The sequence below is a fragment of the Sulfitobacter sp. 1A13421 genome (assembly GCF_043557285.1).
GTDB lineage: Bacteria > Pseudomonadota > Alphaproteobacteria > Rhodobacterales > Rhodobacteraceae > Sulfitobacter > Sulfitobacter faviae.
Window position 1 is genome coordinate 1 of record NZ_JBIFFQ010000007.1, and the last position, 107,899, is coordinate 107,899.

At 63.4% G+C, this 107,899-nt stretch carries 116 protein-coding genes and 1 tRNA gene (1 of these 117 cut by a window edge); 66 read left to right on the plus strand and 51 right to left on the minus strand.

Annotated features, from left to right (window positions below):
- Positions 1-84 precede the first annotated feature (84 nt).
- Entirely contained in the window at positions 85-1,050 is a 966-nt protein-coding gene (locus tag ACGYLI_RS12900) for an ATP-binding protein (RefSeq protein ID WP_394419498.1), read from the plus strand.
- 345 nt (positions 1,051-1,395) lie between these two features.
- The gene (locus ACGYLI_RS12905) at positions 1,396-1,668 is read left to right on the plus strand and encodes a hypothetical protein (RefSeq protein ID WP_394419499.1); all 273 of its coding nucleotides are present in this window, start codon (positions 1,396-1,398) and stop codon (positions 1,666-1,668) included.
- A gap of 45 nt (positions 1,669-1,713) precedes the next feature.
- Here the strand turns inward: ACGYLI_RS12905 and ACGYLI_RS12910 are convergent, their stop codons facing one another.
- The 5 genes from ACGYLI_RS12910 to queC all read right to left on the minus strand — a co-directional run bounded on the left by ACGYLI_RS12910 (position 1,714) and on the right by queC (position 4,828).
- Positions 1,714-2,379 (minus strand): L,D-transpeptidase, encoded by a 666-nt coding sequence (locus ACGYLI_RS12910; RefSeq protein WP_394409554.1) that lies wholly within the window; start codon positions 2,377-2,379, stop codon positions 1,714-1,716.
- A gap of 210 nt (positions 2,380-2,589) precedes the next feature.
- Complete coding sequence (gene queF, locus ACGYLI_RS12915) at positions 2,590-3,054, minus strand: preQ(1) synthase (protein WP_394419500.1); 465 nt, start codon at positions 3,052-3,054, stop codon at positions 2,590-2,592.
- A gap of 15 nt (positions 3,055-3,069) precedes the next feature.
- Positions 3,070-3,777, minus strand: a complete 708-nt coding sequence (gene queE, locus ACGYLI_RS12920) for a 7-carboxy-7-deazaguanine synthase QueE (RefSeq protein WP_394419501.1) — start codon at positions 3,775-3,777, stop codon at positions 3,070-3,072.
- The gene (gene queD, locus ACGYLI_RS12925) at positions 3,774-4,127 is read right to left on the minus strand and encodes a 6-carboxytetrahydropterin synthase QueD (protein ID WP_394419502.1); all 354 of its coding nucleotides are present in this window, start codon (positions 4,125-4,127) and stop codon (positions 3,774-3,776) included. The genes queE and queD overlap by 4 nt, the downstream gene beginning before the upstream one ends.
- Positions 4,127-4,828 carry a 7-cyano-7-deazaguanine synthase QueC gene (gene queC / locus ACGYLI_RS12930; protein ID WP_394419503.1) on the minus strand — a complete coding sequence of 234 codons (702 nt, stop codon included), beginning with the start codon at positions 4,826-4,828 and terminating at the stop codon, positions 4,127-4,129. Before queC ends, queD begins: the two co-directional genes overlap by 1 nt.
- Positions 4,829-5,045: 217 nt before the next feature.
- On the opposite strand from queC, the gene ACGYLI_RS12935 reads away from it, so the two are divergent.
- A complete protein-coding gene (locus tag ACGYLI_RS12935) occupies positions 5,046-6,443 on the plus strand; it encodes a sensor histidine kinase (RefSeq protein ID WP_394419504.1) in 1,398 nt (465 codons plus the stop codon).
- Between the two features lie 128 nt (positions 6,444-6,571).
- Entirely contained in the window at positions 6,572-7,330 is a 759-nt protein-coding gene (locus tag ACGYLI_RS12940) for a MauE/DoxX family redox-associated membrane protein (protein WP_394419505.1), read from the plus strand.
- A 51-nt stretch (positions 7,331-7,381) separates the two neighbouring features.
- Here the strand turns inward: ACGYLI_RS12940 and ACGYLI_RS12945 are convergent.
- From ACGYLI_RS12945 to leuD, 5 genes are all read right to left on the minus strand, one after another.
- A tRNA-Pro gene (locus tag ACGYLI_RS12945) sits at positions 7,382-7,458 on the minus strand.
- Positions 7,459-7,648: 190 nt separating this feature from the next.
- A complete protein-coding gene (leuB, locus tag ACGYLI_RS12950) occupies positions 7,649-8,755 on the minus strand; it encodes a 3-isopropylmalate dehydrogenase (RefSeq protein WP_394419506.1) in 1,107 nt (368 codons plus the stop codon).
- Between the two features lie 69 nt (positions 8,756-8,824).
- Complete coding sequence (locus ACGYLI_RS12955; RefSeq protein WP_394419507.1) at positions 8,825-9,931, minus strand: endonuclease/exonuclease/phosphatase family protein; 1,107 nt, start codon at positions 9,929-9,931, stop codon at positions 8,825-8,827.
- On the minus strand, positions 9,814-10,632 hold the full coding sequence (locus tag ACGYLI_RS12960) for a hypothetical protein (protein WP_394419508.1): 819 nt from the start codon (positions 10,630-10,632) through the stop codon (positions 9,814-9,816). Before ACGYLI_RS12960 ends, ACGYLI_RS12955 begins: the two co-directional genes overlap by 118 nt.
- A 289-nt stretch (positions 10,633-10,921) precedes the next feature.
- The gene (gene leuD, locus ACGYLI_RS12965) at positions 10,922-11,527 is read right to left on the minus strand and encodes a 3-isopropylmalate dehydratase small subunit (protein WP_394419509.1); all 606 of its coding nucleotides are present in this window, start codon (positions 11,525-11,527) and stop codon (positions 10,922-10,924) included.
- A gap of 80 nt (positions 11,528-11,607) precedes the next feature.
- Here leuD and ACGYLI_RS12970 point away from each other — a divergent pair, with 80 nt between their 5' ends.
- The gene (locus ACGYLI_RS12970; RefSeq protein WP_067268510.1) at positions 11,608-11,823 is read left to right on the plus strand and encodes a DUF2945 domain-containing protein; all 216 of its coding nucleotides are present in this window, start codon (positions 11,608-11,610) and stop codon (positions 11,821-11,823) included.
- 38 nt (positions 11,824-11,861) lie between these two features.
- Here the strand turns inward: ACGYLI_RS12970 and leuC are convergent, their stop codons facing one another.
- Positions 11,862-13,268: a 3-isopropylmalate dehydratase large subunit gene (gene leuC, locus ACGYLI_RS12975; RefSeq protein WP_067268511.1), complete on the minus strand. Its 1,407-nt coding sequence runs from the start codon at positions 13,266-13,268 to the stop codon at positions 11,862-11,864.
- A gap of 278 nt (positions 13,269-13,546) precedes the next feature.
- On the opposite strand from leuC, the gene ACGYLI_RS12980 reads away from it, so the two are divergent.
- The 3 genes from ACGYLI_RS12980 to rlmH all read left to right on the plus strand — a co-directional run bounded on the left by ACGYLI_RS12980 (position 13,547) and on the right by rlmH (position 15,953).
- Positions 13,547-14,902, plus strand: coding sequence for a mechanosensitive ion channel family protein (locus ACGYLI_RS12980; protein ID WP_394419510.1), 1,356 nt, complete (start codon positions 13,547-13,549; stop codon positions 14,900-14,902).
- A 186-nt stretch (positions 14,903-15,088) separates the two neighbouring features.
- On the plus strand, positions 15,089-15,460 hold the full coding sequence (rsfS, locus tag ACGYLI_RS12985) for a ribosome silencing factor (protein WP_067268516.1): 372 nt from the start codon (positions 15,089-15,091) through the stop codon (positions 15,458-15,460).
- 22 nt (positions 15,461-15,482) lie between these two features.
- Complete coding sequence (rlmH, locus tag ACGYLI_RS12990; protein ID WP_394419511.1) at positions 15,483-15,953, plus strand: 23S rRNA (pseudouridine(1915)-N(3))-methyltransferase RlmH; 471 nt, start codon at positions 15,483-15,485, stop codon at positions 15,951-15,953.
- A gap of 11 nt (positions 15,954-15,964) precedes the next feature.
- Here rlmH and ACGYLI_RS12995 read toward each other — a convergent pair whose 3' ends face one another.
- Entirely contained in the window at positions 15,965-16,321 is a 357-nt protein-coding gene (locus ACGYLI_RS12995; protein WP_394419512.1) for a hypothetical protein, read from the minus strand.
- Between the two features lie 185 nt (positions 16,322-16,506).
- On the opposite strand from ACGYLI_RS12995, the gene ACGYLI_RS13000 reads away from it, so the two are divergent.
- The 9 genes from ACGYLI_RS13000 to ACGYLI_RS13040 all read left to right on the plus strand — a co-directional run bounded on the left by ACGYLI_RS13000 (position 16,507) and on the right by ACGYLI_RS13040 (position 24,154).
- Complete coding sequence (locus ACGYLI_RS13000) at positions 16,507-17,958, plus strand: FAD-linked oxidase C-terminal domain-containing protein (protein WP_394419513.1); 1,452 nt, start codon at positions 16,507-16,509, stop codon at positions 17,956-17,958.
- Positions 17,955-19,067 carry an FAD-binding protein gene (locus tag ACGYLI_RS13005; protein WP_394419514.1) on the plus strand — a complete coding sequence of 371 codons (1,113 nt, stop codon included), beginning with the start codon at positions 17,955-17,957 and terminating at the stop codon, positions 19,065-19,067. Before ACGYLI_RS13000 ends, ACGYLI_RS13005 begins: the two co-directional genes overlap by 4 nt.
- Positions 19,064-19,432: a hypothetical protein gene (locus ACGYLI_RS13010; protein ID WP_271688778.1), complete on the plus strand. Its 369-nt coding sequence runs from the start codon at positions 19,064-19,066 to the stop codon at positions 19,430-19,432. Before ACGYLI_RS13005 ends, ACGYLI_RS13010 begins: the two co-directional genes overlap by 4 nt.
- Before the next feature lie 13 nt (positions 19,433-19,445).
- On the plus strand, positions 19,446-20,774 hold the full coding sequence (glcF, locus tag ACGYLI_RS13015) for a glycolate oxidase subunit GlcF (RefSeq protein ID WP_394419515.1): 1,329 nt from the start codon (positions 19,446-19,448) through the stop codon (positions 20,772-20,774).
- Between the two features lie 48 nt (positions 20,775-20,822).
- Positions 20,823-21,653 (plus strand): serine protease, encoded by an 831-nt coding sequence (locus ACGYLI_RS13020; protein ID WP_271692831.1) that lies wholly within the window; start codon positions 20,823-20,825, stop codon positions 21,651-21,653.
- Positions 21,654-21,802: 149 nt separating this feature from the next.
- The gene (locus ACGYLI_RS13025; RefSeq protein WP_067268529.1) at positions 21,803-22,273 is read left to right on the plus strand and encodes an Hsp20 family protein; all 471 of its coding nucleotides are present in this window, start codon (positions 21,803-21,805) and stop codon (positions 22,271-22,273) included.
- A gap of 246 nt (positions 22,274-22,519) precedes the next feature.
- Positions 22,520-23,026, plus strand: coding sequence for a hypothetical protein (locus ACGYLI_RS13030; protein ID WP_394419516.1), 507 nt, complete (start codon positions 22,520-22,522; stop codon positions 23,024-23,026).
- A 181-nt stretch (positions 23,027-23,207) separates the two neighbouring features.
- Positions 23,208-23,882 (plus strand): metal-binding protein ZinT, encoded by a 675-nt coding sequence (locus ACGYLI_RS13035; protein ID WP_394419517.1) that lies wholly within the window; start codon positions 23,208-23,210, stop codon positions 23,880-23,882.
- Positions 23,883-23,896: 14 nt separating this feature from the next.
- Positions 23,897-24,154 (plus strand): DUF6525 family protein, encoded by a 258-nt coding sequence (locus tag ACGYLI_RS13040; protein WP_394419518.1) that lies wholly within the window; start codon positions 23,897-23,899, stop codon positions 24,152-24,154.
- Between the two features lie 58 nt (positions 24,155-24,212).
- Here ACGYLI_RS13040 and ACGYLI_RS13045 read toward each other — a convergent pair whose 3' ends face one another.
- Positions 24,213-25,688 carry an NAD-dependent succinate-semialdehyde dehydrogenase gene (locus ACGYLI_RS13045; RefSeq protein ID WP_394419519.1) on the minus strand — a complete coding sequence of 492 codons (1,476 nt, stop codon included), beginning with the start codon at positions 25,686-25,688 and terminating at the stop codon, positions 24,213-24,215.
- A 91-nt stretch (positions 25,689-25,779) separates the two neighbouring features.
- On the opposite strand from ACGYLI_RS13045, the gene ACGYLI_RS13050 reads away from it, so the two are divergent.
- From ACGYLI_RS13050 to ACGYLI_RS13060, 3 genes are all read left to right on the plus strand, one after another.
- Entirely contained in the window at positions 25,780-26,568 is a 789-nt protein-coding gene (locus ACGYLI_RS13050; protein WP_394419520.1) for an alpha/beta hydrolase, read from the plus strand.
- Between the two features lie 128 nt (positions 26,569-26,696).
- Positions 26,697-27,326, plus strand: coding sequence for a DUF1523 family protein (locus tag ACGYLI_RS13055; RefSeq protein WP_394419521.1), 630 nt, complete (start codon positions 26,697-26,699; stop codon positions 27,324-27,326).
- A 76-nt stretch (positions 27,327-27,402) separates the two neighbouring features.
- On the plus strand, positions 27,403-29,910 hold the full coding sequence (locus ACGYLI_RS13060) for a cation:proton antiporter (protein ID WP_394419522.1): 2,508 nt from the start codon (positions 27,403-27,405) through the stop codon (positions 29,908-29,910).
- A gap of 114 nt (positions 29,911-30,024) precedes the next feature.
- On the opposite strand, the gene ACGYLI_RS13065 is transcribed toward ACGYLI_RS13060, so the two are convergent.
- Together ACGYLI_RS13065 and ACGYLI_RS13070 are read right to left on the minus strand one after the other, a co-directional pair.
- The gene (locus ACGYLI_RS13065) at positions 30,025-30,537 is read right to left on the minus strand and encodes a PepSY domain-containing protein (protein WP_394419523.1); all 513 of its coding nucleotides are present in this window, start codon (positions 30,535-30,537) and stop codon (positions 30,025-30,027) included.
- Positions 30,538-30,636: 99 nt separating this feature from the next.
- Positions 30,637-32,214, minus strand: a complete 1,578-nt coding sequence (locus tag ACGYLI_RS13070; protein WP_394419524.1) for a DUF5928 domain-containing protein — start codon at positions 32,212-32,214, stop codon at positions 30,637-30,639.
- Between the two features lie 170 nt (positions 32,215-32,384).
- Between ACGYLI_RS13070 and ACGYLI_RS13075 the strand changes: the two genes are divergently transcribed.
- The 5 genes from ACGYLI_RS13075 (at position 32,385) to ACGYLI_RS13095 (ending at position 38,028) form a co-directional block, all read left to right on the plus strand.
- Positions 32,385-33,203, plus strand: a complete 819-nt coding sequence (locus ACGYLI_RS13075; RefSeq protein ID WP_394419525.1) for a sulfotransferase family protein — start codon at positions 32,385-32,387, stop codon at positions 33,201-33,203.
- A 47-nt stretch (positions 33,204-33,250) separates the two neighbouring features.
- On the plus strand, positions 33,251-33,739 hold the full coding sequence (gene smpB / locus ACGYLI_RS13080) for an SsrA-binding protein SmpB (RefSeq protein WP_067266812.1): 489 nt from the start codon (positions 33,251-33,253) through the stop codon (positions 33,737-33,739).
- Positions 33,740-34,042: 303 nt separating this feature from the next.
- Positions 34,043-34,897: a 3-mercaptopyruvate sulfurtransferase gene (gene sseA / locus ACGYLI_RS13085; protein ID WP_394419526.1), complete on the plus strand. Its 855-nt coding sequence runs from the start codon at positions 34,043-34,045 to the stop codon at positions 34,895-34,897.
- Between the two features lie 33 nt (positions 34,898-34,930).
- Positions 34,931-36,112 (plus strand): aromatic amino acid transaminase, encoded by a 1,182-nt coding sequence (locus tag ACGYLI_RS13090; protein WP_394419527.1) that lies wholly within the window; start codon positions 34,931-34,933, stop codon positions 36,110-36,112.
- 215 nt (positions 36,113-36,327) lie between these two features.
- Entirely contained in the window at positions 36,328-38,028 is a 1,701-nt protein-coding gene (locus tag ACGYLI_RS13095; protein ID WP_394419528.1) for a histidine kinase N-terminal 7TM domain-containing protein, read from the plus strand.
- Positions 38,029-38,087: 59 nt separating this feature from the next.
- Here the strand turns inward: ACGYLI_RS13095 and ACGYLI_RS13100 are convergent, their stop codons facing one another.
- A complete protein-coding gene (locus ACGYLI_RS13100; RefSeq protein WP_067266825.1) occupies positions 38,088-39,395 on the minus strand; it encodes an ammonium transporter in 1,308 nt (435 codons plus the stop codon).
- 271 nt (positions 39,396-39,666) lie between these two features.
- Here ACGYLI_RS13100 and ACGYLI_RS13105 point away from each other — a divergent pair, with 271 nt between their 5' ends.
- The 8 genes from ACGYLI_RS13105 to ACGYLI_RS13140 all read left to right on the plus strand — a co-directional run bounded on the left by ACGYLI_RS13105 (position 39,667) and on the right by ACGYLI_RS13140 (position 48,772).
- Positions 39,667-41,916 (plus strand): PBP1A family penicillin-binding protein, encoded by a 2,250-nt coding sequence (locus ACGYLI_RS13105; RefSeq protein ID WP_322328504.1) that lies wholly within the window; start codon positions 39,667-39,669, stop codon positions 41,914-41,916.
- Positions 41,917-42,028: 112 nt separating this feature from the next.
- Positions 42,029-43,765: a type I secretion system permease/ATPase gene (locus ACGYLI_RS13110; RefSeq protein ID WP_394419529.1), complete on the plus strand. Its 1,737-nt coding sequence runs from the start codon at positions 42,029-42,031 to the stop codon at positions 43,763-43,765.
- The gene (locus tag ACGYLI_RS13115; RefSeq protein WP_394419530.1) at positions 43,762-45,072 is read left to right on the plus strand and encodes an HlyD family type I secretion periplasmic adaptor subunit; all 1,311 of its coding nucleotides are present in this window, start codon (positions 43,762-43,764) and stop codon (positions 45,070-45,072) included. Before ACGYLI_RS13110 ends, ACGYLI_RS13115 begins: the two co-directional genes overlap by 4 nt.
- An 84-nt stretch (positions 45,073-45,156) precedes the next feature.
- Positions 45,157-45,615: a RidA family protein gene (locus ACGYLI_RS13120; RefSeq protein ID WP_394419531.1), complete on the plus strand. Its 459-nt coding sequence runs from the start codon at positions 45,157-45,159 to the stop codon at positions 45,613-45,615.
- Positions 45,612-46,373 carry a glycerophosphodiester phosphodiesterase family protein gene (locus ACGYLI_RS13125; RefSeq protein ID WP_394419532.1) on the plus strand — a complete coding sequence of 254 codons (762 nt, stop codon included), beginning with the start codon at positions 45,612-45,614 and terminating at the stop codon, positions 46,371-46,373. The genes ACGYLI_RS13120 and ACGYLI_RS13125 overlap by 4 nt, the downstream gene beginning before the upstream one ends.
- Before the next feature lie 48 nt (positions 46,374-46,421).
- Positions 46,422-47,609: a GNAT family N-acetyltransferase gene (locus ACGYLI_RS13130; protein ID WP_394419533.1), complete on the plus strand. Its 1,188-nt coding sequence runs from the start codon at positions 46,422-46,424 to the stop codon at positions 47,607-47,609.
- Complete coding sequence (locus tag ACGYLI_RS13135; protein WP_209218515.1) at positions 47,606-47,914, plus strand: 4a-hydroxytetrahydrobiopterin dehydratase; 309 nt, start codon at positions 47,606-47,608, stop codon at positions 47,912-47,914. The genes ACGYLI_RS13130 and ACGYLI_RS13135 overlap by 4 nt, the downstream gene beginning before the upstream one ends.
- A gap of 12 nt (positions 47,915-47,926) precedes the next feature.
- A complete protein-coding gene (locus ACGYLI_RS13140; protein ID WP_394401907.1) occupies positions 47,927-48,772 on the plus strand; it encodes a mechanosensitive ion channel family protein in 846 nt (281 codons plus the stop codon).
- Between the two features lie 222 nt (positions 48,773-48,994).
- On the opposite strand, the gene ACGYLI_RS13145 is transcribed toward ACGYLI_RS13140, so the two are convergent.
- Positions 48,995-49,483: a peroxiredoxin gene (locus ACGYLI_RS13145; protein ID WP_209218513.1), complete on the minus strand. Its 489-nt coding sequence runs from the start codon at positions 49,481-49,483 to the stop codon at positions 48,995-48,997.
- 88 nt (positions 49,484-49,571) lie between these two features.
- On the opposite strand from ACGYLI_RS13145, the gene ACGYLI_RS13150 reads away from it, so the two are divergent.
- From ACGYLI_RS13150 to ACGYLI_RS13185, 8 genes are all read left to right on the plus strand, one after another.
- Entirely contained in the window at positions 49,572-50,777 is a 1,206-nt protein-coding gene (locus tag ACGYLI_RS13150) for an NAD(P)/FAD-dependent oxidoreductase (protein WP_394419534.1), read from the plus strand.
- Positions 50,774-51,331: a 16S rRNA (guanine(966)-N(2))-methyltransferase RsmD gene (gene rsmD / locus ACGYLI_RS13155; RefSeq protein WP_394419535.1), complete on the plus strand. Its 558-nt coding sequence runs from the start codon at positions 50,774-50,776 to the stop codon at positions 51,329-51,331. The genes ACGYLI_RS13150 and rsmD overlap by 4 nt, the downstream gene beginning before the upstream one ends.
- Positions 51,332-51,459: 128 nt before the next feature.
- Complete coding sequence (locus tag ACGYLI_RS13160; protein ID WP_394419628.1) at positions 51,460-52,722, plus strand: imelysin family protein; 1,263 nt, start codon at positions 51,460-51,462, stop codon at positions 52,720-52,722.
- A 63-nt stretch (positions 52,723-52,785) separates the two neighbouring features.
- The gene (locus ACGYLI_RS13165) at positions 52,786-53,034 is read left to right on the plus strand and encodes a bacterioferritin-associated ferredoxin (RefSeq protein ID WP_271692854.1); all 249 of its coding nucleotides are present in this window, start codon (positions 52,786-52,788) and stop codon (positions 53,032-53,034) included.
- Positions 53,031-53,516 (plus strand): bacterioferritin, encoded by a 486-nt coding sequence (gene bfr, locus ACGYLI_RS13170; RefSeq protein ID WP_136720255.1) that lies wholly within the window; start codon positions 53,031-53,033, stop codon positions 53,514-53,516. The genes ACGYLI_RS13165 and bfr overlap by 4 nt, the downstream gene beginning before the upstream one ends.
- A 52-nt stretch (positions 53,517-53,568) precedes the next feature.
- Positions 53,569-55,110, plus strand: a complete 1,542-nt coding sequence (locus tag ACGYLI_RS13175; protein WP_394419536.1) for a di-heme oxidoredictase family protein — start codon at positions 53,569-53,571, stop codon at positions 55,108-55,110.
- Positions 55,110-56,096, plus strand: coding sequence for an imelysin family protein (locus tag ACGYLI_RS13180; RefSeq protein WP_394419537.1), 987 nt, complete (start codon positions 55,110-55,112; stop codon positions 56,094-56,096). The genes ACGYLI_RS13175 and ACGYLI_RS13180 overlap by 1 nt, the downstream gene beginning before the upstream one ends.
- Positions 56,096-57,172, plus strand: a complete 1,077-nt coding sequence (locus ACGYLI_RS13185; RefSeq protein WP_394419538.1) for a DUF1513 domain-containing protein — start codon at positions 56,096-56,098, stop codon at positions 57,170-57,172. The genes ACGYLI_RS13180 and ACGYLI_RS13185 overlap by 1 nt, the downstream gene beginning before the upstream one ends.
- A gap of 28 nt (positions 57,173-57,200) precedes the next feature.
- Here ACGYLI_RS13185 and map read toward each other — a convergent pair whose 3' ends face one another.
- Positions 57,201-58,031, minus strand: a complete 831-nt coding sequence (gene map, locus ACGYLI_RS13190; RefSeq protein WP_394419539.1) for a type I methionyl aminopeptidase — start codon at positions 58,029-58,031, stop codon at positions 57,201-57,203.
- Positions 58,032-58,082: 51 nt separating this feature from the next.
- Positions 58,083-58,790, minus strand: coding sequence for a DNA/RNA nuclease SfsA (gene sfsA, locus ACGYLI_RS13195; RefSeq protein ID WP_394419540.1), 708 nt, complete (start codon positions 58,788-58,790; stop codon positions 58,083-58,085).
- A 47-nt stretch (positions 58,791-58,837) separates the two neighbouring features.
- Here sfsA and ACGYLI_RS13200 point away from each other — a divergent pair, with 47 nt between their 5' ends.
- Genes ACGYLI_RS13200 through ACGYLI_RS13215 form a run of 4 tightly spaced genes read left to right on the plus strand, consistent with a single transcriptional unit; the run spans position 58,838 to position 61,801 of the window.
- Positions 58,838-59,557, plus strand: coding sequence for a competence/damage-inducible protein A (locus ACGYLI_RS13200; protein ID WP_394419541.1), 720 nt, complete (start codon positions 58,838-58,840; stop codon positions 59,555-59,557).
- A complete protein-coding gene (locus ACGYLI_RS13205; protein WP_394419542.1) occupies positions 59,554-60,270 on the plus strand; it encodes a GNAT family N-acetyltransferase in 717 nt (238 codons plus the stop codon). The genes ACGYLI_RS13200 and ACGYLI_RS13205 overlap by 4 nt, the downstream gene beginning before the upstream one ends.
- Positions 60,271-60,281: 11 nt before the next feature.
- Complete coding sequence (locus ACGYLI_RS13210) at positions 60,282-60,851, plus strand: peroxidase-related enzyme (RefSeq protein ID WP_209218503.1); 570 nt, start codon at positions 60,282-60,284, stop codon at positions 60,849-60,851.
- Positions 60,848-61,801, plus strand: a complete 954-nt coding sequence (locus tag ACGYLI_RS13215) for an OmpA family protein (protein WP_394419543.1) — start codon at positions 60,848-60,850, stop codon at positions 61,799-61,801. The genes ACGYLI_RS13210 and ACGYLI_RS13215 overlap by 4 nt, the downstream gene beginning before the upstream one ends.
- Before the next feature lies 1 nt (position 61,802).
- Here ACGYLI_RS13215 and ACGYLI_RS13220 read toward each other — a convergent pair whose 3' ends face one another.
- Complete coding sequence (locus ACGYLI_RS13220; protein ID WP_067262523.1) at positions 61,803-62,234, minus strand: Lrp/AsnC family transcriptional regulator; 432 nt, start codon at positions 62,232-62,234, stop codon at positions 61,803-61,805.
- Between the two features lie 123 nt (positions 62,235-62,357).
- On the opposite strand from ACGYLI_RS13220, the gene ACGYLI_RS13225 reads away from it, so the two are divergent.
- Positions 62,358-63,599, plus strand: coding sequence for an MFS transporter (locus tag ACGYLI_RS13225; RefSeq protein ID WP_394419544.1), 1,242 nt, complete (start codon positions 62,358-62,360; stop codon positions 63,597-63,599).
- Here ACGYLI_RS13225 and ACGYLI_RS13230 read toward each other — a convergent pair.
- From ACGYLI_RS13230 to ACGYLI_RS13250, 5 genes are read right to left on the minus strand one after another with little or no spacing between them, the layout of a single operon-like run.
- Complete coding sequence (locus ACGYLI_RS13230; RefSeq protein WP_394419545.1) at positions 63,596-64,510, minus strand: ornithine cyclodeaminase family protein; 915 nt, start codon at positions 64,508-64,510, stop codon at positions 63,596-63,598. The two genes, ACGYLI_RS13225 and ACGYLI_RS13230, sit on opposite strands and share 4 nt — an antisense overlap.
- On the minus strand, positions 64,507-65,127 hold the full coding sequence (locus ACGYLI_RS13235; RefSeq protein WP_394419546.1) for an HAD-IA family hydrolase: 621 nt from the start codon (positions 65,125-65,127) through the stop codon (positions 64,507-64,509). Before ACGYLI_RS13235 ends, ACGYLI_RS13230 begins: the two co-directional genes overlap by 4 nt.
- A gap of 32 nt (positions 65,128-65,159) precedes the next feature.
- Positions 65,160-65,612, minus strand: a complete 453-nt coding sequence (locus ACGYLI_RS13240; protein ID WP_394419547.1) for a YaiI/YqxD family protein — start codon at positions 65,610-65,612, stop codon at positions 65,160-65,162.
- A 3-nt stretch (positions 65,613-65,615) separates the two neighbouring features.
- The gene (gene fghA / locus ACGYLI_RS13245; protein ID WP_394419548.1) at positions 65,616-66,449 is read right to left on the minus strand and encodes an S-formylglutathione hydrolase; all 834 of its coding nucleotides are present in this window, start codon (positions 66,447-66,449) and stop codon (positions 65,616-65,618) included.
- A gap of 28 nt (positions 66,450-66,477) precedes the next feature.
- Positions 66,478-67,407, minus strand: coding sequence for an AEC family transporter (locus ACGYLI_RS13250; protein WP_322328481.1), 930 nt, complete (start codon positions 67,405-67,407; stop codon positions 66,478-66,480).
- Between the two features lie 317 nt (positions 67,408-67,724).
- Here ACGYLI_RS13250 and ACGYLI_RS13255 point away from each other — a divergent pair, with 317 nt between their 5' ends.
- Positions 67,725-68,114, plus strand: coding sequence for an I78 family peptidase inhibitor (locus ACGYLI_RS13255; protein ID WP_394419549.1), 390 nt, complete (start codon positions 67,725-67,727; stop codon positions 68,112-68,114).
- 9 nt (positions 68,115-68,123) lie between these two features.
- Here ACGYLI_RS13255 and paaK read toward each other — a convergent pair whose 3' ends face one another.
- Positions 68,124-69,434: a phenylacetate--CoA ligase PaaK gene (gene paaK / locus ACGYLI_RS13260; RefSeq protein WP_394419550.1), complete on the minus strand. Its 1,311-nt coding sequence runs from the start codon at positions 69,432-69,434 to the stop codon at positions 68,124-68,126.
- Positions 69,434-69,871: a hydroxyphenylacetyl-CoA thioesterase PaaI gene (paaI, locus tag ACGYLI_RS13265; protein WP_394419551.1), complete on the minus strand. Its 438-nt coding sequence runs from the start codon at positions 69,869-69,871 to the stop codon at positions 69,434-69,436. Before paaI ends, paaK begins: the two co-directional genes overlap by 1 nt.
- Positions 69,872-70,001: 130 nt before the next feature.
- Between paaI and ACGYLI_RS13270 the strand changes: the two genes are divergently transcribed.
- A complete protein-coding gene (locus ACGYLI_RS13270; protein WP_209218493.1) occupies positions 70,002-70,349 on the plus strand; it encodes a DUF2794 domain-containing protein in 348 nt (115 codons plus the stop codon).
- On the opposite strand, the gene ACGYLI_RS13275 is transcribed toward ACGYLI_RS13270, so the two are convergent.
- From ACGYLI_RS13275 to ACGYLI_RS13285, 3 genes are all read right to left on the minus strand, one after another.
- The gene (locus tag ACGYLI_RS13275) at positions 70,346-71,128 is read right to left on the minus strand and encodes a C40 family peptidase (RefSeq protein ID WP_394419552.1); all 783 of its coding nucleotides are present in this window, start codon (positions 71,126-71,128) and stop codon (positions 70,346-70,348) included. The genes ACGYLI_RS13270 and ACGYLI_RS13275 overlap by 4 nt on opposite strands.
- Positions 71,125-72,507, minus strand: a complete 1,383-nt coding sequence (locus tag ACGYLI_RS13280; protein ID WP_394419553.1) for a leucyl aminopeptidase family protein — start codon at positions 72,505-72,507, stop codon at positions 71,125-71,127. The genes ACGYLI_RS13275 and ACGYLI_RS13280 overlap by 4 nt, the downstream gene beginning before the upstream one ends.
- 63 nt (positions 72,508-72,570) lie before the next feature.
- Positions 72,571-72,948: a hypothetical protein gene (locus ACGYLI_RS13285; RefSeq protein WP_209218490.1), complete on the minus strand. Its 378-nt coding sequence runs from the start codon at positions 72,946-72,948 to the stop codon at positions 72,571-72,573.
- 154 nt (positions 72,949-73,102) lie between these two features.
- On the opposite strand from ACGYLI_RS13285, the gene ACGYLI_RS13290 reads away from it, so the two are divergent.
- Positions 73,103-73,753, plus strand: a complete 651-nt coding sequence (locus ACGYLI_RS13290) for a carbonic anhydrase (RefSeq protein WP_209218489.1) — start codon at positions 73,103-73,105, stop codon at positions 73,751-73,753.
- Positions 73,754-73,831: 78 nt separating this feature from the next.
- Here the strand turns inward: ACGYLI_RS13290 and ACGYLI_RS13295 are convergent, their stop codons facing one another.
- From ACGYLI_RS13295 to ACGYLI_RS13305, 3 genes are all read right to left on the minus strand, one after another.
- Positions 73,832-74,854 (minus strand): aspartate-semialdehyde dehydrogenase, encoded by a 1,023-nt coding sequence (locus tag ACGYLI_RS13295; protein WP_067266005.1) that lies wholly within the window; start codon positions 74,852-74,854, stop codon positions 73,832-73,834.
- 108 nt (positions 74,855-74,962) lie between these two features.
- Positions 74,963-75,637, minus strand: coding sequence for a hypothetical protein (locus tag ACGYLI_RS13300; protein ID WP_082852096.1), 675 nt, complete (start codon positions 75,635-75,637; stop codon positions 74,963-74,965).
- Position 75,638: 1 nt separating this feature from the next.
- Positions 75,639-75,932, minus strand: coding sequence for a hypothetical protein (locus ACGYLI_RS13305; protein ID WP_271688821.1), 294 nt, complete (start codon positions 75,930-75,932; stop codon positions 75,639-75,641).
- A gap of 217 nt (positions 75,933-76,149) precedes the next feature.
- On the opposite strand from ACGYLI_RS13305, the gene ACGYLI_RS13310 reads away from it, so the two are divergent.
- The 3 genes from ACGYLI_RS13310 to ACGYLI_RS13320 all read left to right on the plus strand — a co-directional run bounded on the left by ACGYLI_RS13310 (position 76,150) and on the right by ACGYLI_RS13320 (position 78,674).
- Positions 76,150-76,731, plus strand: a complete 582-nt coding sequence (locus ACGYLI_RS13310; RefSeq protein ID WP_394419554.1) for a hypothetical protein — start codon at positions 76,150-76,152, stop codon at positions 76,729-76,731.
- 124 nt (positions 76,732-76,855) lie between these two features.
- The gene (locus ACGYLI_RS13315) at positions 76,856-77,485 is read left to right on the plus strand and encodes a ribonuclease HII (RefSeq protein ID WP_394419555.1); all 630 of its coding nucleotides are present in this window, start codon (positions 76,856-76,858) and stop codon (positions 77,483-77,485) included.
- 88 nt (positions 77,486-77,573) lie between these two features.
- Positions 77,574-78,674, plus strand: a complete 1,101-nt coding sequence (locus ACGYLI_RS13320; protein ID WP_394419556.1) for a site-specific DNA-methyltransferase — start codon at positions 77,574-77,576, stop codon at positions 78,672-78,674.
- Between the two features lie 125 nt (positions 78,675-78,799).
- Here the strand turns inward: ACGYLI_RS13320 and ACGYLI_RS13325 are convergent, their stop codons facing one another.
- From ACGYLI_RS13325 to mutY, 3 genes are all read right to left on the minus strand, one after another.
- On the minus strand, positions 78,800-79,225 hold the full coding sequence (locus ACGYLI_RS13325) for a response regulator (protein WP_394409729.1): 426 nt from the start codon (positions 79,223-79,225) through the stop codon (positions 78,800-78,802).
- Between the two features lie 68 nt (positions 79,226-79,293).
- Positions 79,294-80,442 carry an alkane 1-monooxygenase gene (locus ACGYLI_RS13330; protein WP_271692876.1) on the minus strand — a complete coding sequence of 383 codons (1,149 nt, stop codon included), beginning with the start codon at positions 80,440-80,442 and terminating at the stop codon, positions 79,294-79,296.
- 66 nt (positions 80,443-80,508) lie between these two features.
- Positions 80,509-81,573, minus strand: a complete 1,065-nt coding sequence (gene mutY, locus ACGYLI_RS13335) for an A/G-specific adenine glycosylase (RefSeq protein WP_394419557.1) — start codon at positions 81,571-81,573, stop codon at positions 80,509-80,511.
- Between the two features lie 82 nt (positions 81,574-81,655).
- Between mutY and ACGYLI_RS13340 the strand changes: the two genes are divergently transcribed.
- Genes ACGYLI_RS13340 through ACGYLI_RS13350 form a run of 3 tightly spaced genes read left to right on the plus strand, consistent with a single transcriptional unit; the run spans position 81,656 to position 84,005 of the window.
- Positions 81,656-82,165 (plus strand): DUF721 domain-containing protein, encoded by a 510-nt coding sequence (locus ACGYLI_RS13340; RefSeq protein ID WP_271688827.1) that lies wholly within the window; start codon positions 81,656-81,658, stop codon positions 82,163-82,165.
- Between the two features lie 35 nt (positions 82,166-82,200).
- Positions 82,201-82,887: a DsbA family protein gene (locus tag ACGYLI_RS13345; RefSeq protein WP_394419558.1), complete on the plus strand. Its 687-nt coding sequence runs from the start codon at positions 82,201-82,203 to the stop codon at positions 82,885-82,887.
- Complete coding sequence (locus ACGYLI_RS13350; RefSeq protein WP_394419559.1) at positions 82,887-84,005, plus strand: CaiB/BaiF CoA transferase family protein; 1,119 nt, start codon at positions 82,887-82,889, stop codon at positions 84,003-84,005. The genes ACGYLI_RS13345 and ACGYLI_RS13350 overlap by 1 nt, the downstream gene beginning before the upstream one ends.
- Here ACGYLI_RS13350 and lpxK read toward each other — a convergent pair.
- The 6 genes from lpxK to ACGYLI_RS13380 form a co-directional block, all read right to left on the minus strand.
- Positions 84,002-84,988, minus strand: a complete 987-nt coding sequence (gene lpxK, locus ACGYLI_RS13355) for a tetraacyldisaccharide 4'-kinase (RefSeq protein ID WP_394419560.1) — start codon at positions 84,986-84,988, stop codon at positions 84,002-84,004. The genes ACGYLI_RS13350 and lpxK overlap by 4 nt on opposite strands.
- Positions 84,975-86,219, minus strand: a complete 1,245-nt coding sequence (locus ACGYLI_RS13360; protein WP_394419561.1) for a 3-deoxy-D-manno-octulosonic acid transferase — start codon at positions 86,217-86,219, stop codon at positions 84,975-84,977. Before ACGYLI_RS13360 ends, lpxK begins: the two co-directional genes overlap by 14 nt.
- Before the next feature lie 6 nt (positions 86,220-86,225).
- A complete protein-coding gene (locus ACGYLI_RS13365; RefSeq protein WP_067262181.1) occupies positions 86,226-86,468 on the minus strand; it encodes a DUF4170 domain-containing protein in 243 nt (80 codons plus the stop codon).
- Between the two features lie 63 nt (positions 86,469-86,531).
- Positions 86,532-87,308 (minus strand): 3'(2'),5'-bisphosphate nucleotidase CysQ, encoded by a 777-nt coding sequence (locus tag ACGYLI_RS13370; protein ID WP_394419562.1) that lies wholly within the window; start codon positions 87,306-87,308, stop codon positions 86,532-86,534.
- The gene (locus ACGYLI_RS13375) at positions 87,301-88,647 is read right to left on the minus strand and encodes a TldD/PmbA family protein (RefSeq protein WP_394419563.1); all 1,347 of its coding nucleotides are present in this window, start codon (positions 88,645-88,647) and stop codon (positions 87,301-87,303) included. Before ACGYLI_RS13375 ends, ACGYLI_RS13370 begins: the two co-directional genes overlap by 8 nt.
- Before the next feature lie 112 nt (positions 88,648-88,759).
- A complete protein-coding gene (locus tag ACGYLI_RS13380; RefSeq protein ID WP_394419564.1) occupies positions 88,760-90,289 on the minus strand; it encodes a DUF2125 domain-containing protein in 1,530 nt (509 codons plus the stop codon).
- Between the two features lie 143 nt (positions 90,290-90,432).
- Between ACGYLI_RS13380 and ACGYLI_RS13385 the strand changes: the two genes are divergently transcribed.
- The gene (locus tag ACGYLI_RS13385) at positions 90,433-91,182 is read left to right on the plus strand and encodes an SDR family oxidoreductase (RefSeq protein WP_394419565.1); all 750 of its coding nucleotides are present in this window, start codon (positions 90,433-90,435) and stop codon (positions 91,180-91,182) included.
- Positions 91,179-91,793, plus strand: coding sequence for an enoyl-CoA hydratase/isomerase family protein (locus ACGYLI_RS13390; RefSeq protein ID WP_394419567.1), 615 nt, complete (start codon positions 91,179-91,181; stop codon positions 91,791-91,793). Before ACGYLI_RS13385 ends, ACGYLI_RS13390 begins: the two co-directional genes overlap by 4 nt.
- On the opposite strand, the gene ACGYLI_RS13395 is transcribed toward ACGYLI_RS13390, so the two are convergent.
- On the minus strand, positions 91,790-92,095 hold the full coding sequence (locus ACGYLI_RS13395; protein ID WP_231886283.1) for an HNH endonuclease: 306 nt from the start codon (positions 92,093-92,095) through the stop codon (positions 91,790-91,792). The genes ACGYLI_RS13390 and ACGYLI_RS13395 overlap by 4 nt on opposite strands.
- Before the next feature lie 121 nt (positions 92,096-92,216).
- On the opposite strand from ACGYLI_RS13395, the gene ACGYLI_RS13400 reads away from it, so the two are divergent.
- Positions 92,217-93,395: a TIGR03862 family flavoprotein gene (locus ACGYLI_RS13400; RefSeq protein WP_394419568.1), complete on the plus strand. Its 1,179-nt coding sequence runs from the start codon at positions 92,217-92,219 to the stop codon at positions 93,393-93,395.
- Here ACGYLI_RS13400 and ACGYLI_RS13405 read toward each other — a convergent pair.
- The 5 genes from ACGYLI_RS13405 to ACGYLI_RS13425 form a co-directional block, all read right to left on the minus strand.
- On the minus strand, positions 93,392-93,985 hold the full coding sequence (locus tag ACGYLI_RS13405; protein ID WP_394419569.1) for a glutathione S-transferase family protein: 594 nt from the start codon (positions 93,983-93,985) through the stop codon (positions 93,392-93,394). The genes ACGYLI_RS13400 and ACGYLI_RS13405 overlap by 4 nt on opposite strands.
- Positions 93,986-94,004: 19 nt before the next feature.
- Positions 94,005-95,003 (minus strand): DNA polymerase III subunit delta, encoded by a 999-nt coding sequence (holA, locus tag ACGYLI_RS13410; protein ID WP_394398753.1) that lies wholly within the window; start codon positions 95,001-95,003, stop codon positions 94,005-94,007.
- A complete protein-coding gene (gene lptE / locus ACGYLI_RS13415; protein WP_271688836.1) occupies positions 95,000-95,500 on the minus strand; it encodes an LPS assembly lipoprotein LptE in 501 nt (166 codons plus the stop codon). Before lptE ends, holA begins: the two co-directional genes overlap by 4 nt.
- Positions 95,487-98,033 carry a leucine--tRNA ligase gene (gene leuS, locus ACGYLI_RS13420; RefSeq protein WP_394419570.1) on the minus strand — a complete coding sequence of 849 codons (2,547 nt, stop codon included), beginning with the start codon at positions 98,031-98,033 and terminating at the stop codon, positions 95,487-95,489. Before leuS ends, lptE begins: the two co-directional genes overlap by 14 nt.
- 82 nt (positions 98,034-98,115) lie before the next feature.
- Positions 98,116-98,610, minus strand: a complete 495-nt coding sequence (locus ACGYLI_RS13425; RefSeq protein ID WP_394419571.1) for a DUF3576 domain-containing protein — start codon at positions 98,608-98,610, stop codon at positions 98,116-98,118.
- Positions 98,611-98,889: 279 nt separating this feature from the next.
- Between ACGYLI_RS13425 and ACGYLI_RS13430 the strand changes: the two genes are divergently transcribed.
- Positions 98,890-99,906, plus strand: coding sequence for a porin (locus tag ACGYLI_RS13430; protein WP_394419572.1), 1,017 nt, complete (start codon positions 98,890-98,892; stop codon positions 99,904-99,906).
- A gap of 102 nt (positions 99,907-100,008) precedes the next feature.
- Positions 100,009-100,662 (plus strand): YggS family pyridoxal phosphate-dependent enzyme, encoded by a 654-nt coding sequence (locus ACGYLI_RS13435; RefSeq protein WP_394419573.1) that lies wholly within the window; start codon positions 100,009-100,011, stop codon positions 100,660-100,662.
- On the opposite strand, the gene ACGYLI_RS13440 is transcribed toward ACGYLI_RS13435, so the two are convergent.
- Both ACGYLI_RS13440 and ribA read right to left on the minus strand, forming a co-directional pair.
- On the minus strand, positions 100,652-101,146 hold the full coding sequence (locus tag ACGYLI_RS13440) for a L,D-transpeptidase (RefSeq protein WP_394409786.1): 495 nt from the start codon (positions 101,144-101,146) through the stop codon (positions 100,652-100,654). The genes ACGYLI_RS13435 and ACGYLI_RS13440 overlap by 11 nt on opposite strands.
- Complete coding sequence (gene ribA / locus ACGYLI_RS13445; protein WP_394419574.1) at positions 101,143-102,234, minus strand: GTP cyclohydrolase II; 1,092 nt, start codon at positions 102,232-102,234, stop codon at positions 101,143-101,145. Before ribA ends, ACGYLI_RS13440 begins: the two co-directional genes overlap by 4 nt.
- Positions 102,235-102,396: 162 nt before the next feature.
- Here ribA and ACGYLI_RS13450 point away from each other — a divergent pair, with 162 nt between their 5' ends.
- The 5 genes from ACGYLI_RS13450 (at position 102,397) to ACGYLI_RS13470 (ending at position 105,985) form a co-directional block, all read left to right on the plus strand.
- A complete protein-coding gene (locus tag ACGYLI_RS13450) occupies positions 102,397-103,083 on the plus strand; it encodes a response regulator transcription factor (RefSeq protein WP_067261731.1) in 687 nt (228 codons plus the stop codon).
- Between the two features lie 287 nt (positions 103,084-103,370).
- A complete protein-coding gene (locus tag ACGYLI_RS13455; RefSeq protein WP_394419575.1) occupies positions 103,371-104,159 on the plus strand; it encodes an exodeoxyribonuclease III in 789 nt (262 codons plus the stop codon).
- 54 nt (positions 104,160-104,213) lie between these two features.
- Positions 104,214-105,134, plus strand: coding sequence for a thioredoxin (gene trxA, locus ACGYLI_RS13460; RefSeq protein ID WP_394419576.1), 921 nt, complete (start codon positions 104,214-104,216; stop codon positions 105,132-105,134).
- Between the two features lie 27 nt (positions 105,135-105,161).
- Positions 105,162-105,806, plus strand: coding sequence for an LON peptidase substrate-binding domain-containing protein (locus tag ACGYLI_RS13465; RefSeq protein ID WP_067261736.1), 645 nt, complete (start codon positions 105,162-105,164; stop codon positions 105,804-105,806).
- Complete coding sequence (locus ACGYLI_RS13470) at positions 105,803-105,985, plus strand: Trm112 family protein (RefSeq protein ID WP_271692896.1); 183 nt, start codon at positions 105,803-105,805, stop codon at positions 105,983-105,985. The genes ACGYLI_RS13465 and ACGYLI_RS13470 overlap by 4 nt, the downstream gene beginning before the upstream one ends.
- Positions 105,986-106,000: 15 nt before the next feature.
- On the opposite strand, the gene ACGYLI_RS13475 is transcribed toward ACGYLI_RS13470, so the two are convergent.
- The gene (locus tag ACGYLI_RS13475) at positions 106,001-107,227 is read right to left on the minus strand and encodes an FAD-dependent oxidoreductase (RefSeq protein ID WP_394419577.1); all 1,227 of its coding nucleotides are present in this window, start codon (positions 107,225-107,227) and stop codon (positions 106,001-106,003) included.
- Between the two features lie 85 nt (positions 107,228-107,312).
- Between ACGYLI_RS13475 and ACGYLI_RS13480 the strand changes: the two genes are divergently transcribed.
- Positions 107,313-107,899 carry the 5' end (the start) of an amidase gene (locus ACGYLI_RS13480; RefSeq protein ID WP_394419578.1) on the plus strand. 748 nt of this gene lie beyond the right edge of the window, so only the first 587 of its 1,335 coding nucleotides appear in the window; the start codon lies at positions 107,313-107,315; its stop codon lies beyond the right edge, outside the window.

Here is a 107,899-nt window from a genome sequence, read left to right on the forward strand (position 1 = left end):
ATCCACATCAGTGTAAGGGGGTCATTTTTGGACGCCGATCACCCCTCTACGGGGTCAAAATTGCATGCTTGTTCACAGTAAGGTATGAGCGAATTCATCATTGAGGCGTATCGCGACGCAGCCGCCAATACGGCTGGCAGGATCTACCCCTTGGTACGGGCCGCCAAGCTGAAGTCTGACTTCGCACGGGTATTCAGCGCCCATTTGGGACACCTGATCGGTGGTGGGCGTTTCGAAACTGAAGGGCTTATGGTGACCGGACCATCCGGTACTGGTAAGACCACTGAAATCGGTGCGCTGATCCGTCAGTTCAACTCAGACAAGATCGCGCTTCCCGATGGATCGCCCGCGCGGTTCGCAGAGTGTATTCTGAGGGGACTTGGAAGCTGGAAAGATCTCGGCAAGGCAACCGCCACGGCCATTGGCTATCCTGTGAGCTCTAAGGCAAGGCTGACTCAGAGTGAAATCTGGGATATTGTCGTTCGGGAAGCCAAGCTCGCCGGTGTCATCGGCATTCATTTTGATGAAGCACAACATATCTTTCGCGAGAAGAGTGATGCAGACCGGTTCGCGGTTCTCGACTCCTTCAAGACTTTGATGAAATCTCATGACTGGCCCTTGATGCTGATCTTTTCAGGTGTTCCTGACCTGAACGACTACATCGAGATGGAGCCTCAGCTCCATCGGATGCTTCACCGCATTCGTTTCGACGATATCAATATCCCGGCCGACTACCGGACCATTCATGAAATCGTGGGCAGCTACGCACTTAGGGCGGAAATGAACGTTGACCCTGACCTGATGTCGCAGGACTTTTTCGACCGCTTGGTCGCAGCTTCTGCTTATCGATGGGGGCTTTTAATAGAGGTCACAGAGGGTGCGGTCGCGGAAGCGGCAGTCACCGTAGCGAACACTCTGATGCGGGATCATTTTACGGATTGGTGGGTAGGAAAAACCGAGGCCTCAAGGGTGGCAACTCCGTTCACCCACAGTGATTACAAGGCGCTGTACCGGAAAGATCATCCCTTTAAGAAGGCCCTGGCCAACTAGCTTCGTTTGACCTGATGATTAAGGCTTCAAAGCCCGCCTCTCTGAGGCGGGCTTTGTCGTGCGATAGGACAGCCCGGCAACGATCAAAAAAATCTAAAAAAATTTGCGCAGACTATTGGTTTCTTGCGCAGACTACGTCTTTTCGATTCGTTTTCATGAAGGCGTAAGTTATTGATATGTCAGTAACATACGGCACCAGTCCTTCTGGAGTTTTTTCACTTTGCGCATACATTCGCTTTCGTTGGCAGTAGGGCGCTGCCGACCATCCTCACCCCCTTGTGCCTTGAAATCCCCATCCTGTCTGTCAGATTGCCCCAGATATAATCAGGAATGGCAGAGGCTTTGATGAAAACAGGAACTTTTGTGATCGGGGCGGCCTCGCTGGCCGTTGCCGGGTGTACGGTACCGGCGAGTGGGCCGCAGGGCGGTTCGGCCCGTGTGGGCAATCTGCCGGAGGCGGTGGTGAGCCTTGCCGCGCCGAACCAAGATCTGTCGACGGCGCGTTTGCTGCCGGAGGATGGCTGCTATTGGTATCAGCACAACGGTCCGGTCGAGACGACGCTGGTGCCGCTGCGGGCGGTGGGTGGCAATCCGATCTGCACCAAACGCCAAGCCTGACATAAAAACGGGGGCCGCCAAGCGGCCCCCGTTTTTCGTTCCAGCTTAGCTGCTGGCAACAACGCTTTCTTCCGCCGAATAGAGATAGGCAGTCGAACCGGTCTGCACATTCGGGTAGAGCTGGTTGATATGCGCCATGATCATCCGCACACAGCCTGAGCTTGCCCGGCCCCCAATGCTTTGTGGCTGCGGGGTGCCGTGGATGCGCAGATAGGTGTCGCGGTTCCCTTCAAAGAGGTAAAGCGCCCGCGAGCCGAGGGGGTTTTCCGGGCCGGGCGGCACGCCGTCTTCAAGGCCCGCGTAAAGCTCGGGATCGCGCTTGATCATGTTTTGGGTGGGCGTCCAATGTGGCCATTGCACCTTGCGCTTGATCGTATAGGTGCCCGGCTCATAAAGATTGCCACGGGCAATCGCCACGCCATAGCGCATCGCGGTGCCGCCCTCTTCGATATGATAGATATAGCGTGCCACCGCATCGACGTGGATGTCACCGACGCGCAGGTTGTCATTCGCCACGACCCGCTGCGGCAAGAAGCGCGGGTGGACGCCCCAAGGGTTGCTCGTCGCCGGGTCAAAGCCTGCTGGGGTGACTTGTGCGTCCCAAGCGGCCTTTTCTGCCGCGCTCGGGCGGGTGCGCGCCATCAAGGGGGTGGCAATCGCGCTGGAAAAAAGCGCCGTGGTGGTTTGAATGAAATGACGTCTTGTCAGCATGTGGTCGCTCCGTGGTTGACCTCTCTGCGCAGGGCAGGGTCGTATGCGTGTATGAAAGACTAACGGCCTTTCTCCGCTGGAGGTTCAAGGAAGAAGGCGGTTGCTGAAGATATTGTGATCTAAAACACACGGTTTTCACCGAAAAAACGGGGCGCGGGCGGGTGGGCGCGTGCCCCGAATGCTGCGGGGTAGGAGGTAGGAAGGGCTTGGTCAGCCGCGGCCCCGGTAAGGCGGGACCCCTTGATCGGGGATCCAGACGCCCTCGGGCAGGGGGCCGGTCTGCCAGAACACATCGATGGGAATGCCGCCGCGCGGATACCAATAGCCGCCGATGCGCAGCCATTGCGGATCAAGGAACTCGGCCAGCCGCCGGGCGATGGAGACGGTGCAATCTTCATGAAACGCGCCGTGATTGCGGAAGGAGGTCAGAAACAGCTTGAGCGATTTCGATTCCACCAGCCACGGGCCGGGCACATAGTCGATTACCAGATGGGCAAAGTCGGGCTGGCCGGTCATCGGGCAGAGCGAGGTGAACTCCGGCGCGGTGAAGCGCACGTTATAGGCCACATCGGCCTGTGGGTTCGGCACCCGCTCCAGTTCGGCTTCTTCGGGGCTGGCGGGAATGCGGGTCTCACCGCCGAGTTGTTTGAGATTGCTGTAGATGTCGTCGGACATGGGTGTCTCCATCGGTCAGACGCCGCGCTTGTTGCCCCAGATCAGGACATGAAGCTGCGGCAGGATACGGGGGGCGAACCAGTGATCGGTCATGGCAAGCTCGGTTAGCCAGCCCAAACGGTCGGCCAGCGCCTGCGGGTCCACCGGTGTGGCGGGGTCGACCTCGGGGTTGCCGGGTTGAAGGTAGAGCGGGATATCGAGGTGATGGGCATGCACTTCGCGCGCCCAATGGTAGTCGATCTCGTCAAAGATCACGATCTTCATCACCTGCTGCCGCGCCTGTGCGCCGAGGGTCCGGCAGGCGTCGAATGCGTCCCAATCGACGCGCTCACCGCTTGATGGCGGTTTGGGGGAGAGCACGAGCGTATCGAGATCGGCAAACCATGGCCGCGCGATGGAGCCTTGGGTCTCGCAGGCGAAACGATAGCCCGCGGCTTTGCCCATGCGGATCAGGGGGCCGAAATCCTGTATCGCCGGATTGCCGCCCGAGAGGGAGACGGTCAGCGGCTGGTCCTTGGAAAGCTTGCGGATCTGGCGCCAGATGTCCTCGGTCGACATGGGGGTCCAGCTATGGCGGTACTGGCTGTCGACGGCATGCAGGCTGTCGCACCAGCTGCACCGATAGTCACAGCCGCCCGCGCGAATGAATACTGTCGGCTCCCCGATCAGCGCTCCTTCGCCCTGAATGGTGGGGCCGAAAATCTCGGCGATGCGCAGGGTCATGGCCGGTATTCCGCCCATGTTTTCGGGGTCTCGCTGACCAGCACGGCAGAGGTCTCGGGCCAGCGGGCGGCGCACCAGTCGTGGAAATGTTTCGCCATGTTCTCGGCTGTGGAGGGGCCGTCCAGCACATCGTTCAGATGCCGGTGGTCGAAGTGATCGTCGATATAGGTCTTGAGCGGCTTCAGTTCGTGATAATCGCGCACGAAACCGTCGGCATTGAGCGTCTCGGCGGCCATTTCGACCACGACGATATAGTTGTGCCCATGCAGCCGCGCGCATTGGTGATCGTCGGGCAGGTGGGTCAACTGGTGGCTGGCGGAAAAGTGGAATTCCTTGCGAATACGGAACATCAGCCTTTCCCCCGTGCGGCAAGGGCCTCGGTCCAATAGTCGGGATCGGCATAGACCGTCGGGTCGCTGACCTCGGCCAGGTGAAAGGCTTCGCGCCGCTCGACACAGGTGCCGCAGCGCCCGCAATGGACCGCGCCGCCCTTGTAGCAAGACCACGTCTCAGCGAAGGGCGTGCCGTGCTGCGCGCCTTGGCGGACGATCTCGGCCTTGCTGTGCTCAACGAAGGGCGTGTGCAGCCGCACATTGGCATAGCCGTCGAGCGCGGCCTGCTGCATCGCATCGAAGGCGCGGGTGAAACCGGGGCGGCAGTCGGGATAGATGAAATGATCGCCGCCATGCACGGCAGTGGCCACGGCCTCGTCCCCCTGCGCGGCGGCAATGCCAAAGCCGATCGACAGCATGATCGCATTGCGGTTCGGCACGACTGTGATCTTCATCGTGTCTTCGGCGTAATGCCCATCGGGCACGTCGATATCATCGGTCAGGGCGGAGCCCGATAGCGCCGCACCGATCCCGCGCATGTCGATCAGGTGAAACGGCACGCCCAATCGTTCGGCCGCCGCCCGGGCGAAATCGACCTCTTTGCGGTGACGCTGGCCATAGTCGAAGGAGACGAGCCGGGTGAGGTGGTGCACCTCGGCGGTGATATGCGCAAGCGACACGGAATCGAGTCCGCCTGAGCAGATGACAAGTGTTTTCATTTTGGGGCCCTTGTTTTGATGTCCGGGTAGGCTGCGACCGGATGGCGGGGCTTATTTCAGAATTTGCGCGGATTGCAAGCCTGACGCGTTGGCGGGCGGGCAGCCGCCGCTGAGGCAGGAGGGTTTCCGCCAAAAGCCGATAAAATAAGGACTTTGGCCTTAACGATTAAACCTAAGTTAACTTTAGACAATGCCGAATTCGCGCTATGGTGGGGCTATGTTGAAAAGCACCCAAAGCGTCACGCTCGACGCCAGCCATTATGAATTGATCGAGGCGATGACCGATGAGGTGGTCATTCTTGACGCCACCGGCAAGATTGTCGCGGTCAATATGGCGTGGAAACTGTTTTGCGAAGAGAACGGCGGCGATACCGGAACGCATTACGTCGGTGCCAATTACTTTGACATCTGCGAAGCGGCGGCCATGGGTGCCGTGGTGCAGGCGGAAACGGTTCTGGAGGGGCTGCGCCAAGCGCTGAAAACCGGGACTTCCTTTGAGGGGGAATACCCCTGCGATGGGCCGGGGGTGCGGCGCTGGTTTCAACTCAACGCCAACCGCTTGACGATCCAAGGCGCGCCCTGCCTTCTGTTGCAGCACCGCAATGTCACGACACGCCGTATGGCGCATGACGATATCGAACGGGCCCATGTGCAGGCGGAAACCTTTGCTGCCCTCGTGGCCACCACGGCCGAAGCGATCCTGACCTATGACATGGAAGGCCGCATCATCAGTTGGAATCCGGCAGCTGAGCGGCTCTACGGCTATACGGAAGAGGAGGCTTTGGGCCAGTCGGTCGAGCTTTTGTATCCGCCGGATTGGCCGACGCGGGTGCTTGAGTATCGCGATCAGATCATGGCCGGCAAGCTGCGCCAATTCAATGCGGTGCGCGTGGCCAAGGACGGCACCGAGCGCCATGTCACCATCGCCTGCACGCCCATTCGGACACTTTCGGGGGATATCGTCTCGATCTCGAACATCCACCATGATGTGACTGCGACGCGCAAGGCCGAAGAGGTGCGCGATCTCGTCTCGCGTGAGGTCATCCACCGGGCCAAGAACATGCTCTCTCTGGTCACAGCGATGCAGCGGCAGACGGCGAGTTCGGCGGCCTCTCTCGCGGAGTTCAACAAGTCCTTCGGGGCCCGTATTCAGGCGCTGGCCCGCTCCACCGATTTGCTGGTCGATGGCGGCTGGTCTTCGGTGGATCTGGCCGAGTTGGTGCGCGCACAGTTGGACCCGTTTTTGCATTTGCAGGCCAAGGCGGTGGATGTGGATGGCCCCTCTGTCGCTTTGGGGCCGCAGGCGTTGCAACTGATCGGCATGGCGCTGCATGAGCTGGCGACGAATTCCACGAAATACGGGGTGATGAGCGACGGCTGCGGCGATATCCAATGCCACTGGTCCCATACCGAGAAGGGGGGGCTGCGTTTCCAGTGGATCGAGACCGGCATCACCTTTGACCCCTCTGCCAAAAAGGCCACCGGTTTCGGGAGCAAGGTTCTGTCTGTATTGGCCCCCGCGATGGTTAATGGCGCGGCGGAAACGGTGACCAGCGAAAACGCCCTGACTTGGACAGTCACGATCCCTGCCGCGCATCTGGGAAAACTGGCCTGAGCGGCATCGCGCCGGTGGTGCTGCGCCGGGTTGCCGGTTGACCTAAATCGCCCCTTTGAGGAACTCTCCTGCGCTGGAAACTTGTTCCTCCCTTGAGACGTCTTTCGAAAAGCTAAAAGGAGGCTAGGATGGCCGAAGGAAAGGGCAAGACCGCGAAACTCTACCGGATGGTGATGGAGCAACACCTCTGTCCCTTCGGGCTGAAATCGAAAGACCTGCTGGAGCGGCAGGGCTACCACGTCGAAGATCACCACCTCACGACCCGCGAGGAGACCGATGCCTTCATGGCGAAAGAGGGTGTGGAGACCACGCCGCAGACCTTCATCGACGGGGAGCGGATCGGCGGCTACGACGATCTGCGCGTGCATTTCGGTTTAGACAAGCCCAAGGAAGAGCAATCGGACACCAGCTATCAGCCCGTCATCGCCATTTTCGGCGTGGCCTTCCTGATGGCACTGGGACTCTCTTGGTATGCATTCGGCAACATCTTCACACTTCGGGCCTTCGAGTGGTTCATCTCGATCTCCATGTGTTTCCTCGCCGTTCAAAAGTTGCAGGATATTAAGAGCTTTTCGACGATGTTTCTGAACTACGACCTGCTGGCCCAGCGGTGGGTGCCCTATGGCAAGGTCTATCCATTCGGGGAGGCGCTGGCGGGTATTCTGATGACCGCCGGGGCGCTGACCTGGCTCTCGGCCCCCGTGGCGATCGTGATCGGCGCAATTGGCGCGGTTTCGGTCATCAAGGCGGTCTATGTCGACAAACGTGAGCTAAAATGCGCCTGCGTCGGCGGGTCGAGCAATGTGCCGCTTGGGTTCGTCTCGCTTACTGAGAACGTCATGATGCTGGGCATGGGGGTCTGGATGCTGCTCAAGGTCTACGGCTGAGTGGAGCAGAGCGATCCGAGTTCTTGGGCCTAGGGAGCTGTGGGGGGTATCTGGTCGGGCTGAGAGGATTCGAACCTCCGACCCCCTGCTCCCGAAGCAGGTGCGCTACCAGGCTGCGCTACAGCCCGACCGATGTGCAGCGCAATAGCGCAGCTTGGCGGCTTTGGCAATTGGTCAGTTGCAGGGATTTTGCGTGTCGTTTGCGGAAAGCGGGGGTAATTGGGGGCGCTGCCCCCGCAGCCTGCGGCTGCTCCCCCGAGGGTATTTGAGAAAGGATGAAGGGGAGGGGGCGGGGCGTGAAACCCCGCCTTGGTTTTTTTAGAGGCTGACGTCGAGGGCATTGAGGATGGCGTCGCCCATTTCCTCGGTCGTGATGGGGGTGCCGCCTTCGGGGCCCATCAGGTCGGGGGTGCGGGCGCCATCGGCCAGCGCGCGTTCGACGGCTTTTTCAAGACGGGCGGCTTCTTCACCTTGGTCGAAGGAATAGCGCAGCGCCATGGCGAAGCTGAGGATACAGGCGATTGGGTTGGCTTTGCCTTGGCCTGCGATGTCGGGGGCGGAGCCGTGGACGGGCTCGTAGAGGGCCTTGGGACGGCCATCGGCGTTGGGCGCGCCGAGGCTGGCGGAGGGCAGCATGCCGAGACTGCCGGTCAGCATGGCGGCGCAGTCGCTGAGGATGTCGCCGAAGAGGTTGTCGGTGACGATCACGTCGAACTGCTTGGGCGCGCGCACGAGCTGCATGGCGCCATTGTCGGCATACATGTGGCTGAGTTCGACATCCGGGTATTCTGCGTCGCGCACCCGTTGGGTGACTTCGCGCCACAGGATGCCGCTTTCCATGACGTTGGCTTTTTCCATGGAGCAGACTTTGTTGCCGCGGCGGCGGGCGAGTTCAAAAGCGGAGCGGGCGACGCGCTCGATCTCGCTTTCGGTGTAGCGCTGCGTGTTGATGCCGACGCGTTCGTTGCCTTCCTCGAAGATGCCGCGCGGCTCACCGAAGTAGACGCCGGAGGTGAGTTCGCGCACGATCATGATGTCGAGGCCCGCGACCACGTCTTTTTTCAGCGAGGAGAAATCGGCCAGCGCGTCAAAGCATTGTGCCGGGCGCAGGTTGGAGAAGAGGTCCATTTCCTTGCGCAGGCGGAGCAGGCCACGCTCGGGTTTCACGGCGAAGTCGAGGTCGTCGTATTTCGGGCCACCCACGGCGCCCAGCAGCACGGCGTCGACTTCGAGGGCGCGGGCCATCGTGTCATCATGCAGCGGGGTGCCGTGTTTGTCATAGGCTGCGCCGCCGACCAGATCATGCTCTACGTCGAAGGCCAGATCGCGCTTTTCGCCGAACCAGTCGATGATGCGCGTGACCTGCGCCATGACCTCGGGGCCGATGCCGTCGCCGGGGAGGATGAGCAAGGATGGGTTGGCCATGGGAAACTCCTGAAAATACGGTTGGAGATTGGGTAGCCTGCGGGTTCCGGAGGGTCAAGATAGGGGGCGTCAGCGGGTGAGGTCGACCCAGACGAGGGCATGGCGGCTGGCGCTTTCGCCCTTGGGCCAGATGAGGCCAGCGTTACTGATTTCCCAGTCCCGGGAGGGCAGGATGTAGTCGACGCGCATCGGGCCGGTTTGGGGCCAGTTGACCGTGGGGCGGTGCGGCAGGGGGTCTTGTAGCGCAGGATGGGAGAGGAGGGCGGCAATCGCTTCGCCGCGCCCGTCGCCGCGCTGCGGGTCGAGATTGGCGTCGCCCAGCAGGACGAAGGGGGGTGTCGGGGGCGTCCCGATCTTTCCGGCGAGGTGGTGGAGCCAGAAGATGGTTTCGTCATGGTTGCGGCGGCCATTGCGGTCTTCGGGGCCGTCGAAGACCGGCGGGGTGGCGTGGTATGTCAGCAGCGTGACGGGGCCCTCCGGGGTTAGGATTGGCAGGGACCAGTGGCCGTTGGAGGAGAGGCGCTGCGTGGCCTGGGCCTCCACCCCCGCGAAGGGGGCGCCGTCGATCATCGGGTAGAGTGTATCTGGGAGGTCGCGCCAGAGGAGGGTACTGAAATCTTGGAACCCGCCCTCTTGGATCGGGTGGCGTGAGAGGATCGCCATGGCGCCTTGGCCGAAGAAACGGCCATAGCCTTGGGCGTCACGGGGGGTGCCGAGCCTGCCGTCACCGTCGAGGTCGACCCCGCTTTGGCGGCCTGCATTGGGCGTCGCGGCGAAGCGGTGGGGATAGGGTGCCCCCGCGGCGGAGAGGGCATCGGCGAGGGCATTGAGGGCGGCCTGTTCGAGATCGTAGTCGATGCCTTGTAGCGCGATGATATCGGGATCGGCGCTGGTGATGGTTTCGATCACGGAGGCGACGGCAGGGTCGTCCCCGCGTAGGATATCGCGCAGGAGCAGGCCCGGCCCTTTGCGCGACAATTCGGTGTTGAAGGTGGCGATGCGCAGCGGTTCGGCCTGCGCGGTGCCGGTCAGCAGGAGCAGCGCCAGCAGAAAGCGGATCAGGCGGCCTGCATATGCGCTTCGGCGTAGGCGCGGCGGCGTTTGTCGTGGATCATCTCGGCCACCCGCCCCATGGCGATGCCGCGCATGATCATACTGGCCGGAAGGAATGCCCATGCGCTTATTGTCCAGATCATGGTTTGATGATTGCTCAGTGAGATCGGATCTAGCAGATCGGCGGTGGCCTTGACCACTGCAGGGATGAAGAAGGGCAGAAGGAAGCCAAGCGCGATGTTGATCCGCGCGTCCCGTTGCAGCCGGTAGAGCACATCGCCCCCAGCGGTTGGATCGAAAAGTGGCAGGTTCACCCAGACGTTAAAAGCGCCTTGGCGTGCGGGCCAGCCCATGACACGCACCAGCACCACGAAGGTCGCCAATGCGATGAGCGAGATCAGATAGGCCAGTCCCGCCGCCGTGCGGATCAGGTTGACCGCCTCGAGAGGGGCGTCAGCGGGCATCATCAGAACCACGAGGCGCACCGGGGAATAGGGGAAATCGAGCGCATTGCCCAGTATCGTGCCAAGCGCGGTGAGCGCGCCGGTCAGTAGGGTCGGGGCCGTTTGGCCCCGCGCGATAAGCGAGAGGACGAGGATCGTGAAGAGCAGGCTGATGAAGCGGAGCCGATTGAAAGGCGGCGCGTCGCGAAATTCGACGATGCCGGGCTGGCGGGCGTTGTATTCCATGAAGGTCAGGATCGCCGCGATACAGGCGAGCAGCACGGTGATCTGGCTGGATTCCGCATCGGCCCCCGGCAAGAGAAGCGCCGGGATGGCAATCAATAGCGCCACCAATAGGCCACGCGTCGCCGCGCCTGTCATTCGTCCGAACACTGCTCTGCCCTTTCAAACTGGCCAGCCGCGATACGATGCCGCGTGCTTGTTCCAACTTGATGCCCCCGGTTGATGGGGCGTGCCTCATTCTGGTCCAATTTTTGCCTTCTTTCCGCACATGCCTCAAGGCTCCGCGGAGAGAAGAGCAGGATACTGGGGTATTTTGAGGGAGGGGGTGGTGCCTTCTTGCATCAATTCCGTGGCGGTTTGATGGCAGGCGGCAACATCTTGTGGGCGCGCGGTTTGCGCCCACAAGTTTGATCATGCAGGCCGGGCGTTAGACCCAAGGGCGGCTTTCGCCCAGCGAATCCTCGTAGCTGTCAATCGCGGCACCTTTTTCGAGCGTGAGGCCGATGTCGTCCAGCCCGTTGAGAAGGCAGTGCTTTTTAAAGGCGTCCACTTCGAAGGGGAATGTCTCACCATCTGAGGTGGTCACGGTCTGGCCTTCCAGATCGATGGTCATCCGCGCGTTCGATCCCTTTTCGGCGTCTTTCATCAGCACGTCGACCTGCTCTTGCGGCAGGGCGATCGGCAGGATGCCGTTCTTGAAGCAGTTGTTGTAAAAGATGTCGGCGAAGCTGGGCGCGATGACGCAGCGGATGCCGAAATCGAGGATCGCCCAAGGCGCGTGTTCGCGCGACGAGCCACAGCCAAAGTTGTCGCCCGCCACGAGGATCTGCGCGTCGCGGTACTGCGGTTGGTTCAGCACGAAATCGGGGATTTCGTGGCCTTCGCGGTCATAGCGCATTTCGTCGAACAGGTTCACGCCAAGGCCAGAGCGTTTGATCGTCTTGAGAAAGACCTTGGGGATGATCATGTCGGTGTCGATGTTCACCAGCGGCATGGGAGCCGCGGTGCCGGTGATTTCTGTAAACTTTTCCATCGGGGTATCCTTCGGAGAGTGCGGGAACCGCGCCGCCTGACGGCGCGTTCTAGGCAAATGGTGTATCAGGAGGGCATGGCATGTCGTACCAAACCGGCACGAAGGTGGAATGGGACTGGGGCAATGGCACCGGGACCGGCAAGATCGTCAAGAAATACACGCAGAAGATCACGCTGAAGCTGCAGGGCAGCGAGGTGACCCGCAAGGCGAGCGATGACGAACCGGCCTATAAGATCGAACAGGACGACGGCAGCGAAGTGCTGAAGTCCGGCAGCGAGCTGCGCAAGGCCGACTGAGCCCTGCGCAACGCGCCCGGTATCCATCCCCCGGTCGCTCACGCCAGTTCGCGCAGGTCGGTCAGGTGACCGGTGAGTGCGGCGGCGGCGGCCATGCCGGGTGACACGAGATGCGTGCGGCCCTTATAGCCCTGACGCCCCTCGAAGTTGCGGTTCGACGTGGCCGCGCAGCGTTCGCCGGGGGCGAGCTGGTCGGGGTTCATCGCCAGACACATGGAGCAGCCCGCCAGACGCCATTCAAAACCGGCCTCGCGGAAAATATCCGCCAGCCCTTCCTCCTCGGCCTGTGCCCGGACGAGGCCGGAGCCGGGCACCACCATGGCGCGCAGACCGTCCTTGATCTTCTTGCCCTTCAGCACTTCGGCAGCGGCGCGCAGGTCTTCGATGCGGCCGTTGGTGCAGGAGCCGATGAAGACGGTGTCGATCTCGATATCGGTGAGCTTTTGACCCGGTTTCAGGTCCATATACTCCAGCGCACGTTTCACCGCGTCGACCTTGCCGCCCTTGAAGTCTTCGGGCGAGGGGACCGTCGCGTCGATCGGCAGCACGTCTTCGGGCGAGGTGCCCCATGTGACGACCGGTGCGATGTCTTCGCCTTTCAGCGTCACGACCTTGTCCCAATGGGCGTCCTCGTCAGAGAAGAGGGTTTTCCACCAGTCCATCGCCGCTTCCCACTGTGCGCCTTTCGGAGCGTGGGGGCGGCCCTTGCAATACTCGAAGGTCTTCTCGTCCGGCGCGATGAGGCCGGCGCGTGCGCCGCCCTCAATCGCCATGTTGCAGACGGTCATACGGCCTTCCATCGACAGGTCGCGGATCGCCTCGCCACAGTATTCGATGACATAGCCGGTGCCGCCCGCAGTGCCGGTGGCGCCGATGACCGACAGGGTGATGTCCTTGGCCGTGACGCCGGGGCGCAGCTTGCCGGTGATCTCGACCTTCATGTTCTTGCCCTTGCGCTGGATCAGCGTTTGGGTGGCAAGGACATGTTCGACCTCAGACGTGCCGATGCCGTGGGCCAGCGCGCCGAAAGCGCCGTGGGTCGCGGTGTGGCTGTCGCCGCAGACGACAGTCATGCCGGGCAGGGTCCAGCCCTGCTCGGGACCGACGATATGCACGATGCCTTGGCGCACGTCCGAGACCGGGTAGTAATGCACGCCGAACTCACGCGCGTTCTTGTCGAGGGCGGAGACCTGAATGCGGCTGTCCTCGGTCATCGCTTCGGGGTCTTCGCGGCCCTCGGTGGTTGGCACGTTGTGGTCCGGCACGGCGATGGTCTTGTCCGGGGCGCGCACCGTGCGGCCCGACATGCGCAGCCCTTCAAAGGCCTGCGGGCTGGTCACTTCGTGCACCAGATGGCGGTCGATATAGAGCAAGCAGGTACCGTCATCGGCTTCGTGGACGACATGGGCGTCCCAGATTTTATCGTAAAGCGTCTTGGGGGACATGATGGTCCTCTCCCGTGGTTTGGAATGGCTATGGGTGTGGCTGAGAGGGGTGGCTTATAGTCGCGCCAGAACGCTATGCGTCGCGCCGAAAAAGCGTTCGCGCAGACGCGCACGGTCGCAAAGATCAAACACCAGTATCATGGGGCAAGGGATATAGAGCCTGAGCGAGTCTCGCAAGGTGTCGTGATCGTCTTGGAGGCAGGGGGTGGGCTGCGGGTCGTCTTGCCCCGGCGCACAGCCTGTGCGACCGTGATCCTCCCTAGCTGCAAAGGCCGACCATGATCCCTGAAAGCCACCCGTTTTCGAACTTCCTGCTGTCGCTTCAGGCTTTGTTCGATGGGGTGCTCGGCTTTGGGGAAAGCATTTTGAGCCCCGGCTGGCGGCAAAACCAAATCCTGATCCTGCTGGCCTTGGTGGCGCTGGCGTGGGTGTTGCACCGGGTCACCGGCGTGATGTTGCAAAACTGGGTCCGCGCCCGCGAAGGCTGGTCCAAGTGGCAGTTGCGTGTGGTGGTGCAGGTCAAGCGGCGATTGGGACTGATCTGGTTCGCTTTGCTGGCGGGGCTGCTTTATCAGGTGATGCAGAACGTGACTTGGCCGTCGCGGTCCTATCTCATCGGTTTGGCAGCGACGCTGGCGGCGATCTATGTGGGTATCGCTTTCGCCGCGCGTCTGGTGCGCAACCGTCCCTTGCGGCGCATGGTGACATGGGGGCTGTGGATCTATGCCACGCTCTACATGCTGAACGTCGCCGATGATGTGGCCTTGTTTCTCGACGGGGTCGCGCTGACTGTGGGCGAATTCCGCCTTTCGGTGCTGACCATTATGACCGCGCTGGTGGTTGTCGGTGCGCTTTTGACCATGGCGCGGCTGGTCAGCACAACCACCGCCGCGACGATCCGCAAGAACGAAGACATCAGCCCTTCCATGCAGGTGCTGGCCGTGAAGGGGGTGCAAATCCTGCTCTACGGGCTCGCGTTCTTCATCGGCGTGCGGGCGGTCGGGATCGACCTAACCGGGCTTGCGGTGCTGTCGGGCGCAATCGGCGTGGGCCTTGGTTTCGGTCTGCAAAAGGTGGTGTCGAACCTCGTCTCGGGCGTGATCATCCTGCTCGACAAGTCGATCAAGCCCGGCGATGTGATCAGTCTGGGCGAGACCTTTGGCTGGATCCAAACGCTCGGCGCGCGCTATGCATCTGTTGTGACGCGGGATGGCAAGGAATACCTGATCCCGAACGAAGATCTGATCACCGGGCAGGTGGTGAACTGGTCCCACTCCAATGACTTTGTGCGGCTCGATATCTATTTCGGCACGGCCTATTCCGACGATCCGCATATGGTGCGCAAACTGGCGGTGGAGGCGGCCAAGGGCGTCGACCGGGTGCTGAGCTACAAGGCGCCGGTCTGCCATATTGTGGGCTTTGGCGATTCGTCGGTGGATTACATCCTGCGCTTCTGGATCAAGGATCCGACCGGCGGGCTGACCAACATTCGCGGCAATGTCTATCTGGCGCTTTGGGATGCCTTCAAGGAACACGGCATCTCTATCCCCTTCCCGCAGCGCGAGGTAAAAGTCATCGAAGACAGTCAACTGGCCCTGTCGCGCGCCGCGGCATCGCGGGATATGCCTGAGTGAGCGGGGATTTGCGCCGTGGTTAACGCTATGGCTACGCGATCCATTGAAAAATAAACCCCGGGTCGCTAAATTGGGGCTGCTCGGCACCGGGGCAAGCGTTCAGCATTGATGGTGCTATTTACGAAGGAGGACAATGTCCTGTCTCTTAACGTTGACGCAGCGCAGGCTGCTGACCATGGGGCTGCAATGACTGCCGCCTCGCAAATCGCAACCAGCGACGACCTGCTGGCGCTTATTCTTTCCTCGCTGAATGACGACAAGGCCGAAGATATCGTGCAGATCGATCTGCGCGGCAAGACGGCCATCGGCGACTATATGGTGATCTGCTCGGGCCGCTCCACGCGGCAGGTTTCGGCGATCTCGGAAAAGCTGGCGCAGGCCGTCAAAGACGCCACTGGACGTACGTCCAAGATGGAAGGCCGCGAAACCGGCGACTGGGTCTTGATCGACACAGGCGACGTTGTCGTGCATGTCTTCCGGCCCGAAGTGCGTGAATTCTACCAGCTTGAAAAGATGTGGCTGGGCGGCGACGACGCGGCCACAGCGGCACCGCACTGATCCCGCTTTGCGGGCCTAGGTCATGCGGGTTCACATCTGTGCCATGGGCCGGCTTCGCGCCGGTCCGGAAAAATCCCTTGTCGATGATTATCTGACCCGGTTCGACCGGACCGGGCGCGGTCTGGGCCTTGGCCCCGCGCGCGTGGTCGAGATGGAAGACAAGAAGAACGGCGGCATGGCCGCCGAAGCCGTGCTGCTGCGGCGCGCGATCCCTCAAGGGGCGGTGATCTGCGTCTTGGATGAACGCGGCAAGGTCGAAACCTCCCCCGCATTCGCCGAACGGCTTGGCAATTGGCGTGACGCCGGGCGGGGGGATTTGGTCTTTGTCATCGGCGGCGCCGATGGCATCGACCCCAGCCTGCGGGCAGAGGCGGATCATGCACTCTCTTTTGGCAAGATGGTCTGGCCGCATATGCTGGTGCGGGTCATGCTGGCCGAACAGCTTTACCGCGCCGCCGCGATCCTCTCGGGCGGGCCTTACCACCGGGTCTGAAAGGGCGCAGGTCAGGGCAGCGGGATCGTCACCAATTCCGAAGACCAGCCGCTGACGCTGTCGCGCGCTTGAATGCTGACCTCCGTCATCCCGTCGGGGATGCGCACGCCCGAGAGCGAGCGGGTGAAGGGCTGCTCTTTCACATGCGGATGTGCCAGATTGCGGGTGCCCAAGGGTTTGCCATCGGGGTCCAGAATGCGCCAAGCGTCGGCATAGTGGTCCCAGCCACTGTCGTTGTGCCGGATGGTGACGTCAAACTTCCACAAATCGCCCTGTCGATCGACCGCGACATTCAAAATGGCGGGCGGATCGGCGAAACCCGGCGCGGCAAAGGCCAAGAAGGCGAGAATGAGGCTACGTTTGAACATGAGACACCAATAAAACAACGAACTGAATATAGCGCATTTCGGAAAGGTTCCAAGGTAGGCGGAAGTTGGGCCCGGTGCAATTCACCCTGAAGCCGCAATTTAGTGGTGCAATTGCACCAGGCGCGCGGCAAACTGGCCAAACCCGCGCCATAGGCTCTATGCTGCGGGCCAGAGGAGGGACCGCAATGCAGATGCCAACACCCGATGCCGGGATCATTGCGCGCAAGGCGCGGGTCGTGGCGCGGCTGCGCGCGGCGCTGCCCCGCGATGCCGTGATCGACGATGCGCATGAGACCCGCGCCTATGAATGTGACGCGCTGACGGCCTATAAATGCCCCCCCTTGGCCGTGACCCTGCCTGCCAGCACCGAAGAAGTCTCGTCAATTCTGGCAATCTGCCATGAGGAGGGCGTGCCGGTGGTGCCGCGCGGCTCGGGCACCTCGCTTGCCGGTGGGGCCTTGCCCACCGCTGATAGCGTGGTGCTGGGGGTGGCGCGCATGGCCGAGGTGCTTGAGGTCGATTACGACAACCGGCTTATGCGCGTGCAGACCGGGCGCACCAACCTGAGCGTCACCGGCGCGGTGGAGGAAGACGGCTTTTTCTACGCGCCCGACCCTTCCAGCCAGTTGGCCTGTGCCATCGCGGGCAATATCGCGATGAACTCGGGCGGGGCGCATTGTCTGAAATACGGGGTCACCACCAACAACCTCTTGGGCGTCACCATGGTCATGATGGACGGCGAAGTGGTCGAGATCGGCGGCGGTTATATGGACGCGGGCGGGCTGGACCTTTTGGGCGTGATCTGCGGATCCGAGGGGCAGTTGGGCGTGGTGACCGAAGCCACCCTGCGCATCCTGCCCAAACCCGAAGGCGCGCGGCCCGTGCTCATGGGCTTCGACGACAACGCCGTGGCCGGGGCCTGTGTCAGCGACATCATCAAGGCGGGTGTGCTGCCCGTGGCAATCGAATTCATGGACCGCCCCTGCATCGAGGCGACGGAGGCTTTTGCCCATGCGGGCTACCCGATGTGCGAGGCGCTGCTGATTGTGGAGGTCGAAGGCTCTGACGCCGAGATCGACCACCAGTTGGCGCTGATCACCGAGATCGCCCGTCGCCATAACCCTGTGGAGCTGCGCGAGAGCACCAGCGCCGAGGAAAGCGCCGCGATCTGGTTGGGCCGCAAGTCCGCCTTTGGCGCCATGGGGCAGATCAACGACTACATGTGCCTTGATGGCACCATCCCGGTGACCGAATTGCCCATGGTGCTGCGCCGCATCGGTGAGATGTCCGATGAATATGGTCTCAAGGTCGGCAATGTTTTTCACGCGGGCGACGGCAATATGCATCCGTTGATCCTGTTTGATGCCAACAAACCCGGCGATCTGGAGAAATGCGAGGCCTTTGGCGCCGACATCCTGCGGCTCTGCGTCGAAGCGGGCGGTTGCCTGACCGGGGAGCATGGGGTTGGGATCGAGAAGCGCGATCTGATGCATGAGCAATACGGCCCCGCCGATCTAGAAGCGCAATTGGCCGTGAAGGATGTCTTTGACCCGGCATGGCTGTTGAACCCGGCCAAGGTCTTCCCTCTCGACGTGACGGAAGGGCGGCGCGGCAGCGGCGCGTCGGTGGCGGCGTGACGGTGACTTCCGAGGCGGAGCTGGTCGAGGCGATCCGTGGCGCAGAGGGGCCCCTGTCCCTGCGGGGCGGCGATACGCGCGGCATGGCGGGGCCGGGCGCGGCGCTGTCGCTTGCCGGTCTGCGGGGGATCACCCTTTACGAGCCGGGCGCGCTGACGCTGGTCGCGCAGGCGGGCACGCCGGTCTCCGAGATCGAAGCCGCTTTGGCCGCTGAGGGGCAGCGGCTTGCCTTTGAGCCGATGGACCACCGCGCGCTCATGGGCCGCAGCGGCACGCCGACCATCGGCGGGGTCTTTGCCGCCAATGTCAGCGGCCCGCGGCGGCTTGCTGTGGGGGCGGCGCGGGATTTTCTTTTGGGGGTGCGGTTCGTCGATGGGCAGGGGGCCATCATCAAGAATGGGGGCCGGGTGATGAAGAACGTCACCGGCTATGATCTGGTCAAGCTGATGGCCGGGTCGCAGGGCACCTTGGGCGCGCTGACCGAAGTCTCGCTAAAGGTGCTCCCGAAACCCGAAACCAGCGCGACGCTCGTGCTGTCCGGGCTGGACGACGCCGCCGCCATCGCCGCGATGGCGCAGGCCATGCGCAGCCCCTTCGAAGTCACCGGCGCGGCCCATGACCCGGCGCAGGGGCGAACGGTTCTGCGGTTGGAGGGGTTCGAGACCTCGGTCGCCTACCGGATCGGGCGGCTGAAGGATTTGCTCGCCGCCACGGGGGGCGAGATCGAGGTGCTTGAAGAGGGAGCTTCCGAGACCCTCTGGCGTGATCTCCGAGATGTGGCACCTTTCCATGGGTCGGCGGGCGATGTCTGGCGCCTGCATTGCCGCCCGACCGAGGCCCCGGCGCTTGCCGCTAAGACCGGGGCGGAGGCGCGGCTTTATGATTGGGCCGGGGGGCTGCTATGGCTGCGCATGGCCCCCGGCACGGACTTGCGCGCCCACTTGGGGCGGTATGACGGCCACGCGACCTTGTTGCGGGCCGAGGCGGCGGGGACGCTGCCCCGACAGGAACCCGAAGCCCCGGGGGTGGCGCGGTTGACGGCGGGGCTTAGGGCCAAGTTCGACCCCCGTGGCCTGTTCAACGCCGAAGCCTTGGCCCGCAGCGCATGACTTTGGTGCTGGTCTTCCTCATCGTCTTTCTGATCGGCCCCTTTCTGTTCAAGGCGCTGATCGCCGTGCCGCCTTCGCTTAGGGTCATCCGCGCCTTGGCGGCGATGGTGCTGGTGACCTTTCTCATCGCGCTTGCCCTGCGCTATGGTCTGCTGCGCTATTGGGGTGACAGCGCTTGGCTGTTGGGGGCCATCGCCTTGGCGCTCTGGGCCGCTTGGATCGGGGTGATCGCGCTGGTGGTCCAAGCGCTGCGCCGGGCCGATCCGCGCCCGGCGATGCGCCGGTGGAGCGGGGTGCTGGGGGCCGTGGGCACGACGGTGCCGTGGTTCGGCCTCGTCCTCGCCAATCTGATGCGCAGCACATAGGAACGGAGCCGCCATGCAAACCACCTTCACCCCTGAGCAGTTGCAGGATCCTGACACGCAGCGCAGCAATGAGATTCTGCGCGCCTGTGTGCACTGCGGCTTCTGCACGGCGACCTGCCCGACCTATCAGGTCTTGGGCGATGAGTTGGACAGCCCGCGCGGTCGGATCTACCTGATCAAGGACATGCTGGAGAACGACCGCGACCCGGACCCGAAGACGGTTCAGCATATCGACCGCTGCCTGTCTTGCCTCGCTTGTATGACGACCTGCCCCTCGGGGGTGCATTACATGCATCTGGTCGATCACGCCCGCGCCTATATCGAAGAACGCTACAAGCGCCCCATGGGCGAACGCGCCCTGCGCTGGATGCTGGCGCGGATTCTGCCCTATCCCACACGCTTTCGGCTGGCGCTGCTTGGGGCCAAGATCGGGCGGCCCTTTGCCCGGCTGATGCCCGACGCGCGGCTGCGCGCCATGCTGGAGATGGCGCCCAAGACGGTCCCCCCGGTCAGCCGCAACGACGATCCGCAGAGCTTTCCGGCTAAGGGCAAGCCGCTGCGCCGGGTGGCCCTGATGACCGGCTGCGCCCAAAAGGCGCTGAACACCGATATCAACGACGCCACGATCCGGCTGCTGACCCGCGCGGGCTGCGAGGTGGTGGTGGCCGAAGGGGCGGGCTGTTGCGGCGCGCTGACCCATCACATGGGCAAGACCGATGAGAGCCACGCCCACGCCGCCCGCAACATCCGCGCATGGCGGGCCGAGATGGACGGCGAGGGGCTGGATGCCATTGTGATCAACACCTCGGGCTGCGGCACCACGGTCAAGGATTACGGCCATATGTTCCGCAATGACCCGCTGGCAGAGGATGCGGCGCGGGTCTCGGCCCTTGCAAAGGATGTGACGGAACTGCTGGCGGAGCTCGACTTACCCTTCGCCGAACCGGCAGAGCCGGGCATGGTCGTCGCCTATCACGCGGCCTGCTCGCTGCAGCATGGGCAACAGATAAAGGTCACGCCGAAGACCCTGCTGAAACAGGCGGGATACACAGTGGTGGAACCGGCGGACAGTCACCTCTGCTGCGGCTCGGCGGGCACCTATAACCTGATGCAGCCCGAGATTTCGGCCAAGCTGAAAGAGCGCAAGATCAAGACCTTGGAGGCCAAATCCCCGGATGTGATCGCGGCGGGCAATATCGGTTGCATGATGCAGATCGGATCGGGCACCGGGGTGCCGGTGGTGCATAGCGTCGAACTGCTCGATTGGGCCTGCGGTGGGCCGAAACCACCTGCGCTCAGTCGTGATCCCGACCCGCCTGCGCAGGTGCCGCGTTTGCGTTAAGCCTGCGCCGTATTTTCGCCGCAACTCCCCTATATCCGCCAAGGAAACATGGTTTTGAGGTGCATTTTGCGACAATTGTTGGCGGCTATCTTCGGCGTCTTTACCCTTGCCACGGCAGCGCTGGCCCAAGACAGCGCGCTCAAAGCGCTCGACAACGGTGTAGATGCCGCCGCTTGGGAGGCGGTGGGCCGTCTCGACATCGGCGGGACCGGCTTTTGCACCGGCACGCTGATCGCTCCGCGTCTGGTGCTGACCGCTGCGCATTGCCTGTTTGACCGCGAAACCAAGGCCCGGATCGACCATGGTGAGGTGCAGTTCCTCGCCGGTTGGCGCAATGGCCGCGCCGGGGCCTACCGCGACATTCGCCGCGCCGTGGTGCATCCCGATTACGTCTATGACGGTGAGGTCTCCTCGGGACGGGTGCGCAATGATCTGGCGCTTCTGGAACTCTCCCGCCCGATCCGCAACACCACCATCCGTCCCTTCGGCACCGCCGCGCGTCCGCGCCCCGGCGACCGTGTGGGCGTGGTCAGCTATGCCCGCGACCGGGCCGAGGCACCATCATTGCAAGAGGTCTGCAAGGTGCTGGCCCAGCAAGAGGGGGTTCTGGTGACCTCCTGCGCGGTCGATTTCGGCTCTAGCGGCGCGCCGATCTTTAGCTTCGTCGCAGGCGAGGCGCATATCGTCTCTGTCGTTTCGGCCAAGGCCGAGGTCGAGGGCGCGCAGGTCTCGCTCGGCACGGCGCTTGGCGCGCCTTTGGCGCTGCTGCAAGCGGAACTGGTGGCGGGCAAGGGCGTGTTTCTGGATTCCAACCCCGCAGGCAAGCGCATCCGCGTCGGTGAAGAGCGCGGCACCGGGGCGAAATTCATCCGCCCGTAATTCTGCGCGGCAGGACTTGAAAGCGCGCAACCCCTTTCCCACATGAGCTTTGCCGAGGTGCCTCAATAGGGCTTCGGCGCTTGAAAAACCGGGTCTGTCCAATGGTGGAAGGCCCGATATGTCAATCGCTCACTGATGAGGATGAACACATGCGTAGTTTTGATTTCGCACCCCTTTACCGCTCCAGCGTTGGTTTCGACCAGATCGCCAACATGATGGACCGGGTTCTGACAAATGATGGGGCCACCCCCAGCTATCCGCCCTATAACATCGAAAAGCTCGACAACGATGCCTATCGCATCTCGATCGCCGTCGCCGGTTTCTCGGACAGCGATCTGAGCGTCGAAGTGCGTGAGAAGGCGCTGATCGTTTCGGCCCGCAAGGCGGATGAGGATGAGGCCAAGACCTATCTGCACCGCGGCATCGCCACCCGCGCCTTTGAGCGTCGCTTCCATCTGGCGGACCACGTTCAGGTCATCGGCGCGGCCCATGCCAATGGCATGCTGCATATCGAGCTTGAGCGTCAGGTGCCCGAGGCCCTGAAACCGCGTCAGATCACCATCTCTTCCGAGGTGAAGGCGATCGACAAGGACGTGGTTGACGCCAAATCCGTGAACTAAGCGCAACCGTTCCAGCGCTTTGCGAAGGCCCGCTTTTGGCGGGCCTTTTTTGTGGGCGGTCGCCTCCCAAGCTCGACCCGTTCGTGGGTGAATATCTGCCGAAGCCTAGGGGCGAAAACGGCGGCTTTCTGCTGCGCGAGGGGCGGGGTGAAACCAAGCAAAAGCTGTCGGGTTGAGTGGGGGACCGGGCAGGCGTGCCCGGACAACAGCGTGCAGAGTACCGCACGCGCAATGAAAGGAAGAACCATGACGACCTATGCAAATTCCCTACGCAAGCTTTCCCTGACCACGGCTGTCGCGGCTCTTATGGCGGCCCCAGTCGCCGCACAGACGCTGGACGCGGGTGTCGGCACCGATGCGACCACCGATTTGGCGGGCACGGAACTGGACACCACAGCCGGGGCCGAGGCGAATGGCACCCTGACCACCGAACAGGCGATCGACCAAACCGCGACCTCGGACATTGATACGGATGCCGATATCGCGCTGGATGGCAGCACCGTGGCCGTCGCCTCAGATGATACGGTCATCGGCACCATCTCGAACGCAGAGCCGCAAGCGGACGGTTCCATGCGCTATTCCATCGATCTGGCCGAGGAATTCGCCGCCGATAGCGACCGTGCGGTCGTGCAGATCGACCAAGATGTCGACGCCGATGGCCAGCTGCTCATTGGTATGACGGGCGAAGAATTCGCCGCGGCCCTGTCCCAGCAAGTGAATGCGGACGGCGCGGCGCAGACCCGGACCAACTAAGACGGGTCACCCTAGGGCGTTTCTCTCCCCCGCCCGAAGGCCGGCAGCATGAAAGTGCTGTCGGCTTTTTCATGTTCGGGCTGAGGCCATCGGGTTGCAAACTCTCCGGGACAGGGCTACTTCGCGGTGGTTATGATATAACATATCGAATCATGACGCAGGCCAATCCACGGAGAACGACATGCCCCAAACATCCGCATCCCCGCTATTCTTCCTGACGCTCAGCGCGGGCCTTGCCCTTTCGGCCCCGGTCGTGGCCGAGACGAAAGAGGCATCGCATGACCACGATCATTCCCATGCGCATGACCACGCCCACGACCAGAACGACATCTACAAAGGCTACTTTGACGACGCGCAGATCAAGGATCGGCCCTTGTCGGATTGGGAGGGCGACTGGCAATCGGTCTACCCGCTGTTGCAGCAGGGCGCGCTGGACGCGGTGATGCAGCACAAGGCCGAACACGGCGACAAGGCGGCGGCGGAGTACAAGGCCTATTACGAGGTTGGCTATGCCACCGATGTGGACCGCATCACCATCGACGGTAATGCCGTGACCTTCTTCCGGGACGGTGATCCGGTGCAGGGGCGCTATGCCAGCGATGGTTATGAGGTGCTGACCTACAAGAAGGGCAACCGCGGCGTGCGCTATGTCTTTGCCAAAGAGGGCGGCGATGCCGAAGCGCCGGAATATATCCAATTCAGCGACCATATCATCGCGCCGCAAAAGGCCGATCACTATCACCTCTACTGGGGCGACGACCGCGCCGAGGTTTTGGAAGAGTTGACCAACTGGCCGACCTATTTCCCCGCCGAGCTGAGCGCGTCTGAGATCGCGGCGGATATGCAGGCGCATTAAGGGCGGCCCGCGGCATGACTGGTAAAAAGCGAAACCTGCGCAGCGGGCTGAAACAGCGGCGCCGTCAGGGGAACCCGATGGCGGCCTTTGACCAGCTGCCGCCGCCCCTGCGGGCATGGCTTGCGCACGCGGCGCTGCCGTGGTCGCCCCGTTCGGCGCATCGGCTGTGGTGTCGGGCCTTGCAGCGTTGCGAAGGTGATGTCGCGCAGGCGGTCTCGCATCTTTCGCAGGCGGAGCGCCGGATGCTGGCACAGGACCGGCTGACGCAATAGCCCGATGCAAAACGGGGCGCGCCATGGCACGCCCCGTTTCTTTAACTTCCGCCGGTGCTTAGACCGACAGGCAGACGTATTTCATCTCAAGATAGTCTTCGATCCCGTGGTGCGATCCTTCGCGCCCGAGGCCGGATTGTTTGACCCCGCCAAAGGGCGCAAGCTCGGTCGAGATGATGCCGGTATTGACGCCGACAATGCCATATTCCAGCGCCTCGGCGACCTTGTACACGCGGCTGAGGTCCTTGGCATAGAAATAGGAGGCAAGGCCGAAGATCGTGTCGTTGGCCATGGCGATCACGTCATCCACATCCTCGAACTTGAAGAGCGGCGCGAGGGGGCCGAATGTCTCTTCCTTGGCGACCTTCATGTCCTGCGTCACGCCGGTCACGATGGTGGGTCCGAAGAAGTTGCCGCCCATGTCGTCCTTGGCGTTGCCCAGAATGATTTCCGCGCCGTTGTCGACCGCATCCTTGATATGCTCTTGCACCTTGTCCGAGGCTTCGGGGTTGATGAGCGGGCCAAGATCGGTGCCTTCTTCCAGCCCGTCGCCGACCTTCATCTGGCTCACGCGGTCCTTCAGCTTGGCCGCGAAGGCGTCATAGACACCCGCCTGCACATAGATCCGGTTGGCACAGACGCAGGTCTGGCCGTTGTTGCGAAACTTGCACATGATCGCGCCCTCGACCGCCGCGTCGAGATCGGCGTCGTCGAAGACGATGAAGGGCGCGTTGCCGCCCAGTTCCATCGAACATTTCATCACCTGATCCGCGGCCTGTTTCAGCAGGATGCGCCCCACCTCGGTCGAACCGGTGAAGGTCAGCTTGCGCACGGCGGGGTTCTCGCAGAACTCCTTGCCCACGGCGGAGGAGGAGGAGGATGGCACCACGTTGAACACGCCCGCCGGGATCCCTGCGCGTTCCGCGAGCACACCCATGACGATGGCCGACAGCGGCGTCTCCGCCGCCGGACGCGCCACAAAGGAACAGCCCGCCGCCAGCGCTGGCGCGGCTTTGCGGGTGATCATCGCGTTGGGGAAGTTCCACGGGGTGATCGAGGCCGCGACGCCGATGGGCTGCTTCATCACCATGATGCGCTTGTCGCGCTGGTGGCCGGGGATCATCTCGCCATAGACGCGCTTGGCCTCTTCGCCGAAGAATTCGATGAAGGAGGCGCCATAGGCGATCTCGCCCTTGGCTTCGGCCAGCGGCTTGCCCTGTTCGGCGGTGAGGATGGTGCCCAGATCGTCTTGGTTCTCCATCATCAGGTCGAACCATTTGCGCAGCACGGCGGCGCGTTCCTTGCCAGTCCAAGCGGCCCAGTCCTTCTGCGCCTTCTCGGCTTGGGCAATCGCGCCCGCGACCTGCGCGCGGCTAAGGTCTGCGACCTGTGCGATGACATCGCCCCGCGCGGGATTGGTCACGTCAAATGTACCGTCGTCGCCTTCGACCCATTGGCCGCCGACATAGGCGCGGGTTTCAAGCAGGCTGGGGTCTTTCAGCAGTGATTTCAGATCCGTCTTAGCATCAGTCATGTCATCTCTCCGCTATTCTCTATAGCCTCCAAAGCAACAACGAGTATGATTGTCCAGTTAAGTTTGATCAAATCCGGGGTGGGAGACCCAAATGATGCTAGATGACGCCTATGCAAACGCTGCCTATATCGACGGGGCCGACGGCTTTCCGCCCCGCTGGGAAAAGGAGGCAGAGGCATTCCGCGCGTCATTGGGGGCGCGGGCGCAGCTTAACGTGCGCTATGGTCCTTCGGACCGTCAAAAGTTCGACTTCTTCCAGCCCGAGGGGGTGTCGCGGGGCACGGCGGTTTTCGTGCATGGCGGCTATTGGAAGGCTTTCGACAAGAGCTATTGGTCGCATCTGGCCGCCGGTCCTTTGGCGCGGGGCTATGCCGTGGCGGTGCCGTCCTATGACCTCTGCCCCGATGTACGCATTTCCGAGATTTCCACCCAGATCGCCGCAGCGCTGACCGAAGTGGCGAACCGCACGCAGGGCACCATCGTGTTGTCGGGCCATTCGGCGGGCGGGCATCTGGTGGCACGGATGACCGACCCCTTGCTGCTGGGGGCCGAGGTGCGCGACCGGATCACGCGGATCGTGCCGATCTCCCCCGTGGCCGATCTGGCGCCCTTACTGCGAACCGAGATGAACGACACCCTGCGGCTGGATGAGGCCGAAGCCGCCGCTGAAAGCCCGATCAAGATGACCCCGCCCCATGGTGTGGATGTGACCGTCTGGGTCGGCGCGGCGGAGCGGCCCGTCTTCCTCGAACAGGCCGAAAATTTCGCCCGCAGTTGGGGCGCGAAACATGTGGTGGCCGAGGGCAAGCACCATTTCGACGTGATCGATCCGCTGTCAGAGCCGGACAGCGACCTGACCAAAGCGCTGCTGGGCAGCTAAGGCCCGCATTTTGCGGCAAATGTCCCGCCTTATTGCGCGTAAGGCATTTGCCGCAGTGCCGCGGAAACACTATGTCTGTGGGGCAAAGGCCCCAGTCCGGCCGCGCGACCTAATGGAAAGGGCCGAAGATGAGAATCGTTAAATGGGTGTTCTGGGTGACCGTCTGGGTGCTGGTGGGGGCGTTCTTCCACTATACGCTGCCGCAGACCGATATCGTCCGTGTCACGGATACCTATGAAAAGCGTATCGACTTCGGCAACAATTCGATCTTCTGGTCCGGCTCATCGACCGATAGCGCGGGCCAAGCGGTCAACCGCGATGTCTTTTTCATCCAGACCCGGCGCGCCAAGGGCGATGTCATGGTCTACCGCAACGAAGACACCGGTTGGGGCTGGCCGCCCTATTTCAAGTTCGACACCGCCAACCTTCAGGCCGAGGCGGCGGATGCGCGCAGCACCACTGGCGCGCCGCAGTACTATGCGCTGAAACACTACGGCTGGCGCAGTGAGCTTTTGTCGATCTACCCCAATGCCATTTCGCTCCGCCCGGTCGAGGGGCCGGAAGCGAGCAAGGGTATCCCCTTCGTGACCATCATCGTGCTGACCCTCGCCGCGGCGCTGTTCTATGCGATCTGGGTGCGCTGGCGGCGGTTCCGCCGCGCGCGGCTGGACCCAAAGATCGAGGCGATCGAGAATGACATCGCCGCGCGGCGGGGCCGTTTTGCCCGTTGGCGCGCCGAGCGGCGCGCGCGCAAATAACCTCACCACGAACTGCAGGCGCTGAGCGGGGCAAGAAGCGCCCCGCATTCAGGTAAATTCTGGTATTCCATCCTATATGGACATCATCCTCGTCACCACGGTCATCGCGTCGCTCTTTGTCGTCATCGGCTTGGCCGAACCCTTGGCCGCGCGATTGCGACTGCCGTTCAGCGTGATCTTGGCGGTTGTTGGCATCCTCATCGGGGCTTCGGCGATCTTTTTCCTGCGCACCGATTTGACGGATGCGTTGAACCCGGTGGCGGCGGCCATTCTGGGGCTGCCGATCCGGTCGAACGTCTTCCTCTATGTCTTCCTGCCGACGCTGCTGTTTCAGGCGACATTGGGCATGAACCTGCGGCGCATGGTCGACGACTGGGTGCCCATTCTGGTGTTGGCCGTGGTGGCCGTGGTGGTGGCGACGGTCAGCATCGGCTACGCGCTGTTTTGGGTTAGTGCCATTCCGCTGGCGGCCTGCCTGCTGATTGGGGCAATCGTCTCAACCACGGATCCTTCGGCGGTGGTGTCGATCTTCCGCTCGATCTCGGCTCCGCGGCGGTTGGCACGGATCATCGAAGGCGAGAGCCTGCTGAACGACGCCGCCGCCATCGCGCTTTTCGGTCTATTCATGGGCTATGTCATGCTGGGCATTCCCGACCCGGAACTGGGCAGCGCGCTTGCGCAATTCCCGATGCTGATCGCAGGCGGGGCGCTCGTGGGCTGGCTGGGCGCGCGGATCGCGGTTTGGGTCATGGCGCTGTTTGCGCGGCATGAGTTGGCGCAGCAGTCGATCTCGGTCGCGCTGCCCTATCTGGCCTATATCGTGGCCGAGCAAAGCGTCGGGGCGTCGGGGGTGATCGCCGTGGTGGCGGCGGGGCTGACGCTGAACCTCACCGCGCCGGGGCGGCTGCCGCCACAGGCGCTGACCAACCTGCGCGAGCTTTGGGACGTGCTGGCCCATTGGGCGGGGGCACTGATCTTTATCCTCGCCGCTCTGCTGATCCCGCGGCTGCTTGAGGAAGTCCGGCTGGAGGATTTCTTTCTCATCGCCGTGGTTGTGGTGGCTGCTATTTTCGCCCGCGCGGTGATCCTTTTCGGCCTGCTGCCCCTGTTGACGGCGGCGAAGCTTTCGCCCTTGGTCGAGCGGCCCTACCGGGTGGCGATCCTCTGGGGCGGCTTGCGCGGGGCGGTGACATTGGCGCTGGCGCTGGCGGTGACGGAAAGCGTGCGGGTGCCGGATGACATTCAGCGGATCGTGGGTATCTTGGCCACCGGCTTCACGCTCTTCACCCTGCTGGCCCAGGGTCCGACGCTGCGTTGGATCATCGGGCGGTTGGGGCTCGATCAACTCTCGCCCATCGATCACGCGCTGTCGCGTCAGGTCATCGCCGTGGCCCTGCAGACCGTGCGCGAAGACGTGGCCCAAACGACAGAGAATTACGACCTGAACCGCGACATCGTGCGCTCCGAGGCGAAACGGTTTGGCGAGCGGCTTGAGACAGCGGTTAAGACCGCGGAGGAAGCGACCGATATCCTCGACCGCGACCGCATCGCGCTTGGGCTGATCGCGCTGGCGGGGCATGAGCGTGACACGATCCTTGCGCGAGTGCGCGAGCGGACGATCTCGGCCCGGATGGCGGATCTGGTGCTCTCGGATGCGGACCGGCTGATCGAAGGGGCGCGGACCCAAGGCCGCAGCGGCTATCAACGCGCGGCGCGGCGCAGCGTGGCCTATGGGCGCACATTTCGCGCGGCGGCGGTGTTGCACGGGCGCTACGGCGTGTCGGGGCCGCTGGCGCGGATGACGGCGGACCGCTTTGAAATGCTGCTGTCGCAACGGCTGATCCTGCGGGATCTGGGCACCTTCATCGATGGCCGCATTCGCCGGATCCATGGGCGGCGGGTGGCCGAATTGCTGCACGACCTGTTGGCGCGCCGCATCGAAGGGATTGAGACCGCGCTGGAGGGGCTGCGCTTACAGTATCCCGGCTATGCCGAGGAGTTGGAACGGCGTTTCATTCGCCGCACGGCACTACGTTTGGAAGAGCGTGAATATACATTGATGCGCGAAGACGGTCTTTTTGGGGCCGAGGTCTATACCGCCCTGATGCAGGAACTGGCGACCCGGCGCACCGCGGCGGAGGGGCGGCCGGGCCTTGACCTCGCCGTGCGGCGCGGCGCTTTCATCGAGCAGTTTCCGCTGTTTGCGGATCTGGAAGAGGGCGCGCTCAAACGGCTGAGCCGGGCGCTCAAGACCCGCTATGTCGATATCGGCGACGTGGTTTTGCGCAAGGAAAGCCCCGCGCGCAGCGTGTTTTTCATCGCCTCAGGTGCTGTCGAATTGGAAAGCGCGGGTCAGACTTGGCGTTTGGGGCGGGGGGAGATGTTCGGCCAGATGGCCATCCTGACGAACCGCGTCCGTCGGGTGGATGTGCGCGCCATCGCGCCGACCACGCTTTTGGTTCTGGACGAGGACCGGTTCCGCCGCCTGCTGGAACGGAGCGCGGCCCTGCGCGAAGCGGTGCGTGCCAGTGCGGAGAAGCGCGGGATCGATCCGGTGGATCTGGTCTCGGGCGGGCGGGGGTAGGTCGGCGCGTCAAACGCTGGTGGGGCGTTTGGGGGCGGTGTTGTGCAGGGTATTTGAGAAAGGATGAAGATAGGGGGGTGCGGCCGGTAGAGGCGGCCGCACCTTTGGCTGGGGTCAGTCGTCGGGGGTGATTTCGCCGGTGGTGGCGTCGATCAGTAGTTCGCGTTCGCCGGTGGCGTCGGTCAGTTCGACTTCATAGACCATGCGGTCATCTTCATCGTCGAGTGAGACTTCCTCGATCCATGTGCCGTCTTGGCCTTCCAGCTCGGCCAGCGCGGTCATCAGCACATCGCGGGCCGTGCCAGCGGCGCGCAACTCATCCTCTTGGAAGAGGCCGCTGAGGAAGCTTGTGAGCTGCTCTTCGGACTGCTTCATCACATCGCCGGTGGCGGCGTTGACGGTGACTTCGTACACGGATTCGCCGCGGACGAGGTCGATCTCATAGACCAGCGCGTCGCCTTCGGTTTCGATCTCGGCTTCCAGCACGCCGCCGTCGATGCTGCTTTGCGCGGATTTGATGGCTTGGGACATGCTGATCCGCTCGGCCTCGGGGGCGGTCTCTTGCGCGAAGAGGGCTGCGGGGGCGAGCAGGAGCGATGTGGCGAGGGCGGTGAACTTAAGTGTCATGAAGAACCTCTTGCGTTGTGGTTTGCCGGACCGCGGGGCGGCGTGCTTGGCTCAACGCTTGGCGCGGGGGGCTGTTCCAGACGGTAGGGGCGGGCGGCGCTAATCTGCGAAGAGGCCTGCGGGCTGGACGATCGCGCGGGCCTCGTCTTGGGTCACCTTAAGAAAATGGGCGAGGGCTGCGGCGTTGGTTTCGGGGTCGGCGTATTCGGAGAGGCGGCTGTAGTTTGCGAATTGGGCGTCGCGGATTTGGTCGACCTCATGCAGCATGTTCCCGCGGATTGTGGGGAGCAGGCGGGACAGGTTTTCTTGCGATGTTTGCGCGCCGCTGAGGCCGATGCGCCGCGCGTGGCCGCTGAGATAGGCGTCGGTCAGTTTGCATTCGACTTCGAGCATGCGCACCTGCGCGCGGTCCGAGGCGAAATCGCGCAGCAGGTCGAGGTTCGACGTGTCGATGCAGACGATCAGCCGCGTGCTGTCGTAGTAGTCGTAGAGCATCCGCATCAGGGCGCGGCGGTGGCGGGTGCGTTTTTCCAGCGTGGTTTGAATGCCGCCGAGGTCGGGCAGGGGGGTGTCTTCTTCGTTGAAGAGGAAATCCACCGCCGGGAGGCCGGTTTGCTGGCGTATGCGCCCCACGAGCCGTTTTGCCACATGCCATTTCTTGGCGATGATGATCAGCAGTTCACGTTCGCGGCCAAGGCTGGATTCCCTCTCCCAAAAGCGGGGGGCGAAGCGGCGGCCAATGCGGCCCCGCGCGGTGAGGAATTCGAACAGGTTACGGCCTTCGTCGCTGATCTGGAAAGGCACCCCTTGGGCGGCGTAGAGCAGGCCGAGGCGGCGTTTGAGGTCCAGTGCCTCGGGGCTGATTTTGCGGGCGAAGAGGTGGTTCTGGCCGAGCAGCAGGTCATAGTGGTCATTGTAGAAGGTGACCGGCATGCCGTAGTCGGAAAACAGCAGAAAGGTCAGGCTGCGGTTGGCAATTTCGCCTTCGGGGACGAGGTGGCGCACGAGGGTTTGAAAGAAGGTCTCATCTGGGATCCAAGTGCTGCGGAAAAAGCGGATGACATCGGGGCGTTCGTGGCTAAATGCCATCAGCGCTTCGACGGTGCGGCGGCGCAGGCACCACCATTGGCTGCCGATCTGCACCTGAAGGTCGGCAGGGATCTTGCGGGTCAGGCCGAGACGCTTTTGCGCCTCGAACATCGCATAAAAGCGTTTGCGCTGCGTGCGTTCGTTGAACCAATGGCGATAGATCAGCCGCTCTTCTTTCCAGCCGGTCTTGATCCAATCACTTTCGAAGTAATCCACGCTTTCGATGAAATCCGCGTTATTTTCATAAAGGAACCGATGCGCGTATTCGGCGGATTTGATCGCCATGCAATCGCCCGACAGCAGGTAGAAATGCGTGGCGCGCGGGAAGGCTTCCATCGCGGCGGTGAGCGTGTCGAGCGTGGCTTGCACCAGTGACCATTCGCCCCAGCCACAGCGGGTGCGTTTGCGCGGGAAGGCGACGTTGGGGTTGTCGCGCAGGGCCGCGGTGATCTGGGCGTAGTCTTGGGCGCTGGCGGAGGCGTCGAAATGGATCGCCATGTAATCGCCCACCGCGGTCAGCCGCTCGGCTTGCCGGATGATGGCCTCCGGATCCTTGTGGCACAGCAGGATATAGGCAATTTTCGCCATGCAGGATACCGAATGTCCTTGTCGCGGCCCGCTTGCATCGGCCTTTTGTCGTGGATCATCTTCCTAGTTAATCCTGAAGACCGATTGAATAAACAGCATTTCTTTGCTTTTTTGCACCGAGGTCTGACTGTTGCTTAAAACAGCCAGCGCCAGCAGGAGGCAGGACGCGCATGGGTTTTCCCGGAACATGGATGACGGAAAGTGAGAGCATGGTGTACCGCGTGGTGCCGAAATGCGCCTGTTCGACCATCGGCCAGATCATGTATTATTCCGACCATGGCGAATTTTTTGACGGCGACATCCATGATGCCAAGTCAGGCATTCATAAATGGGCTTTGGATGGGTCGCAGGGGCCGATCACCGAGAATGTGACGGCGCGCAAGTCCTATGCCTTTACCTGTGCGCGCAACCCTTACACGCGGATTCTGTCGTCTTTCTTTGACAAGATTTGCGGCATTCAGCGCAACGGGCGGCGCTATCGCGGCAATTTGGTGCCGCTGCTGGTGCAGAAATACGGGATCGACGTGGGCGGTGAGGACGGCAAGGAGGAGTTCGACCAGATCGCGAGCTTCCGGCGTTTCCTGCTGTTTGCCCGCGATACCATTCGTTGGCGGCGGCCAATGGACCCGGACATTCACTGGTCGGCGGTCTCGGGCCATGTCAGCACCTTTATCGTCAACGGCGGCACCTACGACCAGATCTTCTGGACCGAGCGGTTCAACGATGGGATGCAGCAGGTGCTTGATGCCGTGGACACGCCGCACCCCGTCGATCTGGCGGCGATCCCGCGCTTTAACGAGAGCGAGGGCCATGGGCCCAAGCGGGCGCATCCGGTCGAGGATTACTTCGACGATCTGTCCATGCATCTGATGCGCGAGATCTACAAACGCGACTTCGATCTGTTCAAATATGACTTCGACAACCCCGGCAACAAGCACCCCGTGGGTGAGATCGATCTGGATGAGGTGCACGCCAAGCTCGGTGACTGAGCGGCAGCATCTTGCACCGGGGCGGGGGGCGCTCTACATGCTTTGGCATGTCACAGGTCAAATCCAGTTCCAAATCCGATCCGAATTACAAGGTGATCGCCGAAAACCGCCGCGCGCGGTTTGATTACGCGATCGAAGAAGATATCGAATGCGGTATCATCCTTGAGGGATCCGAGGTGAAATCCCTACGCGAAGGCGGGGCGAATATCGCCGAGAGCTACGCCGCCGTGGAGGATGGCGAACTGTGGTTGGTGAACTCCTATGTGGCGCCCTACAAGCAGGCCAAGACCTTCCAGCACGAGGAGCGCCGGCGTCGCAAACTGCTGGTCAGCCGCAAGCAATTGGCCGATCTGTGGAACGCGACGCAGCGCAAGGGCATGACGTTGGTGCCTTTGGTGATGTATTTCAACCATCGCGGCATGGCCAAGATCAAGATCGGCGTGGCCAAGGGTAAGAAGCTGCACGACAAGCGCGAAACGGCGGCCAAACGCGATTGGTCGCGGCAGAAGCAGCGGTTGCTGAAAGATCACGGGTAAGATGCGCGGCAGGCCCGGAATCAAGCCGTAGGCGCCGGGCCATCGCCTGCCCGCCCATCACGCCAGAGGCGTGCCGGAATACACTAGGCGCACCTTTGGTGCGACCGGGCTGGCGATTTGGTGAGGCGGGCGCCTCCTTGACGGCACACATCAAAGCTGAACCATAAAGTGGTGCCAACAGCCCGTAGCATCGCCACCCCGCGGGCAGGCGCTGGCCCTCAGCACGCCACATCCCCCCTTCCACTTGCCAGCATCCCCCGCCGGTTATAGGCATGGGCAACGCCCGCGACGAAGGAGGCCCCCATGGCCGACGATCCCAAGACATTGGTTTCAACCGATTGGTTGGCTCAGCATCTGAAAGACCCAGACCTGCGCATCCTTGATGCCTCGTGGTATCTGCCCGACGCCGGGCGCGATCCGAAGGCGGAGTATGACGCCGCGCACATCCCCGGCGCGCGCTTTTTCGCCATCGACGATATCTCGGACGCGCGCTCGGACCTGCCGCATATGGCCCCGCCGATCGAGAAATTCATGTCGCGGCTGCGCGCCATGGGCGTGGGTGACGGGCATCAGGTGGTAATTTATGACGGCGCGGGGCTGATGTCCGCCGCGCGGGTCTGGTGGCTGTTCCGTCTGATGGGGCAAGAGAATGTCGCCGTGCTGGATGGCGGGCTGCCCAAATGGCAGGCCGAGGGGCGCGAGACCGAAGACATGCCCCCCGTGCCGCGCGACCGGCATATGACCGTGCGTTTCCAGAACCAACTGGTGCGCGACGTGACACAGGTGGCCCATGCCTCCAAACTCGGCGATCCGCAGATCGTCGACGCCCGCGCCGCAGCACGTTTCCGCGGCGATGCGCCTGAACCGCGCGAGGGGCTGCGCGCAGGCCATATTCCCGGCGCGCGCAACGTGCCCTTCACCGAATTGCTCAACGACGACAAGACGATGAAAACCCCCGAAGAGACCCGCGCCATTTTCGAGGCGGCGGGCGTGGACCTGTCGAAACCCGTCATCACCTCCTGCGGCTCGGGCATCACCGCCGCCGTGCTGGCGCTGGCGCTGGAGCGGGTGGGCCACCGCAAATGGTCGCTCTACGATGGCTCATGGGCGGAATGGGGCATGTTCCCCACCGTGCCCGTGGCCACCGGCGCGGCTTAATCCTTTACCGTTACCTTCCAACCGGAGAACCCCATGTTCGAGACGCTCAAGGCGCAACCCGCCGATAAGATCCTCGCCCTTGTACAGGCTTACCGCGAAGACCCGCGCGACACGAAGATCGACCTCGGCGTCGGTGTCTACAAAGACGCCAGCGGCAACACCCCGGTGATGCGCGCCGTCAAAGCCGCCGAGCAGCGCATCTGGGAAAACCAAGACACCAAGGTCTACACCGGTCTGGCAGGCGATCCGACCTATACCAACGCGATGGCCGCGCTCGTTCTAGGCGATGCCGTGCCGCGCGGCGCGATTGCCGCTGCCGCCACCCCCGGTGGCACCGGTGCCGTGCGTCAGGCCTTTGAACTGGTGCGTATGGCCAACCCCGAAGCGCGCGTTTTCGTCTCTGATCCGACATGGCCGAACCACCTGTCGATCCTGTCCTATCTGGGCATGGAAGTGGTGAACTACCGCTATTTCGACAGCGCGACCGGCGGCGTGAACTTCGACGGCATGATCGAAGACCTCAAGACCGCCAAGAAAGGCGATGTGGTCCTGCTGCACGGCTGCTGCCACAACCCCACGGGCGCGAACCTCAACAGCGCGGAGTGGGACGCGGTGATCGAAGTGCTGCAAAGCACCGGTGCCGTGCCGATGATCGACATCGCCTATCAGGGCTTTGGCGACGGGCTGGAAGCGGATGCCGCTGCGACGCGCAAAGTGGCCACCTCGGTGCCTGAGTGCCTGATCGCGGCAAGCTGCTCTAAGAACTTCGGCATCTACCGCGAACGGACCGGCATTCTGATGCTGGTGGCTGCCGAGGCGGCGCAGGGGCTGAACCAAGCCACTTTGGCCTTCCTCAACCGCCAGAACTACAGCTTCCCGCCCGATCACGGCGCGCGGATCGTGTCGACCATCCTGACCGATGACGAGCTCAAGGCCGATTGGATGGCCGAGCTTGAGGATGTTCGCGACGGCATGCTGGATCTGCGTGAGCAGCTTGCGGGTGAGTTGCAGAAACTCTCCGGATCGGACCGCTTTGGCTTCCTTGCCCAGCACCGGGGCATGTTCTCACGCCTTGGCACCACGCCAGATAAGGTCGATGCGCTGCGCGAAAAACATGGCATCTATATGGTTGGCGACAGCCGTATGAACATTGCCGGGCTGAACCAAAACAGCGTGCCGATCCTTGCTCGTGCGATCATCGACGTCGGTATCTAATCGCGCTCCGGGCCGCGCATGTCGCGGCCCGGTCAGCCTTCGATTGTTGCGGAACAATCGCCCTATGCCTCTATTCTGGCCTCTTTTAATCAAAACTTGGTCGAAATGGCATGTTTGGATAGCTTGAGTGAAAACTCAGGGTCGGGCCAATTTTAGAATCATTATTACAGTGCATCCGCTTGGATGTGAGCTTGCCAGCGGTAGAGCTGGTAATCGTGACAGCCACGCTTGTCACCGTGTTGGGCTATTGGGTGCGCGGGCACAGCAGCCTGCCCGGTAAATATTGGTTTTTGCTGGCCATTCTGGCCATGGATTTCTGGCTTTTGTCGGTCGGGGTCGAGCTTTCCGCCACCTCTGCCGCCTGCGCCTTTGGGGTCAGCCGTTGGGCGTGGATCGGTTTTGTGCTGCTGCCGACCTTCTGGGCTTTCTTCCTCTATGAATATGCGCTCGGGGCCAAGGTGCCGCGGTGGCTCGTGCCGCTTTGCGCGGGGCTTGCGCCTGCGCTGATCACCCTCGCCGCGGTGACGAGCGGTTGGCATGAGAAATTCTATGGCCCCGAAACCAAGTGGTTGCTGAGCGCAGAGGGGGCCTATGTCCAATCCGACCACGGCCCGCTGTTCTTCATCGCGATCACCTATCTTTACATGGTCATCATGGCGGCGGCGGTGGTGGCGGGGCGGGCGGTGCGTTCGGCCAACCCGGCGGTGCGCAGCTTTTTCCTCAAGCTTTTTGCCGCGACGCTGATCCCCATGGTGGCCAATCTGGCCTATATCTTGGGCGGCATCACCCTGTTCAACACCGATCCGACGCCTTTCTCATTCGCGCTTTCGCTGACGCTGGTGGTCTGGCTGGTGGCCGACAACCGCTGGATCGACGTGAACGCAATCGCGCGCGAACTGTTGTTCTACAACAGCACCGATCCGGTTTTTGTGGTCGACCCGAGCGGCGCTGCGATCGAGACCAATCCAGCCGCCGCAGACCTCTTGCGTCGGGAGGCCGATCCCGAGGCACCGCTGAGCGCCTTTGGGGAGTTGGGGCCGATCATCCGCTATCTCGCGGCCCATGGTAGCCTGCCCGATGTGACCGATATCCAACTGGGTCACCGCCATTTCGCCGTGCGCGCCCATGCGATTTCTCTGGGTGCGGGGCAGAAACAGGTGGGCTGGGCTGTGGCGCTCTTGGATGTGACCGTGCAGAAGATCGCCGCCGAAAAGGCCATCGCTGCCGAGCAGATGCAGGCGCAGTTCCTTGCCACGGTCAGCCATGAGCTGCGCACCCCGCTGACGGTCATCAACGGCGCGCTTGGCTTGTTGTCGCAGGGCGGGGCCAAGGTGAGCGATGCGCAAAAGGCGCGTCTGCTGGCAAAGGCCAAGGGTAGCTCCGAGACGCTGACGACCCTGGTCAATGATCTGATCGACACCCAAAGCCTCAGCAGTGCCGAGTTCAGCATCGACCTGCAGCCTGCCGCTCTCGCCCCGCTGGTGCAAAAGGCTGTGGCCCGGGCAGAGAGCCTGCAACCGGAGAAGGATATCCGCTTCCGCTGCGAGATGCCCGAGACGGTGCTGACGGTCCAAGCCGATGCAGAGCGATTGGGGCAGGTCTTTGGAAATGTGCTGTCGAACGCGGTGAAATTCTCTGCGCCGGGCGGGCAGGTGGAGGTCAGCCTTCAGCAGTCCGAAGGCGTGGCGCATGTGCAGGTCAGCGACAGCGGCTGTGGCATCCCCCCGGGCGCGGAGGAGCAGGTCTTTGCGCCCTTTTCGCAGGTCGATGGCTCCGACACCAAGGTCGCCTATGGCAGCGGTCTGGGAATGCATATCACCCGGCAGATTCTGGACCGGCACGGGGGCAGCATCCGCTATGTCAGCGCCCCGGGTGTCGGCACGACCTTTATCATTTCTTTACCCCTAGTGGCCTAACGCAAACCGCCCGGCCATTGCGGGCCGGGCGGTCAATTGTTTGGCGATGTCGCCGGGACTTAGCCCTTGGCGAACTCGGGGTAGGCTTCCATGCCCAGTTCGGACATGTCCAGACCGGTGATCTCGGCCTCTTCGCTGACGCGGATGCCACCGGCGGCTTTCAGGATCAGCCAGACGACGAAGCTGACGATGAAGACAAAGAGGCCAACCGCGGCGAAGCCGATGATCTGTGTGACGAAGGATGTGCCTTCGGTATAGACCGGCACGACCAGCGTGCCCCAGAAACCGGCGATCAGGTGAACCGGGATCGCGCCGACCACATCGTCGATCTTGAACTTGTCGAGCATCGGCACGGTTAGCACGACGATGACACCACCCACGGCACCGATCCAAAGCGCACCAAACAGCGTCGGGTCAAGCGGCCCTGCGGTGATCGAGACGAGACCGGCCAGCGCGCCGTTCAGCACCATGGTCAGGTCGACTTTCTTGTACATCACCTGCGTCAGGATCAGCGCGGCGACGGCACCGGCGGCAGCGGCCATGTTGGTGTTTGCAAAGATCTGCGCCACGGCGTCCACGTCTTCGATGGTGCCCATGGCAAGCTGCGACGCACCGTTAAAGCCGAACCAGCCCATCCACAGGATGAACGTGCCCAAAGTGGCGAGCGCAAGGTTGGAACCCGGCATCGGCACAACGCGGCCATCCTTGCCGTATTTACCCAAACGCGGCCCCAGAACGATGGCCCCGGCAAGGGCAGCGAAACCACCAGCGGCGTGCACGAGGGTCGAGCCGGCGAAGTCGCTGAAGCCCATGGCGGAAAGGAAACCGCCGCCCCACTGCCAGGACGCTTCGATCGGGTAGATGAAGCCGGTCAGCACGACCACGAAGATCAGGAAAGGCCACAGCTTGATCCGCTCGGCCAGCGCACCCGACACGATGGAGGCGGTGGTGGCGCAGAACATCAGCTGAAAGAAGAAGTCGGAGGCATTGGAATAGCCGCCCGCGTCGATCTCGGTCTTGATGTCCTTGGTCGCGAAGGTGCCAAAGACGCCTTCCATGATCCAATTGCCGTCACCGGGATACATGATGTTATAGCCCACCAGCCAATACATGACCGCGGCAAGCGCAAAGAGGCCCATGTTCTTGGTCAGCTGCGTGGTGACGTTCTTGGAACGCACCAGCCCGGCTTCCAGCATGGCGAAACCCGCCGCCATCCAGAAGACGAGGAAGCCGCCGATCAGGAAAAGCAGGGTGTTGAAGATGAAGGTCGTATCCGCCAGCGTCGCGTATTCCGCGTCCTGTGCCAGCGCCAGCCCGGGCAGGGCGCTGACCGCCGCTGCGAGGGGAAGTATTAAGATGGGTTTCATATGGTCGTTTCCTGTCTGCGGGTCCGAATGCGTGCTTACCGAAGCGGGCGGCTGCCCGTGCAGCATGAGAAAACCGGATATCGGGCGCTCTTGGACAGGTTTGCCTGCCATATTTGCGCCATTGCGTGGCAGTGCCGCCTAAAAAGCGGGCGCAGGCTGGAATCTGCTTATAAATTAATCAGACATTTGACGCCGATTGGACCTTGCAGCGCTAAACAAACCGCTGCAGTCAGGCTAAAGTGGCGAAAAATAGGGCCGAGCAGGCGATATTATGACCGACAAGAACAAGCGCAAACGCCCTTTGGTGGCCGACAAGCGGTATCCCGGTAAGGCCAAACCCAAGGCCAAGACCGCAGCGCGGGGCAAACCGGCCACGCGCAAGGCCGCGCCCGCCCGCCGCAAAGCCGCTCGTCCCAAACGCCCCCGGCGCGGCGGTATCCTCGGCTTTTTCGCGGGGGTGGCCCGTTGGATTTGGCGGCTGATCTGGACCATCACATGGCGGGTGAGCCTTGTCATCTTCCTCGTGCTCGCCTTGGCCGTTGGCTATATCTACACCACGATCCCGCCGCTCGAAACGCTGCTGGATGGCCGCGCGCGTGGCTCTGTTACCATGCTCGACCGAGAGGGCGAGGTCTTTGCTTGGCGCGGCGACCAGTTTGGCGGCGTGGTCTCGGCGGAATCGGTCTCCAAACATCTGAGAAACGCGGTCATCGCCACCGAGGACAAGCGATTCTATCGCCATCTGGGCGTCAGCCCGCGCGGCATCGCCTCGGCTGTGCGCATCAACCTGAGCGAGGGGCGCGGGCCGCTTTCCGGCCACGGCGGCTCGACCATCACCCAACAGACAGCCAAACTGCTCTGTCTGGGGGAGCCCTATGACCCCAGCAGCGGCATGACGGAAAAGGAATATGAGGCGGAATGCCGTCGCTCTTCCTTGGGCCGCAAAGCCAAGGAAGCGCTCTTTGCCATCGCGATGGAGTTGAAATACACCAAGAACGACATCCTCTCGATCTACCTTAACCGCGCCTATATGGGCGGCGGTGCCTTTGGGGCAGAGGCCGCGGCGCAGCGGTTCTTTGGCAAGCCCGCAGCGGCCCTCTCGCCCGCCGAAGGCGCGATGCTGGCCGGTCTTTTGACCGCGCCCACGACGCTTTCGCCCACCAACAATCTGGACCGGTCGCAAAGCCGCGCCGCCACGGTGATCCGCCTGATGGAAGAGCAGGGCTATCTCTCTGCCGCCGAGGCTGATGAGGCCATCGCCAACCCCGCGCAACTGTCCGAGGCGGCAGAGGCCGAGGCGGGCGGTTATTTCGCCGACTGGGTCATGTCCTCGGGGCCCGAATTCTTTACCCGCAACACCACCGAAGATGTGATCATCAAGACCACCCTCGATCAGCGCATCCAGCGCGCAGCCGAGGAAGGCTTGAAATGGGTGTTCGAGAATAAGGTCCGCGAAGGCTCCAAGGCGCAGGCGGCGATCGTGGTGATGTCTTCTGATGGCGCGGTGCGTGCGCTTGTGGGCGGACGCAAGACCAAGGTCGCGGGCGCCTTCAACCGCGCCACGCAGGCGATGCGTCAGACCGGCTCGGCCTTTAAACCCTTCATCTATGCCGCGGCGCTCGATCTGGGCTATTCGCCCGATGACATCATCGTGGATGAGCCCTATTGCCTGAACATTCCCGGCTCGGGGCAATGGTGCCCCAAGAACTACACCAAGAGTTTCAAGGGGCCGGTGACCCTGACCGAGGCACTGAAAAGCTCGCTGAACATTCCGGCGGTGAAAGTCTCGGAAAGCGTGGGCCGCGAAACGGTGAGTTCGGTCGCCACCCAGTTCGGCATCAAAAGCGATCTGGCCGCTGGTCCGGCGCTGGCGCTTGGCGCATCAGAGAGCACCTTGCTTGAAATGACCGGCGCCTATGCCGGTATCCTCAACGGCGGCTCATCGGTGACGCCCTATGGGTTGGTAGACCTACGCCTTCTGGGCGAGACGGAGCCGCTGATGGGCACCGGCGGCGGCATCAACGAACGTGTGATCCAAGAAGATGCCGCACGCCAGTTGGTCTATATGATGGAAAAGGTGATCTCTGAAGGGACCGGCCAGCGCGCCAAGTTTGGCGGGCGGCAATTGGCGGGCAAGACCGGCACCACCTCGGCCAATAAGGATGCTTGGTTTGTGGGCTTCTCGGCGGATTATGTGGCCGGGGTCTGGATGGGCTATGACGACAACACGCCGCTCACCGGGGTCACGGGCGGTGGCCTGCCCGCAGAGATTTGGCGCGAAACCATGAGCCGCGTGCATGAGGGAATGCCCCTCAAGGAGTTGCCGATGCAGGCGCCCGCCCCGCCCAGCAACCTGAGCGAGGCACAGCCCGAACCGCAGCCACAGCCGCAACCGCAGGGCGGTGGCAACCAAGGCGGCGGCGCGGACAATGTGATCGACCGGGTTCTGCGCGATATCTTTGGCGGCGGCAGCAGCGGCAGCGGTGCCAGCGCGCCCGCGCCGAACTTCCTTGACCGCTGAGGCGGTCGGGGGCGGGCCGAAAAATCAATAGCATTGGGTTGTTAAACTCAGTATCAATTCCCCAAAGGCGGGAAGGTGCTGCGCGCGTGGCGGGCAGCGTTGAAGGGGTTTGATGCAAAGCGATGTGGTGAACAGGGGGCTGTCCGAGCTGCGTCGCGTGCGCAGGCGCAGCCGCGGGCTTTATTGGGCGGTGGCCTTGTTCAGCCTTTTTGCCAATATGCTCATGCTCACCGGCCCGCTCTATATGTTGCAGGTCTATGACCGCGTGCTCGGCTCAGGGTCAGAGGAAACGCTGATCGCCCTCTCGGTTCTCGTCGTCTTTCTTTATGCGGTGATGGGGCTTTTGGACTACACGCGCGGTCGGATCATGGCGCGGGTGGGGGCGCGGTTTCAATCCGATCTCGACCGGCGGGTGTTCGACGCGGTGGTGCGCAAATCTGCCGTGGCCCCGGATGTGAAAACCAACGCGGGCCTTGCCGATCTCGAAGCCGTGCAGCGCCTCATGACCTCCCCGGTGCTGATGGCCGCCTTTGACGCGCCATGGACGCCGATCTTCTTTGCCGCGATCTTCTTGTTCCACCCGATGCTGGGCTGGCTGGCCTTGGGCGGTGCCGCTGTGCTGGTGGCAATCGCGGTGGCCAATCAAATGCTGTCGCGCGAAAGCCAAGCCCGGGCTGGCGTCTCGGGGCAGGCGGCGGATGCCATGTCGGGCCAGATCAGGGTCGAGGCGGAGATGGTGCAGGCCATGGGCATGCGCGATGCCGCCTTTACCCGCTGGCAGCAGGCCCGGGGGCAGGCGCTGGCGCAGCAGGTGAAATCGACCGACGTGGGCGGTACCTTTACCGCGATGACCAAGACGCTGCGGTTGTTTCTGCAATCCGCCATGCTGGGCCTCGGCGCTTGGCTGGTTTTGAAAAACCAGATGACGCCGGGCGCGATGATCGCAGGTTCGATCCTATTGGGCCGGGCGCTGGCCCCGGTGGAACTGGCGTTGAACCAATGGCCCGTGGTGCAGCGGGGCCGGGCCGGTTGGGCCAATCTGGCGCAGCTTCTGGGCGCGGTGGGGGAGGAACCCGCGCGCACCGCCCTGCCACAGCCAAAGGCAAAACTCGCCGCAAAAGCGCTGACCGTCGTGGCACCGGGTGAGAAACAGGCGGCGCTCAAGTCGATCAACTTCACCGTAGAGCCGGGGCAGGCGGTTGGCGTGATCGGCCCTTCGGGGGCGGGGAAATCGACCTTGGCCCGCACGCTCACCGGGGTCTGGCCGCCTGCGGGCGGGTCTATCCGCCTCGACGGGGCCGCGCTGGAGCATTACGGGAGCGAGACCTTGGGGCGGCATATCGGATATCTCCCGCAGCGCGTTCAGCTGTTCGATGGCACCATTGCCGAGAATATCGCCCGGCTCTCTCCTGAACCCGATGACGCCAAAGTGGTCAAGGCGGCCAAGATGGCGGCGGCCCATGAGATGATCCTCGAATTCCCGCAAGGCTATGACACGCCCATCCGCGCGGGGCAGGTGCGGCTTTCGGGCGGGCAGATGCAGCGGATCGGGCTGGCGCGGGCGCTTTATGATGACCCGGTGATCGTCGTGCTGGATGAGCCGAACTCGAACCTCGACAATACCGGCTCTCAGGCGCTGAACCACGCGATCCGGCAGATGAAGGCCAGCGGGCGGTCCGTGCTGATCATGGCGCATCGCCCGGCAGCCATTCAGGAATGCGACACGCTGCTGGTGCTGGATAACGGCATGCGCAAAGCCTTTGGCCCCAAGGATGAGGTGCTGGCCGGGATGGTGCAAAACCACCGCGAGATCCAGAAAGCGCCCGCGCGCTCGGGGGGCGTGGTATGAACGCCCGCGAGGACAAGCGCTGGTCGGCGAGGCGGCCCCTGATCCTTGGGTTCATCGGGCTGTTCCTGCTCTTCGGCGGTTTTGGCACATGGGCAGTGACCAGCCAAATCGCCGGGGCGGTCGTGGCCTCGGGCCGGATCGAAGTCGACCGCAACCGGCAGATCGTCCAGCATGAGACCGGCGGCGTGGTGGCCGACATCCTTGTGGATGAGGGCGACAGCGTCGCTGCCGGGGATGTGCTGCTGCGGCTGGATGCGGAGCAGTTGACCTCGCAATTGGCCATCGTCGAGGGGCAGCTTTACGAGCTTATGGCTCGGCGTGGGCGGCTGGAAGCGCAGCGCGACGAGGTCGAGACGGTCACATTTGACGAAGAGTTGCTGACCGCCGGGGCGACGAACCCTGACGTGCAGGAATTGGTGGACGGGCAGCGCAACCTCTTTGACGCGCGCCGCGTCAGCGTGGCGCAAGAGCTTGAGCAGTTGGGCAAACGCCGGGCGCAGATTAACGCGCAAATCCGCGGGGTCGATGCACAGGAGGCCGCGCTTTCGCGGCAGTTGGAGCTGATCGAAGAGGAATTGGCCAATCAGCAATCGCTGCTGGACCGTGGCCTGACGCAGGCCTCTGCCGTGCTCACCCTCATGCGCGAACAGGCCCGCCTGCGCGGCCAGATCGGAGAGCTTTCGGCGCAAAAGGCCCAGTCACAAGAGCGGGTGACAGAGATCGACATCGAACGGCTCAAACTGCGCTCCGCCGGGCGGGAAGAGGCGATCACCCAGCTGCGTGATCTGCGATACCGTGAGTTGGAGATGGCCGAGCAACGCCGCGCGCTCAGGGCCGAGATTGACCGCCTTGATATTCGCGCGCCGGTGTCGGGGGTGATCTATGGCATGCAGGTGCAGACCCCGCGCTCGGTCGTGCGCGCGGCGGAGCCGCTGATGTATCTCGTCCCGCAGGACCGTCCGCTGATCATCGCCTCGCAGGTGCAGACCATTCACATCGATCAGGTCGCCGTGGGCCAAGAGGTGAACCTGCGTCTTTCGGCGCTGAACCAGCGCACCACGCCGGAGCTGGTGGGCAAGGTCTTGCAGGTCTCTGCCGATTCCATCGAGGATGACGCCACCGGTCAGAGCTATTACCGGGCCGAGATCGCGCTGAACCCCGGTGAAACGGATAAGCTGGAGGAAGGCACCATCCTCCTCCCCGGCATGCCGGTTGAGGCTTTCATCCGCACCGGTGAGCGCTCTCCCATGGCCTATTTGCTGAAACCGATGGCCGACTATTTCGCCCGCGCCTTCCGCGAAAGCTGAGGCGGGGCAGGTGGCAAAGGGGCTTTCCCTTGGCGCGGCGGGCGGTTAGCGTCCGCCCAGAACCGCAACCAAAGGAAGCCCGTCATGTCCCTGACCGCCCGCCTTGCCGAACTCGGCATCACCCTGCCCGACGCGCCCGCACCCGCCGCGAACTACGTGCCCTTCGTGGTCACCGGCAATACCGTCTATGTCTCGGGCCAGATTTCCAACGGGCCGGATGGGTTGATCACCGGGCGTTTGGGCGCTGATATGGATGTCGACGCCGGTGCCGCCGCCGCGCGCAGCTGTGCGCTGAGCCTTCTGGCGCAGGTCCGCGCCGCTTGTGATGGCGATCTGGACCGTCTCAAGCGGGTGGTGAAACTGACCGGTTTCGTGAACTCCACCGCCGATTTCACCGACCAGCCCAAGGTGATCAACGGCGCCTCCGATTTCATGGTTGAGGCGTTGGGCGAGGCGGGCCGTCACGCCCGTTCGGCGGTTTCCGCTGCGTCGCTGCCGCTGGGTGTCGCCGTCGAAATCGAAGGCATCTTTGAGATCGAATGACCCTTCCTGCCGCCTTTTTGAACATTCCGCTGGCGCATCGCGCGCTGCATGACCTCGCCGCTGGACGGCCCGAGAACAGCCGCGCCGCCGTGCGCGCGGCTGTCGATGCGGGGCTAGGCATCGAGATCGACCTGCAACTCAGCGCCGACGGCAAGCCGATGGTCTTCCACGATTACGGGTTGGAGCGGCTGACGGCAGAGCAGGGCGCGGTTCGGCTGCGCGACGCAAGTGCCCTTGCCGCGATCCCGCTGAAGGGAGGTGATGAGGGCATCCCGACGCTTGAGGACATCCTCGACCTCGTCGCCGGGCGCGTGCCGCTCTTGGTGGAGTTCAAGGATCAGGACGGTGCCATGGGGCCGGATGTTGGTGCGCTTGAGGCCGCCGCGGCGGAACTGCTTGGCCGCTACCGCGGTGATCTGGCGGTCATGTCCTTCAACCCGCATTCGGTGCGCGCGCTGGCCCGGCTTTTGCCCGAGGTGCCGCGCGGCCTAACCACCAGCGCCTATCGCCCCGATGAATGGCCGCTGCCCGCCGCGACCTGTGACCGGCTGCGCGAGATTCCCGATTACGCTGACAGCGGGTCTTGTTTCATCAGCCATGAGGCCGACGACCTGAACCGCCCCCGCGTGGCGGAACTCAAGGCCGAAGGGGCGGCGGTGCTCTGCTGGACGATCCGCAGTCAAGCGGAGGAAGAGATCGCGCGTCAGGTGGCGCAGAACGTGACCTTTGAGGATTATCTGCCGCGCCCGCGCCCTTGATCTGCGAGGCCGAGGCCACACATAGGACCCAAGGCAGGCAAGGCTCAGATGAACGCGCAGGAAATCGAGATTACCGTGGTGCCGGAATTGGCGCAGATCGGCCAAGAGGATTGGGACGCCTGCGCCTGTCCCGAGGCCGCGGATGGGGGCCGTCCGCGCGACCCTTTCACCACCTATCGCTTCCTTTCGGCGCTTGAGCGCAGCGGCTCGGTCGGCCCCGGCACCGGTTGGCAGCCGCAGTATCTGGTGGCGCGGATCGCAGGCCAAGTGATCGCCGTCGCGCCGATGTATGCCAAATCCCACAGCCAAGGCGAATATATCTTCGATCACAACTGGGCCCATGCCTATGAGCGCGCGGGCGGGCGCTATTACCCGAAACTCCAGATCGCAGTGCCGCATACCCCCGCCACCGGGCGGCGTTTTCTAGTGCGGCCCGGGTTCGAAGAGGCGGGCACGGCCGCGCTGGTTCAAGGCGCGGTGCAGTTGACCGACAACAACGGCCTGTCGTCACTGCATGTGACCTTTTGTACCGAGGGTGAAGTCGCGCGGGCCGAAGGTCTGGGTGTGATGAGCCGCAAGAGTCAGCAGTTCCATTGGCACAATCGCGACTATACGGATTTCGACGGGTTCCTTGCCAGCCTGTCCTCGCGCAAGCGCAAGAACATTCGCAAGGAACGCGCGCAGGCACAGGATTTCGGCGGCACGATCCATACGTTCACCGGAGACCAGATTGAGCCGGAACATTGGGACGCCTTTTGGCAGTTCTATCAAGACACCGGCGCGCGAAAATGGGGCTCGCCTTACCTTACACGTGAGTTTTTTGACCATGCGCAGGAAAGCCTGCGCGATGATATCGCGCTGGTGCTGGCCGAACGCGACGGGCGTTGGGTCGCGGGGGCGCTGAACTTTATCGGGCGTGAGACGCTCTTTGGCCGCTACTGGGGCTGCACCGAACACCACCCCTTCCTGCATTTCGAACTGTGCTATTATCGCGCCATGGATTTCGCCATTGCCCACGGCCTTGCCCGTGTCGAGGCAGGCGCGCAGGGCGAACACAAGCTCGCGCGGGGCTATCTGCCCTCGCCCACATGGTCGCTGCATTGGATGCGCGATCCGGGTTTTGCTTCTGCCGTGGGGGAGTATCTGCAGGCCGAACGCGACGCCGTGGACGAGGAGATCAGTGTGCTGACCGACTACGGCCCTTTCAAAAAGACGACGATCGAGGAACAAGAATGACCGAGAGATTAAGCATCGAAACCCGAAAGACCCTGCTTCAGCCGCTGTTCAACACGGGCTGGGAAATGGTCGAAGGCCGGGATGCGATCCACAAGACCTTCAAGTTCAGTGATTTCGTGGATGCCATTGGCTGGATGACAAGGGTAGCAATCTGGGCGGAAAAATGGAATCACCATCCGGAATGGAGCAACGTTTACAACCGGGTGGAGGTAACGTTGATCACCCATGACGTGGATGGGCTCAGCTCGCTCGATGCGAAGCTGGCGCGTAAGATGGATGGTCTCTTTGGGGCCGGCAAAGACTGACGGAGAGACCGGATGCAAGATTTGTTTGAAACCGAGTTGTGGCAGGGCAAGACAGTTGCCGATCTGCTGACGCTGGAGTTCTTGGCCAGCGCGGCGGGGTCGGTGATCGCCGCGATTGCCATTTTGCTGCTGGGGTGGATCATCTCCAGTTGGCTGCAGCACCGGGTTGAGAACCTTGGCAAGCGGCACAAACACCTTGATGAGATGCTGTTCGAATTTCTGGCTTCCATCGTGCGCTATGTGGTGCTGGGCTTCACTGTTCTGTTCGTGCTCAACACTTTCGGGGTCAAAACGACCTCGGTCGTGGCAGTCATCGGTGCCGCGGGTCTGGCGATTGGTCTGGCCCTGCAAGGCACCCTGTCGAACGTGGCCGCGGGCGTCATGCTGATCCTGTTCCGCCCTATCAAGATCGGCGATTTCGTTGTGATCGCGGGCGAGATGGGGACGATCAAACAGATCAACCTGAACTACACGGTTCTCGCCGATCTCAGCAACGTGCAGGTCATCGTGCCGAACTCCGAGGTTTGGGGCAATGTGATCACCAACTATTCCGTCAACCCGACGCGCCGGGCGGAGTGGACCTTTGGTGTGGGCTATGGCGCGAACCTCAAGACCGCCGAGGATATCATCCGCAGCACGATCATGTCGGATGAACGCGCGCATACGGATCCCGAGCCCTTCATTCAGGTGAACAACCTCAACGATAGTTCGGTGGATTTCCTTGTGCGGGTCTGGTGCAGCGCGGATGATTATTTTGCCTTCAAGGCCGATATGACCCGCAAGGTCAAAGAGGCGTTAGATGAGGGCGGGGTGGATATTCCCTTCCCCACGCGCACAATCGTTCAGGCGGCGGAGTAAGGCGTCTGAAGGGTGTTGCCTGCTGAAACGAAGGGCATCGCCCTCCCTGGGGGGCGATGAGGGGCTCGCTCTATGGCTGGCCGGTTCATCCTAGATTGAGGTTCCGTCTGCCGGACCCGTACAAAATCGCCCTCCGGGGGGAGGGAGGGCGTTGCCCGGTGTGCCACCGGGCGGGGTCGTTGGAAGGGCAGCGCCTGATCCGCTCGGCCGCTGCCCATCACTTTACATATTATCCAGCAACGCTTCACCGCCGGAAATCTCGCAGGTGCCTGCGCTTTCTTCGGGCTGCCAGAGCGTGACCTTACCGTCCTCGACCAGCATCGCATAGCGTTTGGACCGGCCCACCAGCCCGGCGCCCTCGGCGTCGAACTCCATGCCGATGGCGCGGGTGAACGCGCTGCTCGCGTCGGCGAGCATGGTGATCCCGGCCTCTGTCGCGCCGGTCGCCTCGCCCCAAGCCTTCATCACGAAAGGATCATTGCAGGAGATGCAGATCACCTCATCCACGCCCTTTGCGTCGAACTGATCCTTCGTGCGCACGAAGCTGGGCACATGGGCAGAGTGGCAAGTCGGCGTGAAGGCGCCCGGCACGGCAAAGATCACCACTTTGCGGCCTTTGACCTTGTCGGCCATCTGCACCGGCTCGGGCCCGTCGGCGCCCATCTGAACCAGTTTCGCGTCTGGCAGTGTCGAACCTTGAGAAATCGTCATGGGATAGCCTCTCCTGTCATTGCGGTTGTCTTGGGGCCAGATATAGGCTTTGACCGCGACTGAGACCAGATCAATCGGGGGATGGCAGATGCAGCATGTGGTGGTGATCGGAGCCGGGCAGGCGGGAGCGTCATGCGTGGCAAAACTGCGAAGCGGCGGGTTCGAGGGGAAAATCACCCTGATCGGCGCCGAGCCATGCCCTCCTTACCAGCGCCCGCCCCTGTCCAAAGGCTACCTGCTGGGGGAGGTGAGCCAAGAGCGTCTCTTGCTCCGGCCCGAGGCATTCTACGCCGATCAAGGGATCACGCTGAAAACCGACTGCCGCGTCACGGCGATTGACCCTGAGGCGCGGGTGCTGAGCACCTCCGACGGCGCCGTCGCCTATGACGAACTGGTGCTCGCCACCGGCTCGATCCCGCGCCGCTTGCCCGCCGCGATCGGCGGGGCGTTGGAGGGTGTCTTTACCGTGCGCGATCTGGCGGATGTCGATGCCATGGCCCCGCGTTTCGTCAAGGGCGCGAAGGTGCTGATCGTCGGCGGCGGTTATATCGGGCTGGAGGCGGCGGCGGTCGCGGCCAAGCTGGGGCTTGAGGTCACGCTGGTGGAAATGGCCGACCGGATCCTGCAACGGGTGGCCGCGCCTGAGACCAGCGATTATTTCCGCGCCCTGCACGAAAGCCACGGCGTGCGCCTGCGCGAAGGCGTGGGGCTGGATCGGCTCTCGGGCGCGGGCCATGTCACCGGCGCACGGCTGAGCGACGGCACAGAGATCGCCGCCGATTTCGTCATCACTGGCGTCGGCATCGAGCCCGAGATCGCGCTGGCCGCCAGCGCGGGGGTCGAGGTCGACAACGGCATCAAGGTCGACGCGCAGGGCCGCACGAACCTGCCCGGCATCTGGGCGGCGGGGGACTGCACCTCATTCCCCTATCGCGGCGGGCGCATCCGTCTGGAAAGCGTGCCGAACGCCATCGATCAGGCCGAGGTTGTGGCCGAAAACATCCTTGGCGCGGGCAAGGAATATGTCGCCAAACCGTGGTTCTGGTCTGACCAATACGATGTGAAACTGCAAATCGCTGGGCTAAACGCAGGCTATGACCGCGTCGTCACCCGCCGGGGCGCGGGCAGCGCGTCCTTCTGGTATTACCGCGGTGAGACTTTGCTGGCCGTCGATGCGGCGAACGATCCACGGGGCTATATGGTTGGCAAACGGTTGATTGAGGCGGGCAAATCGCCCGACCCTGCCTTGGTCGCGGACCCTCAGACGGACCTCAAGGCGCTGCTGCGGGCATGAGGATCATCGCTGGGAAATACCGGGGCCGCCCGCTGGCGGCACTTGGCAAGGGCGACGCCGGGGCACATCTGCGCCCGACCTCGGACCGGGTGCGCGAAAGCCTTTTCTCGATGCTGACCCATCACGACGTGATCGAAGGCGCGCGGGTGTTGGACCTCTTTGCAGGGACCGGCGCGCTTGGGTTCGAGGCGCTGTCGCGCGGGGCCGCATCGGTTTGTTTCGTTGAGAATGGCCGAAGCGGGCAGCGGCTGATCGGGGAGAATATGCGCAAGCTGGACACGACGGCGGACACGCAATTGCTGCGCCACGATGCCACGCGGCTGGGGCCGTGGACGCAGGCGGCTTTCGATCTGGTCTTTCTCGACCCGCCCTATGGCAAGTCCATGGGGCAAAAGGCGCTTGTCGCGGCGGCCGAAGGCGGCTGGCTCGCCCCCGGGGCGATGGTCGTCTGGGAGGAAAGCGCCCCCATGCAGGCGCCTGAGGGATTCGCCGGGATCGACACGCGCAAATATGGCGATACCCATGTGACCCTGTTGGAAAGGACCACCAACTAACGGGGTTCTCTAGGTTCAGCCCGCGTGAGGTTGTACCTTGTATTTTCCGACAAAATAAGTCACCTATTGCCCGAAGGCCCGATACGCCCTGTGTCGGGACCATGGTGATTTTCAAGGAAGGACATCCGATGCGCCTCAAAGCGTCCACGGCCATTGCGCTGATCACATTCGCCGCCGCCCCGGCATTCGCCCAAGGCAAGGCCGAGGTGCTGGACACCTATGCCGACATCGCGCAGGCCGGATACGAAGACAGCCTGACCACCGCGCAGACCCTGCAAGCCGCCGTCGAGACGCTGATCGCCTCCCCCTCTGCTGAGGCGCTTCAGGCGGCGAAAACCGCATGGCTGGCCGCCCGCGTACCCTACCAGCAGACCGAGGTGTTCCGTTTTGGCAATGCCATCGTCGATGATTGGGAAGGCAAGGTAAACGCATGGCCGCTGGACGAAGGTCTGATCGACTATGTCGACGCCTCCTATGGCGGTGAGACAGATGAGAACCAACTGGCGGTTCTGAACGTCATCGCCAACCCGACATTCACGCTTGGCGGGGAAGAGGTGGACGCAACCGAGATCACGCCAGAACTGCTCGAAGGGCAGTTGCATGAGGCGGGCGCGGTCGAGGCCAATGTCGCCACCGGCTACCACGCCATCGAATTCCTGCTCTGGGGCCAAGACCTGAACGGCACCGACCACGGCGCGGGCGACCGTCCTTGGACCGACTACGCAGCGGGCGACGACTGCACCGGCGGCAATTGCGACCGCCGTGGGCAATACCTCAAGGCCGCCACCGATCTCTTGGTCAGCGATCTGGAATGGATGGCCGGGCAATGGGCCGAAGGCGGTGAGGCGCGCGCCGCCGTGCTGGCCGACGAAGACGCCGGGATCGACGCGATCCTGACCGGCATGGGCTCGCTCTCCTACGGCGAACAGGCCGGGGAGCGGATGAAGCTGGGCGTCATGTTGAACGACCCCGAGGAAGAACATGATTGCTTCTCGGACAACACCCACAACAGCCACTACTATGACGGGCTGGGCGTGCGGAACGTCTATCTGGGCGAATACCTGCGCGTCGATGGGCGTGTGGTCTCGGGCGCGTCGCTGTCCGATCTGGTGGCCAGTGCCGATGCCAGCGTCGACGAAGACCTGCGCGCCAAGCTGAACGCCTCCATGGTGGAGCTGGGCCAGATCAAGACCGCCGCCGAAGCGGGTTTCAGCTATGACATGATGCTTGAGCGCGGCAATGCCGAAGGCGAGGCGCTGATCATGGGCGCGGTCGACGCGCTGGTGAACCAGACCCGCGCCATCGAGCGCGCGGTGACGGCTCTGGGCGGTGACGAGATCGCCTTTGAAGGCTCCGACAGCCTCGACGCGCCGGAGGCCGTCTTCCAGTAATCCTAAACTTTCCCCCGGGGCGCGCTGTCGCGGCCCGGGGCCAGCCAAGGAATACGCAACACCATGATTGTTTGTCACTGTCAGAACATCACCGATCGCGACATCAACAATGCCATCGACTGGATGCGCGCCTCGGACGCGCGAACGGTTATTACTGCCGGCAAAGTATACCGCGCTTTGGGCAAAGCAGCCGATTGCGGGGGGTGCATGCCTCTCTTCTTGTCTACCATGCGCGGAAATGGCAACTTTTCCGTGCCTGTGCTGAAAACCACTCTACGTCAGGCGAAACCAAACAAGGAGACAGGTTCATGAAGGGCGACGACAAGGTCATCGAATATCTCAACGCTGCATTGCGCAGCGAATTGACGGCGGTCAGCCAGTATTGGCTGCATTACCGCCTGCAAGAAGACTGGGGCTATGGTCGGCTTGCCGATAAATCGCGCGAGGAAAGCATCGAAGAGATGAACCACGCCGACAAGCTGATAGAGCGGATCATCTTCCTCGAAGGGCACCCCAACCTGCAAAAGCTGGACGCGCTGCGCATTGGTGAAACGGTCAAGGAATGTCTGGAGGCCGATCTCGCCGCCGAGCATGAGGCCCGCACCCTCTATATCGAAGCGCGCAATCACTGCGATCAGGTGGGCGATTATGTCTCGAAGAACCTGTTCGAAGAATTGATCGCCGATGAGGAAGGGCATATCGACTTCCTCGAAACCCAACTGGCGCTTCAGGCGGAACTGGGCGAGGCCGTCTATGGCCAGCTTCAGGCCAAGCCGACAGACGACAGCAAGTAACCGCGACAGGCAGGCCCGGTTTCGGGCCTGCCGTTTATCCAAGGCATTCCCCATGCGATTCCTCATTCCGATGCTCACGGTGGCCGCCGCGAGCATGGCCGCCGCCGCTCCGCAAGCCTTGGAGGAACCGCATCTGAAGGTGATCCCTCGCACCGCGGAAGAGGCCGCCCGGATCGCCAAGGTCACCGCCCCCGCGACCGAATTCGACAAGCCCGAACCCTTTGAGACGAACCCGGCAGGGGCCGCCACGGTCAGCCCGCGCGGCAATGCCGATGCGTTTTCGCTGCCTTCAGGCAATATCCCTTTCGAGCGTGAGTTGGACTTCAAGGTCGGCAACGGTCTGTTCAAAAAACTCTGGGTCTCTTCGCCCTCGTCGACGCTGGCCTCTGACGGGCTGGGGCCGCTCTTCAACGCGCGTTCCTGCCAGCGCTGCCACCTGAAAGACGGGCGCGGCCATCCGCCCGAGGGGCCTCAGGATGATGCGGTGTCGATGTTCCTGCGCATCTCGGTTCCCACGCCCCCCGAAGAGGCGATGAGCGAGATCGAGGCCTTCCTGCTCTCGGTCGGCGACAAGACCCCGCGCACGCGGCCCGATCCGGTCTATGGTGGGCAATTGCAGGATTTCGGGGTGGCGGGCCATCCGGCGGAATACCGTCTCGGCGTGCGTTATGAAGAGGTGGAAGTCGCCCTGTCGGAGGGGGAGACCGCCAGCCTGCGCCGCCCGACCTACAGTGCCGAAGACCTCGGCTATGGCCCCTTGGCCGAGGGCGCGATGCTCAGCCCCCGCGTCGCCCCGCCGATGATCGGCTTGGGCCTGTTGGAGGCGATCCCAGCGGCAGATATCTTGGCGCTGGCCGACCCGGAGGACGCCGATGGCGATGGCATTTCGGGCCGAGCACAGATTGTCTGGTCCTTCGAACACGCGCGTCCGATGCTGGGCCGCTTCGGCTGGAAAGCCGGGGCGCCGACGATCCGCGAGCAATCCGCCAGCGCCTTTGCGGGGGACATCGGCATTTCCTCCCCCATTTTCGACGCGGCATGGGGCGATTGCACGGCAGAGCAGACCGCCTGCCGCGCGGCACCCCATGGGGATGGTGACGCGCGTGGCACCGAGATCGACGCCGAAGGGCTGGATCTGGTGACCTTCTACAGCCGCAACCTAGCCGTGCCCGCCCGCCGCGATGTCGGCGCGCCTGAGGTGCTGCGCGGCAAGGCGGTGTTCCATGAGGTCGGCTGCACCTCCTGCCACCAGCCGAAATTCGTGACCGAACGGTTGGAGGACCAGCCCGAGCAGAGCTTCCAACTGATCTGGCCGATGACCGACCTTTTGCTGCATGACATGGGCGAAGGGCTGGCCGACAACCGCCCCGAGGGCCGCGCGAACGGGCGCGAATGGCGCACTGCGCCGCTCTGGGGCATCGGCTTGACCGAACAGGTCAACGGCCATACCCAATTCCTGCACGATGGGCGCGCGCGGTCACTGCTCGAAGCGGTGCTCTGGCACGGCGGCGAAGCCCAGCCCGCCCGTGATGCCGTGGTCGACATGCCCAAAGCCGACCGTGACGCCCTGATCCGCTATCTGGAGAGCCTCTGATGCGCAGCCTGCTGACCGCCACCTTCCTTCTGACCGCCGCCCCCGCCCTCGCCGGGGTGGAGGAGGTGATCCAAGATCACGCGCTGCCCGGCACCGCCCGTTTCGCCTCGGCCACGGCGGCGCTTGATACGGCGGCGCAGGCCGATTGCACCGATGCCGCCCTGCGCCCGGCCTATCAGGAGGCCTTCGACGCATGGATGGGCATCGCGCATCTGACCCTTGGACCGTTGGAAGAGGACGGGCGCGGGCTGGCCATCGCCTTTTGGCCCGATACGCGCGGCATGGTGGGGCGCAGCGTGGCGCGGATGGTGGCCGAAGAAGACCCGATCGCGACAAGCGGTGATTACGCCGAAGTCTCCATCGCCGCGCGCGGGCTCTTTGCACTGGAACGGCTGCTTTATGACGAGGATTTCGCGGGCTACGAGGCTGACAGCTATAGCTGCGCACTGGCCCGCGCGATGGCGGCCGATCTGGCGGAACTGGGGCGGGATGTCGACACCGCATGGCGCGAGGACTTCGCGACCACGCTCCGCAGCGCAGGGGAGGCGGGCAATGACCGTTTCCTCAGCCCGCGCGAGGCGTCTCAGGCGCTTTACACCGCCCTCGCCACCGGGTTGGACTTCGTCGCCGACCAACGTCTGGGCCGCCCGATGGGCCGTTTCGACGCCCCCAAACCGCAGGTGGCCGAGGCGCGCCGTTCGGGCCGCAGCCTGCGCAATGTGGTCCTGTCGCTCGAAGCATTGCATGGTCTGGCCGACACGCTGTCGGACGCGCCCACCCCCAAGACCGATGCCGCATTCGACCGCGCATTGAGCGCCGCGCGTGCATTGGAAGACCCCGTTTTTGCCGGGGTGGCCGATCCGATCAGCCGTATCCGGGTCGAGGCGCTGCAAAACGATGTGCGCGCCATTTCCGAGGCGGTGGGGGCAGAGATCGCCCCGGCGCTTGGCGTTTCGGTCGGGTTCAATTCGGCGGATGGGGATTGATGCCCTCGCGCCGCCATTTCCTTGCCGGTATCGCCGCGGCGTCGAGCCTGCCGGCGATGGGCTGGGCCGCCGCCGGGAGCCCCGTCTACCTTGCCGCCGCGCGTGATCCTTCGGGGGCCTATGCGCTTTTCGGGCTGGACGGGACCGGCCACGACATTTTTCGCATTCCGCTGCCCGACCGGGGCCATGCCGCTGCCGCCCATCCCACCGCGCCCGAGGCGGTCGCCTTTGCCCGCCGTCCGGGCCGGTTCGCGCTGGTGATCGACTGCGAAAAGGGCCGTGTGGCCCACAGGCTCGACGCGCCGGAGGGGCGGCACTTCTACGGGCATGGGGCATTTTTGCAGGCCGGGGCCATCCTCGCCACCAGTGAGAATGACATCGACAGCGGCGAAGGGCGCATCGGCCTGTGGTCCCGCGCCAAGGGCTATGCCCGGATCGGAGAGATCGCCTCGGGCGGGGTCGGCCCCCATGAAATCCGCCGCTGGGCCGAGGATGTGCTGGTCGTGGCCAATGGCGGCATCCGAACCCATCCCGACAGCGGGCGGGAGAAGTTGAACATTGATGTGATGCGGCCCAATCTGTCTTATGTCAGCCTCTCGGGTGAGGTGCTGGAACAGGTTTCGCTGCCCGATGATCTGCATAAGAACTCGATCCGGCATCTGGCCTTGGCGCCGGACGGGCAGGTGGCCTTTGCGATGCAATGGCAGGGGGAACCGGGCGACGGCGTGCCGCTGCTGGGTCTGCATCGGCGCGGGGAAGAGCCGATCTTGGCCGAGGCCGATCTGGCCGAGCAAATCGCGATGCAGGGCTACGCGGGCAGCGTGGCATTTGCCGCCGATGGCAGGGCGGTCGGGATCACTTCACCGCGCGGCGGGCGGCTGCATGTCTTTGACAGCAAGGGTGCTTTCCTCGCCAGCCACCGCCGCGCCGATGTCTGTGGGCTGGCACCGGGCCGGGGCGGTTTCGTCGCCACGGATGGGCTGGGCGGTATCTTGTCGTTGCAAGATACTGCCCTGTCACGGCTGACCACGGCCAAGCGGGCATGGGACAACCATCTGGTTGCCATTGACGCATAGGCGGGCGGGGGCGCTGCCCCCGCCGCGTTTAGTCGGTTTTGTAAGTCGGGTGGAACAGGTCGCCGGGCGAGAGGGTGAAAATCTCGACCCCGTCTTCGGTCACGCCGACCGAATGTTCGAACTGCGCCGAGAGAGATTTGTCGCGGGTGACGGCGGTCCAATCGTCGGCGAGGGTCTTGGTCTCGGCCCGGCCAAGGTTCACCATCGGCTCGATGGTGAAGAACATGCCCGGCTCAAGCACAGCACCGGTGCCCGGGCGGCCGTAGTGCAGCACGTTGGGCGGCGCGTGGAAGACCTGCCCCAAACCGTGCCCGCAGAAGTCGGTCACGACCGACATGCGGTGGCTTTCCACAAAGGTCTGGATCGCATGGCCAATGTCGCCAAAGGTGTTGCCCGGCTTCACCGCTTCGATCCCGCGCATCAGGCTGTCGTGGGTCACGTTGATCAACCGCTCGGCCTTGCGCGACAGTTTGCCCGCTACATACATGCGGCTGGTATCGCCGAACCAGCCATCGACGATGACGGTCACGTCGATGTTCAGGATGTCGCCGTCTTTCAGCTTCTTGTCGCTGGGGATCCCGTGGCAGACCACATGGTTCACCGAGATGCAGCTGGCGTGTTTGTAGCCCTTGTAGCCGATGGTGGCGGATTTCGCCCCGGCGGCGTTGACCTTCTCTTCGATCAGGCGGTCCAACTCTCCGGTGGTTTGACCGGGGAAGACATGCTCTGCGATCTCGTCGAGGATGGTGGCGGCGAGACGGCCCGCTGCCTGCATCCCGGCATGATCGGAAGGCTCGTAAATGCGAATGCCGTCGCGCGTCTGGCGGCCTCGGTGTGCGTTGTTCACCGCTCTCTCCATGCTTGTGTTCGCTCCTACTTAACGTGGCTTTCGGGCGAGGGCCAGAGCGGCTCAGCCCGCGAAGGGGATCGGTTGCGCCAGTGTGACGGCTTGGGGCGTGATATGGGTGCCGATGGCATAGATTTCCAGCCCCGCCGCCCGCGCGGCTTGGGAGGCGGCGGCATAGGTCGGGTCGATATCGGCGGCGAGGCGCATCTGCGTGCAATCGGTGCGCTGCACCAGATAGAGCAGCACGGCGCGGTGCCCAGCCTCAGCCATCCGCGCCAATTCGCCCAGATGCTTCGCCCCGCGCGCGGTCACGCTGTCGGGAAACTCGGCCAGTCCCGTTTCGCGTGACAGGGTGACGGATTTCACCTCGACATAGGCATCGGGCAGGCCATCGCCGCTGAGCAGAAAGTCGATGCGGGAGTTTTCGCCGTATTTCACCTCGGGCCGCACCTCGGTATAGGCGGCGAGCGGGGCGACCTCACCCGCGATCAGCGCCGCCTTCATCGCGCGGTTGGGCAGGGCGGTGTCGACGCCGGTGAAATGGCCGTTCTCATGGTCCACCAACCGCCAGCCGTAGTTGAGCTTCTTCTTTGGATCGTCGTTCGGCTCCAGCCAAATCCGGCTGCCCGGTTCCGCCAGCCCCATCATCGAGCCGGGGTTGGCGCAATGGGCCACCACCTCTTCGCCCGTCTCCTCAAGCCTGCAATCGGCCAGAAAGCGTTTGTAGCGGCGGATCAGCAGGGCGGGGACAAGTTGGGTTTGAAAGCGCATGGGGCGCGGCCTATACCGAAGGGACGCCATCCTCAAGGAGCCGCCCCATGTCAAACCCCACCGCCGCGATGATCGTGATCGGCGACGAAATCCTCTCGGGCCGGACCCGTGACAGCAATATGCATCACCTTGCGGGGGAGTTGACGAAAGTGGGGATCGACCTGCGCGAAGTGCGCGTGGTCTCGGACGATCACGGGGCGATCATCGCCGCCGTGCAGGCGCTGTCCTCGGCCTATACCCATGTCTTCACCTCGGGCGGGATCGGGCCGACCCATGACGACATCACCGCCGATTGCATCGCCGCCGCCTTTACCCGCGACATCGACGTGCGCGACGATGCGCGCGAGATTTTGGCGGAACATTACGCCCGCGCGGGGACCGAGATGAACGCGGCGCGCCTGCGCATGGCGCGCATCCCTGAAGGCGCCGCGCTGATCGAGAACCCGGTCTCTGCCGCGCCGGGGTTCATCGTCGAAAACGTGCATGTGATGGCCGGGGTGCCTGCGGTGTTTCAGGCCATGGTCGCCAGTGTCTTGCCGGGGCTGACCGGGGGGGCGCCGCTGATCAGTGAGACCCTGCGCATCGACCGGGGCGAGGGCGATATCGCCGGGCCGCTGGGGGCGCTGGCCGAGGAATATCCGCATTTGTCCATGGGCAGCTACCCGTTTCAAAAGGACGGTGTCTTTGGCGCGCATGTGGTGATCCGGGGCAGCGATCCGGGGATGGTCGAAGCCGCGATGGCCAAGCTCAAGGCCGCCTTCGCATGAGCGAGGCGCAGGCGTTTTTCGACGCGGGCGACGCGACATGGCCCGCCGCGCGGCGCTTCGAGCACGGCCCCTGGACCCTGCGCGAAGGGCAGGGCGGCGGCAAACGGGTCTCGGCGGCGACGGCGCGCGGGGCGATAACCGACGCCGACATTCCGACCGCCGAAGCCGCGATGCGCGAGATGGACCAGCGCCCGCTGTTCATGGTGCACGCGGGGGAAGATGACCTCGACGCGCTGCTGGCCGCACGGGGCTACGACGTGGTCGATCCGGTCACGGTGCTGAGCCTGCCGATCACCCGACTGACGGATTTGCCGATGCCCCCGGTCACCGCCTTTTGCATCTGGGAGCCGCTGGCGATCATGGCCGAGGTCTGGGCCGCCGGCGGGGTCGGCCCCGCGCGCCTTGCCGTGATGGACCGTGCCGCAACCAAGACTGGCATCCTTGCCCGCTGGAACGAGAAACCCGCGGGGGTGGCCTTTGCCGGGGTGCACAATGATATCTGTATGGTCCACGCGGTTGAGGTGCTGCCCCATCAACAACGCCAAGGCGTGGCGACTTGGCTGATGCGGGCCGCCGCCCATTGGGGGCAGGCGCAGGGGGCCACGCGGTTGTCGGTGCTCTGCGTCGATACCAATACCCGTGCGCAGGCGCTCTATGCCAAGCTGGGCTTTGCCCCGGTCGGGCACTATCATTACCGTCAAAGCACTGAGTGAAGGATAAGACCATGGCCAACGATATGCCCACCGCCCTTGATCTGCCGATGGTCGATCCGCTGCCCGAGGCGACGCAGAAGTATTTCGATGTCTGTCAGGAAAAGCTCGGGATGGTGCCAAATGTGCTGCGCGCCTATGCCTTTGACATCGACAAGCTGAACGCCTTCACCGGCATGTATAATGACCTGATGCTGGGCGACAGCGCGCTCAGCAAGCTTGAGCGTGAGATGATCGCGGTGGCGGTGTCTTCGGTCAACAAATGCTACTATTGCCTCGTCGCTCATGGGGCGGCGGTGCGCGAAATGTCGGGCGATCCGCAGTTGGGCGAGGCGCTGGTGATGAACTACCGGGTTGCCAAGATCAGCGCCAAACAACGCGCCATGTTGGATTTCGCCGTCAAACTGACCGAGGCGAGCGCCAAGGTTGAGGAGGCCGACCGTCAGGCGCTGCGCGACGTAGGCTTCACCGACCGTGACATCTTTGACATCGCCAGCGTGGCGGGTTTCTTTAACATGACCAACCGGGTGGCCAGCGCCACCGACATGCGCCCAAACGACGATTACCACGCGCAGGCGCGATGATCCGGGCGCGCGTCGCGGCGGCTCTGGCCGGGGTGCTGCTGGCGGCCCCGGCGGCGGCGCTTGAACTGGCGCTGCCCAGCACCGCGCGGCTGACGGCGGAACGCAACACCGCGCCGGATCGCTACGCCGCGCCCGTGGGCGTTTATGCCGAGGGGCAGGTGGCGCGGGTCCATGTCGATGGCCACGTGCGCCGCGCCGCTTGGCGGATGGACACGCCGGGGCTGACCGCCTTGCAGGTGATGCGCCCGCTGCGGCGGCAGCTTGCAGAGGCGGGCTTTGACATCGTGCTCGACTGCGCCGCGCGAGACTGCGGCGGGTTCGATTTCCGCTTTGCGATCGAGGTGCTGCCGGGGCCGAACATGTATGTGAACCTGCGGGCCTTCCACTTCATCACCGCCCTGCGTCGGGCGGATGATGGCACACCGACCGAGGCGATCAGCATCCTTGCCAGCACGGCGGCGACCTCGGCCTATGTGCAGATCATCCAAGCCCGCAGCGGCGACGCGGCGGAGGGTGACAGCCCCCCTGTCACGCCTGCGGCTACGGGGGAGGTGCCGCTTGCCAGCGCCACGGGGGATTTTGCAGCGACGCTAAAGACCGAGGGGCATCTGGTGCTGAACCGGTTGGAGTTCGAAACCGGCACCTCCGCGCTTGGCCCCGGCCCCTTTGCGACCCTCGCGCGGCTTGCCGAATTGCTCAAGGCAGAGCCGGGTCTGCGGGTGGCGCTGGTCGGTCATACTGATGCGGTGGGCAGTTTGGACGCCAATACCGCCCTGTCGCGCAGGCGGGCAGAGGCAGTGCGGGATCGGTTGGTTGAGCGCTATGACGTGGCCCCTAACCGGCTGGAGGCGCAGGGCGCGGGCTATCTCGCGCCGCGCGACAGCAACCTGACCGAAGCGGGGCGCGAACAGAACCGGCGGGTCGAGGTGGTCGTCCTCTCGGTGCAATAGCCTAGGTCGTGACCGTCATCTGGGTGGCCAGCAGCAGGTTCGTCTCGCTTGAGCTTACCCCCTGAATGCGGCGGATTTGGCCCAGCACGCTGTCGAGTTCTTCGACGGTCTCCGTCCCCGTCTCGACAATCAAATCCCATTTGCCATTGGTTGCGTGGATCGCCTGCACCGCGGGCATGCCTGCAAGAATGCGTTTGATCCGGTCGGTGCCCGCGCCTTCGATGGCCAAGAGCGTATGGCCCCGGATCGGGCTGTGGCGCATGTCTTCTTTCAGGATCAGCGTGAAGCCCAAAATCGCGCCTGAGCTGACCAGACGTTCGACCCGCGCCCGCACCGTCACCCGCGACAGGCCGGTGGTGGCGGCCAGCGCGGAATAGGACATGCGCGCGTCGCGGCGCAGTTCCGCGATGATCTTGTTGTCGATCTCGTCCATCAGCTTCCCGTCTTTTGCACGGGGCCATGTTTACGGCAGCGCGGGCGGGCTGGCCAGTCTTCGCAGATGCGCAATTGACGACGCCCGGGAAACCCATAATCTGCCGCGGAAAGGAACACTTCCATGCAAAGCCGCGCGCCCCTGTTCACCCCGGTCCTGATGGTCGGATGTATCATCATCATGGTCAGCTTCGCCGTGCGGGCCTCCTTCGGCGTGTTCCAGATCCCCATTGCCGAGGAATTCGCATGGGCGCGCAGCGAGTTCTCCCTCGCCATCGCGATCCAAAACCTCGCTTGGGGCATCGGGCAGCCGATCTTTGGCGCGCTGGCGGAGAAGATTGGCGATAGGCGGGCGATTATCATCGGGGCGGTGGTCTATGCGGTGGGGCTGCTCTTGTCGGCCAATTCCGCGACGCCGATCGAGCACCAGACCTATGCCTGGCTCGTGGGCTTCGGCATCGCGGGTACTGGCTTTGGCGTGATCCTCGCCGTGGTGGGGCGGGCGGCCTCAGACGAGAACCGCTCAATGGCGCTGGCGATTGCCACGGCGGCGGGCAGCGCGGGCCAAGTCTTCGGCGCGCCGGTGGCGGAATGGATGCTGAGCTTCATGTCATGGCAGATGACCTTCGTCAGCTTCGCGGGGGTGATCCTGTTGATGCTGCTCACGCTGCCGATGATGCGTGCGCCTGCGATGGCGAGCCGGGCCGAGCTTGAGGAATCGATGGGCCAGATCCTCGGCAAGGCCTTCCGCGATCCCTCCTATACGCTGATCTTTCTGGGCTTCTTTTCCTGCGGCTACCAACTCGCCTTCATCACCGCCCATTTCCCGGCCTTCGTGACCGAAATGTGCGGCCCGATCCTTGCGGGCGGCGTGCTACACAACATCGGCATCACCACCACCTCGGCGCTCGGCGCGGTGGCGATCTCGCTCATTGGTCTGGCCAATATCGCGGGCACGCTGCTGGCGGGCTGGGCGGGCAAGCGCTATTCCAAGAAATACCTGCTGGCGGGGATCTACGTCGGGCGCACAGTGATTGCCGCGGCCTTCATCATGTTCCCGATCACGCCGATGACGGTGATCCTGTTCTCTGTGGGCATGGGCGCGCTCTGGCTCGCCACGGTGCCGCTGACCTCCGGCCTCGTCGCGCATATCTACGGGCTGCGCTACATGGGCACGCTCTATGGGATCGTCTTTTTCAGCCACCAGCTGGGCAGCTTCCTCGGCGTCTGGCTGGGCGGGCGCATGTACGACATCTACGGCAGCTATACCGGCGTCTGGTGGGTGGGCGTGGCCGTGGGGGCCTTTAGCGCCGTGGTGCATCTGCCGATCCGCGAGAAACGGCTGGAAGGGCTGGTGACCGCTTAACGCGCCCGCCAGCTTTCCAGAATATGCCGCGCGGTCATAAGGTCCAGATGCGCGCCGCCGCCGTTTTTGAACAGGGTGATCTCATCGTCGTTTTGCCGAGTGAAGCGCGCAAGGTCGTAGTAATCCGCGACTAAGTGGTCGCGGGTGATGGTGCCTGCCTCAAGCGGGATGTTGATCTCTCCGATATGGCCGATGGTGGTGTCGAAACTGTCGACGAAGATGCGGGCGCGCAGCAGCGCCGTGTCGTCGACCTCGCGCATGTCGGGGCGGTAGGCGCCGATGAGATCGACGTGCTGGCCGGGTTGCAACCAATCGCCCTCGATCAGCGGGTCGGTCGACATGGTGGCAGAGGTGACGATATCTGCGGCGCGCACGGCTTGCTCCAGATCGGTCGCCACGTTGATCTTGAGCTCTGCGGCCATGGTCTCGGCGTTTTTCGCGGTGCGGTTCCAGACGGTGAAACGCGCCTGCGGGAAGACGGCGGAATAGGCCGCGTGCAGCGCCCGGCCTTGGGTGCCCGCGCCGACGATCAGGATGTTCTCGCTGTCCGGTCGGGCCAGCCGACGCGCGGCCAGCAGGCTGTCGCCCGCGGTCTTCCACTTGGTGACAAGGTGGAAGTCCACGATGGCGGAGAGCGTGCCTGTGACATCATCGAAAAGCGAGACGCCGCCGTTGACCATCGGCACCTCGCGGTCCGGGTTGCCGGGGAAGATCGTGGCGGATTTCACCGCGATGCCCAGCCCGTCGATCCATGCCGCGCGGCTTAAGAGCGTGTCCTTGCCGCGGTAGAGGAACGTGTCGACGATCTCGGCCTTCGGCAGGTCGTGGCCCGCGGCCAGCGCATCGGTAAGCGCGATCCAATCCAGCAGCGCCTCGCCCGCGTCGAAGGAGATGTTCGGAATGTCGGTCATGCGGCCTCCTCGCGGCTCAGCAGGCCGGCGGCGACCAGACGGTCGGCCCAGCCCTGCGGCCCGGTGAAATGGTGGGTTTGCCAGCCCCGCGCGGCGGCGGCGGCGATGTTGTCGGCGCGGTCGTCGGTGAAAAGCAGGGCTTCGGGCGGCAGGTCGCTGCCCTTTTCCACGGCCTCGTAGATCGAGGGCGCGGGTTTGATCATGCCGAGGTGGCCGGAGATGAAATCACGGTCGAACTCGCGCAGGAAAGGGTAATGGGTCGCGGCCAAATCATAGCTTTGAATGCCGAAGTTGGTGAGCGAGAAGACCGGGATGCCACGCGCTTGCAGCGCATTCTTCAACCGCAGGGAGTGGTCGATCACCGGGGCGGCCATCTCGATCCAGCGGTCGTGCCAGAGGCGGATTTCATCGCCCCACTCAGGCGTCGCCTCGGCCATGGCATAGATCGTGTCGCGGAAATTCTCGCCGCTGTCGACGCGGTCGTTCATGCCGTGCAGGTCCACGGCGTCGAACATGGCGCGGCGGCGATCTTCGCCGATGACACTGTCGTAAAACCGCTCCGGTTGCCATTCGATCAATACGTTGCCGATGTCGAAAACGACCGCCTGTGGTGTCATATCACTTGCCCTAACAATTGCTTAACGCGGGCCTACCCCCGCGCCGCCGCGCGCAGTTCCCGCTCCAATGCTTCGAGGAAACGGGAGCGGTCGGCCTTTGTAAACCCCTTGCCGCCGCCTTGGCGGAAGGGGTCGGCGGCGCGCAGGTCGGCCATCAGGTCGCGGGTGGCCAGCACGTTGCCGATGTTGCGCGCGGTCAGCGCCTCGCCGTTGTGTTTCAGCACCCTTGCGCCCGCCTCGACGCATTTGGCGGCCAACGGGATGTCCCCCGTCACCACCACGTCGCCCGGCCCGCACCGCTCGGCGATCCACATGTCGGCCACATCGGGCCCGTCGGGTACGATCACGACTTCGACCAGCGGGTTCTGCGACAGACGCAGCCCGCCGTTGGAGACGAGGAACATCTTGATCTTGTGCCGGGTCGCCACCCGCTCGGCCTCGCCCTTCACGGGGCAGGCGTCGGCGTCGATGTAAAGCGCGGTCATGGCTCAGCCCGCGTAGAGCGCGTCGGCATGGAAGGCGACGTGATCCTCCATGAAGCTTGCCACGAAGAAATAGCTGTGGTCATAGCCCGGCTGCATGCGGAAGCTGCCCTGCTGACGTTTTGCCGCCATGGCCTCGGCCAAGGCTTCGGGCATCAAGAGGTCGAGGAACTGGTCGCTCGCCCCTTGGTCGATCAGCACGGGCCCGTCGAAGCCCTTTTCGCGCATCAGGAGCGTGCTGTCGTGTTTCGTCCATGTGCTCTCGTCGGACCCGAGATAGGCGGTGAGCTGCTTCTTGCCCCAGTCGCTCGCCGTCGGGTGGGTGATCGGCGCGAAGGCGGAGACTGAGAGGAAGCGCCCCGGCAGGTTCATCGCCAGCGTCAGCGCGCCGTGCCCGCCCATGGAATGGCCGGTGATGCCTTGACGCTCCATATCGAGGGCGAAGTTTTCGCCGAGCAGGGCGGGCAGTTCCTCGGCCAGATAGTCCCACATCTGGTAATGCGCCGCCCATGGGTCTTGGGTCGCGTTCACATAGAACCCCGCGCCTTTGCCAAGGTCGTAAGCGTCATCATCGGCCACAGCTTCACCACGCGGGGAGGTGTCGGGGAAGACCAGCGCGATGCCATGCTCCGCGGCCCAAGCCTGCGCGCCCGCCTTGGTCATGGCGTTTTCATGGGTGCAGGTCAGCCCCGAGAGATACCACAGCACCGGGACCGGGCCGTCCTGCGCCTCGGCGGGGAGAAACAGGCCGAATGTCATGTCGCAGCCGCAGGTGTCGGAGGCGTGGGAGTAGACCCCCTGCGTGCCACCGAAACAGGCGTTTTTCGAGATGGTTTTCATGGCAGCGTTCCTTTCGAACTTGAGTGTGTCACAGGGCCGAGACCCAGCCTACGACAAGGCTGACGGTCACGATACTGACCGTGGTTGAAACGAGAATGGCGGCAGAGACCCGCTGAGGGGCGACGCCGTAGTGTTGGGCCAACATATAGACATTGCCTGCGACCGGGAGAGAGGCGGTGGCGATGATAACCCCGGCTTTGTATGGGTCGACGCCGAAGAGAAACAGTGCACCAAAGGCTACGAAGAGCGGGTGCAGCACCAGTTTGCAAAAGGTCAGCCAGCCCGCGATCTCGATCCGTTCGGCGGATTTAGAGGCCAGCGAGGCGCCGATGGCAAAAAGGGCACCGGGGGTGGCAGCGCCGCCAAGGATGGCCAGAAATTCGTTCAGCGGCACGGGGATCGGGATGCCGAAGCCGGACCAGAGGAAACCGAGTGTAATGGCGACGATCATCGGGTTTTTCAGCAGGCCGATCCCGACGATCTTGAGCGTCGCCAGCCGCAATTGCCCCTCGCGGGAGCCGGTGATCAGGATCACGATCAGGCTGGAAAAGATGATCATGTCGACGGTCAGCGCCAGCAGCACTGGGCCGATGGCATCCGGCCCTAAGAGCAGCGTCAGCATCGGCACGCCCAGAAAGCCGGTGTTGCCGATCACGGCGCATTGCGCCTCGATCCCGTTGGTGGCCACATCGAGCCCGCGCAAAAAGCCGACTAGGCTGGCGATGGCATAGACGAAGGCCGTCCCCCAGAGGTAGGCGGCGACAAGGCGGCTGTCCCAGACCTCGGCCAAGGACAGATTGGCGGAAAAGCGGAACAGCATCGCCGAGAGGGCGAAGTAGAAGACGAATTTGGTGAGATAGGCCGTCGCTTCGGCAGAGAAAAACCGCGTGCGCCCGGCCCAGTAGCCAAGGCCGATCAGCGCAAAGAACGGCAGGGTTTTCAGGAAGATCGCGACCATGGGTCAAGCATTAGCCAGCCCGCCCTTGGGGTGCAATGGGGCAGGGGCTTAGGCCTTGGCCGAACCGATCGGCACCACCCGCGCGCTCATGGGGTTGCGGCCAGCGGGAACGCCCCGGGCGGCTCCGTGATATCGCTGCCCCAGCAGTCCTATCGGCAGGTTCCAGCAAGGGCAAAGCGCCCGGCCCTTGGCGGGGCGGGTCAGGGAGCTACCTGTTGCGGGATGGACGCCACGCGAAGAACGAGGTTTGGAATATGAGAGTAGTTTTCTTGGCACCCCTAGTGCTGGCCGGATGCGCTGAATTATCGACAGCGCCGGTGCAGAACCCGATCCCGGCCCCCGCGCCTGCGGCCACCACACCCCCGCCATCGCCGGAACCCGAGGCCCCGGCGCGGTCCGAAACCCCCAGCAGCCCGGCCAAGCCCAAACCGCTGCCGGAGTCGGTCGTGAACGCGGTGAACGACAGCTCCAGCCCCTCTGAAGATGACGGGCAAGAAGAGCTTGCCGCCGCCGAGCGCCCGACCGACACCTGCAAAGAAGGCAGTTGGTGGGGGCTGATCGGTCGCCCGAAATCGGCGGCGAGCATCGTCTCCGAGCCCAAGCGCGTCTATACAGAGGGCGACCCGGTGACGATGGACGCCAATCCCAACCGCACCAACATCGTCTTGGACGCGGAAGGCAAAATCGCCAAAGTCACCTGCGGCTAGGGTCTTTCCCTAGCCCTTGGGGCGGTTGTCGAGAATACGCACGGCTTTGCCCTCGGACCGGGCAACGCCGCCCACGTCCATGACCTCAACCGTGACCGAGATGCCGACGGTCTGTTTGATCTGCGCCGACAGCGCTTTGATCGCGGCGGCCCGGGCGTCGGTGGTGATGCTGGCATCCGCGCATTCGCACAGCACGCGCATCTGATCCATCCGGTCGGGGCGCGAAAGTTCGATCTGGAAATGCGGGGCCAAGCCGGGCGTGGCCATCAGCGCCTCTTCGATCTGGGTGGGGAAGACGTTGACGCCGCGCAGTATAATCATGTCGTCACTGCGCCCGGTGACCTTTTCCATCCGCCGCATGGAACGCGCGGTGCCCGCCAGCAGACGGGTCAGATCGCGGGTGCGGTAGCGGATGATCGGGAAAGCCTGTTTCGTGAGCGAGGTGAAGACCAACTCGCCCATTTCGCCATCCTCCACAGGGGCGCCCGTCTCGGGGTTGATGATCTCGGGGTAGAAGTGGTCTTCCCAGATGTGCAGCCCGTCCTTGGTTTCCACGCATTCCATCGACACGCCGGGGCCCATGACTTCGCTGAGCCCGTAGATGTCGACCGCATGCATGTCGAAGGCCTGCTCGATCTCCTGCCGCATGGCGTTGGTCCAGGGTTCGGCCCCGAAAATGCCGACTTCGAGCGAGGATTGACGCGGGTCGATGCCCTGTTTGGCAAACTCATCCAAGATCGACAGCGCGTAGGAGGGGGTGACCGTGATGCCCTTGGGGGCGAAATCTTCGATCAGGCGCACTTGGCGCGGGGTCATCCCGCCCGAGATCGGCACGGTCGACAGGCCAAGCGCATCGGCGCCGAGGTGGATGCCCAAGCCGCCGGTGAACAGCCCATAGCCATAGGCATTGTGCAGCATGTCGCCCGGGCGCATCCCCGCCGCGCGCAGGGAGCGGGCGACGACTTGCCCCCAGTTCGCCAGATCGTCCTTGGTATAGCCCACCACGGTCGGCTGCCCGGTGGTGCCGGAGGACGCGTGAATGCGCGCCACCTGATCGCGCGGCACGGCGAACATGCCAAAGGGGTAATTGTCACGCAGGTCAGTCTTTACCGTGAAGGGAAAGCGCGAAAGATCGGAAAGCTGTTTCAGATCATCGGGATGCACGCCCGCATCGTCGAAGCTTTGCTTGTAGAAAGGGACGTTGTCATAGGCATGGCGCAGGGACCATTTCAGTCGGTCCAATTGCAGGGCGCTGATCTCGTCCCGGCTGGCGATCTCAATCGGGTCGAGCGTGTCCTTCGCGGGGGTCAGGTCTTTCATCAGGTCGGCTCCTCCTCGGTAAATAACTGGCCTTTAATGCTGCGGGACAGCCCGCGAAACAGGGCCACGACACGGTCATCCTCGCCCGTGACGGTCACGTCATAGATGCCCGACCGACCGCTGCGCGACACTTCGCGTGCGGTGGCAGTCAGCCGCTCCTCCGGCTGGCCGGGGCTGAGATAGGTGATTTGGTTCTGCTGGGCGACAGTGGTCTGGTTGTAGCTGTTGCAGGCAAAGGCAAAGGCGCTGTCGGCCAGCGTAAAGATGAAACCGCCATGACAAATCCCATGCCCGTTCAGCATGTCGGGGCGCACCGACATCGACAAAACCGCGCCGCCGGGGGTGACCTCGTCGATCCGCATGCCCAATCCGGCCGAGGCGGAATCTCGGGCGAACATCACCTTGGCACATTTGCGGGCGCGGGCGTCTGGGGTCATTCCGTCATGCCTTTGTGTTTCATTTTCAAGATTGGTTGCACAATTCTGTAACGCTTTCAAGAAATTTTGAGCCGCGCTTTCGGCCATCTCAGGGCTTGATTTGGCCCCCGCCAGGGTCAACTGTAAAGCCATGAGCATAGAGCCCCCATCGCCGATCACGGCTTTCGAGCGCCCTGCCGAACAGGTCGCCTTTCACCGCACCGAACTGTCGCTGATCCTATCGCTCTACGGGCGTATGGTCGCGGCGGGGGAGTGGCGTGACTACGGGATTTCGCACCTTAAGGACGTGGCCGTCTTTTCGGTCTTTCGCCGCACGGCTGAGATACCGCTTTACCGGATCGAAAAGCGGCCCAAGCTGCGCAACCGGCAGGGGATGTATGCGGTGGTGGGCACCGGCGGGCAGGTGCTGCGCCGGGGCCATGACCTGAAGGCCGTGCTGCGCGTGTTGGAGCGCAAGCTGATCCGCGCAGTAGATTAAACGCCGGGCCGGCGATGTGCCGTCACCGGGCCGTCACCGCCCGCTTTGATCCGGGCGATGGCCTCGGCGATGTTTTCATAGCTCACGGCCATGGCGTGGGCATTGGCGTGGATCATCGTCTCGCCGTCCACCACCAGCGCGACATGGCCTTTCCAGAATAACAGATCATTGCGTTGATAGGCGTCGCTGACGGGGGCGCCCACCGTCTTCTCTTGCTGGTCGCTGTCACCGGGGCAGGGGATGCCGCAGGCCCGCAGCGCCGCCTGCACGAGGCCCGAACAATCGATCCCCCAACGGCTGTTGCCGCCCCAGAGATAGGGCGTGCCAAGGAATAGCGCGGCGATCTGCGCGGGGTCGGCCTCATGGCTCTCGACGGCGGCAAGATGGCCGCGCGGAATGTGCCCCTGCGGGGTTTCGGCGAAATCCTTGGTCTCTGCCGTGACCGTGACGCGCGCACCGTAGCTGAGGCTCAGCAGGTCCGGCGATTTCAGATCGGCGTCGCGATAGGCATGGGTGGCAGGAACGCAGACGCGGTGGGTGGCGCTGCGCGGGATGCCGAGGGTGCTTTGCAGAACATGCCCGCAATAGCCATCCTTTTCGGCCTGCACATAGGCCCAGCCCGACGCCTCATGCAGCACGGTCACCTGCTCGCCAAACAGCAGCTGCCGGTCGCGCGGCCCGTCGGGGCGGCGGCAGAGATCGGCCACCGGCACCGCGACCTGTGCGGCGCGGTTCTGGGTCGCAAGTGCCGGGTCAGGGGTAAGACGCGGATCGCTCATGGTTTCAACAACGCGGGCAGGGCGGCATAGATCGCGCGGGTGCCTTGGCCGGTGCCGCCTTTCGGGCGGGCGGGGGCGTCGGCAGGTTGCCAGCCGTAGATGTCGAAATGCGCGTATTTGCTGTCGGTCACAAAGCGGCGCAGGAAGAGCGCGGCGGTGATCGACCCGGCAAAGCCGCCCTTGGGCGCGTTGTCGAGGTCGGCGATGCCGGGCTCGATCAGCGCCTCGTAGGCGTCGTGGAATGGCATCCGCCAGACCGGATCGGCAGACCCGGCAGCGGCGCTTTCCAAAGCCGAGACGAAGGCGGCGTCGTCACTGTAATAGGGCGCAAGGTCCGGCCCCACGGCCACCCGCGCGGCCCCGGTGAGCGTCGCCATTGAGATGATCTGATCGGGCTTGTCCTCATCCGCCAGCGCCAGCGCATCGGCCAGCACCAGACGCCCTTCGGCATCGGTGTTGTTGATCTCAACCGTCAGCCCCTTGCGCGAGGTCAGGATATCGCCGGGGCGGAAGGCATTTCCCGAGACGGAGTTCTCTACCGCCGGGATCAGTACGCGCAGCTGCACCTCTATGCCGGTGGCCATGATCATATGCGCCAACCCCAGCACGGCGGCGGCCCCGCCCATGTCCTTCTTCATCAGTGCCATCGAGGCGCCGGGCTTCAGGTTCAGCCCGCCGGTGTCGAAACAAACGCCCTTGCCCACCAGTGTCAGCTTTGGCCCCGCGTTGCCCCATGTCATGTCGATCAGTCGCGGCGCGCGGTCGGCGGCGCGGCCCACGGTGTGGATCATCGGCAGGTTGTTTTCCAGAAGGGCATCGCCGGTGGTTACCTCGATCTGCGCGCCATGCCGCTCGGCCAGTTTGCGCGCGGCGGCTTCAAGGTCGGGCGGCCCCATGTCTGAAGCGGGTGTGTTGATCAGGTCGCGGGTCAGCATCTCACCCGTGGCCAACGCGGTGATCTGTTCGACGTCGACCCCCTCGGGCGCGACGAGGCGGGCAGTCAGCGGGGACTGCTCGCGGTAGCGGTCAAATCGGTAGCCCGCCAGCAGCCAACCGAGCGCCTCTGTCGCCGCCTGATCCGCGGGCAGGCCGCTTTCGATCCGGTAATCTCCGGCAGGGAGTTTTGCCGCGGCGGCGGCGAGGTGAAAGCGGCCCCGGCGGCGGGCGGCTTCGGACCCATAGCCTGCGAGTGCCATGACCGGCGCACCTTCGGCCCCCGGCACGACAAGCGCCTGACCAAGGCCGCCCACAAAGCCGCTGGCCTTCACCCATGCCTGCACAGCGCCGGGCTGATCGGCAAGCCAGCCTTCAAGCGCGGTCTCGCTCAAGACGTGAAGCGGCAGGGCATTGGCGGAGGGGGCGGCGAATTCGGCGGACATGACAAACCTTTGCAAATCTGGATTTGCGCGCAGCCTACCTTTTCCATCGCCACCCGCAAGCGATCAGATCGTGATCTCGGGCAAGTCCCATATCGCGGTCAGCGACCGTTCGCCGCTGCGGATCAGGCGCGACAGGGTGGCCGCCGTGGCGATGTCATCCCCGGCGTCGATACAGACCATCACATCCGCCGCCACCCGAGCGACGAGCGCCATGCCGATTTGATCGGCGATGGCGATCAAGCGGTGCACGCTTTTGCGCAGCCCGGCGCGGTCTTGGCCCTCATGGAGCCTTTTGCAATGGGACAGGCGCAGGGCCAATTCCTCCATCGCGCGGCAGAGGACATCTTCGGCCCCCACCTCACCCAGTTGTGTGTAGAGCAGCGCCAGCCGCTCTTGATCGACGCAGACCTGTTCGGTCGGGCGAATTTGCATAAGTTGCATTCCAGTCATCCTTCGATCGCCCCCACGGCCTAGGGGCAATATGGCGCATGAAGGTGTGCAAAGGGTTGCGATGATTGTGCCTTTTCTCTCGAATTCGTATGGCATTTGCGCTATCTGCGCTAAAACCGCATCACGCTTTAGGGGACGTTTACACATGGACAAGGCCAAGGCTCTGCCGTCGTATCTGTTGCAACGCTATCAGGGGTGGAAGGCGACCGGCTATGCCGAGAACCAAACATGGTATCGCCGATTGGCCGCCGAGGGGCAGCGCCCGCGTGCGATGGTGATCTCCTGCTGCGACAGCCGCGTGCATGTGACCTCGATCTTCGGGGCGGATCAGGGGGAGTTCTTTATCCACCGCAACATCGCCAACCTTGTCCCGCCCTATGAGCCGGATGGCAAGCAGCACGGCACCTCGGCGGCGGTGGAATATGCCGTCAACGCGCTGAAGGTCGCGCATCTGATCGTGCTGGGCCATTCCAGTTGCGGCGGCGTGGCGGGCTGCATCGAAATGTGCAAAGGCAACGCGCCCGAGCTTGAGAACCAAGACAGTTTCGTGGGCCGCTGGATGGACCTGCTGCGCCCGAAATACGAGACGGTGGAAAAGGTCGAAGACCCGGCAGAGCAGCAGCTTTTGCTGGAGCGTCAGGCGGTGCTAACCTCGCTCGAAAACCTGATGACCTTCCCGTGGATCAAGGAAAAGGTCGAAGACGGCACGCTGAGCCTGCACGGCCTGTGGACCGACATCGGCGAGGGCAGCTTGGAATATTATGACGCCAAGGCGCAGAAATTCGAGCCGGTCTGACGCTTGCGCAGACAGATGGCAGAGACGAAAAAGGGGGCCGCTTGGCCCCCTTTCTTATTCCTAAGCTGGGGCTGAACCTCAGCCCTTTTTCAGCACTTCGCGGCCCAGCAGCTCGGCGATCTGTACGGCGTTCAGGGCGGCACCCTTGCGCAGGTTGTCGCTGACGCACCACAGGTTGATGCCGTTGTCGATGGTGCTGTCCTGACGGATGCGGCTGATGAAGGTGGCGAAATCGCCGACGCATTCCACCGGCGTGACGTAGCCGCCGTCTTCGCGCTTGTCGATCACCATGATGCCCGGCGCTTCGCGCAGGATGTCGCGGGCTTCGGCCTCATCGAGGTGGTCTTCGAATTCGATGTTGATCGATTCCGCATGGCCCACGAAAACCGGCACGCGCACGCAGGTCGCGGTGACCTTGATCGACGGGTCGACGATCTTCTTGGTCTCAGCGACCATCTTCCATTCTTCCTTGGTCGAACCGTCTTCGAGGAAGACGTCGATATGCGGAATCACGTTAAAGGCGATCTGCTTGGGGTAGACCTTGGCCTCGTAATTGTCGGTCGGGTTGTAGACCGATTTGGTCTGGTCCCAGAGCTCGTCGATGGCCTCTTTGCCCGAGCCGGAAACCGACTGGTAGGTGCTGACCACGACGCGCTTGATCTTGGCGCGGTCATGCAGCGGCTTCAGCGCCACGACCATCTGCGCGGTGGAGCAGTTGGGGTTGGCGATGATGTTCTTCTTGGAATAACCGTGCACGTCTTCGGGGTTCACCTCCGGCACGATCAGCGGCACTTCGTTGTCGTAGCGGTAGAGCGAAGAGTTATCGATCACCACGCAGCCCGCTTTGGCAGCGGCGGGGGCGTATTTCTTGGTCGCTTCAGAGCCCACGGCGAAAAGCGCCATGTCCCAGCCGGTGAAATCGAAAGTGTCGAGGTCTTTGGTCTTGAGGGTCTTGTCCCCGAAGGTGATCTCGGTCCCGAGCGAACGGCGGCTGGCAAGAGCCACGATCTCGTCCACGGGGAACTGACGCTCCGCAAGGATGTTCAACATTTCACGGCCCACATTGCCTGTGGCACCGACGACGGCGACGCGATAACCCATTTGATTACTCCAGTCTGTCCAATTTAATTTGACGCCATTTAACGTGCCTGCGGGGCATTGGCTAGGGCCAGCCGCGTGAGGGCGGGGCAGGGCGGTGCTTTGCCGGGGTCAGAGAACCTTGATCACGTCCTTGTTGATCGCCAGCATATAGCCGCGGCGGGCGATGTTCTTGACCAGCAGTTCCGACACCAGTTGGTTGCCAAGCGTGTCGCGCAGGCGTTTGATCCGCGTGGCGCCCGCGGCCTCATCACAGTCGGCAGGGCTGCGGCCCGAGATCATGCCTTCGATCTCGGAGCCCGAAAGCACGTCATCATCCATCCGCGCCTCGGCAAGGACCGACATGGTCTCCATCGCGGCGGCGGTCAGTTTGAAGCCGAGGTTGTTGAGATAGACGGTATTCTCTTCCCGGCTGATCAGCAGAGAGTTCACTTGAATGCCCGTCCGCTCAATCTGCGCCATGCGGCGGTTGAAGCCGATCAGCATGAACAAAAACACCATCGCCGCGACCAGCATGGCGCTGGCAAAAACCAAAAGCACGACGATCACGATGCGGTAGCTGGCCAAAGTCTCGGAAAAGGCGGTGCCGGACTGGGCGAGGATTTCCAGCAGCTTGATCTCGGCCTGGGTGGTCAGATCGTCGTTCTCGATAAAGATCCGCTCGACCCGGGCGTTAAAGACGTTCGCATCCGGCAGCGCCCAGAGCAGCACAAGCGCCCCGACCAAAAGCACGGCGACCACGGCGGCGATGCCACCGATCACGAAACGCCCGCCAAATCTGCGCATGTCAGAAGCGGAGGTAGAATGTTCCTGCACTGTCTTTCCTTTGATCCAAGCCTTCGTCCCCGAAAACAGACAGCACATTCAACAATGTCCAGCCCTCCGCTGCAAGACGCGGCGTGAGTTCGGTTTCGGCGGAGGCTGGCTCACAGGCCCCGGAGATCTGCGCCACCCCATAGTGAAGGCGCAGCGGATTGTCTTGCTTGGCCTTGTAATCGGCAAAGCATCCGGCTGTTGCCGCGGCGGGCAGGGCCAGAACGACCGCTAGTGCGGTCAGCAAGGAGAGACATGGGTTTTTCATATGTTTTTAATGCGCTTTTGCCCGCTGATATTCAATAACCAAGGCGTTTTGAGCGCCTTGTTATTGGATAACGACCCCCTGTTATTGCCTGTCTTTGGCCCTCATCCCAATTTGGTGGCACCAACAGACACACGAACCGATACGCGGCCCCCGAGTTATGGCCGCAGAGGATCAAGGGCGCAGCAAAACGCGCCGATAACGAGAAGGGACCAGACCCATGTACCGCAAGTTCATTGCTACCATCGCCGCCCTGTCGGTTGCCATCACTGCCTTTGGCGCCCGCCCGGCTGCTGCCGATGAAAAAGAGGTGCTGCGCACGCTCGCCGCGATTGCGGGTGTCGCGATCGTGGGCAAGATGATCTACGACAACAACAAAGAGCGCAAAGAGCGTGAGACCGTGACCCGCCGCCGCGCCGCGCCGGTCTATGAGGCGCCCCGGTATTACCCGACGGTTTCCAAGCGGCCCCATCCGCGCCCCTATGTTGACCCGCGCCCCGCGCCGCGTCGCGGCGACTGGACCCGCCCTGAGCGCGACCGTACCACCTACCCCGAGCGTGAAGTGCGCCCCCTGCCTGAGCGCGTGGACCGCAAGCTGCTGCCGCAGCAGTGCTTCCGCAGCTATGAGGGCGATGAGGGCAAGGTCATGATGTTTGGCGAGCCCTGCCTTGAGAAAAATTACTCCTATGCCGATCGCCTGCCCCGCTACTGCGCCAAACGCGTCAGTACCGCCGAGGGCGCGCGCTATGGCTATGACGCCCGCTGTCTGCGCGACTCGGGTTACAGCTTGGCGCGTCGGTAAATCCGGCGTGCCTTGACCGAGCGGCACGTCCCTGTCGCTCGGGTTTTGAAAGGGGGGGTGTTCGGGCGCCTCCCCTTTCTCTTTTTTGTTGCACCTTTTGGGCGCATGCGGTTTCACCAGCCCCATGATACCTGACTATGAACTCGAACGCGGGGCGATGACCCGCGGCTTTCGCACCATCGCCGGTGTGGACGAAGTGGGCCGTGGCCCGCTGGCCGGGCCGGTCACTGCCGCTGCCGTGGTCTTTGCCGAAGGGCAGATCCCTCAGGGGCTGAACGATTCCAAGAAACTGACCGCCCGCGCCCGTGAAAAGCTTTATGAAGAGATCATGTCGGTCGCCGTGGTCTGCGTGGCCCATGCCACGGTCGAAGAGATCGAGGAACACAACATCTTGCGTGCCAGCCATCTGGCCATGACCCGCGCCTTGGCCGGTTTGGCCTGCAAAGCGGACTATGCGCTGATCGACGGCAATATGCTTCCGCGTGATTTGGCGCTGCCCGCGCAACCTGTGGTGAAGGGCGATGCGCGCTGTCTGTCGATCTCGGCGGCTTCTATCGTTGCGAAAACCGTGCGCGATAACCTTATGGTGGATTTGGCGCAACAGCATCCGGGTTACGGTTGGGAAACCAATATGGGCTATGGCTCGAAAAGCCACATCGCCGCCCTGCAGGATCTTGGTGTCACCCCACACCATAGACGTTTGTTCAAACCGGTACACAATATCTTGTATCAAGCCAATTTGTTAACCGATTGATTCAAAAAAGAAATTGACCACGATTCTCTGATGGCTCATTTTATCCACAACCAATGAGTGCTTAAGCGCCGGGTAATGAGGCAGAGATATGAAAACGATGACAAAGGGCGCCGCGGCGCTTCCCTTGAACACTATTGTTGCGGGCGATTGCATTGAGGCAATGAACGCCCTCCCAGCAGAATCGGTGGATCTGATCTTCGCGGATCCGCCCTACAACTTGCAGTTGCGAGGTGATTTGCATCGCCCCGACAACTCCAAGGTCGATGCAGTCGATGACGAATGGGACCAATTCGCCAGCTTCAAAGCCTATGACGAATTCACCCGCGCATGGCTCAAAGCCGCGCGGCGTCTGCTCAAGCCCGATGGCGCAATCTGGGTGATCGGCAGCTACCACAACATCTTCCGCGTCGGTGCCGCGCTTCAGGATCAAGGCTTCTGGATCCTCAACGACGTGGTCTGGCGCAAGTCCAACCCAATGCCGAACTTCCGTGGCAAGCGTTTCACCAATGCCCATGAGACGATGATCTGGGCAGGTAAGAGCGAGAACAGCAAATACACCTTTAACTACGAAGCGCTGAAGGCGCTGAACGAAGGCATACAGATGCGCAGCGATTGGGTGCTGCCGATCTGCACCGGCCACGAGCGTTTGAAGGATGAGTCGGGCGACAAAGCGCATCCGACGCAAAAGCCCGAAAGCCTGTTGCACCGTATCCTCGTTGGCTCCACCAACCCCGGCGACGTGATCCTCGACCCGTTCTTTGGTACCGGCACCACCGGCGCCGTGGCCAAGATGCTGGGCCGCGATTTCATCGGGATCGAACGTGAGGAAGCCTATCGCAAGGTGGCCGAAAAGCGGATCTCGATGGTGCGCAAATTCGACAACGAAGCACTGCAAACCACCACCTCCAAACGCGCCGAGCCGCGTGTGCCTTTCGGCCAGTTGGTCGAGCGCGGCATGCTGCGCCCGGGCGAGAACCTCTATTCCATGAATGGCCGCCACAAGGCCAAGGTCCGTGCCGATGGCACCCTGATCGGCAGCGATGTCAAAGGGTCGATCCATCAGGTGGGCGCCGCCTATGAGAAAGCCCCCAGCTGCAACGGCTGGACCTATTGGTGCTACAAGAAAGACGGCAAGAATGTCCCCATCGACATTCTGCGTCAGCAGATCAGAGCCGAGATGGCGAACTGATCCACCCCGGATAATCGAACACCGCCGGCACCCGTGGCCCCTCTGCGTGAGGGGCATGCACACGGGTGCCTACCTTGACCCCGCCCGATGGCGGGGTTTTTTTTGAATCAGCCTGTAAGGCTGGCCTAATGCATCTGCCGGTTGCGGCCTTGTAGCGCGCGCAGCGCAGCGGCGAGGTAGCTGGCATCGAAATCGCATTTATTCACCACATAGAGCACCCCGGCAGAGGCGGCTTTCTCCCACATGACCGGAGAGGGCCAATCGCTGAGCATGATGACGGGGGTTTGAGCGTGGCGATGATCACAGGCCAGTTCCAGCGCGAAATTCGCGCCTAGCCCATCGGGCAGGTTGTTGTCGAGCAGGATCAGCGCCTTGTCACCGGCGCTGAGCGCCCGGCGTGCCGCTTCGATGCTGGGGGCGAATTCGACCCGCATCCCGCCATAGGCGCGGGCCAGAACGCGGCGCAGTCTTTCTCGGTCAAACTCACTGTCTTCGACGATCAGACAGGTGCCATCATAGGCCGCCCGCGCGGGCGTTTGCTGGTGCTGCATCAGTACCACTCCACTGGTAACAATCGCAGCTTTTCTGGCAGGCAAAGTTTAACTTTGCGTTGCCGTGATCAGAGACGGGGCAGGGGATTGCTCGCCTTGTTGTAGGCTTTCCAATCGGTAATCTCGGGGTAATACATCTCGCGCCATTTGCGCACCCGCGGGTTCATGACCCGCCGCCACAGCGGCGGCACCATGGCGGCCATGGTCATCACCGGATAGCCATAGGGAAGCTGCGGCGCGTCGCCCGTGCCATAGGTTTGCAAGACCGGGAAGCGCCGGTCGGGTTTGTAGTGGTGATCGGAATGGCGTTGCAGGTTGATCAGCAGCCAGTTGCTGGCCTTATGTGCCGCGTTCCACGAATGGCGCGGTTGGACATGTTCATATTTTCCGCCGCCCAGATGTTTGCGCGTCAGCCCGTAGTGTTCGATGTAATTGACCAGTTCCAATTGCCAGATCGCCACCCCGGCTTGAACAAGGAACAGGCCCAGCCCGCTCCAACCGCCCAAGATCAGCGCCAGCAGCAAAAAGGTGGCTTGCAGCGCCCAGTATTTGAAAAAAGGATTGCCCGGATCGGTCCAAGGCAGCCCCTTGCGGGCCAGCATGTTCTTCTCCGCTTGAAAGGCCGAGGTCAGCGACTCGCGCAGTACGCGGGGGTAGAAGCGATGGAACCCTTCGTTGTAGCGCGCTGTCACCGTGTCGCGCGGGGTGCCGACATGGCGGTGGTGCACCAACAGATGCTCAGACCGGAAATGCGAATATAGCACCATGGCCAGCAGGATATCCGCCAGCCGCCGTTCGGTCTTGTTCCGCTGGTGCATCAGCTCATGGCTGTAGTTGATCCCGATGGTGCCGGTGATGACGCCGACGCCAAAGAACAGAAAGATCCGCTCTGCCGTGTCCAGATGCCCGGCGCGTGTGGCGTAGTAGATCAGGCCAAAGACGGTGAGGAATTGCAGCGGGGTCCAGAGCAGGGTGACAAGGCGGTACCAATAAAGGTCATCCTCCGTCGCCTCCAGGTCGGCGTTGTCGAGGTTCAGCCCCAGCACCGCGTCGAGCATCGAAAACAGATACCATGTCACCAGCGGCAGCAGCGCGATGGTCCAGCCGCCCTGCGCCGCACAGAACCACGCCAGCGGGATCAGTAGCAGGGACATCCAGAAAGGCAGGGCGCGCGACAGACGGGCGAGGTCTTGGGCGGCGATGATGCGGTTGGCCATGGGGCACCTCATAGTTGCGCGCCAGATATACCGCAGTTTGCCCGATGCACAAAGCCTGACGCGGCGCTAGCGCGCAAGGTCGAAGGCTTTGCGCATCACGGTGGGCAGATCGCTGGGGCGGAACTGGTTCTGGCCGATGAATTCACCGCTTTCGGGGTGGCTGTCATGGCCGACCCGCGCGTGCTGCACCGTCAACATCAGATGGAAATGGGTGAAGGTGTGGCGCACCTCACCCGGCAGGGCGCGCCAATCGGCGGCCATGGGCGGCGTGCCATCGGGGCGCGGCTCGGATGTATCGACCCAGTCGGAGCCGGGCCAGCCGAGCATACCGCCAAGCAGCCCCTTCTCGGGCCGCGTCTCTAGCAGCCATGCACCATCCTCGCGCTCTGCCAGGTAGACCGTGCCGTGACGGATGGGTTTCGGTTTCTTCGGCGTCTTCTTGGGCAAGAGCGCTGCCGTGCCTTGCGCCCGCGCGGCGCAGGGATCGCGCCAAGGGCAAATGCCACAGGCGGGGGATTTCGGGGTGCAGATCGTGGCGCCGAGATCCATCACCGCTTGGGCATAGTCGCCGGGGCGAGCCGCCGGGGTCAGCGCGGCGGCGCGGGCCATCAGCTCGGGCTTGGCGGCGGGCAGGGGCGTGTGGATGTCATAGACCCGCGCCATCACCCGCTCCACATTGCCGTCGAGCACCGCATGGGGCAGATCGAAGGCGATGGAGGCGATCGCCGCCGCCGTATAGGGCCCGATCCCCGGCAATTTCAGCAGCGCGTCGTGATCCGCGGGGAAATTGCTGCCATGCTCATCCACCACCACCCGCGCGCATTTCAGCAGGTTGCGGGCGCGGGCGTAATAGCCAAGCCCGGCCCATTCGGCCATCACATGGGCATCCTCGGCAGCGGCGAGGGCGGCGACATCCGGCCAGCGGGCGGTGAACCGCGCGAAGTAATCCTTTACCGTGGCCACGGTGGTCTGCTGCAACATGACCTCGCTCAGCCAGATGCGGTAGGGGTCGGGCATGACCCCGGCCATCCGGTCCTGCGGCGGCACCCGCCACGGCAGGGCGCGGGCGTGGGTGTCGTACCACTCAAGCAGGATCGGCGGCAGCTCGCTGACGCGGGTTTTCTCACGCAATGTTTAGGCCTTTCGACGGGGCAGGGGCTGGTGACGCTGGGGCAAATGGTTATGTATGTCAGCACATTCGGGAAACAAAGCCATGCCGCCACGTCGTACGACTACAAAAGGGTTTAAACGCACCAACAGCCTGCTCTCGCAACAGATCCGCAAGGCGAGCGAGACGCGCGGCTTTGCGCAATCCCGCCTGCTGACCCATTGGGCCGAGATCGCGGGCGAGGCCACTGCCGCCATCTCGCGCCCTGTCGAGGTCAGCTATGGCCGCAAGGAAGGCATCGGTGCCACCCTGACCCTGCTGACCACCGGGGCCAATGCGCCCATGCTGGAGATGCAAAAGGAGCAACTGCGCGCGCGGGTCAATGCGGTCTACGGCTATAACGCCATCGCGCGGGTGCGGATCACCCAGACGGCGGCGACCGGTTTTGCCGAAGGGCGCGTCGCTTTCGATCACAAGCCCAAGGGCGAGAAGCCCCGCCCCAACCCCGCGTTGCAACAAAAAGCAGCCGAGGCCGCCAAGCCGGTGGCCGATGAGGGGCTGCGCGAGGCCCTTGCACGTCTGGGCGAGAACATATTGAACAAGAACCAAAGCTGACGATCTGATAGCTGGTCAAACGGAAGGAATATCCTATGAATCGCAGAAACGTAATCCTTGGCGGTCTTGCCACCCTCGGCGTCGGTGGCTGGTTCGCCGCCAGCAGTTTTGGCTCGGCCCCCCTGGGCAGCACTGCGCTGACCCCCTTCGTCGGCGCTGCGAACGCGCAAACGACCGAGGGCGAAGTCGACACCTCCGGCATCACAGAGATGGTCTTGGGTGATGAGAACGCGCCGGTGACGGTTGTCGAATACGCCTCTTTCACCTGCCCGCATTGCGCGACCTTCCACAACGAGACCTTCAAAAAGCTGAAGGCCGATTACATCGACAGCGGCAAGGTCAAGTTCATCTACCGCGAAGTCTATTTCGACCGCTACGGTCTTTGGGCCTCCATGGTGGCGCGCTGCGGCGGTCAGGAGAAGTTCTTTGGTATCGCCGACCTGATCTACAAATCGCAAAGCGAATGGACCCGCGCGGGCGAGCCTGCCGCCATCGTCGATGAGCTGCGCAAGATTGGCCGTCTGGCCGGGCTCGACAACGAGACGCTGGATGAATGCCTGAAAGACGGCGAAAAGGCCGAGGCGCTGGTGGCATGGTACACCGCAAACGCCAAAGAGGATGACATCTCAAGCACGCCGAGCTTTGTCATCGACGGCAAGAAGCATTCGAACATGTCCTATGCCGACATGAAGGAAATCCTCGACGAAGCGCTGGCTGGCTAATGACCGCACCGCTTGCAGGACTGAAAGTCGTCGAATTGGCGCGTGTTCTGGCTGGCCCTTGGGCCGGTCAGACACTGTCGGACCTCGGATGCGAGGTGATCAAAGTGGAAAGCCCGGCAGGGGATGACACCCGCCAATGGGGGCCACCCTTCGTCACCCGGGACGAGGATGTCACCGCTTCCTATTTCCACTCCACCAACCGGGGCAAAGCCTCGGTCACCGTGGATTTCCGCACTGAGGAAGGTCAGGCGCAGGTCAAAGAGCTTTTGGCCGATGCGGATATCCTGATCGAGAATTTCAAGACCGGGGGATTGGCGAAATACGGGTTGGACTATGCCAGCCTGTCTGCGCAGTTCCCGAAACTGATCTATTGTTCGATCACGGGGTTCGGCCATACCGGGCCTTACGCCCATCGCGCGGGCTATGATTTCATCATCCAAGGCATGTCCGGTCTGATGTCGATCACCGGGGAGCCGGACGGCCAGCCGCAGAAATCCGGCATGGCGATCACCGATATCTTTACCGGGGTCTATGCCAGCACCGCGATTTTGGCCGCCGTTCACCAGCGCCACCAAACCGGCGTGGGCCAGCATATCGACATGGCCCTGCTTGATTGCGCCGTGGCGATCACCGGCAATCAGGCGATGAACTATCTCACCACCGGCAAGGCACCGACTCGGATGGGCAACGCGCATCCCAATCTGACGCCCTATGAGGTGTTTGAGTGTTCCGACGGCCATCTCATCATCGCCACGGGCAATGACGGGCAATATCAGCGCCTGTGCCAATTGCTGGGGCTCGATGACATGGCCACCGCGCCGGAGTACCTCAAGAACGCCGACCGGGTCGCCAACCGGCCCGAGATGATCCGCCACCTGACCGGGGCGACCCGCCTGCGCAGCCGTGACGACCTTTTGGCCGCTTGCGAAGCGCATGGCGTGCCTGCCGGTCCGATCAATGACATGGCCGATGTCATGGCCGATCCGCAGGTCGTGGCGCGGGGCATGCAGATTGAACTGGACGGTGTGCCGGGGCTGCGGTCACCCTTCACCTTTTCGGGGGCCGAGCTTTCGCTGCACCGGCCCGCGCCGAAACTAGGCGAAGACAACAAGGCCTAGGGCGGTGGCAGCCTGTCTAGCGCTGCGTGCAGCGCGTTGCCTTCGGGCAGGGACAGGCGCACCGGCAGGGTCAGTACCTTGGCGCGGAACTCCATCGGCAGGCGTACCGCGTCTTTCTCGGTAGTGACGAGTTGCGCCCCGCGCATCGCGGCCTCGGCCTCCAGCCGCAACATCAGCCGCGATGTCAGCGGCTGGTGATCCTCCAGCGCCTCGGCATGAAGGATCGTCGCCCCCAGCCCGCGCAGGGTGGCAAAAAACTTCTCAGGATGGCCGATGCCCGCAAAGGCGAGGACTTGGGAATCCGACCAATCCATCCCGGTTTGCAGTGGGGCGAGTTCGGCGCGTGCATGGGGCAGGTCTGTCTTGGGCAGTCGTTTCGCAAAGCGCGCTTGGGCCGCCTCATCCCCGATGGAGAGCAAGAGATCGGCCCGCGCCAGCCCCGCCGCGACAGGCTCACGCAACGGCCCGGCGGGCAGGCAGAGGCCGTTGCCGAACCCTTTGACCGCATCTACCACGACGATGCTCAGATCCTGCACCAGCGCGGGGTTCTGAAAACCGTCATCCAGCACCACCAGCGTGGCCCCCGCCGCTTCGGCGGCCTGCGCCCCCGCTGCGCGATCCCGGGCGACCCAGACATCCGCAAAGGCGGCGAGCAGCAGTGGCTCGTCCCCGACCTCCTCGGCGCTGTGCTGCAGGGGGACGACCCGCACTGGCCCCTCTAGCGTGCCGCCATAGCCGCGTGAGACGACATGCGGGCGATGGCCGCACTCCAGCAAATATTGCAGCACCGCTATCACCGTGGGCGTCTTGCCGGTGCCGCCCGCGTTGATATTGCCGACGCAGACCACCGGCACCCCCAACCGCAGCGGCGTGCGGCCCGCCAGCCGCCGCGCGGTGGCCGTGGCATAGAGCGCGCCCAGCGGTTGCAACAGCCGTGCGCGCCAGTCGGGGCGGGGCAGATGCCAGAAATCAGGCGCGCGCATCGGATGCTCCCATTTCTTCGTCGAGCCGGTCTTGCACCATTTCAATCACCCTATCGGCCAGTTCGGCCCCTTCGCTGATCACGTCCCAGCCCGCATGGGCCATGGTGGCGGCCTGATCCGGCGCGATCAAACGCGACACCGCATTGCCGAGCGCGCCCGCGTCATTTACGATCCGCGCCGCGCCCGCCGTGGCGAGCCGCCCATAGGAGGGCAGGAAATTGCGCACCTTGGGTCCGTAGAGCACCGCCGAGCCAAGCGCCGCCGCCTCGAAGGGGTCGCAGCCGCCGTGGCCTGAGACCAGCGAGGAGCCGAGGAAAGACACCGGCGCCACCCGAAAGAACAGCCCCCGGTCGCCGGGATCGTCCGCGACCATGACCTGCGTCGTCTCGTCGGGGTAGGGGTCATCGCCCCACCGCATCGTGGTGAACCCACGCGCGCGGGCGCGCTCATAGGCGATATCGGCGGTCGGGTAATCATGGGTGTGCAGGATAAGCAGCAAGCGGTGCGACAGGCGCAGCGCTTGGCGATGGGCGGTGAGCACGACGGGTATCTCTTCGGCCAGTACCTGCGTCGCATACCAAACCGGACGCCCAACCAGACAGGCCGACATATCGGCCAAATCCGATTCCGCACAGCGCAGCGCCTGACCGCCCGCCAGCAGCGGCGATGTCACCTGCCCCTTGTTGCGCGGCAGGCCCAGTTGCACGAGACGGCGCAGCACGGCGGGGGAGCGGGTCAGCACCTGTTCGAAGGCCGCCAGCAACTGCCGCGTGACATCGGGCAGCCAACGATCCCGGCGGCCATCGAAACCGGCGCTGTCGGCGTCGATCATCATCATGGGGCAGCCGCGCCCTGCGGTCTCCAACACGAGGTTGGGCCTCAGCCCGCCCCATGTCCACAGGCAGAAATCGGGGCGCCAATGGTCAAGGAACCGGGCCACATTGTCGGGGTGTTCGCTGGGGGCGGGGAGGATGAACAGGTCGCGCGTCTCGGGCGTGGGCAGCTCTTGGGCCGCCGCGCTTTCCGAGAGGGTGACAAGCACCGCGGCCCGGTCGCGCATCGCCATGAACCGTTTGGCGAGGTCGAGCACGGCCAGCACGTTGCCCGCTTCGGCGGCATGCATCCAGACCAGCTCCCCCTCGGGGCGGGGGGCGTAGGGCGGCGCGTCTTCGGCCCCGCCCCGGCGCACGAGGGCGCGATAGGCTGCAAGCCCCAGCGACCGCGCCGCCATGGTGGTTTATTCCAGCTCTTCGGTGGGCGAGGCCGATGTCTCTTCGTCGCGCAGGCGGTGCAGATGGGCGATGTAATAGCGCATATGCGCGTTATCGACGGTACGATGCGCTTCGGATTTCCATGCGTCATAGGCGCTGGCATAGTTGGGGAAGATCCCGACGATGTGGATGTCATCGACATTCTTGAACGCGTTCTTGGTCGGATCGACAAGTTCGCCACCGAAAACAAGGTGCAGGCGTTGGGTCATGGAGCTGTCCTTTGATCTGTCAAAGCTGCGGTGCTGCGCATAGTGCCTAGCAGATGGGGCCGGTCACGCAAGGGCGTCGATCAGCGCGCGCTGCACCGATGGGCCACCTGCCACGATGCCATCCACGCGCGGGTCGGGGTTGTTGAACCTCAGCGCCCCCCCCGTCGCGGTGGTGCAGGTACCGCCCGCTTCGGCCACGATCAGCGTGCCGGCGGCGATGTCCCATTCCCACGTGCGGCGCAGGGTGATCATCGCGTCGAAAGAAGCATCGGCCACCAGCGCCATACGGTAGGCCAGCGAGGGGCGGTAGCTGCGTTTGAACACCGGTGCCGCGCCGCCGTGCCAGCGTTCGGCCACCAGCGCGGGCCGCGCGGCAAGCACTGTCGCCTCGGCCAGATCCCTGACCTCGGAGGTGCGGATCGGCGCGCCGTTCAGCGTGGCCCCGCCGCCCCGGTGCGCGGCATAGAGCATGTCGCGCATCGGCAGATAGACCACCGCCGCCGTCACCGCGCCGCCCTCGGCCACCGCCAGCGAATGCGCCCATGTGTCGGACCCTTCGACAAAGCTGCGGGTGCCGTCGATCGGGTCGATGATAAAGATCCGCTCATGCCCCAGCCGGTCGGTATTGTCCTCCGTCTCCTCAGACAGCCAGCCATAGTCGGGCCGCGCGCCGCGCAACTCCGACAGCAGCAGATCGTTCACTGCCAGATCGGCTTCGGTCACCGGGCCTGCGTTATCGGGCTTGTCCCAACGTTTCGCCGTGGCCCCGACAAAGCCGCGCGCCACGGCACCTGCCTTGCGGGCAGCGTCGATCAGCAGGGTGAGATCGTCCTCAGGCACCGGCAAGGGTCATTCCAGGCACCAGCAGCGAGGGCACGACGCGGCTAAGATGCCTGCGCGCGTCATTGGCGGGGATCATCCCCCGCAGCATGTCGCGCAGATTGCCCGCGATGGTGCATTCGTTGATCGCATGGGTGATCTCACCATTCTCAACCCAGAGGCCCGAGGCGCCGCGCGAATAGTCGCCCGTGTTGGGGTTGATCGTGCTGCCGATCATGGAGGTCACCAATAGCCCCGTGCCCATCTCGGCAATCAGATCGTCGCGGCTGGCCTCGCCTTGGGTCAGCGCGATATTCCAGTTCGACGGCTGCGGGCCAGAGCCGGGGCCGCGCGCGGCGTTGCCGGTGGGGCTGAGTTCCAGCTTGCGGGCGGTGGCGAGGTCGAGCGTCCAATCTTGCAAGATGCCCTTGTCGACGATGGCCCGCCGCTGGGTCGGCAGCCCTTCGGCGTCAAAGGGGCGCGAGCCGGTGGCGCGGATGCGGGTCGGGTCTTCGATCAGGGACAGGGCTTCGGGCAGCACCTGTTCGCCCTTGGCATCGCGCAGGAAGGACGCGCCGCGCGCAATCGCCTGACCGTTGATCGCCCCCAGCAGGTGCCCGATCAGCGAGGCGGCGATGCGTTCGTCGAACAGCACCGGGTAGCTGCCGGTGGGGGGCTTGCGGGCATCGAGCCGCGCCAGCGCGCGTTCGCCCGCGCGGGTGCCGATCTCCTGCGCGTCGCGCAGATCGGCCTGAAAGATGCGGCTGTCGCCGTCGTAGTCCCGCTCCATCCCGGTGCCGCTGCCTGCGATGGCGACACAGGACAGCCCGCGTTCGCTGCGGGCATAGCCGCCCTCGAAGCCGTTTGTCGCGGCGAGGTAAATCTCTTGCGCGCCATAGCCCGCGCCCGCCGATTGCACTTGGCTGACCCCTTTGACGGCCAGTGCGGCGGCTTCGGCGCGGGCGGCGTCCTCTTGCAGGGCTTCGGGGGAGGGTTCGGGCGTGGGATCGCAAAGCTCCAGCCCTTCGGCATCGCGGCGGGGTGAGAGTTGATCGGGGTCGGCCAGCCCGGAATAAGGGTCTTCGGGCGCTTCTCGGGCCATGGCGACGGCGCGTTCGGCCATCTCTTCGATCGTGCGCGATGACGTGTCGGAGGCCGAGACATTGGCCGAGCGTTGGCCGACGAAGACCCGCAGCCCGATGTCCGTTCCTTCGGAGCGTTCGGCCTGTTCCAGCGCCCCGCCGCGCACTTCGATCGAGACAGAGCTTACCGTGATCGCCATGGCATCGGCCGCATCCGCACCGGCCTTGGTGGCCGCATGAAGGAGGGACTTGGTCAATGCATCAAGGGCGTCTGGCATGGTCTGGCTCCTTTTGGGGTTGGAAAAGGGGTAATCCCCCGCCCCGCAGGGGGCAAGGGCTGGGCTCTATTTTCCCAGATAGGGCAGGCGCGGGGCAGGGCCGCGCCGCCGGTTATTTGATCTGCTGACCGTTGGCGAGGATGCCGCCCTCTTCGGTGAACTCGATTCTGGAGGTCAGGGAGTCTTCGCCCTCGCCCGGCACGGTGAAGAGGCCCATCATCATCCGTGCGCCCATCGCCTGATCCTGCGGCACGAGGCCCATCGCCACCAGTTTGTCGAGCAGGGCCACGCCGCCGACCAGCGACAGATCCAGTGCGCCCACGGGTTTCGGCATGCCGGGCACGGTTTGCATATCGTCATTGTCAAAGGTGATCGCGCCCGAGGCGTCGAACTCGGCCCCGGCCACGTCCAGCGACACTTCGTTCACGTTCAGCGCGTGAATCTCGCCCGGGGCCTCATCGCCCATGGTGGCGGTGACTTCGGGGTCCATCAGTTCGAACAGCAGTTTGGCCTTGCCCGACAGGTCCACGACCAAGGTCGCCGGGTCGCGGGGCAATTGGCCGGTGGGATCGAAGATGCCCCAGATCATGTCCGACATCTCAAAACGGTCGAGCGTCACGCCAAAGGCGAAATCCTGCGGTTCTTCGGACTTCAACACCGGCATTTTGAGGTTAAAGGCGCTTTCTGCCATGCTGAACTGGATCGGGAAGGGCATGTCGGCGGCGGTCACGCTGACTTCGATGTCCTGCTGGCCGCCGTCATAGGAAAGCCCCTCCGGCCCCATGGCTACGCCGAGCTTTGCCCCGGTCGAGCTTGAGATCAGTTGAAACTCCCCATTTTCGGGGTCGGAAACCTGCATGTCGGTGCGGCCCGCGCCAGCGGTAAATCTGCCGTCGAAGGCAAGGCCTTCGCGCATCATCGCGGCCACGTCGGCGCCTGCGTCGATCATCGGCAAGGTGCCGCTGCCGTCAAAGACCACCTGATCGACCCCGCCTGTGACGGCGACGCGGGCCGGGTCTTCGGGGGTTTTCATCACCACGTCATATTGCAGGCTGTCGATGCGGCCCGATTGGTCATAGCGGCGCGTCTCGGTCCCGGTCATCTCGGTCCGGCTGCTGACGCCGGTGCCGATCAGCGTGAACTTGGCTTCTTCCTCGGTATAGCTTTGCTCACCCACTTTGAGACCGGCCAGCGTGAGAGAGATGCTGTCGGCGGCATAGTCGTATTGCAGTGCCTCGGCGCTGCCGCTGGCGCGCATCACCGGCGCGGTCTGGGCGTAGTTCAACACCATCGACACCGGTTCATCCTCCGCCGTTTCGGGCGCGACGTTGATCGTCATCGGCATGACGGTGGGCATGCGGATATTGACCGCGCCGTCGCCTTCGGGCTCAAAGCTCAGCGTGCCGAGCGACATGGAGAAATCGCCGCCCTCTTCGGCCATGTCCATTTTCAGGGTCACATCGCTGACGGTCAGGTCATCGCCGTTGAAGGCTTCGCTTGCCTCGACCTCATAGCCCATGCTCTCCATATACTGGCGCCAATCGCCCCAGACGTCGGAAGGGGTCAGATCGGCCCAGAGGGGCGTCGAAGCCAGCGTGACCGGCAGGGCGAGGAACAGCGACGCGGTGGAAATGCGAGACATCGGAAAATCCTTTTCGGCAATGAGTTACGCATAGGGTCTGCCAATCCCCGCGCAGGGTCAAGCGATGCGAGGCTGGACCCGGGTTGATCGGCAGATTACCACAGCCCTCAAGCAATGTACAAAACAAGCGGAAGGATCCCCCCATGGACATGACAGGCAAGACGATCATGATTACCGGCGCCAGCCGGGGCATCGGCGCCGCCGCCGCGCGTGTGTTCGCCGAGGCGGGCGGCAATGTCGCCCTGTTGGCGCGCAGTCAGGATGCCATCGCCGAATTGGCCGGAGAGTTGGGCAAACAGGCCATCGCCATCCCCTGCGACGTGACCCGCTATAACGAGATGACTTCGGCGGTCGAGACCACGCGTCGGGCCTTTGGCGGCCTCGACGTTCTGATCAACAATGCAGGCGTGATTGACCCGATCTCGCTCATGGGAGAGGCCGATCCCGCGGATTGGGCCAAGGCGATCAACATCAACGTGACGGGGGTCTTTCACGGCATGCGCGCGGCGCTGCCCTTGATGAAGGAAAACGGCGGCGGCTCGGTGCTGACGATCTCTTCGGGCGCGGCGCATAACCCGGTCGAGGCTTGGAGCCACTACTGCGCGTCAAAGGCGGCGGTGAATATGCTGACACAGTGTTTGCACCACGAAGAGGGCGGCAACGGCATCCGCGCCATCGGCCTGTCCCCCGGCACCGTGGCCACCGACATGCAGCGCGACATCAAGGACAGCGGCGTGAACCCGGTCAGCCAGTTGGATTGGGACGTGCATATCCCCGCCGATTGGCCCGCCCGCGCGCTGCTGTGGATGTGCGGCCCGGAGGCGGATCGTTTCTTGGGTGATGAGATTTCCCTGCGCGACGAAGGCATCCGCAAGGCGGTGGGCCTGATATGATCGAGCTTGACCGCGCGGGCGACATCTGGACCGTCACGATCAACCGACCCGACAAGGCCAATTCCCTGACCCACGCCATGCTGGTCGAATTGGCCGAGGTCATGGAAGAGGCGCAGGCCGCCCGCGCGGTGATCCTGACCGGGCGCGGCAAGGTGTTCAGCGCCGGGGCCGATCTGGACGAAGCCCGCGCGGGCCTTGCGAAATCGGATGTTTGGGAGCGTTTGTCAGGCGCGGCGGCCGCCTTGCCGGGGCTGAGCATCGCGGCACTCAACGGCACGTTGGCGGGCGGTGCGATGGGCATGGCGCTGGCCTGTGATCTGCGCATCGCGGTGCCGGGGGCGAAGTTCTTCTATCCTGTGATGAAGTTGGGCTTTTTGCCGCAGCCCTCTGACCCGGCGCGGATGGCGGCGCTGATCGGCCCTGCGCGGACCAAGCTTTTGCTGATGGGCGGGCAGAAGATCACGGCGGAAGAGGCGCTGACTTTTGGCCTGATCGACCGCATCGTCGCGGCGGAGGAGGCGCAGGAACACGCGCAGGCGCTGGCCGCCGACACAGTGGCGGCAAGTCCGGACGTCGCGCAGGAAATCAAACGGATGTGCGGCCCCGCCTAACGTTTGCGCGTGCCTCCGGGCACTTTAGAGCGGAAGCCCGGCGGGCGTTTCGCCACCCATGCGGCGAATTTGGCAAGCCTCGGATGACTGCGCAGTGCTTCGGGCGTGTTATAGTGCCGCGCCAGTTCGGTCTCGGTCAGGGCGGCGTGCACCTCTCGGTGGCAGATGTGATGCATCAGCACCGTCGGCCCGCCCTTGCCACCGCGCAGTTTGGGGATCAGGTGATGCAGGCTCTGCGGCACGTCCTCAGGGATGGGCCGGTGGCAGAGCGGGCAATGTGGCACGGTTTCGCCTTGGGTCACGGTCCTCCCTTTCGCTTGCATTGCAGGGCCACGGCAGGCAAGAGGATGTGTCAAATCCTCCCCAAGGCAAGGACAGGCCCATGACTTCCCCGTCAGACAAGCAGACCCAAGGGCGCGCCGCGTGACCCGCGCCTTGGTCATCGGGGGCGGCCCGGCGGGGCTGATGGCGGCAGAGGTCATGGCGCAGGCGGGGCTGTCGGTCACGCTTTGCGAGGCGAAACCTTCGGTCGGGCGCAAGTTCTTGATGGCGGGCAAATCCGGGTTGAACCTGACCAAGTCCGAGCCCTTCGCCCCCTTCCTCGCCGCCTACGAAGAAGCGCAGCCTGCCTTGCGGCCTATGCTGGAGGCTTTTGATGCCCAAGCGGTGCAGGACTGGGCCGAAGGGTTGGGACAGGAGGTCTTTACCGGCTCCACTGGGCGGGTTTTCCCCCGTGCGATGAAGGCGTCACCGCTGCTGCGCGCATGGCTTGCGCGGCTGGCGGATTGCGGGGTGACGATCAATACCCGCTGGCAGTGGCAGGGCTGGGACGGGGATGCATTTGTTTTTGATACGCCCGGCGGGCGGGAGGTAGTCACTGCCGATGTGACGGTGCTGGCCCTTGGCGGCGCGAGTTGGCGGCGGCTTGGCGCGACAGGCGAATGGGCGCCCTTGCTGGCGGCGCGCGGCGTGGCCCTGCGCGATTTTGCTCCGGCGAATGTTGGGCTGCTGGTCGATTGGTCACCACACATGACCCGTCATTTCGGCGCCGCGCTTAAGGGTGTGGCATGGCAGGCTGGCCCCTACCGCTCGCGCGGGGAGGCGGTGATCTCGGCCCGCGGGCTGGAGGGGGGCGGCATCTACAGCGTTTCGCGCGGGCTGCGCGAAGGGCAGGGGCTGACGCTTGATTTGCTGCCGGACTTGCGGGCCGACGAGGTGGCGGCGCGTTTGGCAAAGCCGCGCGGCAAGGACAGTCAGGCCAACCATCTGCGCAAACGGCTGAAGCTGAGCCTCGCCCAGATCGCGCTGCTGCAAGAGATGGCCCGCCCGCTGCCGCAGGAGGCCGAGGCGCTGGCCGCCTTGCTGAAAGACCTGCCTATCGCCCACGCCGGGCTGCGCCCGATGGATGAGGCGATTTCGACGGCGGGGGGGATAGGGCTCGACGCGCTGAACGCGGGGCTGATGCTGCGCGCGCTGCCGGGCGTCTTTGCCGCAGGGGAAATGCTGGATTGGGAAGCGCCCACGGGCGGCTATTTGATCAACGGCTGTCTGGCGACCGGCCATTGGGCAGGCCGCCATGCTGTGGAATGGGCGCGGGGTTAACCGTTTTCCTTGGTCATCGCGGCCACGAAAGCCGGGCGTTCACGCAGGGATTTCGCCCAGAGGTTCAGCTTGTCATCTACACGCGGAAATTTCGCGCCGATCGACCAGTTGATGCAATGCACCGCCAAAAGGTCGGGCAGGGTGATCTGATCGCCCATCAGGAAAGGCCCCTCAAGCCGGTCGGACAGGGTGCTGGCCGCACGCTCGAACTCGGCCTTCAGGCTGTCCTTGATGGCGGGCACGCGGGCCTCTTCGGGAAAGACGAAACTGTGCTTTGCCGCAGCCCAGAGCACCGCGTCGAATTCGTCGATCAGCCAAAAGGTCATCGCATCCTGCCGCGCCCGCGCGGGCGTTCCGGCGGGGGCGGTGAGCGCGCCGTGTTTGTCGGCGAGATAGGTCATGATGGCAACGGAATCGGTCAGCACCTCATCGCCATCCACCAGCGCCGGGATCTTGCCCGAAGGATTGAATTTGCGCGCCTCATCCGAGCGGGGTGCCGCGGGGTTCAAATCGTAGGGCTGGCCCAATTCTTCGAGCATCCACATGACGCGAAAGGCGCGGGTCTTGGTGCCGCCGATGACTGTGTACATTGAATTTCCTCTCCCAAAATCAACGTTGTGCGCCCAGCATTGCCAGACGGATAAAGGCCCGCTCAACCAGCGCCAGCGCCGGGGCGTGCTGGCCTGCGGAGCGCAGCTTGAGGTCCGTCTCGGTCAGCACCGCCAGCGCGGTTTCCAGCTTTACCGCGCCCCAGTTGCGCGCCTGTCGCATCGCACGGTCGCGGTCGCGCACGCCGTAGATCGGCGCGCCGGGGTTGGCGGCGATGCGGTAGAGAGTGCGGAAATGCCGGGTGGCCATGATGGTCAGGGTCACCGGGTTCACGCCTTGGCCTTGCAGCTTGCTCATCACCGGGCCGATCTCGGCGGCGCGGGTCTCGGCCACGACATGCAGGATGTCGTCGACCTCGGCCTCGGTCGAGGTGGGGGCGCAGGCGGCGATGTCATCCAGCCCGATGTTGCTGCTGTCGCCCAGTTTATAGAGCGTGATCTTCTCCAGCGTTTGCCGGAAATCGCCGGGGTCGAGGGTGCGGGCCAGATCGGTCAGGGCGGCCATGGCGTCGGCCTCAGGCGTGAGCTTCGCGTCCTTTAGCATCTGCTCGATCTCGGCCCGGTCGGGCGGGTTGTCGTAGATCGCGGTGGCAAAGGCGTTGGGGTGGGTCTCGAACGCCTTCAGCACTTTGGAGGTCTTCTTGAGATCGCCCCCGGTGACCACGATCTGCGCATCGCCCGGCTGCCATTCCTTTAGCGCGTCGAGCAGGATTTTCGCGATATTGTCATTTGCCTCTTCCACCAGCGCGGCACGCGGGCCGGGGAAGAAGCCGACCGCCTTGATCGCATCCAGCAGCATCGCCGGATCGCGGCGCAATTCGCCCGCGGGCATCCGGCTGAGGCGCATTTCCTCTTCGGCATTGGGGCCGAGCAGGTTTTTCAGGAATTCCTGCCGCTTCAGCGCCACGCGCATCGCGTCGCTGCCATAGATCAACAGCCCCGTGCGCGCGGGATCGGGCCGCGCGAAATAGGGTTTCGCCTCGCGCGGGGTCAGTTTCATTGGGGCAGGTCGGCCGCATAGAGGCGGCTAATCACGAGGTCCGCGAGGATGGTCATCAGACGTTCCTGCGCGTCCAGTTCCGCCGCGCGGGTCGCCACGGTGGTGCCGGTGGCGGAATAGCCGGTGAAGCTTTCGACCTTGCCCGAGGTCACGATCTGCCCGCTGTCGAGGTCACGCAGCGCATAGGCGGTTGTGCCCACGAGGTTGTAGCGCCGTGTGTTGCCTTCGCTGTCGATGGCCAGCCCGTCTTCGACCGTGGTGGTGGTCAGGGCGAGCCCCCAGCGGGGGGTGGCGGCGCGGCCAAGGCGGCTTTCCACCTCGCGCACCAGAAAATAGCCAAAGCGGTCTTCCGGCGCGTCCACCAGCACGCGGTTTTGCAATGCCGTGCCCGCGCCGCCGGGTCCATAGACCGGCTCGAACCCGCAGGCGGCAAGCGCCAGTAGGGGCAGGGCCAGCAGGAAGCGGCGGCGCATATGGGTGGTCTTAGGCAACGACATTCACAATCCGTCCGGGCACGACGATGACCTTTTTCGGCGTGGCCCCGTCCAGCGTTCGAATGACAGCTTCATGCGCCAGCGCGGTTTTTTCAACCTCTTCCTTCGGCATATCGGCGGGCACCTGAATTTCCGCCCGACGTTTGCCGTTGATCTGGATCGGCAGGGTCACCGTGTCATCGACCAGCATCTTCTCATCCGCTTTGGGCCATGGGGCCTTGGCGACCAGCCCTTCGCCGCCCTGATGCGCCCAGATGTCTTCCGAGAGGTGCGGGGTCATCGGTGACATGAGCTGCGCCAGCGTCATGATCGCTTCGCGTTGCGCGGCATAGCCCGCCTTGGATTTCTGCAAAGTCGCCGTGAAGGCATAGAGCTTGGCAATCGCGGCGTTAAAGCCAAAGGATTCGATGCCCATGGTCACGTCATGGATCGTCTTATGCATGGCGCGCAGCAGGTCGTCGTCGCCCGAGCCCGCCGCCTCGCGGTCCATTTCGGCCACGCGGTCACATATGTTCCACACGCGCGAGAGGTGTTTATAGGCGGCTTCCGCGCCGGAGGCGGTCCATTCCACGTCCCGCTCGGGGGGCGAATCGCTCAGCACGAACCAGCGCGCGGTGTCCGCGCCGTAGTTCGAGATGATGTGCAGCGGGTCGACGACGTTCTTCTTGGACTTCGACATCTTGGCGGAAGGGATGATCTCAACCTCGGTGCCATCGGCAAGTTTGCCCTCCGTCACCTCTTCGGGCAGGTGATAGACCGGGCGGCCATTATCGTCGCGCGTCTGGTAGATCTCATGGGTCACCATGCCTTGGGTGAAGAGCGCGTCAAACGGCTCCACCGCGCTTTCGGGCAGGTGGCCGGTGATCTGCATCGCACGGGCAAAGAAGCGCGAGTAAAGCAGGTGCAGGATCGCGTGCTCGATGCCGCCGATATATTGATCGACGTTCATCCAATATTGCGCGTCTTCCATGACGGTGGGCGTGTCCGCGCGCGGCGCGGTGAAACGGGCGAAATACCACGAACTGTCGACGAAAGTGTCCATCGTGTCGGTCTCGCGCAGGGCGTCCTTGCCGCAGGCGGGGCAGGCGCAGTTGCGCCATGTCGGGTGCCGGTCCAGCGGGTTGCCCGGCGTGTCGAAGCTGACGTCGTAAGGAAGCTCGATCGGCAGGTTTTCTTTCTTCTCCGGCACCACGCCGCAGTCGTCGCAATGCACCACCGGAATCGGGCAGCCCCAGTAGCGCTGGCGCGAGAGGCCCCAGTCGCGCAGGCGGTATTTGGTGACGCCGTGGCCGATTCCGTTTTCCTCGCAAAAGGCGATGGCGGCGTCGACACCCTCTTCGCCGGTTTGCCACTGGTCGCCCGCGAAGCCCCGGTTGTAGAACACCTTTTCGGTCTTCGGCGGGACGAAAGCGGCTTCCAGCTCGGGCGCGGCATCCTCGGACGGCAGGAAGGTCGAGATGATCGGCAGGTCGTATTTCGTGGCGAACTCGAAGTCGCGCGGGTCATGGCCCGGGCAACCGAAGATCGCGCCGGTGCCATAGTCCATCAGGATGAAGTTTGCGATATAGACCGGCAGTTCATGGGCCGTGTCGAAGGGGTGACGCACGCGGATGCCAGTGTCCATCCCGAGCTTCTCGGCGGTTTCGATCGCCTCTTCGGTGGTGCCGCCCTTGCGGCATTCGGCGCAGAATGCGGCGATCTTTTCGTCGTCCCGCTCCAGCGTCTTGGCGAGCGGATGGTCGGGCGAGATGCCGACGAAGGAAGCGCCAAGCAGCGTGTCGGGGCGGGTGGTATAGACCTCGATCCGGTCAAAGCCCTCGGGCGCTTCGATGGTCGAGAAGGCAAATTGCAACCCGCGCGACTTGCCGATCCAGTTGGCCTGCATCAGCTTTACCTTGGCAGGCCAGTTGTCGAGGCTGTCGAGCGCCGAAAGCAATTCTTCGGAATGGTCGGAGATCTTAAAGAACCACTGCGTCAGCTCGCGCCGCTCCACCGGTGCACCGGAACGCCAGCCGCAGCCGTTCTCAACCTGCTCGTTGGCCAGCACGGTCATATCGACCGGATCCCAGTTCACCACGGCGTTCTTGCGGTACACGAGGCCCTTTTCGAGGAAGTCGAGGAATAGCGCCTGCTGCTGGCCGTAGTAGCCCGGATGGCAGGTGGCGATCTCGCGCGACCAGTCAATCGACAGGCCGAGCGGTTTCATCTGCTTTTTCATCTCGGCGATGTTGTCATAGGTCCAATCCGCCGGGTGGCCGCCGATGGCCATGGCGGCGTTCTCGGCGGGCATGCCGAAGGCGTCCCAGCCCATCGGGTGCAGCACGTTATGCCCGGTCGCGATCTTGTAGCGCGCGATCACGTCGCCCATCGTGTAGTTGCGCACATGGCCCATGTGGATGCGCCCCGAAGGGTAGGGGAACATCTCAAGCACGTAGTATTTCGGCTTGTCAGCGTTGCGAACAGCCTGAAAAATGCCGTCCTTTTCCCAGGCTTGCTGCCAGCGGGCTTCGATCTCGGCGGGGGTATAGCGGGGCATGAGGGGACCTTCGTGACATGAAAAACGCCGGGCTGCTGTTTTCACAAGGCCCGGCGTTGGAACGGTGTTGAGTTAAGCGGGCTCAGAATTTGCTGTCGGACACGCGCATCTCCCGCGCTCGGCTGAGGATCGCATCCTCGACCGCGCGGGTGGTGGCCCGTGCCACGGGCTGGCCGCCCGAAGATTGCAGCGCCACATTGAGCGAGCGTGCATCAAGCGCCGGATCGTCGATCAGAACGGTCGCGCGATAGGCGCGGCCCCCGCCCGGCGGGGTGCCATAGCCTGTGACGATCACCCCGGTGAAAGGATCGACCGATTGCACAGGCAGGAAGTTCAGTACTTCGAGCGAGGCCGACCAGAGGTATTTGTTCACCGAAACGCTGGTGTCTGTGTTCTTGCGGTTAAAGATCGACCAGATCGTATTGTCGGGATTGGTCTCAATGTTATTGGGGTTGTTCGGATTGGTGTATTGATCCGGCCGCTCTGTGGCCGGGCTGCCAAAGCCCCCGCCACAGGCGGTCAGCGCGCTGAGCGCCAGAACGGTGATTGCCAATTTGCAAGCGGTACGAAGGGCCATTGCAGCTTTCCTTTGCCTGTTTGCGCTCCGGTCTATCCAAGCAGGCCCTTATCGGCAAGGTCTATGTCATAGGAGCGCGCTGCGCGGCATCGGCGCCGCCATAGGCAAAGCCGCGGCCCTGGGGTGAAGGAACTGTGGCATAGCTGCACCAACCCCGGCGACATTGCGGGTGGGGGGCGCGTGAACCTTGCCAAGTGCAGGGGATTGGGGGCAAACAGCCTGCATACCCTTACCGGATTCCCCGGTCTGGGCATATGAATTCAAACCGAGGGAAAACTCATGAAAAAAGTTCTCTTCGCTACAACAGCCCTGGTTGCGACCGCCGGTGTAGCAGCAGCAGACGTGACATTCGGCGGCTATGGCCGTTTCGGTGTTATGTACATGGACGACGACTCCACAGGTGAAAGCTCGACAGACGTCACTTCGCGCTTCCGTCTGCAGATCGATGCAACAGCTGAGTCCGACTCTGGCGTTGTCTTCGGTGCACGCGTTCGCATCCAGCAGAACAACGGCGATAGCAACGATGCTATTAATTCGATCAATACAACGACCGGTGTGGTCGATCTGAACAGCGGCCCTGCAGGTACAGGCATCAATGGCGTGCGTTACTTCGCTCGTTCCGGTGGCTTTGAAGTTGGCGTTGGCAACATCTTCGGTGCCCTGGAAACCATGCCGGGTCAGTACCCGATCGATCTCGGCCTGACCGGTCTGGGTTATGACTACACTGCATTCACCGGCGCAGATGCGTACTCTTCCGGTGGCAGCGGCGCAGCTGGCGACAATGGTATCGAAGTGCTGTACTCCGCAGGCGACCTCGCGATCCACGTATCTTACTCCGACGCGACTTCCTATTCGGATGCAAACCTTGACGGTATCGTTGATGTTGGTGAAGGTGCGGATGAAGCTAATCGTCTCGCAGCATACGTCGCTTACACTTGGAACGGCTGGACTTTCGCTGTTGGTGGGCAGGATTCCGACAACGCAACCGACACTGAGTGGACTGCCACAGCGGGTGGTTCCTTCGGTATTGCTGACGTAACGCTGGCATATGCAGACAACGGCACCATGGGTGATCGCGTTGTTCTGGCGGCACGTTTTGACGTTGGTGCTGCTACCGACATGGAAGTGTACGTCGCTGATAACAGCAACGGAACTGACGCTGACGCGGTGAACGACACTGGCTACGGCATCGACTTCAACCACGACCTGGGCGGTGGTACCTCGCTGCGCGGCGGTGTGGCCAAGCGCTTCAACGACGACGTCGTTGCCGACATGGGTGTTCGCTTCAACTTCTAAGTTGAACAGCATACTGTGAATATTGGGGCAGGCCTTTCGGTCTGCCCCTTTTCTTTTGTTCGATGCTGTTGTTTTCTGCGCGCCTGACATGGAGGGCCGAAAATGAGTCTGAGCGACATCCAAAACCGCATCTCGAAAGCCGAAGCCGATGCAGGCCGTGCGGCGGGGTCGGTCAAGCTGATCGCCGTCAGTAAGGTTCAGCCCGATGCGCGTGTGCGTGCGGTCTTGGAAGAGGGGCACCGCTCTTTCGGAGAGAACCGCGTGCAAGAGGCGGCGGGCAAATGGCCCGGTTTTCGCGAGGATTTTGACGGGATCGACCTGCACATCATCGGCCCATTGCAAAGCAACAAGGTTCGGCAGGCGATGGAACTGGCCGAGGCGATCCACACGGTCGACCGCCCCAAACTGGCCAAAACCATCGCGCGGTTGGCGCAGGAATTGGGCCGCTGTCCCGACCTCTTTATTCAGGTGAATACCGGCGAGGAAGAGCAGAAGGCGGGCGTAATACCCCGCGACGCGGATGCGTTTGTCGCCGAGTGTCGCGCGCTGGACCTGCCTATTAAGGGGCTGATGTGCATCCCGCCGGTGGACGAGGCGCCGTCGCTGCATTTCGCCCTGCTCGCCAAGATCGCCGCGCGCAACGGTCTGAGGGGGTTGTCCATGGGCATGAGCGGCGACTTCGAGCAGGCCATCGCACTGGGCGCCACCCATGTGCGTGTGGGGGCCGCCATCTTCGGCGAGCGGGTTAGCGGATAATCAACCGCGTTGCCGGACCCACATGCGCGGCGATCTTGTGGAGGTCGCTCCGTGCAAAGGCGATGCACCCCTCGGTAGGATAGCCGGGCCGCCGCCATTGGTGAATAAAGATCGCAGAGCCGCGGCCCGCCGTGGCATCGGGCCAATTCCAGTCGGTCAGGATCACCAGATCGTAAAGCGGATCGGCGCGGCGCAGGGCCTCATGGCTATGGGGGTAGGGGGCGCGGACGCGATGGTTGTAGTCGGGCTGGCCGCTGGCATCTGACCACAGATCGCCCGGACCGATCGGCTGGGCCCAGGCGCTTGGCGCCGGGATGCGATCAGGCCGATAGAGCATCCCAACCAAGCGATGCACCCCGCGCGGGGTGCCGCCATCACCTTCGCGTTTGTTATCGGTCAGCCCGCCCTTGCCGATGCTACAGGCATAGCGCCGCCCCTGAAACCGCAGCCCCGTGGGCGTTAGAACCATGTCATTCGGGGTCATAGCAGATGCCCCGATTTCGCGGCTTTGGTGGCCAGATAGGCGCTGTTGTGGCGATTCTCGCCCACGGCCAGCGGGACGCGCTCGTTCACGGCGATGCCGCTTTGCTCCATCATGCCCACCTTGCGGGGGTTGTTGGTCAGGAGGCGCACGGCGGAGAAGCCCATTGAGCGCAGGATGTCGGCGCCGAGACGGAAGTCGCGCTCGTCATCCTCGAACCCCAGCCGGTGATTGGCCTCGACCGTGTCGAAGCCCTGATCCTGCAAGGAATAGGCGCGCATCTTATTGGCAAGACCGATGCCGCGCCCCTCTTGGTTGAGGTATAAAAGCACGCCATGCCCTTCGCCGCCCATCTGCGCCAGCGCGGCGCGCAGTTGTGGGCCGCAGTCGCATTTCAGGCTGCCCATCAGATCACCGGTGAAACAGGCCGAATGCAGGCGGCAAAGCACCGGCGTGTCGCGGGCAGGGCGGCCGATTTCGATGGCGTAATGCTCCTCGCCGCCATCCTCGGGGCGGAAGATATGCAGGCGCCCGGCCTCGGAAACCTCCATCGGCAGGCGGGCGTTCACCACCGGATGCAGCGCGCTGCGCTCGGCAAGGATCGGGGCGGCGGCGGTAAGGTCGATCAAGGTCAGACCATGCGTCCGCGCGAAATCGGCCCCCTGCGGCAGATCAAGCACCAGTGCGGCGGGCAGCATCCGGGCGGCTTTCACCAGATCAATCGCGGCGCGATGCGCCTCCGTATCGCCGCCTCGCGCGGTCTGAAGTGGCCCTTTCATCGGGGCGCGCAGGTCATCCGCCGGATCGGCGATGCTTTGCACCCAAGCAGGTGTCGCCCCCTCAGGCAGCAGCACCCGGGCGAGATTGCCATCATAGGCCCGCGCCTTGAGCGTTTCGGCCCGCCGCGCGGTGATCGCCAGCACCGGCGCACCGCCCAAGGCCAGCACATCCGCAAGGCGTTGCGCGGTCAGCGTCTCTGCCGCCAGCACGAGGGCGGCCTGCGCCCCATCCGCCAGAATCACGGGCACGCCCATGCGCAGATCGGCCCGCGCACGCGCCAGTTGTTCGGTGATGTCCGGGGCGAAACTCATCGTTTGTTGCAACTCCGCAAAGGCTTCCCCGTCTATCTAGGTTATATCGCAAGGAATTGAAACATTTCACGCTTTGTTGACACGAGGCTGTGAGACAGTGGTCACATCCCTTGTCCGGGCCCCGCCCAAGGCGCATGTATAAGACAACAGACGGAGAGACAGATGGCCCAGCTTAAGAAAATCCTGCTTGTCGATGACGACGATGACCTGCGCGAAGCGCTGAGCGAGCAGTTGATCATGACCGAGGATTTCGACGTTTTCGAAGCGGCCAATGGCACCGAGGCGATGACCAAGGCGAAAGAGGCGCTTTACGATCTCATCATCCTCGACGTGGGCCTGCCCGATACCGATGGCCGCGAACTGTGTCGCCTGATGCGCAAACAGGGGGTGAAAAGCCCGATCCTGATGCTGACGGGCCACGACACCGATGCCGACACGATCCTCGGCCTTGATGCCGGGGCGAATGACTATGTCACCAAACCGTTCAAATTTCCGGTCCTTCTGGCCCGCATCCGCGCGCAGTTGCGCCAGCATGAACAGTCCGAAGATGCCGTCTTCCAGCTCGGGCCCTATACGTTCAAACCCGCGATGAAGGTGCTGACCACGGAGGACGACCGCAAGGTGCGTCTGACCGAGAAAGAGACCAATATCCTCAAGTTCCTCTACCGCTCCAATGACGGTGTGGTGCCGCGCGATGTGCTGCTGCATGAGGTCTGGGGCTATAACGCGGGCGTCACGACCCATACGCTTGAAACCCATATCTACCGCCTGCGGCAGAAGATCGAGCCTGACCCCTCGAATGCCCGTTTGCTGGTGACGGAATCCGGTGGCTATCGCCTGATGGCATAAAAACCGGGAACCAATTCCGACCCCTGTGGTTGGAATACCTGAGAGGCGGGGTTTTCATGACCCGCACCTCGGTTTGAAGCCCGACTTTTGTACCCGGGTAAAGGTACATACCTCCCTGTTGGACTGGCCGGGCCTTTGCGCCCGGTCTTTTTTTTGGGGGGGGGCGCCCCGGCCCGGAATCAAGCCGTAGGCGATGGCCCACACCGCAAGGAAGCCCCATTTCCGCATGGCACCCCCGCGCCGCCCGCGTTACTGTGCCGAACCACCCCCAGACCGGAGCCTCCCCCATGTCCTTTACCCTCGCCACTTGGAACATCAACTCCGTCCGCCTGCGCGAGCCTTTGGTGCTGAAACTGCTGGCCGAACACGGGCCGGATGTCCTCTGCTTGCAGGAATGCAAAAGCCCCGTGGACAAGATCCCGGTCGAGGCGTTCAAGGCGGCAGGCTACACCCATATGGTCGCGCGAGGGCAGAAGGGCTACAACGGCGTGGCGATCCTGTCGAAACTGCCGCTGGTGGATGCGGGCGATCAGGATTTCGCCATGCTGGGCCACGCCCGCCATGTGGCGGCCAAGCTGGAGAATGGCGCGACGATCCACAACTTCTACGTCCCCGCAGGCGGCGACAAACCCGACCGCGAGATCAATGAGAAGTTTGGCCAAAAGCTCGATTACCTCTCTGAGATGCGCGACTGGTTCCATGGCGAGAAGCCCGAGAAGTCGATCCTTGTGGGTGACCTCAACATCGCCCCGCGTGAGGATGACGTTTGGGATCATAAGAAGCTGCTAAAGATCGTCAGCCACACCCCGGTCGAGGTCGAAGCGCTTGGCGCGGTGCAGGATGCGGGCAATTGGGTCGACATCACGCGGCAGGATGTGCCGGAGGGCAAACTCTATAGCTGGTGGTCCTACCGCGCCGCCGATTGGGATGCCGCCGACAAGGGCCGCAGGCTCGATCATATCTGGGCCACATCGGATATCGCGCAGGCCGGACACTCCAGCCACATCGTCCGCGATGCGCGCGGTTGGGAGAAACCCAGCGACCACGCGCCGGTTTTTGCCAGTTTTGACCTTTGAATCGCGCCCCCGCACGTCCATATAAGGCCAAACGCGATTAGCGAGGATAACAGCATGACCGACCTGAACCTTTCCACCGCCGCCCCTGCGGATGCCGATCTGATCAAGGACACGACCGAGGCGACCTTCATGGCTGATGTGGTCGATGCCTCGCAAACGGTGCCGGTCATCGTTGATTTCTGGGCGCCGTGGTGCGGCCCTTGCAAGACGCTTGGCCCGATGTTGGAGGACGCCGTCCGCGCGGCCAAGGGCGCGGTGAAGATGGTGAAGGTCGATGTCGATCAGGCCCAGAACATCGCCGGTCAGTTGCAGATCCAGTCCATTCCCACGGTCTATGCCTTCTACAAAGGCCAGCCGGTCGACGGTTTCCAAGGCGCGCTGCCGCAGTCCGAGATCAAAGCCTTCGTCGACCGTGTGGTAAAAGCGGGGGGCGGCGAAGCGCCCGGTGACACGCTGGCCGATGCCGTGGCCGCCGCCGAAGAGATGCTGGCCGAGGGTGCCGCCACAGATGCGGCGCAGACCTTTGCCGCGATCCTAGAAGAAGACCCGATGAACGCGCCTGCCTACGGCGGCATGGTTCGGTCCCACATCGCCATGGGCGCCTTGGATCAGGCCGAAGCCTTGCTGAACGGCGCGCCGATCGAAATCTCCAAAGCCCCCGAACTCGAAGCTGCCCATGCCCAGTTGCAACTGGCGCATCAGGCCGCCGATGCCGGCCCCGTGGCCGAGTTGACCGAGAAGGTCGAGGCCAACCCCGACGACCATCAGGCGCGCTTCGATCTGGCCCAAGCGCTTTATGCCCATGACAATGCCGAAGCTGCCGTCGATCACCTGCTAGAGCTTTTCCGCCGCGATCGTGAATGGAACGAAGGCGCAGCCAAGACGCAACTTTTCACTATTTTTGAGGCACTTAAGCCCAATGATCCGGTGGTGTTGAATGGCCGTCGCAAACTGTCGTCAATGATATTTGCCTGAAGAGGCGGGCGCGCTAAGTCCCTTGTCATGATCAAGCCAGCAGAACTGCCCAAGACTATTGCGATCTTTCCGTTGGCAGGGGCGCTGCTGCTGCCCCGCTCGCGGCTGCCGCTGCATATCTTCGAGCCGCGCTATCTTCAGATGATCGAAGACGCGCTCAAGACTGACACGCGGTTGATCGGCATGGTCCAGCCCAACGAACTGCCCGGTCGCGATGGCCACGGGCTGCACCAGATCGGCTGCGCAGGCCGCATCACCCAGTTTTCCGAGACCGAGGATGGCCGTTATATGGTGACCCTTGGCGGCGTCTCGCGCTTTCGCGTGGTGGAGGAGATTGAGGGCTTTTCCCCCTATCGCCGCTGCGATGTGAATTGGTCGGGCTTTGACCGCGACCTGGGCGAGGATGAGGTCGACGACAGCTTTGACCGGGCGCGGTTTCTTGACCTTTTGGGGCGCTATTTCGACAGCCGCGGGCTTTCCGCCGATTGGGACACGTTGAAAGATGCCGAAGATGAGTTGCTGATCAACTCCCTGTCGATGATGCTGGAGTTCGAGGCCGAAGATAAACAGGCGCTGCTCGAGGCGCCTTCGCTGGAGACCCGGCGGGAGACATTGGTGACATTGATCGAATTCGCGATGCGCGGCGGTCAGGAAGAGGGCTTGATGCAATGACAGATGCGACCGTTCAATTCGACCGCCGGATGCTGGAGGCATTGATCTGCCCGCGCACCCAGACGACGCTGACCTATGACGCGGAAAAGCAAGAGCTGGTGTCGAAAGCTGCCGGGTTGGCCTATCCGATCCGTAACGGCATTCCCGTCATGCTGCCGGATGAGGCACGGAGGCTGTAACGGCCCGCAACCCGGTCAAAGGGGCTTGCCACGCATCAATCGAGGTAGGTCACCCGTCAGCCCCGCCGCTTCGCGGATGAAAGTGCGGCGTAGACCGGGCAGGGCGTTAATCGCGGCCATGCCCATGTCGCGGGCCAACCGAAAAAGCGCATTATCGTTCGAAAACAGTCGGTTGAAACTGTCGGTCGCCAGCGCGAGGCTGGCATTGTCGAACCGCCGCCATTCCTGATAGCGCGCCAGTACCGCGTCATTTCCGGGGTCTTCGCCCCGGCGAACCGCATCGGCAATCACCTCGGCCAAGGCGGCCACATCGCGCAGGCCCGCGTTCAGCCCCTGACCGGCGATGGGATGCACCCCATGGGCCGCGTCGCCCAAAAGCGCCACGCGCGAAGCGGTCATGGAATGGGCCAGCGACAGGCCCAGCGGATAGCTGTAGCGCGGGCCGGTCAGCGAAAGCTCCCCCAAAAAACTGCCAAAGCGCGGGCGCAGCACCTCAAGGTATTGCGCATCCGGCAGGGCGTTGATCGCGGCGGCATTGGCGCTCGCTTCGCTCCAGACGATCAGGGAGCGGTTGCCGGTCAGCGGCAAGATCGCCAGCGGGCCGGGGGGCATGAAGAATTGATGCGCGATGCCGTGGTGCGGCTTTTCGTGATCCACCACGCAGACCAGCGCCGTCTGGCCATAGGACCATGCGATACGCTTGATGCCCGCGCGCTCCGCCGTGCCGCTGCCGCGGCCATCGGCCCCCACCGCCAGTCTTGCGCGCAGGGTCTTGCCGCCCTCAAGCGTCAGGGTGATGCCGGTCGGCGCCACCGATTGCCCCGTAACGCGGGTGTCGTTCATCATCGTGATCGCCGGATCAGCAGCAGCCGCTTTCAGCAGCGCGCGGCGCAGATGGCGGTCTTCGACCATTTGGCCCATCGGGCCTTCCTCGATCTCGGCATGATCGAAATGCATGAACATGGGCGAGGGGCCGGTGCCAGCACGCCCATCGGTGACCTTGATCTCAAGCATCGGCTGGGCGTCATCCGCGATGTCGGGCCAGATGCCGATGCCTTCCATCAACCTGACCGAGGTGAGCGCCAGCGCATAGGCGCGCCCATCGAAGGCGGCGTTCTCAAAGGTCTGTGCGGGCTGGGCGTCAATCACGGCCACGCGCAATCCCGCGCGGCTGAGGGCCAAGGCAAGGGCGGGGCCGTTTAGCCCCCCGCCGATGATCGCGATATCGTGGTCAAAATCCATGGCCCTAGATATGACCTGCGCGCGGGGATTGTCCATGCGCCGAACGGTCGCTAGGTTCGCCAAGAACAGCGGTAAGGGGCATGACATGCAAGAATGGTTGGATATGACGGCGGCGGATTTGGGGCGCGGGATCGCGGCGGGCGATATCGACCCGGTGGCGCTTTGCGATGCCTATCTCGATGCCATCGACGCACATCCGATGCGCGACCGTATCTATGCCCGCGTCACCCCTGACCGCGCCCGCGCCGAAGCCGCTGCCGCGGCTGAGCGCGCCCGCGACGGTCAGCGCCTGTCGCCGCTCGACGGGGTGCCGATCTCTTGGAAAGACCTCTTTGATACCGCCGGAACGGCCACCGAGGCGGGCTCCAAACTGCTGGAAGGCCGGGTGCCTGAGCGTGACGCCGAAGTGCTCGCCAGCGCGACGGCCTTGGGGCTGGTCTGCTTGGGCAAGACGCATATGAGCGAATTGGCCTTCTCGGGCCTTGGCCATAACCCCAGCACCGCCACACCGCCCTGCGTGAACGAGCCGGACAGCGTCTCGGGCGGGTCGTCCTCAGGCGCGGCGGCTTCGGTTGCCTTTGGCTTGGCGGCAGCGGCGATCGGGTCGGATACCGGCGGGTCGGTGCGCATCCCGGCGGCGTGGAACGATCTGGTGGGGCTCAAGACCACCGC

Bases quoted from the DNA above. Each gene is read 5' to 3' on its own strand.
- ACGYLI_RS12900 (WP_394419498.1), top strand. From the start codon at position 85: ATGAGCGAATTCATCATTGAGGCGTATCGCGACGCAGCCGCCAATACG.
- ACGYLI_RS12905 (WP_394419499.1), top strand. From the start codon at position 1,396: ATGAAAACAGGAACTTTTGTGATCGGGGCGGCCTCGCTGGCCGTTGCC.
- ACGYLI_RS12910 (WP_394409554.1), bottom strand. From the start codon at position 2,379: ATGCTGACAAGACGTCATTTCATTCAAACCACCACGGCGCTTTTTTCC.
- queF (WP_394419500.1), bottom strand. From the start codon at position 3,054: ATGTCCGACGACATCTACAGCAATCTCAAACAACTCGGCGGTGAGACC.
- queE (WP_394419501.1), bottom strand. From the start codon at position 3,777: ATGACCCTGCGCATCGCCGAGATTTTCGGCCCCACCATTCAGGGCGAA.
- queD (WP_394419502.1), bottom strand. From the start codon at position 4,127: ATGTTCCGTATTCGCAAGGAATTCCACTTTTCCGCCAGCCACCAGTTG.
- queC (WP_394419503.1), bottom strand. From the start codon at position 4,828: ATGAAAACACTTGTCATCTGCTCAGGCGGACTCGATTCCGTGTCGCTT.
- ACGYLI_RS12935 (WP_394419504.1), top strand. From the start codon at position 5,046: ATGTTGAAAAGCACCCAAAGCGTCACGCTCGACGCCAGCCATTATGAA.
- ACGYLI_RS12940 (WP_394419505.1), top strand. From the start codon at position 6,572: ATGGCCGAAGGAAAGGGCAAGACCGCGAAACTCTACCGGATGGTGATG.
- leuB (WP_394419506.1), bottom strand. From the start codon at position 8,755: ATGGCCAACCCATCCTTGCTCATCCTCCCCGGCGACGGCATCGGCCCC.
- ACGYLI_RS12955 (WP_394419507.1), bottom strand. From the start codon at position 9,931: ATGGGCATTCCTTCCGGCCAGTATGATCATGCGCGGCATCGCCATGGG.
- ACGYLI_RS12960 (WP_394419508.1), bottom strand. From the start codon at position 10,632: ATGACAGGCGCGGCGACGCGTGGCCTATTGGTGGCGCTATTGATTGCC.
- leuD (WP_394419509.1), bottom strand. From the start codon at position 11,527: ATGGAAAAGTTTACAGAAATCACCGGCACCGCGGCTCCCATGCCGCTG.
- ACGYLI_RS12970 (WP_067268510.1), top strand. From the start codon at position 11,608: ATGTCGTACCAAACCGGCACGAAGGTGGAATGGGACTGGGGCAATGGC.
- leuC (WP_067268511.1), bottom strand. From the start codon at position 13,268: ATGTCCCCCAAGACGCTTTACGATAAAATCTGGGACGCCCATGTCGTC.
- ACGYLI_RS12980 (WP_394419510.1), top strand. From the start codon at position 13,547: ATGATCCCTGAAAGCCACCCGTTTTCGAACTTCCTGCTGTCGCTTCAG.
- rsfS (WP_067268516.1), top strand. From the start codon at position 15,089: ATGACTGCCGCCTCGCAAATCGCAACCAGCGACGACCTGCTGGCGCTT.
- rlmH (WP_394419511.1), top strand. From the start codon at position 15,483: ATGCGGGTTCACATCTGTGCCATGGGCCGGCTTCGCGCCGGTCCGGAA.
- ACGYLI_RS12995 (WP_394419512.1), bottom strand. From the start codon at position 16,321: ATGTTCAAACGTAGCCTCATTCTCGCCTTCTTGGCCTTTGCCGCGCCG.
- ACGYLI_RS13000 (WP_394419513.1), top strand. From the start codon at position 16,507: ATGCAGATGCCAACACCCGATGCCGGGATCATTGCGCGCAAGGCGCGG.
- ACGYLI_RS13010 (WP_271688778.1), top strand. From the start codon at position 19,064: ATGACTTTGGTGCTGGTCTTCCTCATCGTCTTTCTGATCGGCCCCTTT.
- glcF (WP_394419515.1), top strand. From the start codon at position 19,446: ATGCAAACCACCTTCACCCCTGAGCAGTTGCAGGATCCTGACACGCAG.
- ACGYLI_RS13020 (WP_271692831.1), top strand. From the start codon at position 20,823: ATGGTTTTGAGGTGCATTTTGCGACAATTGTTGGCGGCTATCTTCGGC.
- ACGYLI_RS13025 (WP_067268529.1), top strand. From the start codon at position 21,803: ATGCGTAGTTTTGATTTCGCACCCCTTTACCGCTCCAGCGTTGGTTTC.
- ACGYLI_RS13030 (WP_394419516.1), top strand. From the start codon at position 22,520: ATGACGACCTATGCAAATTCCCTACGCAAGCTTTCCCTGACCACGGCT.
- ACGYLI_RS13035 (WP_394419517.1), top strand. From the start codon at position 23,208: ATGCCCCAAACATCCGCATCCCCGCTATTCTTCCTGACGCTCAGCGCG.
- ACGYLI_RS13040 (WP_394419518.1), top strand. From the start codon at position 23,897: ATGACTGGTAAAAAGCGAAACCTGCGCAGCGGGCTGAAACAGCGGCGC.
- ACGYLI_RS13045 (WP_394419519.1), bottom strand. From the start codon at position 25,688: ATGACTGATGCTAAGACGGATCTGAAATCACTGCTGAAAGACCCCAGC.
- ACGYLI_RS13050 (WP_394419520.1), top strand. From the start codon at position 25,780: ATGATGCTAGATGACGCCTATGCAAACGCTGCCTATATCGACGGGGCC.
- ACGYLI_RS13055 (WP_394419521.1), top strand. From the start codon at position 26,697: ATGAGAATCGTTAAATGGGTGTTCTGGGTGACCGTCTGGGTGCTGGTG.
- ACGYLI_RS13060 (WP_394419522.1), top strand. From the start codon at position 27,403: ATGGACATCATCCTCGTCACCACGGTCATCGCGTCGCTCTTTGTCGTC.
- ACGYLI_RS13065 (WP_394419523.1), bottom strand. From the start codon at position 30,537: ATGACACTTAAGTTCACCGCCCTCGCCACATCGCTCCTGCTCGCCCCC.
- ACGYLI_RS13070 (WP_394419524.1), bottom strand. From the start codon at position 32,214: ATGGCGAAAATTGCCTATATCCTGCTGTGCCACAAGGATCCGGAGGCC.
- ACGYLI_RS13075 (WP_394419525.1), top strand. From the start codon at position 32,385: ATGGGTTTTCCCGGAACATGGATGACGGAAAGTGAGAGCATGGTGTAC.
- smpB (WP_067266812.1), top strand. From the start codon at position 33,251: ATGTCACAGGTCAAATCCAGTTCCAAATCCGATCCGAATTACAAGGTG.
- sseA (WP_394419526.1), top strand. From the start codon at position 34,043: ATGGCCGACGATCCCAAGACATTGGTTTCAACCGATTGGTTGGCTCAG.
- ACGYLI_RS13090 (WP_394419527.1), top strand. From the start codon at position 34,931: ATGTTCGAGACGCTCAAGGCGCAACCCGCCGATAAGATCCTCGCCCTT.
- ACGYLI_RS13100 (WP_067266825.1), bottom strand. From the start codon at position 39,395: ATGAAACCCATCTTAATACTTCCCCTCGCAGCGGCGGTCAGCGCCCTG.
- ACGYLI_RS13105 (WP_322328504.1), top strand. From the start codon at position 39,667: ATGACCGACAAGAACAAGCGCAAACGCCCTTTGGTGGCCGACAAGCGG.
- ACGYLI_RS13110 (WP_394419529.1), top strand. From the start codon at position 42,029: ATGCAAAGCGATGTGGTGAACAGGGGGCTGTCCGAGCTGCGTCGCGTG.
- ACGYLI_RS13115 (WP_394419530.1), top strand. From the start codon at position 43,762: ATGAACGCCCGCGAGGACAAGCGCTGGTCGGCGAGGCGGCCCCTGATC.
- ACGYLI_RS13120 (WP_394419531.1), top strand. From the start codon at position 45,157: ATGTCCCTGACCGCCCGCCTTGCCGAACTCGGCATCACCCTGCCCGAC.
- ACGYLI_RS13125 (WP_394419532.1), top strand. From the start codon at position 45,612: ATGACCCTTCCTGCCGCCTTTTTGAACATTCCGCTGGCGCATCGCGCG.
- ACGYLI_RS13130 (WP_394419533.1), top strand. From the start codon at position 46,422: ATGAACGCGCAGGAAATCGAGATTACCGTGGTGCCGGAATTGGCGCAG.
- ACGYLI_RS13135 (WP_209218515.1), top strand. From the start codon at position 47,606: ATGACCGAGAGATTAAGCATCGAAACCCGAAAGACCCTGCTTCAGCCG.
- ACGYLI_RS13140 (WP_394401907.1), top strand. From the start codon at position 47,927: ATGCAAGATTTGTTTGAAACCGAGTTGTGGCAGGGCAAGACAGTTGCC.
- ACGYLI_RS13145 (WP_209218513.1), bottom strand. From the start codon at position 49,483: ATGACGATTTCTCAAGGTTCGACACTGCCAGACGCGAAACTGGTTCAG.
- ACGYLI_RS13150 (WP_394419534.1), top strand. From the start codon at position 49,572: ATGCAGCATGTGGTGGTGATCGGAGCCGGGCAGGCGGGAGCGTCATGC.
- rsmD (WP_394419535.1), top strand. From the start codon at position 50,774: ATGAGGATCATCGCTGGGAAATACCGGGGCCGCCCGCTGGCGGCACTT.
- ACGYLI_RS13160 (WP_394419628.1), top strand. From the start codon at position 51,460: ATGCGCCTCAAAGCGTCCACGGCCATTGCGCTGATCACATTCGCCGCC.
- ACGYLI_RS13165 (WP_271692854.1), top strand. From the start codon at position 52,786: ATGATTGTTTGTCACTGTCAGAACATCACCGATCGCGACATCAACAAT.
- bfr (WP_136720255.1), top strand. From the start codon at position 53,031: ATGAAGGGCGACGACAAGGTCATCGAATATCTCAACGCTGCATTGCGC.
- ACGYLI_RS13175 (WP_394419536.1), top strand. From the start codon at position 53,569: ATGCGATTCCTCATTCCGATGCTCACGGTGGCCGCCGCGAGCATGGCC.
- ACGYLI_RS13180 (WP_394419537.1), top strand. From the start codon at position 55,110: ATGCGCAGCCTGCTGACCGCCACCTTCCTTCTGACCGCCGCCCCCGCC.
- ACGYLI_RS13185 (WP_394419538.1), top strand. From the start codon at position 56,096: ATGCCCTCGCGCCGCCATTTCCTTGCCGGTATCGCCGCGGCGTCGAGC.
- map (WP_394419539.1), bottom strand. From the start codon at position 58,031: ATGGAGAGAGCGGTGAACAACGCACACCGAGGCCGCCAGACGCGCGAC.
- sfsA (WP_394419540.1), bottom strand. From the start codon at position 58,790: ATGCGCTTTCAAACCCAACTTGTCCCCGCCCTGCTGATCCGCCGCTAC.
- ACGYLI_RS13200 (WP_394419541.1), top strand. From the start codon at position 58,838: ATGTCAAACCCCACCGCCGCGATGATCGTGATCGGCGACGAAATCCTC.
- ACGYLI_RS13205 (WP_394419542.1), top strand. From the start codon at position 59,554: ATGAGCGAGGCGCAGGCGTTTTTCGACGCGGGCGACGCGACATGGCCC.
- ACGYLI_RS13210 (WP_209218503.1), top strand. From the start codon at position 60,282: ATGGCCAACGATATGCCCACCGCCCTTGATCTGCCGATGGTCGATCCG.
- ACGYLI_RS13215 (WP_394419543.1), top strand. From the start codon at position 60,848: ATGATCCGGGCGCGCGTCGCGGCGGCTCTGGCCGGGGTGCTGCTGGCG.
- ACGYLI_RS13220 (WP_067262523.1), bottom strand. From the start codon at position 62,234: ATGGACGAGATCGACAACAAGATCATCGCGGAACTGCGCCGCGACGCG.
- ACGYLI_RS13225 (WP_394419544.1), top strand. From the start codon at position 62,358: ATGCAAAGCCGCGCGCCCCTGTTCACCCCGGTCCTGATGGTCGGATGT.
- ACGYLI_RS13230 (WP_394419545.1), bottom strand. From the start codon at position 64,510: ATGACCGACATTCCGAACATCTCCTTCGACGCGGGCGAGGCGCTGCTG.
- ACGYLI_RS13235 (WP_394419546.1), bottom strand. From the start codon at position 65,127: ATGACACCACAGGCGGTCGTTTTCGACATCGGCAACGTATTGATCGAA.
- ACGYLI_RS13240 (WP_394419547.1), bottom strand. From the start codon at position 65,612: ATGACCGCGCTTTACATCGACGCCGACGCCTGCCCCGTGAAGGGCGAG.
- fghA (WP_394419548.1), bottom strand. From the start codon at position 66,449: ATGAAAACCATCTCGAAAAACGCCTGTTTCGGTGGCACGCAGGGGGTC.
- ACGYLI_RS13250 (WP_322328481.1), bottom strand. From the start codon at position 67,407: ATGGTCGCGATCTTCCTGAAAACCCTGCCGTTCTTTGCGCTGATCGGC.
- paaK (WP_394419550.1), bottom strand. From the start codon at position 69,434: ATGAAAGACCTGACCCCCGCGAAGGACACGCTCGACCCGATTGAGATC.
- paaI (WP_394419551.1), bottom strand. From the start codon at position 69,871: ATGACCCCAGACGCCCGCGCCCGCAAATGTGCCAAGGTGATGTTCGCC.
- ACGYLI_RS13270 (WP_209218493.1), top strand. From the start codon at position 70,002: ATGAGCATAGAGCCCCCATCGCCGATCACGGCTTTCGAGCGCCCTGCC.
- ACGYLI_RS13275 (WP_394419552.1), bottom strand. From the start codon at position 71,128: ATGAGCGATCCGCGTCTTACCCCTGACCCGGCACTTGCGACCCAGAAC.
- ACGYLI_RS13280 (WP_394419553.1), bottom strand. From the start codon at position 72,507: ATGTCCGCCGAATTCGCCGCCCCCTCCGCCAATGCCCTGCCGCTTCAC.
- ACGYLI_RS13285 (WP_209218490.1), bottom strand. From the start codon at position 72,948: ATGCAACTTATGCAAATTCGCCCGACCGAACAGGTCTGCGTCGATCAA.
- ACGYLI_RS13290 (WP_209218489.1), top strand. From the start codon at position 73,103: ATGGACAAGGCCAAGGCTCTGCCGTCGTATCTGTTGCAACGCTATCAG.
- ACGYLI_RS13295 (WP_067266005.1), bottom strand. From the start codon at position 74,854: ATGGGTTATCGCGTCGCCGTCGTCGGTGCCACAGGCAATGTGGGCCGT.
- ACGYLI_RS13300 (WP_082852096.1), bottom strand. From the start codon at position 75,637: ATGCGCAGATTTGGCGGGCGTTTCGTGATCGGTGGCATCGCCGCCGTG.
- ACGYLI_RS13305 (WP_271688821.1), bottom strand. From the start codon at position 75,932: ATGAAAAACCCATGTCTCTCCTTGCTGACCGCACTAGCGGTCGTTCTG.
- ACGYLI_RS13310 (WP_394419554.1), top strand. From the start codon at position 76,150: ATGTACCGCAAGTTCATTGCTACCATCGCCGCCCTGTCGGTTGCCATC.
- ACGYLI_RS13315 (WP_394419555.1), top strand. From the start codon at position 76,856: ATGATACCTGACTATGAACTCGAACGCGGGGCGATGACCCGCGGCTTT.
- ACGYLI_RS13320 (WP_394419556.1), top strand. From the start codon at position 77,574: ATGAAAACGATGACAAAGGGCGCCGCGGCGCTTCCCTTGAACACTATT.
- ACGYLI_RS13325 (WP_394409729.1), bottom strand. From the start codon at position 79,225: ATGCAGCACCAGCAAACGCCCGCGCGGGCGGCCTATGATGGCACCTGT.
- ACGYLI_RS13330 (WP_271692876.1), bottom strand. From the start codon at position 80,442: ATGGCCAACCGCATCATCGCCGCCCAAGACCTCGCCCGTCTGTCGCGC.
- ACGYLI_RS13340 (WP_271688827.1), top strand. From the start codon at position 81,656: ATGCCGCCACGTCGTACGACTACAAAAGGGTTTAAACGCACCAACAGC.
- ACGYLI_RS13345 (WP_394419558.1), top strand. From the start codon at position 82,201: ATGAATCGCAGAAACGTAATCCTTGGCGGTCTTGCCACCCTCGGCGTC.
- ACGYLI_RS13350 (WP_394419559.1), top strand. From the start codon at position 82,887: ATGACCGCACCGCTTGCAGGACTGAAAGTCGTCGAATTGGCGCGTGTT.
- lpxK (WP_394419560.1), bottom strand. From the start codon at position 84,988: ATGCGCGCGCCTGATTTCTGGCATCTGCCCCGCCCCGACTGGCGCGCA.
- ACGYLI_RS13360 (WP_394419561.1), bottom strand. From the start codon at position 86,219: ATGGCGGCGCGGTCGCTGGGGCTTGCAGCCTATCGCGCCCTCGTGCGC.
- ACGYLI_RS13365 (WP_067262181.1), bottom strand. From the start codon at position 86,468: ATGACCCAACGCCTGCACCTTGTTTTCGGTGGCGAACTTGTCGATCCG.
- ACGYLI_RS13375 (WP_394419563.1), bottom strand. From the start codon at position 88,647: ATGCCAGACGCCCTTGATGCATTGACCAAGTCCCTCCTTCATGCGGCC.
- ACGYLI_RS13380 (WP_394419564.1), bottom strand. From the start codon at position 90,289: ATGTCTCGCATTTCCACCGCGTCGCTGTTCCTCGCCCTGCCGGTCACG.
- ACGYLI_RS13385 (WP_394419565.1), top strand. From the start codon at position 90,433: ATGGACATGACAGGCAAGACGATCATGATTACCGGCGCCAGCCGGGGC.
- ACGYLI_RS13390 (WP_394419567.1), top strand. From the start codon at position 91,179: ATGATCGAGCTTGACCGCGCGGGCGACATCTGGACCGTCACGATCAAC.
- ACGYLI_RS13405 (WP_394419569.1), bottom strand. From the start codon at position 93,985: ATGTACACAGTCATCGGCGGCACCAAGACCCGCGCCTTTCGCGTCATG.
- holA (WP_394398753.1), bottom strand. From the start codon at position 95,003: ATGAAACTGACCCCGCGCGAGGCGAAACCCTATTTCGCGCGGCCCGAT.
- lptE (WP_271688836.1), bottom strand. From the start codon at position 95,500: ATGTCGTTGCCTAAGACCACCCATATGCGCCGCCGCTTCCTGCTGGCC.
- leuS (WP_394419570.1), bottom strand. From the start codon at position 98,033: ATGCCCCGCTATACCCCCGCCGAGATCGAAGCCCGCTGGCAGCAAGCC.
- ACGYLI_RS13425 (WP_394419571.1), bottom strand. From the start codon at position 98,610: ATGGCCCTTCGTACCGCTTGCAAATTGGCAATCACCGTTCTGGCGCTC.
- ACGYLI_RS13430 (WP_394419572.1), top strand. From the start codon at position 98,890: ATGAAAAAAGTTCTCTTCGCTACAACAGCCCTGGTTGCGACCGCCGGT.
- ACGYLI_RS13435 (WP_394419573.1), top strand. From the start codon at position 100,009: ATGAGTCTGAGCGACATCCAAAACCGCATCTCGAAAGCCGAAGCCGAT.
- ACGYLI_RS13440 (WP_394409786.1), bottom strand. From the start codon at position 101,146: ATGACCCCGAATGACATGGTTCTAACGCCCACGGGGCTGCGGTTTCAG.
- ribA (WP_394419574.1), bottom strand. From the start codon at position 102,234: ATGAGTTTCGCCCCGGACATCACCGAACAACTGGCGCGTGCGCGGGCC.
- ACGYLI_RS13450 (WP_067261731.1), top strand. From the start codon at position 102,397: ATGGCCCAGCTTAAGAAAATCCTGCTTGTCGATGACGACGATGACCTG.
- ACGYLI_RS13455 (WP_394419575.1), top strand. From the start codon at position 103,371: ATGTCCTTTACCCTCGCCACTTGGAACATCAACTCCGTCCGCCTGCGC.
- trxA (WP_394419576.1), top strand. From the start codon at position 104,214: ATGACCGACCTGAACCTTTCCACCGCCGCCCCTGCGGATGCCGATCTG.
- ACGYLI_RS13465 (WP_067261736.1), top strand. From the start codon at position 105,162: ATGATCAAGCCAGCAGAACTGCCCAAGACTATTGCGATCTTTCCGTTG.
- ACGYLI_RS13470 (WP_271692896.1), top strand. From the start codon at position 105,803: ATGACAGATGCGACCGTTCAATTCGACCGCCGGATGCTGGAGGCATTG.
- ACGYLI_RS13475 (WP_394419577.1), bottom strand. From the start codon at position 107,227: ATGGATTTTGACCACGATATCGCGATCATCGGCGGGGGGCTAAACGGC.